The sequence below is a fragment of the Phenylobacterium sp. genome (assembly GCF_035569475.1).
In the GTDB taxonomy this organism is placed as follows: domain Bacteria; phylum Pseudomonadota; class Alphaproteobacteria; order Caulobacterales; family Caulobacteraceae; genus Phenylobacterium.
Map to the genome: position 1 here is coordinate 1 of NZ_DATMNA010000094.1, position 100,285 is coordinate 100,285.

99 protein-coding genes and 3 tRNA genes are annotated in these 100,285 nt (G+C 68.2%); 26 read left to right on the top strand and 76 right to left on the bottom strand.

From position 1 onward, the window contains the following. On the top strand, positions 1 to 713 hold a 713-nt coding region (locus VNW53_RS14755; RefSeq protein WP_325556498.1), incomplete at its 5' end, for a transposase. Between the two features lie 344 nt (positions 714 to 1,057). Here the strand turns inward: VNW53_RS14755 and VNW53_RS14760 are convergent. The 6 genes from VNW53_RS14760 to VNW53_RS14785 form a co-directional block, all read right to left on the bottom strand. Continuing rightward, on the bottom strand, positions 1,058 to 1,681 hold the full coding sequence (locus VNW53_RS14760; RefSeq protein ID WP_325556500.1) for a HEAT repeat domain-containing protein: 624 nt from the start codon (positions 1,679 to 1,681) through the stop codon (positions 1,058 to 1,060). Further along, entirely contained in the window at positions 1,682 to 2,968 is a 1,287-nt protein-coding gene (locus VNW53_RS14765) for an RHS repeat-associated core domain-containing protein (protein WP_325556501.1), read from the bottom strand. It abuts the gene before it with no gap. Between the two features lie 256 nt (positions 2,969 to 3,224). Then, the gene (locus VNW53_RS14770; protein WP_325556502.1) at positions 3,225 to 4,526 is read right to left on the bottom strand and encodes a hypothetical protein; all 1,302 of its coding nucleotides are present in this window, start codon (positions 4,524 to 4,526) and stop codon (positions 3,225 to 3,227) included. A 202-nt stretch (positions 4,527 to 4,728) separates the two neighbouring features. Next, positions 4,729 to 4,989 (bottom strand): SWIB/MDM2 domain-containing protein, encoded by a 261-nt coding sequence (locus tag VNW53_RS14775; RefSeq protein ID WP_325556503.1) that lies wholly within the window; start codon positions 4,987 to 4,989, stop codon positions 4,729 to 4,731. Between the two features lie 183 nt (positions 4,990 to 5,172). Continuing rightward, a complete protein-coding gene (locus tag VNW53_RS14780; protein WP_325556504.1) occupies positions 5,173 to 5,631 on the bottom strand; it encodes a PaaI family thioesterase in 459 nt (152 codons plus the stop codon). After that, positions 5,628 to 6,233, bottom strand: a complete 606-nt coding sequence (locus VNW53_RS14785) for a TetR/AcrR family transcriptional regulator (protein WP_325556506.1) — start codon at positions 6,231 to 6,233, stop codon at positions 5,628 to 5,630. The genes VNW53_RS14780 and VNW53_RS14785 overlap by 4 nt, the downstream gene beginning before the upstream one ends. A 167-nt stretch (positions 6,234 to 6,400) precedes the next feature. On the opposite strand from VNW53_RS14785, the gene VNW53_RS14790 reads away from it, so the two are divergent. The 3 genes from VNW53_RS14790 to VNW53_RS14800 all read left to right on the top strand — a co-directional run bounded on the left by VNW53_RS14790 (position 6,401) and on the right by VNW53_RS14800 (position 8,980). Continuing rightward, positions 6,401 to 6,862: an Lrp/AsnC family transcriptional regulator gene (locus tag VNW53_RS14790; RefSeq protein ID WP_325556508.1), complete on the top strand. Its 462-nt coding sequence runs from the start codon at positions 6,401 to 6,403 to the stop codon at positions 6,860 to 6,862. An 87-nt stretch (positions 6,863 to 6,949) separates the two neighbouring features. After that, a complete protein-coding gene (locus VNW53_RS14795) occupies positions 6,950 to 8,584 on the top strand; it encodes an acyl-CoA synthetase (RefSeq protein ID WP_325556509.1) in 1,635 nt (544 codons plus the stop codon). Between the two features lie 30 nt (positions 8,585 to 8,614). Then, complete coding sequence (locus VNW53_RS14800; RefSeq protein WP_325556510.1) at positions 8,615 to 8,980, top strand: DUF1428 domain-containing protein; 366 nt, start codon at positions 8,615 to 8,617, stop codon at positions 8,978 to 8,980. 13 nt (positions 8,981 to 8,993) lie between these two features. Here VNW53_RS14800 and VNW53_RS14805 read toward each other — a convergent pair whose 3' ends face one another. From VNW53_RS14805 to VNW53_RS14875, 15 genes are all read right to left on the bottom strand, one after another. Beyond that, complete coding sequence (locus VNW53_RS14805) at positions 8,994 to 9,374, bottom strand: helix-turn-helix transcriptional regulator (protein WP_325556512.1); 381 nt, start codon at positions 9,372 to 9,374, stop codon at positions 8,994 to 8,996. A 24-nt stretch (positions 9,375 to 9,398) separates the two neighbouring features. Next, complete coding sequence (locus VNW53_RS14810; protein WP_325556513.1) at positions 9,399 to 9,632, bottom strand: hypothetical protein; 234 nt, start codon at positions 9,630 to 9,632, stop codon at positions 9,399 to 9,401. A gap of 150 nt (positions 9,633 to 9,782) precedes the next feature. Then, complete coding sequence (gene galE / locus VNW53_RS14815; protein WP_325556515.1) at positions 9,783 to 10,835, bottom strand: UDP-glucose 4-epimerase GalE; 1,053 nt, start codon at positions 10,833 to 10,835, stop codon at positions 9,783 to 9,785. Between the two features lie 51 nt (positions 10,836 to 10,886). Next, positions 10,887 to 12,611: an IlvD/Edd family dehydratase gene (locus tag VNW53_RS14820; RefSeq protein WP_325556516.1), complete on the bottom strand. Its 1,725-nt coding sequence runs from the start codon at positions 12,609 to 12,611 to the stop codon at positions 10,887 to 10,889. A gap of 9 nt (positions 12,612 to 12,620) precedes the next feature. After that, on the bottom strand, positions 12,621 to 13,475 hold the full coding sequence (locus VNW53_RS14825) for an SMP-30/gluconolactonase/LRE family protein (RefSeq protein WP_325556517.1): 855 nt from the start codon (positions 13,473 to 13,475) through the stop codon (positions 12,621 to 12,623). 54 nt (positions 13,476 to 13,529) lie between these two features. Then, positions 13,530 to 14,981 carry a glutamate synthase subunit beta gene (locus tag VNW53_RS14830; RefSeq protein ID WP_325556518.1) on the bottom strand — a complete coding sequence of 484 codons (1,452 nt, stop codon included), beginning with the start codon at positions 14,979 to 14,981 and terminating at the stop codon, positions 13,530 to 13,532. A gap of 26 nt (positions 14,982 to 15,007) precedes the next feature. Continuing rightward, on the bottom strand, positions 15,008 to 19,648 hold the full coding sequence (gene gltB / locus VNW53_RS14835) for a glutamate synthase large subunit (protein ID WP_325556519.1): 4,641 nt from the start codon (positions 19,646 to 19,648) through the stop codon (positions 15,008 to 15,010). A gap of 178 nt (positions 19,649 to 19,826) precedes the next feature. Beyond that, the gene (locus VNW53_RS14840; RefSeq protein WP_325556520.1) at positions 19,827 to 21,440 is read right to left on the bottom strand and encodes an alginate O-acetyltransferase AlgX-related protein; all 1,614 of its coding nucleotides are present in this window, start codon (positions 21,438 to 21,440) and stop codon (positions 19,827 to 19,829) included. Positions 21,441 to 21,442: 2 nt separating this feature from the next. Continuing rightward, entirely contained in the window at positions 21,443 to 22,885 is a 1,443-nt protein-coding gene (locus tag VNW53_RS14845; RefSeq protein ID WP_325556521.1) for an MBOAT family protein, read from the bottom strand. A gap of 30 nt (positions 22,886 to 22,915) precedes the next feature. Beyond that, complete coding sequence (locus tag VNW53_RS14850; protein WP_325556523.1) at positions 22,916 to 23,605, bottom strand: hypothetical protein; 690 nt, start codon at positions 23,603 to 23,605, stop codon at positions 22,916 to 22,918. A 143-nt stretch (positions 23,606 to 23,748) separates the two neighbouring features. Continuing rightward, positions 23,749 to 23,825, bottom strand: a tRNA-His gene (locus VNW53_RS14855). Between the two features lie 75 nt (positions 23,826 to 23,900). After that, complete coding sequence (locus VNW53_RS14860; protein WP_325556524.1) at positions 23,901 to 24,662, bottom strand: LytTR family DNA-binding domain-containing protein; 762 nt, start codon at positions 24,660 to 24,662, stop codon at positions 23,901 to 23,903. Between the two features lie 218 nt (positions 24,663 to 24,880). Beyond that, complete coding sequence (locus VNW53_RS14865) at positions 24,881 to 25,606, bottom strand: energy transducer TonB (protein ID WP_325556526.1); 726 nt, start codon at positions 25,604 to 25,606, stop codon at positions 24,881 to 24,883. Positions 25,607 to 25,617: 11 nt separating this feature from the next. After that, positions 25,618 to 26,055 (bottom strand): biopolymer transporter ExbD, encoded by a 438-nt coding sequence (locus VNW53_RS14870; RefSeq protein WP_325556527.1) that lies wholly within the window; start codon positions 26,053 to 26,055, stop codon positions 25,618 to 25,620. Between the two features lie 5 nt (positions 26,056 to 26,060). Next, positions 26,061 to 26,963 (bottom strand): MotA/TolQ/ExbB proton channel family protein, encoded by a 903-nt coding sequence (locus tag VNW53_RS14875; RefSeq protein ID WP_325556528.1) that lies wholly within the window; start codon positions 26,961 to 26,963, stop codon positions 26,061 to 26,063. A gap of 963 nt (positions 26,964 to 27,926) precedes the next feature. Between VNW53_RS14875 and VNW53_RS14880 the strand changes: the two genes are divergently transcribed. The 3 genes from VNW53_RS14880 (at position 27,927) to VNW53_RS14890 (ending at position 30,446) form a co-directional block, all read left to right on the top strand. After that, positions 27,927 to 29,081, top strand: a complete 1,155-nt coding sequence (locus tag VNW53_RS14880) for a hypothetical protein (protein ID WP_325556529.1) — start codon at positions 27,927 to 27,929, stop codon at positions 29,079 to 29,081. Between the two features lie 713 nt (positions 29,082 to 29,794). Next, on the top strand, positions 29,795 to 30,043 hold the full coding sequence (locus VNW53_RS14885) for a DUF4160 domain-containing protein (protein ID WP_325556530.1): 249 nt from the start codon (positions 29,795 to 29,797) through the stop codon (positions 30,041 to 30,043). After that, positions 30,036 to 30,446, top strand: a complete 411-nt coding sequence (locus tag VNW53_RS14890; protein WP_325556531.1) for a DUF2442 domain-containing protein — start codon at positions 30,036 to 30,038, stop codon at positions 30,444 to 30,446. Before VNW53_RS14885 ends, VNW53_RS14890 begins: the two co-directional genes overlap by 8 nt. Before the next feature lie 712 nt (positions 30,447 to 31,158). Here VNW53_RS14890 and VNW53_RS14895 read toward each other — a convergent pair. Continuing rightward, complete coding sequence (locus VNW53_RS14895; RefSeq protein ID WP_325556532.1) at positions 31,159 to 31,500, bottom strand: helix-turn-helix transcriptional regulator; 342 nt, start codon at positions 31,498 to 31,500, stop codon at positions 31,159 to 31,161. A gap of 55 nt (positions 31,501 to 31,555) precedes the next feature. Between VNW53_RS14895 and VNW53_RS14900 the strand changes: the two genes are divergently transcribed. Further along, positions 31,556 to 32,818: a hypothetical protein gene (locus tag VNW53_RS14900; protein ID WP_325556533.1), complete on the top strand. Its 1,263-nt coding sequence runs from the start codon at positions 31,556 to 31,558 to the stop codon at positions 32,816 to 32,818. Here VNW53_RS14900 and VNW53_RS14905 read toward each other — a convergent pair. The 15 genes from VNW53_RS14905 to murA form a co-directional block, all read right to left on the bottom strand. After that, positions 32,815 to 33,882 (bottom strand): hypothetical protein, encoded by a 1,068-nt coding sequence (locus VNW53_RS14905; protein WP_325556534.1) that lies wholly within the window; start codon positions 33,880 to 33,882, stop codon positions 32,815 to 32,817. The two genes, VNW53_RS14900 and VNW53_RS14905, sit on opposite strands and share 4 nt — an antisense overlap. Continuing rightward, complete coding sequence (locus tag VNW53_RS14910) at positions 33,872 to 34,543, bottom strand: hypothetical protein (protein WP_325556535.1); 672 nt, start codon at positions 34,541 to 34,543, stop codon at positions 33,872 to 33,874. The genes VNW53_RS14905 and VNW53_RS14910 overlap by 11 nt, the downstream gene beginning before the upstream one ends. Next, the gene (locus VNW53_RS14915) at positions 34,540 to 36,525 is read right to left on the bottom strand and encodes an ATP-binding protein (protein ID WP_325556536.1); all 1,986 of its coding nucleotides are present in this window, start codon (positions 36,523 to 36,525) and stop codon (positions 34,540 to 34,542) included. Before VNW53_RS14915 ends, VNW53_RS14910 begins: the two co-directional genes overlap by 4 nt. A gap of 238 nt (positions 36,526 to 36,763) precedes the next feature. Continuing rightward, positions 36,764 to 36,991 (bottom strand): helix-turn-helix transcriptional regulator, encoded by a 228-nt coding sequence (locus VNW53_RS14920; protein WP_325556537.1) that lies wholly within the window; start codon positions 36,989 to 36,991, stop codon positions 36,764 to 36,766. 715 nt (positions 36,992 to 37,706) lie between these two features. Continuing rightward, positions 37,707 to 37,782: transfer RNA gene (locus VNW53_RS14925), tRNA-Phe, on the bottom strand. Between the two features lie 66 nt (positions 37,783 to 37,848). Beyond that, positions 37,849 to 38,019 (bottom strand): DNA gyrase inhibitor YacG, encoded by a 171-nt coding sequence (locus VNW53_RS14930; RefSeq protein WP_325556538.1) that lies wholly within the window; start codon positions 38,017 to 38,019, stop codon positions 37,849 to 37,851. After that, positions 38,016 to 39,059: a ribonuclease E/G gene (locus VNW53_RS14935; RefSeq protein ID WP_325556540.1), complete on the bottom strand. Its 1,044-nt coding sequence runs from the start codon at positions 39,057 to 39,059 to the stop codon at positions 38,016 to 38,018. The genes VNW53_RS14930 and VNW53_RS14935 overlap by 4 nt, the downstream gene beginning before the upstream one ends. After that, entirely contained in the window at positions 39,056 to 39,643 is a 588-nt protein-coding gene (locus VNW53_RS14940) for a Maf family protein (RefSeq protein ID WP_325556541.1), read from the bottom strand. Before VNW53_RS14940 ends, VNW53_RS14935 begins: the two co-directional genes overlap by 4 nt. Before the next feature lie 15 nt (positions 39,644 to 39,658). Then, positions 39,659 to 39,877: a translation initiation factor IF-1 gene (gene infA, locus VNW53_RS14945; RefSeq protein ID WP_111458197.1), complete on the bottom strand. Its 219-nt coding sequence runs from the start codon at positions 39,875 to 39,877 to the stop codon at positions 39,659 to 39,661. A 75-nt stretch (positions 39,878 to 39,952) separates the two neighbouring features. Beyond that, positions 39,953 to 40,477: a low molecular weight phosphatase family protein gene (locus tag VNW53_RS14950; protein WP_325556544.1), complete on the bottom strand. Its 525-nt coding sequence runs from the start codon at positions 40,475 to 40,477 to the stop codon at positions 39,953 to 39,955. A gap of 6 nt (positions 40,478 to 40,483) precedes the next feature. After that, the gene (locus VNW53_RS14955; protein ID WP_325556623.1) at positions 40,484 to 40,963 is read right to left on the bottom strand and encodes a UPF0262 family protein; all 480 of its coding nucleotides are present in this window, start codon (positions 40,961 to 40,963) and stop codon (positions 40,484 to 40,486) included. A 145-nt stretch (positions 40,964 to 41,108) separates the two neighbouring features. Further along, the gene (locus VNW53_RS14960) at positions 41,109 to 42,122 is read right to left on the bottom strand and encodes a fatty acid desaturase (RefSeq protein WP_325556545.1); all 1,014 of its coding nucleotides are present in this window, start codon (positions 42,120 to 42,122) and stop codon (positions 41,109 to 41,111) included. Positions 42,123 to 42,196: 74 nt separating this feature from the next. After that, entirely contained in the window at positions 42,197 to 43,480 is a 1,284-nt protein-coding gene (gene hisD / locus VNW53_RS14965; RefSeq protein ID WP_325556547.1) for a histidinol dehydrogenase, read from the bottom strand. A 48-nt stretch (positions 43,481 to 43,528) separates the two neighbouring features. Further along, the gene (locus VNW53_RS14970) at positions 43,529 to 43,954 is read right to left on the bottom strand and encodes a DUF2948 family protein (protein ID WP_325556549.1); all 426 of its coding nucleotides are present in this window, start codon (positions 43,952 to 43,954) and stop codon (positions 43,529 to 43,531) included. A 4-nt stretch (positions 43,955 to 43,958) separates the two neighbouring features. Beyond that, positions 43,959 to 45,251 carry a UDP-N-acetylglucosamine 1-carboxyvinyltransferase gene (gene murA, locus VNW53_RS14975; protein ID WP_325556551.1) on the bottom strand — a complete coding sequence of 431 codons (1,293 nt, stop codon included), beginning with the start codon at positions 45,249 to 45,251 and terminating at the stop codon, positions 43,959 to 43,961. Between the two features lie 351 nt (positions 45,252 to 45,602). Between murA and VNW53_RS14980 the strand changes: the two genes are divergently transcribed. Both VNW53_RS14980 and VNW53_RS14985 read left to right on the top strand, forming a co-directional pair. After that, positions 45,603 to 45,677: transfer RNA gene (locus VNW53_RS14980), tRNA-Thr, on the top strand. An 84-nt stretch (positions 45,678 to 45,761) separates the two neighbouring features. Beyond that, positions 45,762 to 46,316: a DUF2239 family protein gene (locus VNW53_RS14985; RefSeq protein ID WP_325556552.1), complete on the top strand. Its 555-nt coding sequence runs from the start codon at positions 45,762 to 45,764 to the stop codon at positions 46,314 to 46,316. On the opposite strand, the gene VNW53_RS14990 is transcribed toward VNW53_RS14985, so the two are convergent. From VNW53_RS14990 to VNW53_RS15025, 8 genes are read right to left on the bottom strand one after another with little or no spacing between them, the layout of a single operon-like run. Beyond that, a complete protein-coding gene (locus VNW53_RS14990) occupies positions 46,285 to 46,488 on the bottom strand; it encodes a hypothetical protein (RefSeq protein ID WP_325556553.1) in 204 nt (67 codons plus the stop codon). The two genes, VNW53_RS14985 and VNW53_RS14990, sit on opposite strands and share 32 nt — an antisense overlap. Beyond that, entirely contained in the window at positions 46,478 to 46,855 is a 378-nt protein-coding gene (locus tag VNW53_RS14995) for a hypothetical protein (protein ID WP_325556554.1), read from the bottom strand. The genes VNW53_RS14990 and VNW53_RS14995 overlap by 11 nt, the downstream gene beginning before the upstream one ends. Then, positions 46,852 to 47,283 carry a D-Ala-D-Ala carboxypeptidase family metallohydrolase gene (locus VNW53_RS15000; RefSeq protein WP_325556555.1) on the bottom strand — a complete coding sequence of 144 codons (432 nt, stop codon included), beginning with the start codon at positions 47,281 to 47,283 and terminating at the stop codon, positions 46,852 to 46,854. The genes VNW53_RS14995 and VNW53_RS15000 overlap by 4 nt, the downstream gene beginning before the upstream one ends. A 30-nt stretch (positions 47,284 to 47,313) precedes the next feature. After that, positions 47,314 to 47,553: a hypothetical protein gene (locus VNW53_RS15005; protein WP_325556556.1), complete on the bottom strand. Its 240-nt coding sequence runs from the start codon at positions 47,551 to 47,553 to the stop codon at positions 47,314 to 47,316. Beyond that, positions 47,537 to 47,821 carry a hypothetical protein gene (locus VNW53_RS15010; RefSeq protein ID WP_325556557.1) on the bottom strand — a complete coding sequence of 95 codons (285 nt, stop codon included), beginning with the start codon at positions 47,819 to 47,821 and terminating at the stop codon, positions 47,537 to 47,539. The genes VNW53_RS15005 and VNW53_RS15010 overlap by 17 nt, the downstream gene beginning before the upstream one ends. A 1-nt stretch (position 47,822) precedes the next feature. Then, entirely contained in the window at positions 47,823 to 48,677 is an 855-nt protein-coding gene (locus tag VNW53_RS15015) for a hypothetical protein (protein ID WP_325556558.1), read from the bottom strand. Continuing rightward, positions 48,678 to 49,046, bottom strand: a complete 369-nt coding sequence (locus VNW53_RS15020) for a hypothetical protein (RefSeq protein ID WP_325556559.1) — start codon at positions 49,044 to 49,046, stop codon at positions 48,678 to 48,680. Next, positions 49,043 to 50,575, bottom strand: coding sequence for a hypothetical protein (locus VNW53_RS15025; RefSeq protein WP_325556560.1), 1,533 nt, complete (start codon positions 50,573 to 50,575; stop codon positions 49,043 to 49,045). Before VNW53_RS15025 ends, VNW53_RS15020 begins: the two co-directional genes overlap by 4 nt. 290 nt (positions 50,576 to 50,865) lie before the next feature. Here VNW53_RS15025 and VNW53_RS15030 point away from each other — a divergent pair, with 290 nt between their 5' ends. Both VNW53_RS15030 and VNW53_RS15035 read left to right on the top strand, forming a co-directional pair. Beyond that, on the top strand, positions 50,866 to 52,386 hold the full coding sequence (locus VNW53_RS15030) for a glycosyltransferase family 4 protein (RefSeq protein ID WP_325556561.1): 1,521 nt from the start codon (positions 50,866 to 50,868) through the stop codon (positions 52,384 to 52,386). A 43-nt stretch (positions 52,387 to 52,429) separates the two neighbouring features. After that, entirely contained in the window at positions 52,430 to 53,125 is a 696-nt protein-coding gene (locus VNW53_RS15035) for a hypothetical protein (protein WP_325556562.1), read from the top strand. Between the two features lie 539 nt (positions 53,126 to 53,664). Here the strand turns inward: VNW53_RS15035 and VNW53_RS15040 are convergent. The 8 genes from VNW53_RS15040 to VNW53_RS15075 all read right to left on the bottom strand — a co-directional run bounded on the left by VNW53_RS15040 (position 53,665) and on the right by VNW53_RS15075 (position 61,153). Beyond that, positions 53,665 to 54,081: a hypothetical protein gene (locus tag VNW53_RS15040; RefSeq protein WP_325556563.1), complete on the bottom strand. Its 417-nt coding sequence runs from the start codon at positions 54,079 to 54,081 to the stop codon at positions 53,665 to 53,667. Between the two features lie 13 nt (positions 54,082 to 54,094). Then, the gene (locus tag VNW53_RS15045; protein WP_325556565.1) at positions 54,095 to 54,604 is read right to left on the bottom strand and encodes a hypothetical protein; all 510 of its coding nucleotides are present in this window, start codon (positions 54,602 to 54,604) and stop codon (positions 54,095 to 54,097) included. A 47-nt stretch (positions 54,605 to 54,651) separates the two neighbouring features. Then, positions 54,652 to 56,442 carry a sensor histidine kinase gene (locus tag VNW53_RS15050; protein ID WP_325556567.1) on the bottom strand — a complete coding sequence of 597 codons (1,791 nt, stop codon included), beginning with the start codon at positions 56,440 to 56,442 and terminating at the stop codon, positions 54,652 to 54,654. Between the two features lie 54 nt (positions 56,443 to 56,496). Then, positions 56,497 to 58,278: an ATP-binding protein gene (locus tag VNW53_RS15055; protein ID WP_325556569.1), complete on the bottom strand. Its 1,782-nt coding sequence runs from the start codon at positions 58,276 to 58,278 to the stop codon at positions 56,497 to 56,499. 73 nt (positions 58,279 to 58,351) lie between these two features. Then, positions 58,352 to 59,734, bottom strand: coding sequence for a hypothetical protein (locus tag VNW53_RS15060; RefSeq protein ID WP_325556571.1), 1,383 nt, complete (start codon positions 59,732 to 59,734; stop codon positions 58,352 to 58,354). Then, a complete protein-coding gene (locus VNW53_RS15065) occupies positions 59,731 to 60,264 on the bottom strand; it encodes a hypothetical protein (RefSeq protein WP_325556572.1) in 534 nt (177 codons plus the stop codon). The genes VNW53_RS15060 and VNW53_RS15065 overlap by 4 nt, the downstream gene beginning before the upstream one ends. Before the next feature lie 343 nt (positions 60,265 to 60,607). Continuing rightward, positions 60,608 to 60,799, bottom strand: a complete 192-nt coding sequence (locus tag VNW53_RS15070) for a helix-turn-helix transcriptional regulator (protein WP_325556574.1) — start codon at positions 60,797 to 60,799, stop codon at positions 60,608 to 60,610. A gap of 9 nt (positions 60,800 to 60,808) precedes the next feature. Further along, positions 60,809 to 61,153 (bottom strand): hypothetical protein, encoded by a 345-nt coding sequence (locus VNW53_RS15075; RefSeq protein WP_325556575.1) that lies wholly within the window; start codon positions 61,151 to 61,153, stop codon positions 60,809 to 60,811. Between the two features lie 490 nt (positions 61,154 to 61,643). Here VNW53_RS15075 and VNW53_RS15080 point away from each other — a divergent pair, with 490 nt between their 5' ends. Further along, entirely contained in the window at positions 61,644 to 62,591 is a 948-nt protein-coding gene (locus VNW53_RS15080; protein WP_325556577.1) for a carboxylesterase/lipase family protein, read from the top strand. After that, positions 62,592 to 63,161, top strand: a complete 570-nt coding sequence (locus VNW53_RS15085; protein WP_325556624.1) for a carboxylesterase family protein — start codon at positions 62,592 to 62,594, stop codon at positions 63,159 to 63,161. 294 nt (positions 63,162 to 63,455) lie between these two features. Here the strand turns inward: VNW53_RS15085 and VNW53_RS15090 are convergent, their stop codons facing one another. The 4 genes from VNW53_RS15090 to VNW53_RS15105 form a co-directional block, all read right to left on the bottom strand. Beyond that, positions 63,456 to 63,728, bottom strand: a complete 273-nt coding sequence (locus tag VNW53_RS15090) for a hypothetical protein (RefSeq protein WP_325556579.1) — start codon at positions 63,726 to 63,728, stop codon at positions 63,456 to 63,458. A 158-nt stretch (positions 63,729 to 63,886) separates the two neighbouring features. Then, on the bottom strand, positions 63,887 to 64,165 hold the full coding sequence (locus VNW53_RS15095; protein WP_325556581.1) for a hypothetical protein: 279 nt from the start codon (positions 64,163 to 64,165) through the stop codon (positions 63,887 to 63,889). A gap of 120 nt (positions 64,166 to 64,285) precedes the next feature. Next, complete coding sequence (locus tag VNW53_RS15100) at positions 64,286 to 64,954, bottom strand: hypothetical protein (protein WP_325556582.1); 669 nt, start codon at positions 64,952 to 64,954, stop codon at positions 64,286 to 64,288. Positions 64,955 to 65,048: 94 nt separating this feature from the next. Beyond that, positions 65,049 to 65,237, bottom strand: coding sequence for a hypothetical protein (locus tag VNW53_RS15105; protein ID WP_325556584.1), 189 nt, complete (start codon positions 65,235 to 65,237; stop codon positions 65,049 to 65,051). Positions 65,238 to 65,569: 332 nt separating this feature from the next. On the opposite strand from VNW53_RS15105, the gene VNW53_RS15110 reads away from it, so the two are divergent. After that, positions 65,570 to 66,637, top strand: coding sequence for an HWE histidine kinase domain-containing protein (locus tag VNW53_RS15110; protein ID WP_325556585.1), 1,068 nt, complete (start codon positions 65,570 to 65,572; stop codon positions 66,635 to 66,637). On the opposite strand, the gene VNW53_RS15115 is transcribed toward VNW53_RS15110, so the two are convergent. The 3 genes from VNW53_RS15115 to VNW53_RS15125 are packed head-to-tail and all read right to left on the bottom strand — an operon-like array spanning position 66,615 to position 67,704. Continuing rightward, positions 66,615 to 67,211, bottom strand: coding sequence for a hypothetical protein (locus VNW53_RS15115; RefSeq protein ID WP_325556586.1), 597 nt, complete (start codon positions 67,209 to 67,211; stop codon positions 66,615 to 66,617). The genes VNW53_RS15110 and VNW53_RS15115 overlap by 23 nt on opposite strands. Positions 67,212 to 67,249: 38 nt before the next feature. After that, entirely contained in the window at positions 67,250 to 67,447 is a 198-nt protein-coding gene (locus VNW53_RS15120; RefSeq protein WP_325556588.1) for a hypothetical protein, read from the bottom strand. Next, positions 67,444 to 67,704 (bottom strand): hypothetical protein, encoded by a 261-nt coding sequence (locus VNW53_RS15125; protein ID WP_325556589.1) that lies wholly within the window; start codon positions 67,702 to 67,704, stop codon positions 67,444 to 67,446. The genes VNW53_RS15120 and VNW53_RS15125 overlap by 4 nt, the downstream gene beginning before the upstream one ends. 85 nt (positions 67,705 to 67,789) lie before the next feature. On the opposite strand from VNW53_RS15125, the gene VNW53_RS15130 reads away from it, so the two are divergent. Next, on the top strand, positions 67,790 to 68,434 hold the full coding sequence (locus VNW53_RS15130; RefSeq protein WP_325556590.1) for a helix-turn-helix transcriptional regulator: 645 nt from the start codon (positions 67,790 to 67,792) through the stop codon (positions 68,432 to 68,434). Positions 68,435 to 68,461: 27 nt separating this feature from the next. Then, positions 68,462 to 69,016 (top strand): SOS response-associated peptidase, encoded by a 555-nt coding sequence (locus VNW53_RS15135; protein ID WP_325556592.1) that lies wholly within the window; start codon positions 68,462 to 68,464, stop codon positions 69,014 to 69,016. A gap of 12 nt (positions 69,017 to 69,028) precedes the next feature. On the opposite strand, the gene VNW53_RS15140 is transcribed toward VNW53_RS15135, so the two are convergent. The 3 genes from VNW53_RS15140 to VNW53_RS15150 form a co-directional block, all read right to left on the bottom strand. Continuing rightward, positions 69,029 to 69,235: a DUF3126 family protein gene (locus tag VNW53_RS15140; protein WP_293378241.1), complete on the bottom strand. Its 207-nt coding sequence runs from the start codon at positions 69,233 to 69,235 to the stop codon at positions 69,029 to 69,031. An 81-nt stretch (positions 69,236 to 69,316) separates the two neighbouring features. Next, positions 69,317 to 70,150, bottom strand: a complete 834-nt coding sequence (cysE, locus tag VNW53_RS15145; protein WP_325556594.1) for a serine O-acetyltransferase — start codon at positions 70,148 to 70,150, stop codon at positions 69,317 to 69,319. Between the two features lie 30 nt (positions 70,151 to 70,180). Next, complete coding sequence (locus VNW53_RS15150; protein ID WP_325556595.1) at positions 70,181 to 70,795, bottom strand: NUDIX hydrolase; 615 nt, start codon at positions 70,793 to 70,795, stop codon at positions 70,181 to 70,183. A gap of 150 nt (positions 70,796 to 70,945) precedes the next feature. Here VNW53_RS15150 and VNW53_RS15155 point away from each other — a divergent pair, with 150 nt between their 5' ends. After that, on the top strand, positions 70,946 to 71,497 hold the full coding sequence (locus tag VNW53_RS15155; RefSeq protein ID WP_325556596.1) for a nitroreductase: 552 nt from the start codon (positions 70,946 to 70,948) through the stop codon (positions 71,495 to 71,497). Positions 71,498 to 71,622: 125 nt separating this feature from the next. Here the strand turns inward: VNW53_RS15155 and VNW53_RS15160 are convergent, their stop codons facing one another. From VNW53_RS15160 to queF, 4 genes are all read right to left on the bottom strand, one after another. Beyond that, a complete protein-coding gene (locus VNW53_RS15160) occupies positions 71,623 to 73,347 on the bottom strand; it encodes an ATP-binding protein (RefSeq protein ID WP_325556598.1) in 1,725 nt (574 codons plus the stop codon). A 16-nt stretch (positions 73,348 to 73,363) separates the two neighbouring features. Then, positions 73,364 to 74,005, bottom strand: a complete 642-nt coding sequence (locus VNW53_RS15165) for an MEDS domain-containing protein (RefSeq protein WP_325556599.1) — start codon at positions 74,003 to 74,005, stop codon at positions 73,364 to 73,366. Positions 74,006 to 74,395: 390 nt separating this feature from the next. Then, positions 74,396 to 75,112, bottom strand: coding sequence for a glutathione S-transferase family protein (locus VNW53_RS15170; RefSeq protein ID WP_325556600.1), 717 nt, complete (start codon positions 75,110 to 75,112; stop codon positions 74,396 to 74,398). A 603-nt stretch (positions 75,113 to 75,715) separates the two neighbouring features. Continuing rightward, positions 75,716 to 76,171 (bottom strand): preQ(1) synthase, encoded by a 456-nt coding sequence (gene queF / locus VNW53_RS15175; protein ID WP_325556601.1) that lies wholly within the window; start codon positions 76,169 to 76,171, stop codon positions 75,716 to 75,718. Positions 76,172 to 76,264: 93 nt separating this feature from the next. Here queF and VNW53_RS15180 point away from each other — a divergent pair, with 93 nt between their 5' ends. The 3 genes from VNW53_RS15180 (at position 76,265) to VNW53_RS15190 (ending at position 80,661) form a co-directional block, all read left to right on the top strand. Continuing rightward, positions 76,265 to 77,065, top strand: coding sequence for an SDR family NAD(P)-dependent oxidoreductase (locus VNW53_RS15180; RefSeq protein WP_325556602.1), 801 nt, complete (start codon positions 76,265 to 76,267; stop codon positions 77,063 to 77,065). 233 nt (positions 77,066 to 77,298) lie between these two features. After that, positions 77,299 to 78,486: an outer membrane beta-barrel protein gene (locus VNW53_RS15185; RefSeq protein WP_325556604.1), complete on the top strand. Its 1,188-nt coding sequence runs from the start codon at positions 77,299 to 77,301 to the stop codon at positions 78,484 to 78,486. Between the two features lie 240 nt (positions 78,487 to 78,726). Beyond that, positions 78,727 to 80,661, top strand: coding sequence for a nucleoside-diphosphate sugar epimerase/dehydratase (locus VNW53_RS15190; RefSeq protein WP_325556605.1), 1,935 nt, complete (start codon positions 78,727 to 78,729; stop codon positions 80,659 to 80,661). A gap of 157 nt (positions 80,662 to 80,818) precedes the next feature. Here the strand turns inward: VNW53_RS15190 and VNW53_RS15195 are convergent, their stop codons facing one another. Together VNW53_RS15195 and VNW53_RS15200 are read right to left on the bottom strand one after the other, a co-directional pair. Next, complete coding sequence (locus VNW53_RS15195; protein WP_325556606.1) at positions 80,819 to 82,678, bottom strand: phosphoenolpyruvate carboxykinase (GTP); 1,860 nt, start codon at positions 82,676 to 82,678, stop codon at positions 80,819 to 80,821. A 179-nt stretch (positions 82,679 to 82,857) separates the two neighbouring features. Further along, a complete protein-coding gene (locus tag VNW53_RS15200) occupies positions 82,858 to 84,984 on the bottom strand; it encodes a S9 family peptidase (protein WP_325556608.1) in 2,127 nt (708 codons plus the stop codon). Between the two features lie 150 nt (positions 84,985 to 85,134). Between VNW53_RS15200 and VNW53_RS15205 the strand changes: the two genes are divergently transcribed. From VNW53_RS15205 to VNW53_RS15220, 4 genes are all read left to right on the top strand, one after another. After that, on the top strand, positions 85,135 to 86,145 hold the full coding sequence (locus VNW53_RS15205; protein ID WP_325556609.1) for an NAD-dependent epimerase: 1,011 nt from the start codon (positions 85,135 to 85,137) through the stop codon (positions 86,143 to 86,145). 201 nt (positions 86,146 to 86,346) lie between these two features. Continuing rightward, entirely contained in the window at positions 86,347 to 86,814 is a 468-nt protein-coding gene (locus tag VNW53_RS15210; protein ID WP_325556610.1) for a (2Fe-2S)-binding protein, read from the top strand. Then, positions 86,814 to 87,806 carry a xanthine dehydrogenase family protein subunit M gene (locus VNW53_RS15215; RefSeq protein ID WP_325556611.1) on the top strand — a complete coding sequence of 331 codons (993 nt, stop codon included), beginning with the start codon at positions 86,814 to 86,816 and terminating at the stop codon, positions 87,804 to 87,806. The genes VNW53_RS15210 and VNW53_RS15215 overlap by 1 nt, the downstream gene beginning before the upstream one ends. A 2-nt stretch (positions 87,807 to 87,808) precedes the next feature. Continuing rightward, positions 87,809 to 90,082 (top strand): xanthine dehydrogenase family protein molybdopterin-binding subunit, encoded by a 2,274-nt coding sequence (locus VNW53_RS15220; RefSeq protein WP_325556612.1) that lies wholly within the window; start codon positions 87,809 to 87,811, stop codon positions 90,080 to 90,082. On the opposite strand, the gene VNW53_RS15225 is transcribed toward VNW53_RS15220, so the two are convergent. The 7 genes from VNW53_RS15225 to VNW53_RS15255 all read right to left on the bottom strand — a co-directional run bounded on the left by VNW53_RS15225 (position 90,079) and on the right by VNW53_RS15255 (position 98,289). Then, positions 90,079 to 91,608, bottom strand: a complete 1,530-nt coding sequence (locus tag VNW53_RS15225) for a nucleotide sugar dehydrogenase (RefSeq protein ID WP_325556625.1) — start codon at positions 91,606 to 91,608, stop codon at positions 90,079 to 90,081. The two genes, VNW53_RS15220 and VNW53_RS15225, sit on opposite strands and share 4 nt — an antisense overlap. A gap of 40 nt (positions 91,609 to 91,648) precedes the next feature. Then, a complete protein-coding gene (locus VNW53_RS15230; RefSeq protein ID WP_325556613.1) occupies positions 91,649 to 92,419 on the bottom strand; it encodes a class I SAM-dependent methyltransferase in 771 nt (256 codons plus the stop codon). A gap of 312 nt (positions 92,420 to 92,731) precedes the next feature. Further along, positions 92,732 to 93,712 (bottom strand): N-acetyl-D-Glu racemase DgcA, encoded by a 981-nt coding sequence (gene dgcA, locus VNW53_RS15235; protein ID WP_325556614.1) that lies wholly within the window; start codon positions 93,710 to 93,712, stop codon positions 92,732 to 92,734. Positions 93,713 to 93,714: 2 nt separating this feature from the next. Continuing rightward, entirely contained in the window at positions 93,715 to 96,309 is a 2,595-nt protein-coding gene (locus tag VNW53_RS15240; protein WP_325556616.1) for a polar localization protein TipN, read from the bottom strand. A 150-nt stretch (positions 96,310 to 96,459) separates the two neighbouring features. Continuing rightward, the gene (locus VNW53_RS15245; RefSeq protein ID WP_325556618.1) at positions 96,460 to 96,690 is read right to left on the bottom strand and encodes a hypothetical protein; all 231 of its coding nucleotides are present in this window, start codon (positions 96,688 to 96,690) and stop codon (positions 96,460 to 96,462) included. Between the two features lie 95 nt (positions 96,691 to 96,785). Continuing rightward, the gene (locus tag VNW53_RS15250; RefSeq protein ID WP_325556620.1) at positions 96,786 to 97,646 is read right to left on the bottom strand and encodes a polysaccharide deacetylase family protein; all 861 of its coding nucleotides are present in this window, start codon (positions 97,644 to 97,646) and stop codon (positions 96,786 to 96,788) included. A 52-nt stretch (positions 97,647 to 97,698) separates the two neighbouring features. Then, positions 97,699 to 98,289, bottom strand: a complete 591-nt coding sequence (locus tag VNW53_RS15255) for a DedA family protein (RefSeq protein ID WP_325556621.1) — start codon at positions 98,287 to 98,289, stop codon at positions 97,699 to 97,701. 420 nt (positions 98,290 to 98,709) lie between these two features. Between VNW53_RS15255 and VNW53_RS15260 the strand changes: the two genes are divergently transcribed. Beyond that, positions 98,710 to 100,285: hypothetical protein (locus VNW53_RS15260; protein WP_325556622.1), on the top strand; the 1,576-nt coding region annotated here is incomplete at its 3' end.

Genomic DNA, 100,285 nt, shown 5'->3' on the forward strand with positions numbered 1-100,285 from the left:
GGAGACGCCCTATCGCCCGCCTCGCCCGCGTCGTCATCCCAGGCCTGCCGCACCATGTGACCCAGCGGGGCAACCACCGCGAGGCGGTGTTCTTCGGCGATGACGACTACCGCGCCTATCTGGACCTGATCTCAAAGGCGGCGCGGGCCTCGGGCACTGAGGTCTGGGCCTACTGCCTGATGCCCAATCATGTGCACTTCATCATGACCCCCAGCCATGCCGACGGGCTGCGGGCCACCTTCGCCGAGGCCCATCGCCGCTATAGCGCCCGCATCCACGCCCGCCTGAAGCTGACCGGCCACCTGTGGCAAGGCCGGTTCAGCTCCACGGCCATGGATGAACGCCATCTGATCGCCGCCGCCCGCTATGTGGCGATGAACCCGGTGGCGGCCGGGATGACCCGGCGCGCTGCGGATTGGCCGTGGTCGAGCGTGCGCGCCCACCTCGCCGGGGCGGACGACGCGGTGGTGACGGTCGCCCCCTTGCTGGCGCGCATCGAGGACTTCGCCGGCTTGATCGAGGGCGCCGAGGATCAGGCGGCGGTCAGAGCCTTGCTCGCGTCTCGCACGACGGGCCGCCCGGTCGGCGCGGCGGAGTGGATCGAGGCCCTGGAGGCGCAGACCCGGCGCACCCTGGCCCCGGCCAAGCGCGGGCCTAAGCCCAAGGCGCTGCAAGATCAGGGTGCGGACCTATTTCGTACAGTGTCACCGTAATCCGGATTGAGTCAGAAGCCCCTGGATCATAGATGAGGGTCCTCGGCTAAAGGGCTCCATCGCAGAGCCATGGCGCACGTTCGGCGGCGCACCTTGCGCTGTGTTGGGAGAGTTCAGGGGGATGGGAGAATCCGCACCTCGCGACCACCCCAGGCAAAGTGCAAAAAGGCGTGGCAGCAGCGACTTACCCGACCCGCACTTCGCGTCCTTTTATCCTGCCCGCAGCAGTGGGAGGGCTGTGGCGTGGATTCGGCGACACGGGAGTTGTGTATGGCGTCCCCAGAATTCTTGCCGAGCCGCCGGCGGCACCCATCATCCGGCTCAGGACGTATCCCTCGACGCCGTTATTGAATCTTCCTCAAGCGGTTCAGCGCGCTCTTCGCTTCCCGCCTTACCCAACTCTTACCGCTGGATGTCTTCGACTCCAGCAATGGAATGGCTCTCCTGTCACCCAATTTTCCCAAAGCACTAACAGCATGGCCTTCAACTTGAGGGTCATTGACTAGATTCTTAAGTGCCAAAAACGCCCGTTCATCTCTAATCTTTCCTAATCCTAGAACTATCATTTCCCTCGATTTTCCATGACTATCATCGAGGGCAATTTCGATCATGTCATCCAGCAGTTCTGGACCGGCTATAATCTCAATTGAATTCCCCAGTACCCATTTAGTATCTTCTCTCGCCCATTCATTTTCATCAATATCTTTGAAATATGATAGCAGCTCTGGGCCAATATCTCTGCTGTTATCTCGATCACCTAGGGCCCGGATAATTCCCTGCTTTATCGCTGGATGCGTGGTCGATCTCATCATCGAGAGCAGAATGGGCACGGCCTCTTTCGATAGAGAAATTTTCGCAAGATCGTAAACACTTCCTATATTAAGACCAATTTTTGACAATTCTTCCACTACAAGGAAATCTTCCTTCTCGCGAAGCGCATTTTCTGAAGAGACCTGATCTGTAGGCATCTATAGAGGCGGAATTATTATTTCTTCGGGAGTAATCAATTCTTCCGGCGGAATGACTATTGGCCCCCCGCGGCCCAGAGGGAGACGTCGAACCTGAACGTCGTTCTCATTGAGATATTTCTGAGCTGATTCTGGCACGTGCGTCTGCTCATCAAGGTCCAGGAAGAACGTTCGAAGGCTTGCCTTTGCCTCCGCCACAAAATCCTTGATTTGGCCGGTAACCCTGAAGCGGTTCACATTTTTCACTTCGCGGATGTGCCCCGCCTTTGATTCATCTGGGATGCGATATTTGGCCGTCCCCGTCCGCGACGGAATACGCTCCTTGGCACTTTGGTCAATGCCGGCTGCACGTTCACCCGCCGGCCCGCGTCCATTGGGATCCACTCGGGTATTTTGTGCGACCTGGAATGCGCCAGACTCCGGATGTGCAGCATTCGGCACGCTTCCCGGCCCGGCTTCACTCCCTCCAGACCCGTGGATAGTTTCGCCACCGCAGATAAGGGCGCCAGTGCAGCTCGAATCCACGAGCCCACTGGGATCGCTCCGATCCACCGGGTCGTCATGCACATACGCGTACAGATTGGGGTCGCTTTCCTGCCCGATCGGGTCGGTCTGCAGGAACCGACCCTGTACGGGATCATATAGCCGCGCCTTGTAGAAGTGCAGCTGGACCTCCGGCAGCGCGGCCTGCCCTGTGTAGAGGAACCTCGACCCCGACCAGGCGCTCGGCTCGCCGTAGGGGCTGTAGGTGTAGGTTGCCTGGATTGCGCCGGAGACGTCGGACCAGGCGATGATCGAACCCTGCCGATCCGCGTGCAGCCAGCGTCGCTGGGAGGTGTCGTTCCCCGCGTACGAGACAAGCGGCTCATCGGTGCCGTCGCCGTGGACGTGGCGCCATAGCGCAGGCTGCGTCGCCGACTTGTCCCCGTATTCGCCAATGAGCTGGTCGCCGGCGTAGAGGAAATAGGTCCAAACGTTCGCGGATGTATGGGTCGCCCGCAGGCGGCCGAGCGGATCATATGCGACTCCCAGCGCAGTGACCGCATCGCCCTCAAAAGTCATGCGGTTCTGCTCGTCGTAGGTGTAGTTCCGCACTCCATTGTCGGTGTAGTTGCCATTAGGATCATAGCCGTGTGGCAGGACCGCGATGGCAGCATCCTCGTTTAGGCCGGTGTGCGTCGAATCCTTGGTCGTCGTTGGTTGGCCCTGCCACACGTAAGCTAGGGAATTCTGAGTCAAACTGGCGAGCTGGCTGGCTGGCGTGTAGGCCAGCGTTTGGAACGACACCGGCCCGGCCCCACCACCCGCCTGGCTCAGAGTCCCAAGTCGGCCGGCCGGATCGTAGGTGTAGTTCGCCTGAGATCCCCAGCCAGCGTCCGCATAGCTCCGCGGCGCGTTTGCAAGGTCTTTATGTGAAGTTCAGTCACCACCAAGGCAAATATCAGCTTCCACGATATGGAGACAATTTGCGGTACGACTGCCTCCCCCACCATTTTCCACCTCCGGAATCAGGTGTTCCCCTTCGGGGGCGGCAAGCCCGGCGTCAGGCGCCGATCAGGCTCACGTGGGTGGCGCCCAGCGAGGAGAGGGTCGCGGCGCGCTGGGGCGAGGAGACGCGGTAGACCAGCACCGACTTGGCGACCCGCTTGGCGCCGGCGATGGTGGCGGTCGCCCAGCCCATGAACTCCGCGTCGCCGAGGCCGGTCGGGCATTCGAAGGACAGCGCCTGCAGGCCCGCGCCCTTGAGGCGGTCCATGGTCGCGACCGCGCCGCTCGCCATCCGGCCGACCACCAGCAGGGAGAAGGGCCGCACCAGCGACGCGGCCGACAGCAGGGCGCCCGGCGGCACGCCCTCGATATCGAGGATTTCGCAGACCACGCCCAGCCGGACGAGGCCGCTGGCCTCCTTCAGCGGCTCGACCAGCTCGCTGCGGCCCTTCTGGCTGGACAGGCTGGTGAACGAGAGCGGTACGATGAGGCTGAGCTGGCGTTCGCCGCCTGCCTCCGCCCGCAGGCGCGCGATGCCGCGGGTGATGGTCGCCAGGTCGGCGCGAAGGACGTCGGCGGCGGACAAGGCCCCGACCTGCTGCGCCGAAAGCTCCTCGCCGGTGGCGATGACGATCACCCGCCGCAGCATCCTGAAGCCGATGCGCGTGAAGCCCTTGAGCTCATAGACCGGCTCCAGGGTCGCCGAGACCCGCATCTGCCGCCCGTCGACCGCCACGAAGGGCGTCCAGCGGTTCACCAGCCGGGTGGTGACGTCGGAGTCCTCCGGCAAGGCGCCCAGCCGGGTCACGCCCTCCTCGTCGGCGCCCGAGGCCAGCATCTGCTCGGCGGCCAGGGCGTCGACCTGCTCGGCCTGGGCCCGGCCGTGGCTGATCTTGGTCACCTGCAGGATGCCCCCGGCCGTCTGCCGCGCATCGCCCAGGAAGTGGGTGAGGATTTCGCGCAGATAGCGCAGGCAGGCCGCCTGGCCGGCCAGCCGGCTCAGGTCGGGATGGACGATGAAATAGTCCATGTCCGAGACCCGCACGAACACGCCCCGCGAATCCAGGCCCCGCTCCAGCACCCGCTCGGCGAAATCGAAGACCTGGTCCTTGCGGCTCTGCCAGCGGTCGCCGAAGCGCTGCTGGACGGCCTCGAGCGAGACGATGTTGACCTTGCCGGACGCCAGGAGCTGCGGATCGCAGAACCGTTCGATCTGGGCTTCGGCGTCGGAGGAGACCAGGCGCATGGCGCCGGAGAGCTGGGCCTGGGCCAGGGCGTCGAGTTGCGCGCCTTGCGACGCAGGCCGGGCCCCCGCGGGCTCAGCTTTGCGACCCGCAACTGCGGCGCTCTCGCTCACCACGACCTCCATCGGCGCAACCTTCCCGGGTACGAGAATCGCAGCCGAGGGTTAAGCGAAGGCGCACATCGGGCGAGAAATACGCCCTGGACCGTGGAAAAATTCAAAGGCTGAACAGCAAGAGGCCCCGCCGGGCGAACCGGCGAGGCCTCTGCGACTCAGAGATCTACGGCGGGCGTGAGGCTCCGCCGAGGGCTTTCGCCTACTTCAGGTGGCCGGCGAGGTGCTTGTTCATCTCGAACATGCTGACCTTGTCCTTGCCGCCGAACACCGGCTTCAGCTTGGCGTCAGCCAGGATGTCGCGCTTGTTCTTCGGGTCCTGAAGGTTGTTCTTCTTGATGTATTCCCAGATCTTCGAAACCACTTCGCCGCGGGACAGTTGCCCCGCCCCGACCACGGCGGCCAGTTCAGGCGACGGCGTGAGCGGCTTTTGAAGGGCGTTGGTTTTCTTGGCGTCGGCCATTTGTTGGGCTCCCCCAGCTAGATTTTAGGCGTCTGCGGCCACACGTCGGATGTGCGTGAACTGAGTCGCTTGGCGGTATCCTAGGAGCGCAATGCGCCCCGCGTCACCTAGGAAACGTGAGCCGCTCGCCTCAGGGATGCAAAACACCGATCTTGGAGCGGTTCGACAACACCCCCGTGACCTTCACTTGTCGAACACCAGCAGCGTCGAGGTCGCCGTGGCGTAGAGGCGGCCCTGGGCGTCGGTGAGCCGGCCTTCCGCGAAGGCCGCGCGGCGCCCCGCCTTGACGACCCGGCCTTCGGCGCGCACCGGGCCGGTGTCCTTGGTCATGGCGCGGTGGTAGGCGACCTTGAGCTCCAGCGTCGTGTAGCCCTGCCCCGCCTGGAGCGTGGAATGGACGGCGCAGCCGACGGCGGAGTCGAGCAGGGTCGCCGCATAGCCGCCGTGCACCGTGCCGAGGGGGTTGTAGACCCGCTCGTCGGGCGCGCCGCCGAACACCACCCGGCCCTCCTCCATCTCCAGAACCGTGAAGCCCAGGGTCTTGCCGATGCCCGGCGCCCGGTCCGGGTGAGCCGGGTCGAAGACCGCGCGGAGTTGCTCGAGGCCGCTGAGGGCGGCCCGTTCGGGGACGATGGCGTTCATTGCGAGGCTCCAGAGGCGGCGGGCAGTCCGGCGCGGGCCCTGATCCGGCTGCGCGAGGCGTCCAGCAGGCGGGCGGCGAGGTCGGGGTCGGAGACGGCGCGGGCGAGGGCCACGGCGCCCGCCATCTCGGCCATCAGGGAGGCGGCCAGGCCGCGCCGCGCCTCGGGCGCCTGCCCGGGGAGCCAGGCTTCCAGTTGGCCGATCAGGTTCTCGACGCCGGCGTCGAAGGCCGCGCGCGCCAGGGGTCCCTGCCGCGGCAGGTCGTTGCTGAGCGTCGAGATCGGGCAACCGCGCTGGGGATTGTCGCGGTGGTCGGCGGAGACGTAGGCGTCGACGAAGGCCGAAAGCGCCGCGGCGGCGTCCATGCCCTCGGTCATGCGCGCGAAACGGCGGCGGCTCTGGCCGAAGGCTTCCTCGATGGCCGCGGCGACCAGGGCCTCCTTGTTGGGGAAGTGGGCGTAGAAGCCGCCGTGCGTCAGGCCGGCCTCGGCCATGACCTCGGCGACGCCGACGCCATCGGGACCCTTGGCGCGCACAGCCGCGGCGGCGGCGCGCAACACCTTCCTGCGGGTCTCGTCCTTGCGGGTGTCGCTGTAGCGCATCGCGCGGCTCCGGTTTATATGATGCACATAATATCATGGACGTGACCCGGCAAGGCCCAGGGCCGGCGCCGGCCTGCCCAGGCCGCCGCGTCGGCGCCGACTACAGCCGATCTGGCGCGCCAATCGGTCCCGCCGTAGAACAGGATTCCACGGCGGAGGCTCACGGCATGACAATCGTTCTCGATCCCATCGACCGGCGGATCCTGCGCGAGCTGCAGGCCGACGCCACCGTCCCGATCGCCGAGCTCGCCGAACGGGCGGGGCTTTCCCAGACCCCGTGCTGGAAACGGGTGAAGCGGCTGACCGACGCCGGCGTGATCGAGCGGCGGGTGGCGATCCTCGACCGGGAACAACTGGACCTGGGGCTGGTGGTGTTCGTCTCGGTCCGCACCAGCCGCCACGACGAGGACTGGCTGAACGCCTTCGCCAAGGGCGCCGCGGGCCTGCCGGAGGTGGTGGAGTTCTACCGGATGTCCGGCGAGACGGACTACCTGCTGAAGGTCGTGGTCCGCGACATCGCCGCCTATGACGGCTTCTACAAGCGCCTGATCGCCGCCGCCCCTTTGCAGGACGTCTCCTCGTCCTTCGCCATGGAGCAGATCAAGTGCACCACCGCCCTACCCATCTGAGCAGGGGCCATCTGAGCGGACGATTGACTTCGCGCCCTCTCGGGACGCCAACTTCCTCCCAAAGAAGAAGACTTTCTGGAGGATGCGGTGAGTTCCTGGACCTTCGCGGACGTATGGGAGGCGATCGCCGCCGTCCAGCCTGAGCGGCCGGCCACCATCCAGGGTGAGCGGGTGACCACCTGGGCCGAGTTCGACGCCCGCGCCGACGCGCTCGCGGCCCATTTCATCGACCGGGGCCTCGGCCATCAGGCCAAGGTCGCGGCCTTCCTCTACAACGGCCCGGAATACATCGAGACCTACTGCGCGGCCTTCAAGGGCGGCTTCGCCCCGGTGAACACCAACTACCGCTACGGGCCCGAGGAGCTCTTCTACCTGTTCGACAACGCCGACGCCGAGGCCGTGGTGTTCCACGCCGGGTTCGCCGAGGTGCTGGAGGCCATCCGCGGCCGGCTGGGCAGGGTGAAAGCCTGGGTGGCGGTGGCCGAGCCCGGCCATCCGGTTCCGGCCTGGGCCGAGGACTATGACGCCATCGTGGCCCAGGTTCCCGCCGTGCGGCCGGTGAAGGCCCCCTGGGGCCGCTCCGGCGACGACCTGCTGCTGCTCTACACCGGCGGCACCACCGGCATGCCCAAGGGCGTGATGTGGGCGCAGGACGACCTGTTCAACGTCATCGGAGCCGGCGGCAACGCCCTGCTCGGCATACCGCCGGCGACGTCCATCGAGGAGCTGACGGCGCGAATCCTCTCGCCGGAGCACCTGCGGCCGACGACCCTGATCGCCTGCCCGCTGATGCACGGAACCGGACAGTTCTCCAACCTGATCTGCTTCAACGCCGGCGGGACGGCGGCCTTCCTGCCGTCGCGCAGATTCAACGCCATGGAGCTGTGGGACGAGACCGCCCGGCTGGGGGCCAGCAACATCGTCATCGTGGGCCTGGCCTTCTCGACGCCCATGCTGGAGGCCCTGGAGGCCCATCCCGGCCGCTGGGACCTGTCCAGCGTGCGCGCCATGAGCTCATCCGGCTCCATGTGGAGCCAGGAGAACAAGCAGGGGCTGCTGAGCCACGCCAGGAACGCCATGATCTTCGACAGCTTCGGCTCGTCGGAGGCGGTGGGCCTGGGCGTTTCGGCCTCAGCGCCCGGCGCCGAGGCGAAGACCGCGGCCTTCACACCCGGCCCCACCTGTGTGGTGTTCACCGAGGACGGCCGGCGCGTGCAGCCGGGCTCGGGCGAGCGCGGGATGGTGGCGGTGAGCGGCCTCTTGCCGCGCGGCTACTACAAGGACGAGGAGAAGACCGCCAAGACCTTCCGGATCATCGAGGGCGTCCGCTGGAGCGTGCCGGGCGACTGGGCCGAGGTGAACGCCGACGGCTCCCTGAAACTGCTGGGCCGCGGCTCGGTCTGCATCAACACCGGCGGCGAGAAGGTCTTCCCCGAGGAGGTCGAAGAGGCGCTGAAGACCCACGCCGGCGTCCGCGACGCGGTGGTCGTGGGCCTGCCGGACGCCCGCTTCGGCGAGCGGATCTGCGCGGTGGTCGAGACCGACGGGGCGGTCCAGCCGACGCTGGCGGAGCTCTCCGAGCACGTGCGCCGCACCCTCGCGGGCTACAAGGCGCCGCGCGACCTGGTGCTGGTGGACACCATCGGCCGGGCCCCCAACGGCAAGGTCGACTACAAGGCCATCAAGGACCGGGCCATCGCCGCGCTCGGCGTCAGCGCCTAGGCGGGCGGCGCCTTACCAGGGAGCCTCACCATGTATGTCGCAGGCTTGGTCATTCCCGTGCCCGAGGACAGGATGGACGCCTATCAAAGGTGGGCGGAGAACGGGGCCAGGATCTTCAAGGACTATGGGTGCCTGGAGATCGTCGAGAGCTGGGAGGACTTCGTTCCCGACGGCAAGCTGACGGACTTCCGCCGCGCGGTCGCCGCGAAGGACGGCGAGAAAATCGTCTTTTCCTGGCAAATCTGGCCCGACAGGGAGAGCTTCTACGCCGCCGAGGCGAAGATGCACGAGGACGGGCGCCTGGATACGTCCGGAGAGCCGCCGTTCGATGCGAGGCGCCTGATCCTCGGCTGCTTCCAGCCGGTCTTCTCGATGGGCAGGGGCGATATCCGCTGACCCCGGGGCGACCCTAGACCGACTTCAGGCTGCGGACGAACTCGACGAGGGCGGCGCGGGGCGCGCCGCGGGGCAGGATCGAATAGGCGCGCAGCAGCTCCAGCGCGCCGGGCTCGGCCAGCAGGGCCGCCACGTCGTCGATGGCGCCGCTGGCCGGGCTGACGTCGCCGAACATCTCGGCGACGGGGGCCTGCAGGGTGGCGGCGATCCGCGACAGCATCGACGCGCTCACCCGGTTCGCGCCGCGCTCGTACTTCTGGATCTGCTGGAAGGTGACGCCGGCCGCCTCGGCGAGCGCCTGCTGCGACAGGCCCCGGACCTTGCGCAGCAGCCGGATCCTCGCGCCAACGGCGATGTCGATGGGGTCGGCGAGCGCGTCGGGCTTGCGGGCCATGGTGTCTCCGGGGGATTGACTGGACTAGCGGGCGCGCCGAGCGGGATCGTCCGCCGGCGGCGCCCAATCCGGCTGGGCCAAGCCCTGGTCGGTGATGAGATAGCAGGCCTCGGCGATAGTGATTCCCACAGCCCGCCGAAGCTGTGCCGTCCCGGGCTCTTCACGTTCAATCGCCATCAATTCCTCCTCGTAAGAGGCTAGGATTTCCAACAGATTTCGAGCGAGTTGCTTCGCCCGCTCCGCCGCCGTCTCGCCCATCGTTTTCCCCAACGCCCGGGGCGAACCTTGAGCATTGCGGCGGCGAAAGCAAGGCGCCCGCCGGGAAAAGGGCCGCGCGCCGGACGAGACCAAGCGACGCAGCCTGATCGGCGATCAGTTAGCGCGCACGATTGAACGCGTGCGGAGGGTCTAGACCGGCGTCGGGGACCTGCGGCGGTTGGCCGGGTCGCGGTGGCCGGCGCCATAGGCGGGCTCACGCTCCCAGCGCAGGGCGTCGGCGACGATCTCGTCCAGCGCGGAATGTTGCGCGGCCCAGCCCAGCAGCTCGCGCGCGCGGCGCGGGTCGGCCACCAGGCTCGGCGGATCGCCGGCCCTGCGCGGGCCGATCGCGTGCGGCACGGGGACGCCGACCGCGCGGCCCACCGCCTCGACCACCTGCAACACCGAATGGCCCCGGCCGCTGCCGACATTCACCGCCTCGAAGGCGCCGGCCGGCAGGTCGACGGTGAGCGCGGCCAGGTGGGCGGCGGCCAGGTCCGTCACATGGACGTAGTCGCGGAGGCAGGCGCCATCCGGGGTATCGAAGTCGTGGCCGAACACCGTCAGCGGCTTGCCGTCGCCGAGCGCCGCGGCGATGGCGAGCGGGATCAGGTGGGTCTCCGGCTCGTGCGCCTCGCCGATCAGGCCCGAGGGGTCTGCGCCGGCGGCGTTGAAATAGCGCAGCGCCACCGCCGTCAGGCCATGGGCGCGGCACTGGGCGGCGATCATCCATTCCGCGGCGAGCTTGGTGTCGCCATAGGGACTGGCCGGCGCCTTGTCGGCCGTCTCGGCGATGGTCTCCAGCGGGCCGCGGCCGCCCTGGCCGTAGACGGCGGCGCTGGAGGAGAACACCAGCCGCTCGACGCCCTGTTCGCGCATGACGGTCAGGAGGTTGACGGTTCCCGCCACATTGACCTCCCAGAAGAGGTCGGGGCTGACGGTGGAGCGGCCGACCTCGATCAGGCCGGCGAAGTGGATGACGGCGACGGGCTGGTGGGTGGCGACCGCCTCGCTGAGCGCGGCGCGGTCGCGCAGGTCGCCCTGGATGAGCGGCCCCCAGCGGACCGCCTCGCGCGAGCCGGAGCTGAGGTCGTCGAAGACGACGGGCAGGAAGCCCCGCTCATGCAGGGCCTTGGCGGTGTGGGCGCCGATGTAGCCGGCGCCGCCGGTGACCAGCACGGAGGGCTGTGATGCTGCCTTCATGCCCCCATCGTCCCGCCTCGCCCCGAAATTCCCGTTAAGACGCCACGTCCGTCAGTGCGATTCCCGGCTGACGTCGGGGCTGGATTTGCCGACCAGGAAATCGAGGTCGACGCCGCGGTCGGCCTGCTGGACGGTGTCGATGTAGAGCCGATACCAGCCGCGGGTATAGGGCGACGGCCGGCGGGCCGCCTCCCAGGCCGCGCGGCGGCGGGCGAGCTCGGCCTCGTCCACCAGGAGGTCGAGCGTGCGGTTCGGGCCGTCGAAGGCGATCTCGTCGCCGGTCCGCACCAGGGCCAGCGGGCCGCCGGCCTCGGCCTCCGGCGCGACATGCAGGATCACCGTGCCATAGGCCGTGCCGCTCATCCGCGCGTCGGAGATGCGGACCATGTCGGTGACGCCCCTGGCCAGCAGCTTGGGCGGCAGACCCATGTTGCCGACCTCCGGCATGCCCGGATAACCCTTGGGTCCGCAGCCCTTCAGCACCAGGATCGAGGTCTCGTCGACATCGAGGTCCGGGTCGTCGATGCGGGCCTGGTAGTCCTCGATGGTCTCGAAGACGACCGCCCTGCCCCGGTGCGTCAGGAGCGACGGGCTGGCGGCGCTGGGCTTCAGGATGGCGCCATCGGGACAGAGGTTGCCCTTCAGCACCCAGACGCCGGATGAGGGCCCGACAGGGGCGTCCAGCGAGCCGATCACGTCGCGGTTCCAGACCTTGGCTGCGTCGGCGATCTCGCCTTGCGTCTTGCCGGAGACCGTCAGCGCGTCGCGGCGGTAGAGGCCGCCCAGCTCCCGCGCCACCGCGGCTGCGCCGCCAGCGTAGCAGAAGTCCTCCATCAGGTACTTGCCGGAGGGCATCAGGTTGACCAGCAGCGGCGCCTCGCGGGCGATCTCGTCGAAATCATCGAGGGTGAGCGGCACGCCCAGGCGGCCGGCGAGCGCCAGCAGGTGCACCACCGCATTGGTGGAGCCGCCGATGGCGGCGTGCATGAGGATGGCGTTCTCGAAGGCCTGGCGGGTCATGATGTCGGAGGGCTTCACGTCGTCCTTCACGAGCTGGACGATGCGATTGCCGCTCATGTGGGCCAGGACCTTGCGGCGGCTGTCCACCGCCGGCAGGGCGGCGTTGCCCGGCAGGGAGATCCCCAGGGCCTCGGTCAGGCTGGACATGGTCGAGGCCGTGCCCATGGTGTTGCAGACGCCGGCCGAGCGGCTCATGCCGGACTCGGCGGAGAGGAACTCGTCCAGGCTCATCTCGCCCGCGCGGACGGCTTCCGAGAAGCGCCAGACGTCGGTGCCGGAGCCGATGTCGCGCCCCTCGAACTTGCCGTTCAGCATCGGACCCGAGGAAACGAAGATCGCCGGCAGGTCGACGCTGGCCGCGCCCATCAGCAGGCCCGGCGTGGTCTTGTCGCAGCCGCCCATCAGCACCACCCCGTCGATGGGGTTGGCGCGGATCGACTCCTCGACCTCCATGGCCAGCAGGTTGCGGAACAGCATGGCGGTCGGCCGCATCTGGGTCTCGGGGAGCGACATGGCCGGGAACTCGATGGGCACCCCGCCCGCCTCCCAGACCCCGCGCTTCACATAGTCGGCGAGGTCGCGCAGGCCGACCTGGCAGGTGACCAGCTCCGACCAGGTGTTGGCGATGCCGATGATCGGGCGGCCGTCGAAGACGTGGTCCGGCAGACCGGTGGCCTTGATCCAGCTCCGGTGGATGAAACCGTCCTTGTCGTTTTTGCCATAGCTCTTGGCGCTGCGCAGCGGTTTCCTGGCCATGGCCCTACCTCAGCCTTCAAACAGCGGCAGCGCCAGCCCTTTCACGCCGGTCTCGATGGCGAACAGGCCGCCGGCCAGCGGCTGCGAAGCCCGCGCGCCCAGGGGCAGCTCGTCCCAGGCGCTGGTGACGAAGAGCGTGGTCAGGTTCTCGCCGCCGAAGGCGCAACTGGTGGGCTGCTGGACGGGCATGGGCACGATCGTATCGATCTGACCGTCCGGCGCGTAGCGAACGATCCGCCAGCCGCCCCACTGGGCGTTCCAGAGGCAGCCCTGGGCGTCCACCGCCGAACCGTCGGGGCTGGCCGGCGCGCCCGCCGTGTGGGCGAAGTTCCGCAGGTTCGACAGGTTCGCCGTCTCGTGGGCGAAGATGGTCTGCAGCTTGGAGTCGGCCAGGTAGAGGGTCTGGCCGTCCGGGCTGACCGAAAGGGTGTTGGGGATGTGGATGCCGGTCAGCATCCGCTCGGTCTCGAAGTCGGGCCGGGTGCGGAAGACCGCGCCGGGCTGCCGGCCGTGGTCGTCGTCCATGGTCGACCACCAGAAGTTCCCTTCCAGGTCGATCTTGCCGTCGTTGGTGCGGAAGCCGGGCGGAAACTCGTAGGCGCGGACGACCTCCAGGGTGGCCTTGTCGGGGTCGCAGATCACCAAGCCCTTGTCGGTGGCCATGAGCAGGCCCCCCTGGCGACGCGGGGCCGCGGCGCTGGCGCGGAACGGCAGGTCGAAGGCGCCGCGCTCGTCGGTCTTGGGCGCATACCAGGCCAGCCGCCGGCCCTTGATGTCGAACCAGTAGAGCCGGCCGTCGAGCGGCGACCAGACCGGGCCCTCGCCCAGCCGGTCGTCGGACTTCACCACGCAACGCACGTCCATCCGAGGCCTCCGCTCGCAACAGGTCCGGCTTCTGCCAGCCTACGGTGCGGGGGTCTAGCGCGGCAGCTTGGAAGCGCCCATCAGGGCTTCGTCGACGGCGCGGGCGCACTGGCGGCCCTCGCGGATCGCCCAGACCACCAGGGACTGGCCGCGGCGCATGTCGCCGCAGGCGAAGATGTTGCGCACGCTGGTCTGGTAGTTGGCGACATTCGCCGCGACCGCCCCGCGCGCATCGAGCTCGACCCCGGCGTTTTCGACCAGGCCCGCCACCCGCGGACCGGTGAAGCCCATGGCCAGGAGCACGAGGTCGGCCTGCAGCATGAACTCCGAGCCGGCCACTTCGGCCATGCGCATCCGGCCGTCGTCGCCGGCGACCCATTCGAGCCGCACGCACTCGAGCGCCGTGACCCGGCCGTCCTGGCCGATGGCGCGCTTGGTGGCCACGGCGAAGTCGCGCTCGCAGCCCTCTTCCTGGGAGGACGAGGTGCGCAGCTTCAGCGGCCAGTCCGGCCAGGTGAGCAGCTTGTTCTCCTGCGCCGGCGGCTGGGGCATGATCTCGAGCTGGGTGACCGAGGCCGCGCCGTGGCGGTTGGAGGTGCCGATGCAGTCGCTGCCGGTGTCGCCGCCGCCGATCACCACCACATGCTTGCCGGCGGCCGAGATCGAGCCGTTCGGCGCGGCGATCACCTCGGTGTCGCCGGCGTTGCGCTTGTTCTGCTGGGTGAGGAACTCCATGGCGAAGTGGATGCCGTGGAGTTCGCGGCCCGGGACCTCCAGGTCGCGCCCGGCCTCGGCGCCGCCGGCCATCACCAGCACGTCGTAGTCGTCCAGCAGGCGCTGGACCGAGACTGTCACCCCGACCTCGAAGCCGGCGCGGAAGATCACGCCCTCGGCCTCCATCTGGCGCACACGCCGGTCGATGAGGTGCTTTTCCATCTTGAAGTCGGGGATGCCGTAGCGGAGCAGGCCGCCGATGCGGTCGGACTTCTCGAAGACCGTGGGCGCATGGCCGGCGCGGGCCAGTTGCTGGGCGCAGGCCAGGCCCGCGGGGCCCGAACCCACCACCGCCACCCGCTTTCCGGTGCCGCGCGGCGACATCTGCGGGGTGATCCAGCCTTCTTCCCAGCCGCGGTCGACGATCTCGCATTCGATCGTCTTGATGGTCACCGGGGTCTCCGGAATGTTCAGCGTGCAGGAGGCCTCGCAGGGCGCGGGGCAGACGCGGCCGGTGAACTCCGGGAAGTTGTTGGTCGACTGCAGGTTCTCCAGCGCCGCCTTCCACTGGTCGCGGTAGACCAGGTTGTTGAAGTCGGGGATCTGGTTGTTGACCGGGCAGCCCTGGTGGCAGAACGGAATCCCGCAATCCATGCAGCGCGAAGCCTGCCGCGCGACCTCGGTCGGCGGCAGCGGCTGGACGAATTCCTTCCAGGTTTTCAGGCGCTCCGACACCTTGTCGTAGGTGCGGTCGCGGCGCTCGATCTCAAGGAAGCCGGTGGGCTTGCCCATCGGGGTAATCTCCGGAACTTGAACGATTATTCCGCGGCGACGGCGGGCGCCGTCGTGCGTTCGGCGGCGAGGTCCTTGAGGGCCTTGCGGTAGTCGGTCGGCATCACCTTGACGAAGGAGGCCAGCGCCTTGTCCCAGTTGGCCAGGATCTCGGCGGCGCGCGCGCTGCGGGTGTGCAGGTGGTGACGCTCGATCAGGATCCGCAGCCGCTCGGCGTCGAAGGCCAGCATGTCGCCCATGCCGTTGTCCTCGACCGAGACCGGCCGCTGGCTGGGCCGGCCGCGGTCGTCGCCGCCGATCGTCGCGGTCACGGGCTCGAGCTCGACCATGGCCTTGTTGCAGAGCACGTCGAAGCGGCCGGCCGGGTCGTAGACATAGGCCACGCCGCCGCTCATCCCCGCGGCGAAGTTGCGGCCGGTGTCGCCCAGCACCACGACCACGCCGCCGGTCATATACTCGCAGCCGTGGTCGCCCAGGCCTTCGACCACCGCCACGGCGCCGGAATTACGCACGGCGAAGCGCTCGCCCGCCACGCCCTCGAAATAGGCCTCGCCGGCGATGGCGCCGTAGAGGACCGTGTTGCCGACGATGATGTTGCGGGTGGGCTCGCGCCGCGCCTCGGGCGGCTGGCGCACGACGACGCGGCCGCCGGAGAGGCCCTTGCCGACATAGTCGTTGGCGTCGCCGATCAGCTCCAGCGAAACTCCGCGCGCGGCGAAGGCGCCGAAGCTCTGGCCGGCGTTGCCGCGGAAGGTGAGCGAGATGGTGTCGTCGGGCAGGCCGGCGTGGCCGTAGCGCCGGGCCACCTCGCCGGAGAGCATGGCGCCCACCGTGCGGTTGACGTTGCGCACCGCGAACTCGCCGCGCATGGGCTTGCCGGTCTCCAGGGCCGTCTTGGCGTCGGCGATCAGCACATTGTCGAGCGCCTTGCCGAGCCCGTGGTCCTGGCGGTCCTGGTTCCACAGGCCCTTGGCGGCTTCCGCAGGCGCGGCGTAGAGGATGCGCGAGAGGTCGACGCCCGCCGCCTTCCAGTGCTCGACGGCCGGGGCCAGGTCGATGCGGTCGACGCGGCCGATCATTTCGTTGACCGTCGCAAAGCCCATCTGGGCCATGATCTCGCGCAGCTCTTCGGCGACGAAGAAGAAGTAGTTGATCACGTGCTCGGGCTGGCCGGTGAAGCGGGCGCGTAGCACCGGGTCCTGGGTCGCCACGCCCACCGGGCAGGTGTTGAGGTGGCACTTGCGCATCATGATGCAGCCGGCGGCGATCAGCGGCGCGGTGGCGAAGCCGAACTCGTCGGCGCCCAGCAGTGCGCCGATCGCCACGTCGCGGCCGGTGCGCAGGCCGCCGTCGACCTGGACGGCGATTCGGGTGCGCAGGCCGTTCAGCAGCAGGGTCTGCTGGGTCTCGGCCAGGCCGATCTCCCAGGGCGAGCCCGCATGAGTCAGGGAGGTGAGCGGCGAGGCGCCCGTGCCGCCCTCGAAGCCCGAGATGGTCACGTGGTCGGCGCGCGCCTTGGCGACCCCGGCCGCCACCGTTCCCACGCCGACCTCGGAGACCAGTTTCACTGAAATCCTGGCCTGTTGGTTGACGTTCTTCAGGTCATGGATGAGCTGCGCCAGGTCCTCGATCGAATAGATGTCGTGGTGCGGCGGCGGGCTGATCAGGCCGACGCCCGGCGTCGAATGGCGCACCCGGGCGATGTTCTTGTCGACCTTGTGGCCGGGCAGTTGGCCGCCCTCCCCGGGCTTGGCGCCCTGGGCCATCTTGATCTGGATGTCGTCGGCGTTGACCAGGTACTCGGCGGTGACGCCGAAGCGGCCCGAAGCCACCTGCTTGATGGCCGAGCGCATGGAATCGCCGTTCGGCAGGGCCTTGTAGCGGTCGCTCTCCTCGCCGCCCTCGCCCGTGTTCGAGCGGCCGCCGATGCGGTTCATGGCGATGGCCAGCGTGGTGTGCGCCTCGCGGCTGATCGAGCCGAAGCTCATGGCGCCGGTGGAGAAGCGCTTGACGATCTCGGACGCCGGCTCGACGTCCTCGATCGGGATCGGCCCGCCCTCGCCCGGCTTCAGCCGCATCAGGCCGCGCAGGGTCAGCAGGCGCTCGGACTGCTCATTGATGCTCTGGGCGAAGGTCTTGTAGGCGTCCGGCAGGTTGCCGCGCACGGCGTGCTGCAGGTTGCCGATGGTCTCCGGCGTCCAGGCGTGGCTCTCGCCGCGCAGGCGCCAGGCGTACTGGCCGCCGACGTCGAGCATGGAGGCGTAGATCGGGTTGTCGCCATAGGCGTCGCGGTGGCGGCGCACGGCCTCGCCGGCGATCTCCGCCAGGCCCACGCCCTCGATGGTGGAGGCGGTGCCGGTGAAATACTTCTCGATCAGCGCCGTCGACAGGCCGACCGCGTCGAAGATCTGGGCCCCGCAGTAGGACTGGTAGGTGGAGATGCCCATCTTGGACATCACCTTCAGCACGCCCTTGCCGATGGCCTTGATGTAGTTCTTGCGGACCTCGTAGGCGGTCTGGGACAGGCCGTTCTCGGTGCGCAGGGCCTCCAGGGTCTGGAACGCCAGGTAGGGGTTCACCGCCTCCGCGCCATAGCCGGCGAGCACGCAGAAATGGTGCACCTCCCGGGCCTCGCCGGTCTCGATGACCAGGCCGGTCTGCATGCGCAGGCCCTGGCGGATCAGGTGGTGGTGCACCGCTGCTGTGGCGAGCGCCGCCGGGATCGGCACCCGGTCCGGCCCCGTCGCCCGATCCGAGAGGATCAGGATGTTCATGTCGGCCAGCACCGCGTCGGTGGCCTCGCGGCAGAGGCGTTGCAGCGCGCCCTCCAGGCCGTTGGCGCCCTCCGTGGCCGGCCAGGTGGTATCGAGCGTGGCGGTGCGGAAGGCGCCGTCCAGCAGCTCGTTGATCGCACGGATCTTGGCCAGGTCCTCGTCGGTGAGGATCGGCTGGGCCACCTCCAGGCGCTTGTGCGTCCCGGCCTGGCGGCCGAGCAGGTTGGGGCGCGGCCCGATCATCGAGACCAGGCTCATCACCAGCTCCTCGCGGATCGGGTCGATGGGCGGGTTGGTGACCTGGGCGAAGTTCTGCTTGAAGTACTCGTAGAGCAGCTTCGGCCGGCGCGAGAGCACGGCGATCGGGGTGTCGAAACCCATCGAGCCCAGCGGGTCGTCACCGGTCCTGGCCATGGGCTCCAGGAAGAACTGCAGGTCCTCCTGGGTGTAGCCAAAGGCCTGCTGGCGATCGAGCAGGGTCGCCGGGTCGTTGGAAAGCGGCGTCTCCGGCTCGGCGGCCAGGCTGAGGTCCTCGAGCTTGAACTGCGTCTCGGCCAGCCACTCCTCGTAGGGCGCGGCCTCGGACAGGGAGCGCTTGATCTCCTCGTCCTCGATGATGCGGCCCTCTTCCATGTCGATGAGCAGCATCTTGCCGGGCTGCAGGCGCCACTTGCGCACGATCCGCTCTTCGGGGACGTCGAGCACGCCCACCTCGGAGGCCATGATCACATGGTCCTGGTCGGTGATGATGAAGCGCGCGGGGCGCAGGCCGTTGCGGTCCAGGGTCGCGCCGATCTGGCGGCCGTCGGTGAAGGCCACGGCGGCGGGGCCGTCCCAGGGCTCCATCAGGGCGGCGTGGTACTCATAGAAAGCCCGGCGCTTGGCGTCCATCAACGGGTTGCCGGCCCAGGCCTCGGGCATCAGCATCATCACCGCCTGGGCCAGGGGATAGCCGCCGGCCACCAGCAGCTCGAGCGCGTTGTCGAGGCAGGCGGTGTCCGACTGGCCGTGCGGGATCAGCGGCCACATCTTGTTGAGGTCCGGCCCCAGCAGGTCGCTCTCCAGCGTGCGCCGGCGCGCGTTCATCCAGTTCACGTTGCCGCGCACCGTGTTGATCTCGCCGTTGTGGGCGATGAACCGGTAGGGGTGCGCCAGGCGCCACGAGGGGAAGGTGTTGGTGGAGAACCGCTGGTGGACGAGGGCCAGGGCCGACTCCGCGCGCGGGTCGGTCAGGTCCTTGTAGAAAGTCCCGACCTGGTGGGCGAGCAGCAGGCCCTTGTAGACCACCGTGCGCGTCGACAGCGACGGGATGTAGAGCTCGGTCAGGCCCGGCAGGTTCTTCTTGGCGGCCAGTTCGCGCAACGGGTTCTGAGTCTGCTTGCGCACGGCCAGCAGCTTGCGCTCATGGGCGTCCTGGTCGCGGATGTTGGGGCCGCGGCCGATGATCGCCTGGCGGATGACCGGCATCTGGGCCAGCACGGCCTCGCCGAGGCCGGTGGTGTCCACGGGCACGTCGCGCCAGCCGATCAGCGGCTGCTTCTCGACGGTGAGGAAGTGCTCGAGCTGGGCCATGGCCATCTCGCGGGCGAGCTCGTCGCGCGGCAGGAAGCACATGGCCACGGCGTATTCGCCGGCCGCGGGCAGCACGACGCCCTCGTCCTTCGCCCAGTCGGCCAACAGGCCATGCGGAATCTGGATCAGGCAGCCGGCGCCGTCGCCGACCAGCGGATCGGCGCCCACCGCCCCGCGGTGGTCGAGGTTCACGAGGATCTGCAGGCCGCACTGGATCACCTCGTGCGATTTGCGGCCCTTGATGTTGGCCACAAAGCCCACGCCGCACGAGTCATGCTCGTTCGCCGGATCGTACAGTCCTTGCTTCGGGGGAAACCCCATCTCGTCCTCTTAAAACCCGCGCCAGATACGCACGCCAAAACGCGGCCGAACCTCACATTGTTGAGAGGCTGGTCGTGTTCGCGGGCATTTACCCGGCAAGATCACCCCTTGTCGATGGGCGGAAAGCTGGAACCGGGGAAGATTTTTCTAATGCCCGCCAGCGGGCGCCGCGCGCCGCTCAGGGCGCCGTCACCGTCGTCTTGCCCTCGCAACCGATCCAGCCGCCGCCGGCGCGGCGGTAGGCCCAGGGCGTATAGACCCCCGGCGGCAGCTTGGAGATGTAGAAGCTCTCGACGAACCCGCTCTCCTGGCCGGTGGGGTTCTTGAAATAGGCCGCGACGTCAGGCCGCGCCTTGTTCATGTCGAGCCCGCCCACGAAGACGCCGCCCGGCCCCTTCAGCGCCAGCATTCCCCGCGGCGAGGTGACCTGACGACCGAGCTCCGACATCCAGCCGGAGGCCATGAAGGTCGCCTCGCCGCCGATCCCCGGCGTCAGCTTCACGATCTCCACGTTGCAGTTGCCGGTGAGCGCCGCGCCGGCGAGCGTGGCGGTCGTGCGGGCGTCCGGCGGCGCCATGGTCGGGACGACCGGGGCGGAGGGCGCGGGCTTCGGGCGCGGCGCGCTGCCCAGCATGCGATCGATCCGCGCGGTGGCTTCGGCGGACGGCGCAGGCCCGTCGCCCATCGAGACCCGCAGGCCGTGCTCGACGATCTCGGCGACCAGGATGTCGGGCTTGAACCGCTCCACCAGATCCGGACGCCAGAAGCCGTCGTCGTTGTGGGCCAGGATGATGCGGCTGAAGTGCGGGTAGAGCAGCGGCAGGATCTCGTTGGAGAAGGAGTCCCTGGTCATCATCAGGACCGGCTTGCCGGTCTCGCCGGTGTCGATGACCTGCGGCGCGGTCCACGCGGTCTTTTCGGTCAGGAAGGTCTTGTGGATCCTGGCCTCGCCCGCCGGGTTCTCGATGTGCGGGAACCGGAGGTCGACGCTGTTGGCCACGCCCAGCATCAGGGCCAGGTCGCGCGGCCGGTCGCCGGAGTCGCCGGTCGTCACCTGGAAGTCCGACATCGGATGCGGCGCGTCGGTCAGCCCCATCTCGTGCAGGCGGCCGACAAGGGCCGCGTAGCCGGCGTAGGCCCCGTAGGCGTTCCAATGGGTGTCGTGGCGGCTGTAGGTCGCCGGGCCGCGCCGGGTGGCCTCGGCGACCGCCGGATAGAGGTAGAGGATCTCGGCAAGGCCCGCCTGATGCGCCAGCTTCGGCAGCGTCACCGTGGCCCGGTTCGGACTCGGGCCTGAGTACCAGGCGGGGCCGAACTGTGGGTAGAGCGCCTCCTTCGCCGGGCCGACGACGGTGAGGTAGGGGATGTGGCGGGCCTGCATATATTCGGTGCGGCCGGCGTAGGTCAGCAGCCAGGACCTGACCTCGGGGCCCATCATCGGCGGATCGGCCCGGACCGCGCCCAGGTGGGTGTCGTTGTCGAAGAACAGCCAGCCGTCGCGCCCGACGATCACCCGGTTCGACCCGCTGACGCCGACCGTCATCCGCAGCCGGTTCAGCGCCGCGATCAGGTAGGGCCGGATCGGGAAGCGGTCGGCCACATAGGCGTCGGCGGCCCTGCGGAAGCCGTCCAGGTCCTGCCAGCCCTTGGGCCAGGCGGGCGCTGCGGCCAGGACGCGGTTCTCCTGGATACCCGGCGGGCGCATGTACCGCGGCGCGATCCAGGCGCCCGCCATCAGGGCCAGGATGGTCCCGACCAGCAGTCTCCAGTGGAGGCGCGAGGCGAGGACCACGGTCAGAACCTGAAATAGAGGAAGGGGTTGAGGGTCGAGCCGACCAGAATGGCGACCGACAGCACGAAGCCCGCCGCCAGCAGCGGGATCGGCAGGGCGTGCACGCTGCGGGTCTCAAGGCGCCCGGGCAGGTCCGGGCGCGGCGGCTCGGCGCGGGGCGTGCGCAGTCGCGCCATCAGCGCCGGCAGGAGGGGCGCGGCGAACAGCGTGCCCGCGACCAGAGCCGCGAGCGTCTGGGCGTTCAGCAGGATCGACAGCCCGGCGTCCGGCGCCAGGAACCGCCCCGGCTGGGCCATCTGGCCCAGATAGGCCAGCGCCTGGGGCAGGTCGTCGGCGCGGAAGAACACCCAGCCCACCATCACCACCAGCACGGCATAGAGGTGGCGCAGGACCCGCGGCGCACGGTCGAGCACCCGGCCGAAGCCGAACCGCTCCAGCATCAGGAAGGCCCCGTGATAGAGGCCCCAGACGATGAACCGCCAGGCCGCCCCGTGCCACAGCCCGGTCAGGAAGAAGACGATCAGCAGATTCCGCACCGTCTGCGCCAGGCCGTTCCGGTTGCCGCCCAGCGGGATGTAGACGTAGTCCCGGAACCAGGACGACAGGCTCATGTGCCAGCGCCGCCAGAAGTCAGTGATCGACTGGGCGATGTAGGGGTAGTCGAAGTTCTTGGGGAAGGTGAAGCCCAGCAGGAACGCCAGGCCGATCGCCATGTTCGAATAGCCGCAGAAGTCGAAATAGATCTGCAGGGTGTAGGCCCAGACGCCTAGCCAGGCGGTGGTGGCGTCCAGCCGCGTCAGCTCGGCGGCGAAGGCATGGTCGGCGAGCGGAGCCACGGTGTTGGCGATCAGCGCCTTCTGGCACAGGCCCACGATGAAATACTGCACCCCCAGGCCGACGTGGGCGGTCTTGCGCCGGTCGGCGTGCATCTCGTCGCGGATGTCGGCGTAGCGGACGATGGGCCCCGCGATCAGGTGGGGGAACATCAGGATGTAGGCGGCGAAACGAAGGGGATCGCGCTCCACCTTCACCGCGCCGCGCTGCACGTCGACGACGTAGCTGACCAGTTGGAAGGTGAAGAAGGAGATGCCGAGCGGCAGCTTCTGGCGGACCTCGGGCAGGAAGCCGCCGGGAAAGAGGTGGTTCAGGTTGTGGGCCAGGAATTCGGAATACTTGAAGAAGCCGAGCACGGCGAAGTCGGCGACCACCAGCGCCGTCAGGATAGCCACCCGCCGCCGTCGGTCTCTGGTCGCGTCGAGCCAGAGCGAGCCGGCGTAGTTCAGGCCGATCAGGCCCAGGAGCAGGAAGACATAGGCCCCCTCGCCCCAGACGTAGAAGGCCGCGCTGCCGACCAGCAGCGCGCCGGCCCGCCAGCCGGAGACGTAGTAGCCGAGCAGGAAGACCGGCAAAAAATAGAAGATGAAGATGACCGAGCTGAAGACCACGCCCCGAGGCCCCCCTACGCGCTCAGGACGTCAGGACTTGGGGGCCGGCGCGGGCGGCGCGGCCGCGGCGGCGGGCGCCGACGCCAGGGCCGCGGGGTCCGGATTCTCGGCGACCGCGATCTGGCGGATCAGGAAGCCGCCGCCCGGCCTGTCCTCCAGGTCGAAGCGGATTTGCTCGATCGTCGACTGCAGCCAGTCGGGGCCGCCGAGGGCCTGGTGGCTCATGTCGTAGACCAGGGTGGTGGTCTCGCCCACCTTGGGGTCGGCGCCGGAGAGCGGCTTGCCAAGATAGCTGATCGCCTCGCCGTGCGCGGCCGTCGAGTAGTAGAGCGCCCCGTCCCAGGCCGAGGCCGGCGCCGTGCGGGTCAGCCGCACCAGGACGAGGGGGTACTGGCCGCCGGGCACGTTCAGGCCCTTGGGCGAGCGCAGGGTCGGGTCGGCCATGGCGACCGCTATGCCCTGGCCCGGCGCGGGCGAGATGCGGCTTCCGACCGTGGTGAAGCCCTCGGTCGAGCCGTCGAAGGTCCAGAGCTTGACGGTCTTCAGCGGCTTGCCGCCCAGCTCGAACCCGCCGGCGGCGGCGTTCCAACGCACCGGCCCGGCCCGTTCCGGGCCCACCGGGACGGGGGCGGCGGCCGACTGGTCCTTGACCGCCGGCCGATGGCAGGCGGTCATCAAGACCGTCAGGGCGGCAAGTCCGATCCAAGGCAGGCGCTTCACCGGACAGCTCTCCTCAAGGCATGGCCGCGCGGGCCGGATTCGCGTTGAGGTTTAGCATGGCGCGCGGCGCGAGCCATGCCGCGGCGGGCGAATTCCGCCGTCGCAGGCGACGGCCGGGGTGCGATGAGGGGCGACGTCGGCGATGGTACCAGCTCTCGGGCTCGAACCGAGGACCTCTAGATCCACAATCTAGCGCTCTAACCAACTGAGCTAAGCCGGCCCATCGCGAGGGGGGTTTCTAGTCGCGTGGCGGCTCGCGATCAAGCGGCGCAGTCGCCGCGAGGCCTATTCGGATTCAATCGGCGAGCAGCGGGCGGCGGTAGCGGCGGCTGCCGGCCAGTTCGCGGCCGTCGCGCAGGCGGACCACGAAGTCCCCGGTGGGTTTGGACTCCACCGCCGCCACGGCCTCGCGCCGCACCAGCCGCGAACGGTGGATGCGCACGAAGCCCGCGCCCTGCAACCGGCGCTGCATCTCCGACAGCGAGGCGCGGTGCAGCAGGCCCGTCCCGCCCCGGTGCAACTCCACATAGTTGCCGGCCGCCTCGACCCAGACCACGTCGATCAGGGGCACGAAGTGGCGGCGGGCCCCGTCGCGGACCTCCAGCACGTCGGGCGGTTGGCCTGCGGCCGCCGGCGGGCCGGCTCGCAGCCGCCGCCAGGCGACGTAGATCGCCACGACCGCCGCATAGACCACGAGGTCCTTGCGAAGCTCGTAGGGCCAGTCCGTCAGCGGCGACCAGGGGTCGTAGTGGTCGCCCACCAAGGCATAGACGCCCCACCGCATGATGCCGATGGCCACCACATGGACCAGGGACACGCCGACCGCGGCGGCCAGGTGGATCGCCAGGCGCGGCAGCCGCGGGCGCGCCAGCGGCCAGGCCCGCCGGGTCAGCCACAGCATGAGCGGGGCCAGGGAGACGAAGACGACGCCGCTCGAAACCTCCCAGAGGGCCGGTTGCCAGAAGGGCGTCGCCAGGCCCGCACGCTGGCGCTCGTGGACGACGTTCAAGGCGTTGACGAGGAGGATCACCGCCAGGACCGCCGTCGCGACGGCCATGAACCGTCGATCCCCCCGGGGATCGGGCCCCGGCGGCGCGGCCTCCTGGCTCGGCGGATCTTGGGACGAGCTCACCCTGGCTCCAGGTTGGATGCGCCGTGCGCCGGCGCCGCCGCAGCATGGGTCCCCGCCCCCGTCCTGTGAAGGGGAGCCGCCGGGCAAAAGAAAAGGCCCCGCGGCTCGCGCCACGGGGCCTGATCCAGTCGGTGAGCGGAGCCCTAGCCGTCCTTAGGCAGGTTCCACTTGATCGGGATGTTGATGTGCTGGCCCTCGACGGGCGCGCCATCCTTGGTCGCCGGCTTCATCTTGAACAGCTTGCTCAATTTCAGCGCGGAGTCCGCGAAGCCCTGGTCGGCAGGAGTCTCCTCGGTCACCTGGCAGTTATCGAGCGTGCCACGCGCATTGACGACGCAGCTCAAGGTCGTGTGACCGCTCACCCCCATCCGGGTCGCACGATCCGGATAGTACTTGGAGTACTCTTCCGGGCCCGGCTTGCGGATCCAGTCGGGGTTGGTGATCACCGACGGACGCGGCGCTTCAGGGGGCGGCGGAGCCGGCGGCTTCGGTTCCTCGATGTGCCGCTCGACCGGGGGAACCGGCAGGGGCGGGATCGACGGAACGTCGGGCGTGGCGACCGGCGGCCTGGGCTGCAGCTTGGGCGGCGGCGGCGGCGGCGTGTTCGGCGGCGGAGGCGGCGGCGGCGGCGGGGGCGGAGGCGGCACCGGCTTGATCAGCGCCACATCCGTCACGTCGTCGGAGTACTCCTTGAAGTTCGGCTCGAACTTGCTCTTCCAGAGATAGAGGGCAAGCGCGGCGTGCACGACGATCGCGATGACGATGGCGATCCAGAAGCCCTTCTGGCGTCTCGGCCGCGGATCGTCGAACGGGTTGTGACTGCCGGTCAGGTGGCTAGGAGCGGCGCCGGGCGGTGATGTTTCAGCCATGCGTCAGCGCCTCACTTGTTATTGTCTTCGCCGACCAGGGCCACGCTGTAGAACCCGTTGTCCTGCAACATGTTCATCACGCCCATGAAGTCGCCGTACATCACGTTCTTGTCCCCGCGGATGAAAATCCGCTCGTGGGTCGGATCGCGCTTTGCGCCTACCTGTTTCCGGAGGTCATCGCCAAGCGAGGAGAGGTCCGTCGGAAAGTCCTGGATGAAGATCCGGCCGTTGGGCTGGATCGAGATATAGACCGGCTTGGGCGGGTTGGTGCCCGGCTTTGCAACGGCGGGAGGAAGTTCCACCTTCACCGTGACGGCCGCCAGAGGGGCCGCCACCATGAAGATAATCAGCAGGACCAGCATGACGTCCACGAACGGCGTGACGTTGATGCTGCTGTTGGCTTCTTCCTCGTACTTGCCGCCGCCTGAGCCCCCGAGTTTGGCTCCCATCTGGCTTAGGCTCCTTTGTCGAGCTGCCGGGAGATCGCGTTCATCAGTTCAGCCACAAAGCCTTCCGTACGCGCGCCGTAGGCGGAGATACGCGTCTGGAAGTAGTTGTAGAAGATAACCGACGGAATGGCGGCGAACAGACCGAGGCCCGTGGCGAGCAGGGCTTCGGCGATGCCGGGCGCCACGACCGCGAGGTTGGTGGTGTTGGTGTTCGCGATCCCGATGAACGAGTCCATGATCCCGTACACGGTGCCGAACAGGCCGATGAACGGACCGTTCGAGCCGACCGAGGCCAGGAACTGCATGCCGCTGGAGAGACGCCGGGTCAGCGAGGCCTGAACGGCGGCCACCGCATGCTCGGCGCGGCTGAGGGTCGTTTCGCGGTGTTCCCCGGCGACGTGCAGCCCGGCCTGGCGGCTGAGCTCGATCTCCTGGGCGGCCGCGGCGGCCATGTCAGCCAGCGGGTTGCCGTCGAATTCTTCGGCGACGGCGATGCGGCCCATGTCGTTGATCGACTTCGCGCCGCGGAAGGCTTCGAGGAAGCTGTCCGAAACGCGGTTCAGGGCGCGGAACTCGAGGAGCTTGGTGATGAGCAGGGTCCAAGAGAACACCGAGGCCAGCAGCAGGCCCAGCATCACCACCTTCACGACGGGCTTGGCGTCCATGAACATGGTGCCGATGCCCATCTTGCCCGCATGTTTCATTTGCGGGGGCAGGCTCGCGTCGGCGCCGGCCGGCGCGTCAGCGGCGGGGGCGGCGGCCGGAGCGGCGGCATCCGCAGCAGGAGCCGCGGCGGCCGGAGCCGGAGCGGCGGGGGCGGCGTTCTGCGCAAACGCCGGTGCGCTCGCCATAAGCGCAACAGCGCCGACGAGAGCAATGAAAGGGGTCTTCAGTTTGTTGTCGAACATCTGTCGCCAGTTCCTGGTTGGTCTAGCACGAGTGGCCAAAGGGTCGTCGCGCGAGAGCGTCTCCACCCTAGTTGAAACAATCCCGACGTCGTGAACCGATTGCCCGGTCCTTGTCGTCAGGCCGCTGTCGCTGCGCCGCGACCCGTAAAGCGTGGTCCCAACACGAGTGAAGGGGCAACGTTTGAAGGCGCGAGGCGAACTCTTCCGCCCCGAGGGGCCTCCGAGGTCTCACCGCTATCTTAGACTTGCGGCTCGGGTCCTTTGGCAACCCCTTAATGAGGCGTCAAGGGGGCAGACGATAACGGGGTCTTGCGAAAGTTCCATGGCATCCCATGACGCACTGCACTGCACAATTCTTTGCCCAAGGGGGCGGCGCGCAATTTCTACCGTTACGGGAAATTAATGTTGCAGTGCGGTATGTATTTCACAAATGTAATCTGCACGCCGCTCCAGGTTAATTGGCAGCCGCTGAGCGGGATCTAGTCAGTTTCGCCTGGACCCGGCCGGCGCCCCGATGGCGGACGCATGGGCTGCGGCGAAACCTGCGCCGGCGCCGCGATGCGAAGAAGTGGCGCCTGGGGGCGGATTCGAACCACCGACACGCGGATTTTCAATCGCCAGCTTCCGCCTACAAAATCAAGCGTTGGTCGCAAAGCTAACGGAAAACAGCGCCTGACACCGCGCAGAGCCAACCTCCGATTGGAAAATCGCCTGCCCCTTATTTCAGCAATCGCGTCATCGAGTGCGCGGGTCTCCGCTCTTCATCTCTATCCAGTCGGCATCAGAATGTTCACCTTTTGTTCTTGACGAGCGCGCGCATTTATGCGAGAATAAACCTATCGCTGTGAGATGCGCCTATTCCCCCACGGGGACTGAGCCGTCTCCGCGCTTTTCCTCCAATCCCGATGCTCGCCTCCGTTCTTTTGGAACGGCGCGCGCCTCGCTGTGCCTGAAGGACAGCCGATGCCCTACTCCTTGGACCCTTCCGATCTGGAGGGTGACGAACTCGACCGTTGGTATCGACGGTCACCTCAGGAAATCGCACTGCAACAGCAAGCCACTCAGGCGCAGCGCTATCGGGACTTCTTCGGGATTCCTGACGACACCGACGACAGCGATGGCGCCGAACGGGACGCTGCCGCGGATCAGGATATCAGCGACCAATGGGGGGGGGCCCAGCCGCCCTCCCTTCAATCCCCTTCTTCGAATGGACTAGGAGCCGTTGACGGCTCCTCGATCAATCCGGTCGGCGCCGAAGATTTCCCACATCCTATCCCACTTTCTGAGCCACCGTTTGCGATCGGTGTTTCCTGGCCACCGCCCGTCCCGATGCCCATGCCCTGGACGCCCGGTTCGGAAGGTCGGCAGCCCGTCCCCTTAAATCAAATCGACCCCGCATCGTCGCAATTTGATCCCACGGCGACGACGGGTTCGGGCCAAACTCCAGTTCCTTCGCTCACACACCCCAACCCGACCAAGCCGACGTTCATAGGCGCTTCTGCACCTGCAACCGGAGCTTCATCGACCGGCTCAGCACAGCCGGATCCATCGAAGGTTGATGTCTTTCAGCCCGACCCTGACGGGAAGCTGCAGCCGATCCCTGGCTGGCACACCACCGGACCATTCGACTTCGGTACATGGTCGCACAACGTCAACTGGGGCGGCGTCGCGAACGATCTTGCCAATATCGGCATGGGGGTGGCCGATTTTACGGGGGCTGGTGAGCTCGGTAGCGCGATCTTGGCTGGCCTCCGCTACAAGATTGGGCCGGCAGTTGTCCGAGGCATCGTCCACGGTCATCACCCCTTGCCGAGGTTCATGGGTGGAGCCGCCGACCAGCAGTTGGCGCGCTTGCACCAAAGCATTCACCAGATGTTCCATGCAGACCTGGGCGCCGCGCTGAGAGAGGCCGGCTTTCCCCGCGTTGGTGGAAGAGGCGGTGGCACGGAGGATTGGACCGCCTTTTTCAAGGAGAACCCGGATGCGGAAAATCGAGCCATCGAGACTCTGCAGAGAGTGACGCGAGACTTTGATAAGAAGAATGGCACCAAAATTTCGAAATATCTGGACGGGGAGTTGTCGCGACATAAACCTCCTCAGCCTCCTCCCCAGCAGTAGCGACGGTCGAATTGGGCATCTCGGATCGGCATGAAGATCGCTGGCTCTGGTTCACCCCGGAAACGGCTGATTGCGTTCGGCTGGATCCACGCGCTTATCCGTCAACAACATTTGGCCGACACATCATCCCCTTGCCCGAATGGGTTTGCCGAGCTCCGAACGGCGGCCTCCATGTCCGCGGAGGGCTTGGGCGGATCGACATCGACGTATCTGAGCCTCCGAATGCCACGGACGAGATCAATTGGACGTGCGACTATGGCCTCCGGATTCTCGCGAACAGTTGGCTCGACCAGGTTCGCGACTTGATAGACGGAGAACGGATCGGACTGGGCGTCCTCCGACGATACGGAGACGTCCTTGATGGATGGTCCACCGTCCGGGAACGTCACCCACCACCGCTTCTTTCAACGGAGGGTTATACAAAAGCCTGTCCGAACTGCGGACATTCCTATTCGGTCCTGCATGGCCGAGAATTCTTCGCCGACCCCACCGTCGTCGGCAGATCGCTGATCGTGAACAACAGCGGCGTGTTTGTGCGAGAGGATATTGCCGACAGTCGGAACCTTTGCTCGCCTCGCGGCAGCTTCGAACCCGGTCTCGTCGCATTTGAAGCCTCCTAAAGTCGCAGCTTCATGAGCAGCACCGGAGCTTCCCCTAGGCAGCCTGTCGTCACAAAACCTAGATCAGGTCTAGGTTTTATGAGATAGTGCGCCATGGCGACGGTGTTCCAGAGCCGGCGGCGCTATCGCGTGGCGGTCAATTCCAACGATCATCCACCACCGCACGTCCACGCGTTCGGCAAAGGTTGCGAGGCTCGATTCAAGCTCAACTGCCCAGAGGGGCCAGTGGAGCTCTGGGATTATGTCGGTGACTGGACCTTGGCGCGGCTGAACGAACTGGGCGGCGAGATCGCCGACAACCTTGCCGACTGCTGCAAGACTTGGGATGAGATCCATGGCTGAGTTCAAGCTGGTCGATGAGACGGCCTTCAAAGCTGCCGGCGTCCGTGGCCGGTTCACTCACGCGACGCCTCGTGCGGTTAAAGCGCGATTTGATCGCCGCACAGCGCGGGTCGTGGTGGGATTGAGCACGGGGATCGAATTTGCGTTCGACCCTCGCCTCGCCCCCGGGCTGGCGGCAGCCGCCGCCGAGGATCTCGTCGGCGTCACGGTCGAGGGTGTTGGCAGCACGCTGCACTTCCCGCGATTGGACGCGGATTTCACCGTGTCGCGTCTGCTTGAAGGTTTTCTCGGCCCAATGGACTGGACCCGGCGCGAAGCCCGTGCCCTCGCCTCTCGGGAAAATGGCAAGCGCGGCGGCCGTCCAAAGCGAAGCGCGGGCTTGGCCAAGAACTCGCCCAGCTGACGCAGCTTTTATGAGGGCGGCCGGCGCGTCATCAAAGAAGTAGCGCTCCGCCAACGCGCCGAGACGCGCGAAGCGATCATTCTGCCCGGCTAAGAATGCGAAATTGCCTGATACCCCCGTAGAGGGAACGCTCGCACAGCGCCAGCCGCCGCCCGCCTAACCCATTGAAAATGCTGGATCAGTGGATTTCGGACTCAACCCATACGCACGGACGGGTTGTCCGGTTGTCTCGCAAAGCCAATCCGCCTCTCCACGGCGGCATATTGTTCATCAACAATACAGTTACTTAGTACTCCTCCAGCTCCATTTCCCGTGGCGGGACCGGCAACTCTAGGTCGGTTTGGGGCCAAGCTGTTTTCCAATCCGAGATTACTCTCATCCAATTGAAAATCATCAACTTTCTTCGATTTTATGGCTTCGAGGATTAGAAGCAAAAAGGCGCCCCGCGGCGCCCCGAAAATTTCGTAAGTCTTTGATTTTCTGCGGGGCGTGGTGCCTGGGGGCGGATTCGAACCACCGACACGCGGATTTTCAATTTATCGGAAATCGTTGATATTATTCTGAAATTCGGAAAAAATGGATTCTCGCTGGCATATGAAAGCTGCCCGCCCTGGCATACACCGGCACGTATGCCGCGAAGATTGGCATTCATAATCAATGGTTTGACAGGATTCCGGACTCCATGACGACGAAACGCTCGAATTCAGGTTCGTCAGGCCTTGTGAAAGGCGCGAAGTACCCGCGTTAAGAGCCTCGCCCCCTCCTCTGTTCGGTCCCAGGCAGCTAGGACCTCCGCAGCGAGCTTGGCCTCGACGCTCGTCGTCTTTGCGGCCGGCACTACCAAGCCTTCCGCTTCGGGCTCGATCCCGAGCGCGTTGCAAATCTTCAAGACGCTTGGGTTCAGCGTCGTGAAGTCGCCCCTGCAAATTCGCCAGGCCTGAGCACCGTCGACCTCCGCCAGCGTCCCAAGCTGCTCGAACGTCAAGTCACGCTCTTGGCGACGCGCGCTGATCCGTTCGGCGAGTTGCGCCCCGTATTTGTAGCGCTTTGCCATTGCTAATTAGCATATGCATTGCTAGATTATTTGCAATAATATTTGGGAGCGCCGCGTGTACGTTGGTTTCGAACAGTGGACAGGGAACCGCGAGGTCGCGACGCTCGGGACTAACGCTGGCTCCGCAGCAATCCCCTTCCAGCGCTGGCGTCACTTCAAAGAGGCCTTCGCGCCTGAAATCGTCTATGAGGCCGTTCGCGCGGCAGAGACCCCGGTGAAGACCTGCATCGATCCCTTTGGGGGTTCAGGGACGACCGCTCTCGCCTGCCAGTTCCTTGGGGTCGAGCCGACGACCATCGAGGTCAACCCATATCTCGCGGACCTCATTGAGGCCAAGCTGTCCACCTATGATCCTGATCGACTCGTCCAGGACCTAGGGACCATCCTGCGGAACGCGGAGCGTATTGATCCCGCCGCCACTCTCGCCGGCCTCCCGGCGACCCTTGTCGAACCCGGCGTGGCAAACCGCTGGATTTTTGATCTGAACGTCGCGCGTCGAATTCTTTGCATTCGCGCGGCAGTCGAGCAGCTAGGCACTCCGGCACATCGCCGCTTGTTCAAGGTTCTGCTCGGTGGCGTCCTAGTGGGTCTGAGCAACGCCGTTGTGAATGGCAAAGGGCGTCGCTACCGCCGAGGCTGGGACAAACGGACTCTTGGCGCAGGCGATGTCGATGCGGCATTTACCGACGCGGCATCCGCAGCGATCGGCGAAATCGGGCGCTACGGGAGTCGCGCCGCTGGGGCCTATGCCGTCATTCGCGGCGACAGCCGCGAGGCGATCAAGGACCTAGGAGCGTTTGACCTAGCGGTCTTTTCGCCACCCTATCCGAACTCGTTCGACTACACGGACGTCTACAACATCGAGCTTTGGATGTTGGGCTACCTCACCGGATCGGCAGAAAACCGATCTCTTCGAGAAAGCACCCTCGCCTCGCACGTCCAGATTCATCGTTCCTTTGCGGCACCGCCGCCAGGCTCACAGCACCTCGCGGACACCCTCGGAATGCTTGAGGCCCAGAAAGAGCAGCTATGGAATCCGCACATCCCCGCGATGGTCGGCGCCTACTTCACCGAGATGCTGGGGATCGTGGAAGCCCTCGGCAAAGTGCTGCGACCCAGAGGGACAATTTGGGCGGTTGTTGGCGATAGCCGCTATGCCGGCGTCGCTGTGAACGTGGCGAACATCCTCGGCGAACTTGCGACAGCGAACGGCCTGAAAGTGGACAGGTTGGAGACACTTCGCGAGATGCGCGCTTCAGCACAGCAAGGTGGCCAAGCACAGCTTGCCGAGAGCCTAATAGTCATCCGCCACGCTTAAGGCCCGTACCGGGCTACCCGATATCGCTCTGCGTCGTTGAATAGATAGTTGCGGTGGAGCTCGACGGAGAGGCCGTCAGCGTACGCTTTCACCGCTGCGAAGGCGGCGGTGTCGCCAACGTCAGTGGCGCGCATGTCGAAGCAACAGAGCATCCCCGCCCTCGCCCGCCGCTCGTCTCTGTATGCGGCGGCCTGCCTTGCGCCGCGTCTCATCCACTTCTCGTTCTTGGTAGCGGACCAATGATGCCCGCGGATATTTCGCTCTCGAAGAACCTTGATCTCAATTTCGGCGGGAATGATCGAAGAGCCATCCGCCATCCGCTGGACAACTTCCAAATCCACGCGGCCGACTTTCATCGGCTGCTCATGCCGGACATCGCAGCTAAATAGAGCGACCGAAAGCGCCGTCTTTACGTGTGCCTGCGCGATGGCTTCGGCGTTCTGAGCCGCGCGGTGTTTGTCCGCGTCATGCCACATGGAAACGCCAGCAACTTGAGCGTCGGGGGTGCAAAGATTGGACTCGTGCGCCGCATCGATGACGCGCTTGATGTCATCGAGCGTCGTTTCCCGGTCGACGATATCGACGGTTTCAACGCTCTCCTCATCGTTCAATCCGTGGCGGTAAAGCCGGACCGTGGGCGTCGTGACGGTCGGATTGAACACTGCCGCCGGAACATCGCCAAGTCCGAGCCCCTGGATGTAGTCAAAGACCTCCCCAGCGCCTTCGGATGGCGGAACCAGCTCACGCCCCGATTGGACGTTCATCGGGACGAACCAAATTCGCCCAGAAATCTCAACGCCGCCATCGCCCAACATTGGCTGGCGCGTCGTGTCTGTTCCGGACAGCCCGCCGGGCTGGAGCAGAAAGACGGCGATTGCATCGCGCCGCATATCGCCGAGATGCTGCCTTGTTCGTCGAAGGGCTAGGCGCGCGACGTTGCGGCCAAAGCGCGACACGGGAGGAAGATCGTCATCGGCGCCGTCGCCGGCAAACAGTCGCGCTGTCCCGCCGAGATCGGCCCCCGTCCAGAATCCTAAACCTGTCGCATTGTTGTCAGCGGGCACCCTGGAGCCGCCTCCGCAGGTGTCGGACGTAGAGGTGGACTTTCTCGCTGGCGCCGACGACCGCACCGGTCTCCACTAGGCTGCCAACCTTTTCCGCCGAGGCAGCGGAATAGTTCACGTCCAGCCATTCCCCGAAGTCGATCACATTGTCGGCGCTGAAGTGAGGGTCGGCGTATGTCGCATCTTCGTTGATCACACGATCGATCTCCGCATCGGACAGCGCCGACAATGCAAGGACGAGTTCGCGCAGGAAGTGAGCCGACGCAGCTTCGTCGGGCATCGTTTCGAGGTGGCCGAGGATAGGGTCGGCGAGATCAGGATTCAGCCGATAACTGCCTTCCAAGCGATAATGCTCGGCGTCGATCTCAACGTGCTTCAGCCCTTCAACCCTTGCCACGCCCAGGCCGACGAGGCGATCGAGGTCGCGCTGGAGGTCTGGATAGAATGGACCACCGCTCCGCTTCAGCACCGTCCCGTCCACACTTGGCATGTCCCAGACGGGCGAAAGAACATTAGCCAGGTAGGCGATGAGGTGCAGACGAAGCGCCGGCAATGGATCGATGCCGGCGTCTAGGCTCGCCTTGAGCAAGACGACGAGCCGTACACGCCGACGTATGGACGCGGCGAACTGATCCTCTTGCGGGCGCGAACTCTCGCTCATGCCAGCGGCTCAAATAGCCGCTCTCTGAGCCGATCATATTCGTCGCGATCGTCGCTGACGGCGCGCGTGGGCTTCGCAACCTCGAAGAGATCGACCAGCCGGTCGGCCTTCTCCGGTGTAGCTGCCAAACCCCCGACAAGGGTCGGAAGTAGGCTACCCTCGATCAGGTTTGAAGTGACGAGCAGACGGTTTTCCCCCTCGCCTGCGAAGCGAAGCAAGACGTTGCCTGCGCGCTTAGCAAAGACAGCGTCGAGCGACGATTCTGGCGTGTCGATGATCAGAGCCGCCGAGCCGTCGCTTGACGATCGCATGAGCGCCATTCGAAACGCGAGATCGATGAACTCACGCTGACTTTCGGACACGTCTCCAGGGCCGGCACGACGTACCGCATCTGAAAAATCGCTGCCGGTCATGTTGAGTTCGAAGGCGGGAAACGGAATTGCTTCGCCGCTTTGCCCAACTGCCGCTGACCGCATGGCCCACGTCAGCGAGACGCGTTCAGAAAGGAACGCGCCCGCAAAAAGCTCAAAGCCCTCGACGATCTGGCTGGCGGAAGCCAACAACTCGTCCGTGCATTGCTCGACGAATTCCCGAAACGCGGTGCGCTCTGCCGCCAATTCCGTTTTCATTGACTCAAGCCGACCTCGAATGGCGGCTAGTTCACCGCGCTGGGTTCGGAGGACCGCTTCGTCTGGTGGCAGCAACTCGATGATGCGGGAAAGCCGTGCTGATCGACTCGCGATCTCGGCGTTCAAACGCGTTACTTCCAGCGTATGCGCGTCGAATTCCGCCTCGGCGATTTCACGTTCGCGTACTGCGCCGGCTAGTTCCCGGTCCGCGAGTTCGAGCAGACGTTCCGATTTCACTACGCGCTCATCTGCGACGTCGCGCGCCTCAACAATTTCGGCTGATCGCGACAGGTCGCTATCGCACACGACGCACTTGTCGCCCGTCAGGCGGGCGGCGTAGGCGGCTGCGGCTTCTGGAGCATGGGAGCCGCAGACTAGGCAATCCATCTCGCTCATGAGATGGGCGACCATGTACCGGCCCGTTTCGAGACGTCCTGGGAAACGAGCTTCGATCGCAACAAGCTTGGCGTGTTCCAATGCTCTGAAGCGCGCCTCTCGCTCCTGTTTCGCCTTCAGATGGCTCAGACGCGCCTCCTGGCGCCTGCTGTCCATCGCGTCCGTAAAGGGCTCGATCTCCTCCAGCCGAGCCCGTCCTTGTTCTTGTAGGGCGTCAAGCGCTTGAAGCTCGCCGCGCACCGCAGCGGCATTGCTGGCTTTCGCCAAGCTGTTGTTCAGCAACTTCTCCTCGCGCCCAACGACCGCTTGGAAGTTGCGCATCCGGCTGTCGTTCTGAAGGATGGATCGTTCCAACTCCGTCCATCGTTGGGCAATATCGGCGGGCAGAAAAAGCATCCGCAGAAGCTGCCGCTGAGCAGAAGGATCCCAAACCAGCTGCCGCCGGTCTTCGAAGTAAAACACCAAGTATCGCAGCATCAGGATAAAATCGCCGAAAGAACCGAGGCCCGATGCGGCTGCTATTTCGGCTTGAAGAATGGACTCGTCCGTAATTTCAGACGCACCGAACAGCGCTGAAATCAGTCCAAGATCGCTCAACCGACGCTCAACGACCACGACTATCGAACCAAGCATAAATTCCAGACGAGCCGTCGCGGTTGCCGCTCGATCTCCGACGCGCGCGGCTAGGATCGAACGCTGCGGCGAGGGAATTGCCGCAGCGGCCAGACGGCGAAAACCTAGCTCGTCGCCGACGCCGAGTGCAGGAATGTCGTATGGACCGGCCAGGAGCCGGAAGATCAGCGTGATGAGCGTCGTTTTGCCTAGCCCATTTGCACCAACGACTAGGGTGAGGCCGGGCGGGAAGTCCACATGCAGCCCAGGCGTAGCGTCGGACACGCCTGGAAAGAGGCCATACCCGTCGACGTCCAGGCGGCAGAAGACGGGGAATGTCTTCAAGCAGCAAAATCCTCTCTCACGCCCACCCTAGGCATGCATTGCGATAACCTACACCGTAGGCTTGTGGAAGGTGCCCATCGCCCTAACGGGCGTCGATCATGTCGATGCGGCGTCATAGCACTCAACGCCGACCGTCGCGCGATCGCAACGCCCTCTACGAGTCTGCCGTCTCCGGCGATGAGAACGCCGGCCCATTTGGCTGTCCGCTCTTCATGCGTCACCAGCGCATCAAAACAGTTCACCCACCGTCATCAGGGTCCGTGGGTTGAAGCAACGCCAGCGGATCGACGCCCAGCACGCTTGCAAGCCGCTCGACGACATCTAGTGTCGGATTTCGAATTCCGCGCTCGATCTGACCAACGTATGTGACAGCGAGGCCCACCTCGTCTGCGAGCACTTCCTGGCTAAGTCCGCGCTCCTGCCGGGCGAGACGGACATTTATCCCCAAGACCTGATTCAAGCCCATCAGGGCAGGCGTATTGAGTCCCGACCCCCCGACCAGTCACTATAGTGACTATACGAGTCGACTCGCATATTCTGGCGCGGCCACCTCAAGGCACGCCGACGTCGGCGTGCCCACGAAGGTCGGGATAGTCGTAGCGGGGCCACGATGCACGCAGGTGACGATCCCGCCTGGGACGTCTTAAGCGACGACCTGCTTGAGGGCTCTGAGGCCATCGCCAAATTCCTTGGCGACAAGTGGAGCGCAAGCAGAGTGCGAAAGGCGAAATATCGCCAGCACCTACCTATCCACAAGAGGCCCGGGATTGGCCTCTACGCTTTCAAATCCGAATTAACGGCTTTCCTCCGCGCGGCCGAGTCGTTGGCCCGCCCGATCAAATAGAGTCCAGCTTGGCCTTACCGACACGCGGATAGATAATCCGCGTGTCGGTGCTTGGTCGGAGCATCGCGGCCTCCGCTGACAACATGCTGTTTTATAACATTTTTCTTTCTGTTCCCGGTAGGCGATAGGAAGCCGACGTAGCACCACGATGGCATCAACAATGGATTCCCGCCCTGCAAACGGCGCTTGGTTCCCCGAAAATCGCGACGCCGTGGCACGTGCCGGAACGTCAGAGAACGCCCTGGCATGTTGCGGAATGTTCTCGTTTTGACCCGATATGCCATCGAGAACGACGTTCCCCCAGTTGGGGAAGATACTGATTTCATTGAAGAAAAAGTGGTGCCTGGGGGCGGATTCGAACCACCGACACGCGGATTTTCAATCCGCTGCTCTACCAACTGAGCTACCCAGGCGAAGGCCGCCGTCGCGGGGAGCCGCGTCTATAGAAGAGCCGCTTTCGGAAGTCCAGCAAGCGCGGATCAGTCGTCCCCAGGCTCTTCGGGGACGCTGTCGGGATCCTCCGGACCGGGGATCGCATAGTGACCTCCCAACCAGCGATGCAGGTCCAGATCGGCGCATCGCTTGGAACAGAACGGGCGGTGCTCAGGCTCAACCGGCTTGCCGCATATCGGGCATTTGGGCGCGCTCACGAGGCCGGCCCCACGTCCAGGCTCTCACGTGAACGCCCCGGGTCAGGGGTGATCGAAAACCGGGCCCCGATCTGCTCGGCCAGCAGGCGGGCCAGCGGCTGCGCCGCCTCGGCGATGGCCGGAGCGCAGGCCGCGGTCAGTCGCCCGCCGGGCTGGGCGGCGGCCTCGGCCTGCAGGCGTCGGATCAGGCGCTGGGCCAGGGTGCGGTCGCTCGGGGCCCCGTCCTCGCGGCAAAGGCGCTCGGCGAGCGGCCGTATGCGGCGCGGCAGGGACAGTTCCATGGTCCCGAACCGGCCCACGGGTCCGATGGCGACGCCCGGATTGTCGGGCGCGAAGGCGGCGCGGGCGGCGGCCATCAGCGCGTTGCCGTCATGGCCGCGGCCCACCAGGTCGATGATCACGATTCCGCCCAGGCCCTTCAGCCGCAGCAGCCGCGCGGCCATGCCCAGCGCCGCCAGATTGGCCTGGCGGGTGACTCGCTTGGCGTCACCGCCCTTGCGGTCGGAAAGATCGACGTCGATCGCCGTGAGCGCCCGGGTCGGCTCGATGGCGATCAACCCGCCGCCCGGCAAGGAGTGGAGCGCCTCCAGCGCCTCGGCTTCGGCCTCGTCCGCCACCTGGCGCGCCGCCGAACCTTCCACGATGGATGCGCCGTGACTCAGCGCGTTCAGCTCGGCGGCCAGGTCGGGCGCCGCGGCCATCAGGCGCGGCGCGCCCTCGGCGGGCCCGACGGCGCGCGCGATCGCCAGCTTCCCGCGGCGGGGTTCGCTGCGGATTTCCACCTCGATCGCCTGGCCTCGGACCGGCCGCGCATCGGGCTTGAAGGGCAAGATCGCCTCGGCGCCCTGGCCAAGCTCCAGGAAGGCGGTGCCGAGGGCCGGCTCGACGGTCGCCACCCGGGCGACGAGGCGCGCACCGATCAGCAGCCGCGATTCGTCGTCGTCGCGGCGGATCAGCAACCGCTCGGGCCGGCCGTCGAGGGTCACGACGCCTCGGGTCTCGCCGAGGCCGCGGTCCAGATAGGCGCGCCGCTCGCTCATGGCCGGCGGTATCCGAGGCCCGCCAGCAAGGCGGCGGCCTCATAGAGCGGCAGGCCGACGACGCTGGAGTAGGAGCCCGAAAGATCGGTCACGAAGGCTGCGGCCAGGCCCTGGATGGCATAGCCGCCAGCCTTGCCGATCCCCTCCCCGGCCGCCAGGTAGCGCTCGATCTCGGCGTCGGTCAGGCGCTTGAAGCGGACCCGCGTCTCCACCAGCCGCTGCGCCCGCCGCCCGTCGGGCGAGATCGCGCAGGCCCCGGTCAGCACCCGGTGCGCGCGCCCGGACAGCAGCTTCAGACAAAGACGGACCTCCTCGACGTTCTCGGCCTTGGGCAGCACGCGGCGGCCAAGGGCCACCACCGTGTCGGCGGCCAGTATGTAGGCGTGGGCATGGCGCGCGGCGACGCCGGCGGCCTTTTCGCCCGCCAGGCGCTGGGCGAGCCGGCGCGGCGTTTCATCCTTCAGCGGCGTTTCGTCGACTTCGGCGGCCTCCACCGCATCGGGCGGCAGGCCGATCTGGCGCAGGAGGTCGAGCCGCCGGGGACTTGCGGAGGCCAGGACCAGGCGCGGCGGCGGTTGCGGCACTTCGGCCGGACGCGTCTAGCGGACGCGGAACGTGATGCGGCCCTTGGTGAGGTCATAGGGCGTCATCTCCACGAGCACCTTGTCGCCGGCCGACACCCGGATACGGTTCTTGCGCATCTTGCCGGCGGTGTGGGCGATGATCTCGTGGTCATTCTCAAGCTTCACGCGGAACGTCGCGTTGGGCAGGACTTCGCTGACCGTGCCCGGGAATTCCAGCAATTCTTCTTTCGCCATGCAGGCTCCAAATCGAGGATAAAACGACGGCCCGCGTCCTTAAGTCAGGTCGCGAGCCGCGGATAGAGCCTTGAACTATAGCGCACCGTCTGGGGCGAGGTCGATGGGCGACGCGGCGAGGCCGCCGAAGCGCTCGGCGATCCGTCGCGCGAGCGCGTCGCGGACCTGCCGATAGGCCTCCAGCCGCGCTTCGCGCGAGCCCTCGGCCAGCGTCGGGTCGTGGGTCGGCCAATATTCGATGTCCGCCGCCCGGCTGCGGGCCAGCTCGACCGCCCGGTGATGGGCCTCGGGGGTCAGCGACACCACCAGGTCGAACGAGGAGTCCTCCAGGTCGCCGAAGGTCTTGGGCCGGTAGTGGGAGATGTCCCAGCCCAGTTCGGCCATCACCGCCTGGGCGAAGGGATCGACGCCCGCCTCAACGTCCTCGTCGCGCACGTCGTCGTGCACCAGGGCGGGGAGCTTCAGGCCGCAACTGTCCACAAAGATCCGCTTGCCGACCAGGCGCTTCAGGAGCGCTTCGGCCATAGGGGAACGGACCTGGTTGAAGTTGCAGGCGAACAGCACCGCGCCAGGCGCGGGCGGCGGGGCGTCAGCCGGCATCTGACCCTAGCCCCGCCAATGCAGCGCGCAGATCAGGGTGAACAGCCGTCGCGCCGTGTCGAGGTCGGTGTCGACCTTGCCCGCCAGGCGGGTCTGCAATAGCTCCGAGGCCTCGTTGTGCAAACCGCGGCGGCCCATGTCCAAGGCCTCGATCTGGGCCGGCGTGGAGTTGCGGATCGCCTGGTAGTAGCTCTCGCAGATCAGGAAATAGTCCTTGATCAGACCGCGGAACGGCGACAGCGACAGGATGTGCCGCTTCTCGTAGCTGGGCCCGCGGACGTCGAGAACGAGGCGGTTTTCCACCAGGCCCATCTTCAGGTCGTAGGGGCCGTACTCTGCGCCCTCCGGGTGGAAACTGTTCTCCTCGAGCAGGTCGAAGATGGCGATCTGGCGTTCCTGCTCCTGGTCGCGCGACACCGCCGCGAGCGACTCCTCGTCGAGCTCGACGCTCTGCAGGCGGTGCATCTGGCGGTCGTCGTCGGCCATGGGCGTCCCGGGGGCGTAGCCCACGCTTTATGGCATTCCGCCCCCTCACGTCATCCCGCACCTGCGAACGGGCGCGCCGGCCATAAAGAAATACGCCCGGCGCGGGGGCGCCGGGCGTATCCGAGGGTCGAAATGGCGGGCAAGCCTAGGCGGCGGCGCGGGCCTCGCGGAAGGACACCAGCCGGCCGGCCGCCTCGTCCCAGAGCGCCAGGCGCGCGCAGCGGAAGCTTTCCCAGAAGCCCAGGCGGCTCATGGCGTTCAGCTCCGGATGGTCCTTCAGCACCTTCGGCAGGCGGTAGAACGGGATGCGGCTCGACAGGTGATGCACGTGGTGGATGCCGATATTGCCGGTCAGCCAGCGGAACGGTTGCGGCAGGTCGTAGTGCGAACTGCCGGCCAAGGCCGCCTCGTCGCGGTTCCACTGCCCCTCGCGCGCCCAGGCGGCGCCCTCGAACTGGTGCTGCACATAGAACAGCCAGACCCCGATGGTCGCCGCCAGCAGCATGGTGACCACGTTGACGATCAGGACGGGAGCCACGCCGAACAGCAAGGCTAGGCCGCCCAACCCCACCAGGGCCGCGACGCCGTTGCCCAGGACGCTGGCCCAGGGGCGCCAACCCTGGCGCATCATCCCGAGGGGCACCCGCTGGCTGATCATGAACACATAGGCCGGACCCAGGCCGAACATCACCAGGGGATGGCGGTAGAGCCGGTAGCCGAACCGCCGCATCGGCGTGAGCGCGCGATACTCCTCCACCGTCAGGGTCTCGATCTCACCCAGGCCGCTTCGCCGATCCAGGTTGCCGGAGGTGGCGTGGTGCATGGCGTGGGTCTGGCGCCAGTAGTGATAGGGCGTGATGGTGAAGACGCCGGCGATGCGGCCCACCCACTCGTTCGCCTGGCGATTGCGGAAGAACGAGCCGTGGCCGCAGTCGTGCTGGATCATGAACAGCCGCACGAGGAAGAAGGAGGCGGGAATCGTGAGCAGCAGCGCCGCCCACCACCAGCCGCGCGCGTGCAGCGCCCAGGCGATGGTCCAGAGCGTCAGCAACGGGGCCACGGTGACGATCACTTCGAAGATGCTGCGGCTGGTCTTCGGGTCACGATAGGGCGCGAGGATCTTGGACCAGTCGCGCGCTGGTCGTGTCTCGGAAGCCATCGTCGGGCTCTCGCTGGGGTTGGGGGAAGACTCAGCCATTGCCCCACAAACAAGGTTTGATTGGGGCCATTGGTTCAACCTTGCCCCATGCGAATCGCCGCGGAGCGGGCGTGGGCCGGCAGGCCCTCGGCCTCCGCCAGTGCGACCGTCGCCGGGGCGAGGCGCGCGAACGCGGCTTCGTCGCACTTCACGATCGAGGTCCGCTTGAGGAAGTCATAGAGCGACAGGCCCGAGGAAAACCGCGCGGCGCGACTCGTCGGCAGCACGTGATTGGAGCCTGCCACATAATCGCCGATGGCTTCAGGCGTGTGACGCCCAAGGAAGATCGCGCCGGCATGGCGCACCCGGTCCGCCAGGCGCTCGGGGTCCTCGACCGCGAACTCGGCATGCTCCGGGGCGATGCGGTCCACGAGCCCCGGCGCTTCGTCCAGCGGCGCGATCACCACCGCGCCGTGGTCGCGCCAGGAGGCCGCGGCGTCGTCGCCCGTCGTCAGCGCCTGCAACTGCGCCTCGACCGCGGCTTCGACGCTTGCGGCGAACGCCTCGTCATCGGTGATCAGGATGGATTGCGCCGCGGGATCGTGCTCGGCCTGGGACAGGAGGTCGGCGGCAATCCACTCCGGCCGGTTGGCGCCGTCCGCCACCACGACGATCTCAGAGGGGCCCGCGAGGGCGTCGATGCCCACGGCGCCGTAGACTCGCCGTTTGGCCGCCGTCACGAAGGCGTTGCCGGGGCCGACGATCTTGTCCACCGGCCGGATCGGGCCCGCGCCATAGGCCAGCGCCGCCACGGCCTGGGCCCCGCCGACCCGCCAGATCTCGTGCACGCCGGCCGCCTTCGCCGCCGCCAGCACCGCGGGCTGCAGCCGCCCCGGCGGCGTCACCATCGCAATGCGCTCGACGCCCGCAACGGCCGCCGGCACGGCGTTCATCAGCACTGTGGAGGGATAAGCGGCTCGGCCGCCGGGAACGTAGATGCCCACGGCCTCCAGGGCCGTCCAGCGCCAGCCGAGCTCGACGCCCGCCTCGTCGGTGAAGCGCAGATCGGCCGGCCGCTGGCGGGCGTGATAGCTGCGAATGCGGTCGGCGGCGAAGGCGATGGCGTCGCGCACGGCCTGCGGGCAGGCGGCCGCGCCGTCCTCGATCTCCGCCTCGCTGACCCGGATCGTCTGCTCGTCCAGCGCGACCCGATCGAAGTCCTGGGCGAACCGCAGCAGGGCGGAGAGGCCCTCCGAACGGACCGCGGCGATGACGTCGCGGACGACCGCGTCGACCTCCTCGGGGGTTTCGCGGCGTTCTTCGATGAAGGCGGAAAAGGCCGTCTCGAAGTCGGGGTCGGAGAAGCGGAAGCGGCGCATGGCGCGGCTTCTTTAGCGGCGCGGACGGCCGAGCGCCATGCCGTGCGGCTAATCGCCGTGCGCCGGCGCCCTCGGCGTCGGCCAGGGCTGCGAGACATCGGCCAGAACGGCGTCGATGCATTCGACCTCGGCGCGCAGGTCGCCGCCGCCCGCACAGCTTATGGTCACCAGGCCCCCGGGCGCATCGCCGGCGTCGAAGGTCACCGCCAGCACCTCCAGCACCGCATCTCGGGCGCCGCGTCGGATCTTCCGGGCCTGGACCTTCAGCACCCCGCCCAGCTGCAGCGCCGATCGCACCCGCACGCCGCCATCGGCTTCCCAGCAGTAGCGATTGAAAGCGACCGTCAGCAGCCGCGCCTTGGGCTCGTAGGAGATGTCGCCCACCTTGGCGACAGCGTCCTGCATGGCGGCGGAGATGATCGCCAGATCGTCGGCGTCCTGGGCCAGCAGGCGAAGCGGCGGGGTCTTGGCCATGGGCTCAATCCTCGTCGCCTTCGCCATCGCCCTTGATGCGGCGGATCTGGGCCCCGCAGGCGCCGAGCTTCTCCTCCAGGCGCTCGAAGCCGCGGTCGAGGTGATAGACGCGGTTGACCATGGTTTCGCCGCGGGCCGCGAGGCCGGCGATGACCAGGCTGACCGACGCCCTCAGGTCGGTCGCCATCACCTGCGCGCCCTCCAGGGCCACGACGCCGCGTACGCGGGCCTCGCCGCCCTGCACCGAGATGTCGGCGCCAAGGCGCGCCAGTTCCGGCGCGTGCATGAAGCGGTTCTCGAAGATCGTCTCCTTGATGACGCTCTCGCCCTCGGCCAGCGTCATCAGGGCCATGAACTGCGCCTGCAGGTCGGTGGCGAATCCCGGATAGACGCCGGTCTCGACCTCGACGGCTTTCAGCAGAGCGCCGTTGCGCCGCACGGTCAGGCCGTCGTTATGCGCAATCACCTCGACGCCAGCCTCGACCATCTTGTCGATCAGGGCCTGGATGAAGTCGCTGCGCGTGCGGGTCAGCCGCACCTCGCCGCCGGCCATGGCTGCGGCCACCGCATAGGTTCCGGTCTCGATCCTGTCCGGCATCACCGCGTGGGTCGCGCCGTGCAGCCGGCCGACGCCCCGGATGCGGATCACCGAGGATCCGGCCCCGGACACCTGCGCGCCCATGGCGTTCAGGCACTCGGCGAGGTCGATCATCTCCGGCTCGCAGGCCGCGTTGGTGATCACCGTCTCGCCATCGGCCAGCACCGCCGCCAGCATGGCGTGCTCCGTGGCGCCGACGGAGTTGAACGGGAAATCGATCTGAGCGCCTTTCAGGCCCCGCGGCGCCTGGGCATAGACGTAGCCCTCGTGCAGGTCGATCCGCGCCCCCAGCGCCTCCAGCGCCTTCAGGTGCAGGTCCACCGGACGCGCGCCGATGGTGCAGCCGCCCGGCAGCGAGACCTTCGCCTGTCCGGTGCGCGCCAGGAGCGGCCCCAGGACGTTGAAGGAGGCGCGCATCTGCCGCACCAGGTCATAGGGCGCGAACCCGCTGGTGATCTCCGGCGTCCGCAGCAGCGTCTCGGGCCCGTCCTCCCCCTCGGCCTCCACCACTTCGGTTCCCAGCCGCTGCAGCAGCTTGCCGAGGAAGCGCGTGTCGGCCAGGCGCGGCATATTGGTCAGCCGCAGGGTGTCTTCGGTCAAAAGGCTCGCCGCCATCAGCTTGATGGCCGAGTTCTTGGCGCCGCTGATCGGGATTTCGCCCTGCAGCCGCGCGCCGCCGGTGATGGCGATGCGGTCCAATCCCAATCCTTCGAGGCGGCCGCGCTTTTTCGGGGAGTCGTGATGGCGGCGCGAAGCCGATATCTAACGTGCGCCAGGGCGCCGCGCAAAGGCCGCTCAGCCCTCCTCCCCGCTTTTCGGCCTTTCGGGCTCCGGAACCTTCGCCCCGCCGCCGGCCTTGCGTCGCCGCAAGTTGGCGCGCAGCGCCTGTGCGAGCTTGGCCTCCCGCTCGGAAGGCGGCCGTTTCGGAGGCTGGTCAGCGGGCGGCATGCGCAAGGGGTGCGGCGCTCGGTCCTGCCCGTCAAGGCGCCCGTACGCGGATTGGGGCTTCACGCGGCCCCCCACGTTGGCTATAGCCGCGCCTCGCCATTCGCCGCGATAGCTCAGTGGTAGAGCGCATCCTTGGTAAGGCTGAGGTCCAGGGTTCGAATCCCTGTCGTGGCACCACTCTAAAAAAGACCCGCAGCGCGAGCTGCGGGTCTTTTCCATTCTAGTCTTCGCCCGAAATTACACCCGGGGTAAAAGGTAAGAATGGAGACGAATCTCACCGCGTTCGCCGGCCCCAGGATCGTTGCGCGCGGCGACCTTCACGCCGTGGTTCGCGCGGCGCATGCCTGCGCCGACCAACCGATCCTGGTCTTCGACGACGCCACCGGGCGACCCGTGGAGCTTGATCTTCGCGGCACGGTGACTGAGGCCATCGCTAGGCTGGCGCCTCCGCCCCTGGCGCCGAAGGCCGCGCGCGGCCGCCCAAAGCTCGGCGTCATCGCCCGCGAGGTCACGCTCCTGCCCCGTCATTGGGAATGGCTCGCCAACCAACCGGGCGGCGCGTCCGCGGCCCTGCGCCGCCTCGTCGACCAGGCGCGGCGGGATATGGGCGACGCTGACGCCATCCGTCGGGCGCAGGCGGCGACCTATCGGGTGATGACCACGCTCGCCGGCGACCTACCCGGCTATGAAGAGGCCGCGCGGGCCCTGTTCGCCGGCGACCAAGCCCGTTTCGCCGCGTTGACCGCCCCGTGGCCTGCCGACATCGGCGACTACGTTCGGAGCCTCAACGCGAAGCCGAGCTCCCCTTCGCCGTAATCTGATCTTCCAGGGCGTGCTCGGCGGCGTGGGTCTGGACGGCGAGCGCCCGGGCCGCGTCGCAGGCGACCAGTTGGGCGCCACGCGTCGCATAGCCGATCTCAAGGTCCGCCTGGGTCGGCGCCTGGGGCAGCAGATAGAGGCTGCAACTCCGGCTGGCCTCAGGGGGCATGTCCACTCGCGGGGCAATCGCCGAGATCGGGGTCCGTGAGGCACAGTTGCAGGTCAGCATCGCGCAGGCGAGCAGCGCGGGAAGGGTCGAGCGGCGCATTGGCGTCCTCCGATTTCAGAGCCTTGGGCGTGAGCTGGGCGACCACCGCGCTGGCCGCGTCGCGCTGTCGAACCACCACCTCGACGCGTTGGGCGCTTGCCTGCGCGCCCCGGACCTCAAGGCCGGCGACCGCGGCCTTGGCGAGCGCCGCTTCGGCCTTCGGCTTCTCGCGGACCGCGTCGTCGTGGCGGCCTTTCCAATAAAGTCCGGCGGCGGCGGCCAGCACTGCGCCCACCGCGGCGAGGATCAGGATCAGGCGCGCGCTCATTGCGCCAGCCCCAGCCCATAGCCGCCGCCGGCGCGCCGGGTCAGCACCTGGCGGCGCAGACGTGGATCGAAGCTGATGTGGCACCACGTGCCTTCTTCGATCAGTTGGTCGAAGGCGATGGCGGCCTTCTCCAGGGCCGCACAAACCGCCCGAGGCTCACCAAATCCGTAGCAATTGAAGTCCACCGCATGGCCGGACAGGTGCGCCGAGGTGGCCGCTCCGCCCACGGCCCGATTCAACGCCGGGCAGCGATAGCCGCTGGAGACGCTGATCACCCGGTCGCCCAGGATCCGGCGCACCGCCTCCATCTGGGCCGCGGTGTTGCGCAGCGTCGCCACCACCTCCGGCGGCGGCGTGTTGTCGAACTCCCGATGCTGGGTGCACGAAAGCTCTTCCAGCGCGAAGTGCGCCGTAAGCGGGGTGGTCATGGCCTTGATCCTGTTGTGGGGAAGTGACGCCTACGGCGCGGTGCTGCGCGCGGCGTGGGCCAGCTTCGCCCAGTCGGTGACCGTCGCGCCGGCCAGATAGAGCGTGGCCGTGACCACATTGGCCCCGATCAGCGCCAGGCCGATCCATTTCAGCGCCTCGGCGTTGTTCAGCCGCCAGATGATCGCGCCCAGGCCGGCGCAATTCATCACCGTCACGGCATAGGTGTAGATCCGCCGCCAGAGCCAGCGGACCTCAATGGGCGGCGACATCGGCGACCTCCTGGAGGGCGGCGGGACGGGCGGCTTCTAGGTGCGTCAGGCGCGCCTGGCTTCCCGCCCAGACCTGGGCCATCGCCCAGGCCAGCAGCGTGACGGCGATCACCCAGAAGCGATTCTTCAGGCCCTCGACGGCGCGAAGGGTGTTGGCGGCGGCGTGCTTGATCTCACCGAGGCGTTCTTCGCATCGCGCTTCGTGGTCGGTGAGACGCTGCTCGACGGAAGCAAGGCGCTCAGAGCCAACTTGATCCAGCCTAGCCATCTCAACCGCCGTAGCTTGCGCTGGCATTGACGTTCGTCGATTGCCCCTTGCTCTGGGTGTTCGACGTTGCGTCCGTCGTCTGACCCGTGAAAAGGTTGATCGGCAGCCCGTTGAGCATCGCCACGAGCTGGGCGGTGTTCGTCACCGGCGCCTGATCCTGTTGCTGGGAGATGTTGCGCAGGTCGTCGCCGGCGGCCGTCTGGCTCGCGATATCCGCCCGCTGGTTCGCGCCGTATTGGCCCGCGATGTTGGCGATCTGCCCCGCCGCGGCCAGCCTCTGGGCCTGCTGCTGCTGTTGTAGCTGGGCCTGCGACGTCGCCGCGCCCAGCGCCTGCGAATAGCCTTGCGAATAGAGGTTGCCGATCGACGTGGCGCGCGCCCGCGCCAGCTCGCCCTCGGTGGCCGATTGCGCGAGCGCCGCGCCTGAGCCGCCGAAGGCGCCGGAGCCCGCCAGATTGAGCGCCTGCTGCGCCCGCACCTTGGCGTCGTTGGCGTCGAGATCCGCCGAGGTCGCGTTCACCACCTGCTTCACATAGGGGTTCATGAACTGGCCGATGTCGGATGAGATGCTGGGGGTGTCGGCCTGGGCGACGCCCGTGGTCACATTGGTGGCCGCGTCATAGTCCCAGGGCGTGCCGGAGAGGCCGGCGGCGCCGGCGCCCGCCTGCTGCTGCAGCGCGTTGGCCGGCGCGACATAGCTTTGCGGATTGGCTCCCACCAGCCCGCCCACCTGTCCCGCGACGCCCTGGGTGAGGTTGGACGCCCAGTCCGGGACGTTGGGTGTGGTCGTCGAGTTGGTCGCGGTGTTGGAACTGCTGCTTGTGTTGGTCTTCGAACCGCCGATCTTCAAACTCATCTAGAGATCCTTTGCGATGATCCGCGCCAGGGGCGCGTAGCCGTGTGGTTTCAAGGTCCGTTCCCAGCCGGCGCGGCCGATCACCAGCACCCGCCGGCACCGCTGGGCGCGGCCCCAGGCCTCGACCTGCGGGAGGACGTCGCCCTCCAGCTCCTGCCGCTCGCCGCCGGCCAGCCAGATCAGCAGCCGCCGCTCGCCGGGATCCTGCTCGACGGCCGCCACCAGCGCGCTCGCCGCGCCAGGCCACAGCCGCGCCTCGCCGCGATCGACCGCGGCCTTCACATCGGCCAGGGCGTGGGTTCGTCCGGCGTGATCCAGCGCCGCCTCGAGCCAAGGCGCACAGCGGGCCCATTCATCGTCGCCGCTCACCGCCGCCCCGCCGGCGTCGCGTCGAACACCGGCTGGCCGATCCGGCAGGCCGTGGGCGCGCTCGATCCGGCGAAGGTGACCTTGAACAGCCGCCCGGAGACCAGCACGTCGGTCTTGGCGTCCTGCGGCGCCATGGCGGGCGCGGCCACCACCTGCTCGACATCCTGCGGATGGCGCCGCGCCGAGATGCTGACGTTGACGGGGCCCTGCTGGTCTTTGAAATCCGGCCAGATCTCGCGGACCAGAAGGCAACTCTCCGGGTCGAGATAGCTGTCGGCGGTCTGGATGAACCAGGCGAACGGCTGGCCGTCGGCCGAATGGCCCTTCTCGTGGTGATAGACCCGCCCGCCATAGGTCACGCCCAGGGGATAGAGCGACGGCCCGGCGTCCACGAAGGCGGTGCGCGCCATGAGCCCGCGGTGCCAGGCGCCCGCATCGCCCCCCGACAACGCCAGGGCCAGGTAGCGGCTGTTCTCATAGCCGTCACGGCTGTCCGGATAGTCGAACCGCACCTCGGAATATTCGCCGTTCGACGACACCACGACCTTGTCGCCCTGGCTGGCGGCCAGGCTGTCGGCGAAGTCCTGTCGGATCGGGCACAGGATCGGCTGCGGCTGGCCGCCGACGCCATAGCTGTAGAATTGCCGGTCGGGGCTCACCCAGAAGGCGGTCTGCCCGACCACCACGGCGGCGTTTGGGCCGATCAGGCCGCAATTGCGTCCCACTCTGTCGAACCGCCAGGGTTCATCCAGGGCTCCCACGAAGGTCCCCAGGAAGAGCGCGTCGCTGGTCCAGACCAGCAGATAGGGTCCCGCCATCCGTCCGGCGACGATCCGCCCTCCCCCGGTCAGCACATATTCCCGCGCCGTCGAACCCGAGGCGGTGGTGCTCCACTGGGTGTTGTCGCGGATCGAGGAGTGGCGGATGCAGAGCGGGTTGAAGACGCCCGAAACCTCCTCGTTGCACCCCAGGGCGAAGACCTGGTAGCCGCCGTTCAGCGGCGCCACGAGCATGTGGGTCACGTTCGCCGGCGCATTGGCGATCGCCACGGCCTTGGACGCCGTGCTGTTGGTCCAGGCGAAGATCGTCTGGTTGCGCGGGCTCGCCAGCAGGTTCTGGCCCCAGGCGCCGAACGACCAGGTCAGCGGAAAGTAGTCGGTGTTCGAAGGCTGCCCGAAGCCGCCGACGCCGTAGGCCCCCGTGCCGAAGCCGGCGCTGCCTGCCCCATCGATCGCCCCGGCCGCGAATCCCGACGCCGGCGTGATGTCGAACAGCACCCCGCCCTGCCAAAGCTGCAACTTGGAATGCGTACCGAAGGCGATGTTCAGCACAGCGGCGTTGTCGGTCCAGGGAAACACCGTGCGGCAGACCCCGGTCAGCGGGGTGTCCACCAGGCTCTCCCATCCGCCGATGGTCTGCGCCCGCCCGAGGCGAAACCGGACGTTGGACCCGTCCGCCCAACGGCCATTGCCGGCGAAACTCGTGTCGTCGCCGTTGAGACCGGGCGGAAGATCCAGGGGTATGCGCATGTCGGCTCCATGAATTGCCCGGGCGACTCCGCCGCCGTTGACGTCCGGGCGGCGCGAAAGTCTCTCGCGATGGTGGGTTTTCCTTGCGACCCCAACGCCGCTAGGAGAGCGCCATGGCCACCGCTTCTCCGACCGACGCCGTCATCCGCTTCGAGCCCGACGGCTACGACCTCAAGGGCCCCCGCCTGCTCGGGCGCCAGTCGGCGGGCAACGGCTTCCTCCGCGCCGCCGTCCAGGGCCGTGGCGAGGGCCCGGTCTACGGCCATACGGCGCGCACGGATTCCGCGCGGATGTTCAAGCGCATGGTGCGCGAGTTCGACCCTTCAGCCGACCCGGTCTTGATCGCCGCCGGACAGCTGGATCAGATCGGCCCGAAGCGCGGCGTCCTCTACATCGCGGACCCCACGCTCACGAGCTTCGCGCGTCTGCGGCAGCGCGTCGGACCGGGCAGCTACTCGTTGTGCGGCGTGACCCACACCCTGGCGAGCGATCTCACCTTGGAGACCATCGGCGACCTCTTGTCCGAGGCAGTCATGCCCTGGGACGCACTGGTGTGCACGTCGACAGCTGCGCTTGAGACGGTGCGGCGCGTGCTCGCCGCGAAGATCGAGTTCCTGCAGTGGCGGTTCGGGCGCGGAGCGCGCCTGCGCCTGCCGCAGCTGCCGATCATACCGCTCGGGGTTCACACCGCGGATTTCACCTTCAGCGACGATGAAAAGGCCTCTCACCGCCAAGCCCTCGGCATCGCGCCTGACGAGGTCGTCGCCCTCTACCTGGGTCGGCTGCTCTTCTTCAGCAAGGCGCATCCATTTCCGATGTTCCAGGGACTGCAAGCGGCCGCGGAACGGTCGGGGAAGAAGATCGTCCTGCTCCTTTGCGGGCGGGCCCCGAATCCTCAGTTGGAAGCGCCCTTCCTGGCCGGGGCGGCGAAATATGCCCCGGACGTCCGCACGATCCTTGTCGACAGCCGCGACGACGACCTCCGGCGCGGCGCCTGGGCGGCCGGCGACCTCTTCGTCTCCCTCGCCGATGGCATCCAGGAAACCTTCGGCCTCACGCCCATCGAAGCGATGGCGGTGGGCCTGCCGGCCGTGGTGACCGATTGGAACGGCTACCGCGACACCGTCCGCGACGAGGTCGATGGCTTCCGGATCCGGACCTGGGCGCCAGAGCCGGGCCTGAGCGGCGAGGCCTACGCCCTGCGCTACGAACTGAAGCTCCTGGACTACGACAATTACTGCTGGGCCGCCGCGGCGGCGACCTCGGTCGACCTGGGCCAGTTGGCCGATTGCCTGACCGCCCTCGTCGAGCAACCCGACCTTCGCCGACGCATGGGTCTGTCCGGCCAGGCCCGCGCCCGCGAGACCTTCGACTGGGCGCAGGTCTATCGGCAGTACCAGGCGCTCTGGGGCGAACTGAACGCCCGGCGCCTGGCGGCGGCGCAAGATGCGGAAGAATGGGCCTGGGCGAAGGCCGCGCCCAGATTGCCGCCGTCGCGGCTCGATCCCTTCCATGCCTTCGGCCATTACCCGACCGCGATGATCGGTGGCGACACCGTGGTGTCCCTCGTCCCGGGCGCGACGATCGAGCTCTACCGCGACCGCGCCGCCGACGGCCTATTCGTCAACGCAGGCGCCGCGGATCCCGTGGTGTCGCTCATGTGGCCGCGGCTTGAGGCCGGTCCGACCACCGTCGCGGCCTTGGCGAAGGACGCCAAGCTCTCAGTCGGCTGGGCGGACGCCGTCGTCGGCGCCCTAGCGAAGATGGGCGTGGTGAGGCTGGAGCCGCCGGCGCCGACGCAACGCGGATGATGTGCCAAATGCACGGCTCTCGCGCCCGTGGTAGGACCCGGACATGAAGTTCAACATGGGCTGCGGCGCCCGGAAACTGCCGGGCTTCCTGAATGTCGATGGCATCGCAGCCTGCGAGCCCGATGAACTTGTAGATCTTGAGGTCACGCCTTGGCCTTGGCCCACCGACTGCGCCGATGAGATTATCTTCAATCATTCTCTTGAACACATGGGTGCTGATCCGAAAATTTTCTTGTCGATCATGGCTGAAATCTATCGTATAGCTGACGCTGGATGTATTGTTCAAATCAACGTGCCTCACCCACGTCACGACAACTTCATCAGCGACCCGACGCACGTTCGAGCGATCACGCCCCAGATGCTATGCTTGTTCGACAAGCGGCTCTGTGACGAAGGGATTCGCCGAAACGCCGCCAACACGCCGTTCGCCCACTACCTCGGGGTGGATTTTGAACTGACCCACACTCACACGGTGGTCGAGGAGCCCTTCCTTTCTCAGTACAGGAGCGGTGTTCTGAGCGAGGATGCATTGCGCCTCATGCTACGCACGCAACTCAACATCGCCCGCGAATTCAAAATGACGTTGCGGGTGCGCAAGGATCATACCGCCGTCACCCGCGAGAAGGTGGCGATCAACAGACCGCCACCAGCCGGTGCCGACAAGGCACCTCCGCCACCAAATCCCGCGGCCGAGCCGCCAGAAGTGGCACCCACGCCTCCGCTGATCAGATCGCCATAGTCTTTGAAGCCGCCGCTACCGCCGCCGCCTCCGCCGCCGCCTAAGGTGCCACCACCGGCTCCGCCATGGTCCCCCGCCGCACCCACCAACGCATTTGCCCCACCTGTTCCACCGGCGCGATGGACTTCATCCTGCCCCACGGTCCCGCTGAATCCGCCGCCCACGCCTGGTATGTTCAGCGCACCACCGATGCCGCCTTGGGCGACAATGACTAACCCCGAGGGCAGCACTAGTGCGGTCGCGCCGCCATTGACGCCGTTGCCGATGCCAGCAGCGCCCAGTGTATAAGTCAGGGCTGTATTCGGCGGGCAACGGAAACGCTTCCAGACCGCCTCGCCGCCTCCGCCGCCAGCGTTTCCTCCCGAGTTCTGGCAGCCGCCTCCAGCACCAAACAACCACGCCTCGACAATGGTTGGATATGCCGGAGACGTGAGGCTCGTGACCGTCGATCGGTAGGCGACTTGCAGTATTCGGGCACGCAACGATTTCGTAGCCATCCGCTGGCCCACAAGTCCGCGAAGGGGTTGGCCGACAGACATCTAGAAGTCCGCCCACTCGGCTTCGAAGGACCACGAACCGGCTACGCCGCAGGCGACATAGAGCTGCTCGCCAGGAGCCAGAACCTTTGGCGTGTCGTCGGAATAGCCAAAGTCGACCAAAGGCGGCAGCGTCGTTGCGGCCATGGTATAGCCGCTTGGGGCGCCCAACGCGGCATTGGTGAACTTCTTGGTCGCACCACCGTCGAGGGAGCGAAACTCCTGTAGTTGGGTCACAGTCACCGTCGCAGCCGGAATGGCCCGCAGCTTAGTCAGGCGCGAGCCGTTCGCGCCCGCTGTCACGAGCAATGCGGTGTTGGTAGGCGAGGCGCTGTAGGTGCTGTTCGCCAAGAATGACTGATTGATGTGCGCGGACTTCGGTGTCTGCGGCGTGATGATCGAATTGGCTGTGCCGGCCATGGCTCAGGGCTCCTTAGAGGGCGACGGCGAGCGCGACCTGCACGCCGAGCACCTTGGTGGAAAAGTCGGAGAGGTCGCTGCTGGAGATCGGCTGCCAGCTCGCATTGGTCCCGTCGGTCTTGACGAACCTGCCGGCGTTGCCGGCTTGCGCCGGCAGGGCGCCGGCGTTGTAGGACCAGGCCGTGGCGGCGACGAAGTCCTTGATCGACAGGCCGCCATAGCCGGGCGTCTTCACGTTCGCCCCGTCGCAGACGATCTGGACGATGTCGCCCGGATCGACGCTCACCGCGCCGCCGGCCCCCGTGGTCAGGGTGACGCCGGCGCTGCAGGCGTTCCAGACCAGATAGGCCTTGCTCACCGACGGCAGGGTCACCGTGAACGGCCCGGCCCCGGTGAATTTGAGCATCGCCGCGCGGGCCTCGTCGTCGCCGGCGTTGGCGGTGGTCAGGGCATAGTCGCCGGTGAGCGCCTTGGTCAGCCAGCCCGCCACCGCATAGTCGGCATGGCCCAGGACGGCGTTCAAATCGCGCGCGAAAGTCAAGAACAAAATAGCAACATCTGTGCGCGCGCTCACGCCGAGGAGACCGCCTGCTCCAGCGCCTCGCCCGGCAGCTCCAGCTCGCAGACCAGGCCCTCGGGGCGCCACTCCAGCCGGCTCGACCCGCCCAGCGGACCGGCGAGCGCGCGGGCCAGCATCACCGTCCCCAGGCCGCGGCGCGAGGGCGTCGCCACCGTCGGGCCGCCGCTCTCGCTCCAGCGGAGGACCAGCGGTCCGCCGCTGGCGCGGGTCCAGCTCACCGCTACGCGGCCCTTCGGCCTCGACAACGACCCGTACTTCGCCGCATTGGTCGCCAGCTCGTGCAGGGCCATGGCCAGCGCCTGGGCCGCCGGCGGCGACAGCGCCACCTCCGGCCCCTCGATGCTCACCCGCGTGGCCTCGCCCAGGCTGAAGGCCAGCAGTTCCTCCTCCACCAGCCGGCGCAGGTCCGCGCCCTCCCAGCGCGCTTCGGAGAGCAACTGGTGGGCCCGCCCCAGGGCCGAGATGCGCCCGGACAGCACCTCCTTCAGCGCCTGCACCGTCGGCGCCTGCGACAACTGCACCGTGCTCAGCACCACCGTCAGCAGGTTGTTGGCCCGATGATCCACCTCGCGGGCCAGGAGCTTCAGGCGCTCCTCGGAATCCTTGCGCTCGGTGATGTCCATCACCACCCCGATGGCGCTGCGCGGCGCGCGCTTGGCGTCCAGCTGGATCTCCGCGCGCGCCAGCAGCCAGCGGACCGCGCCGTCCAGGCGCCGCACCCGGTACTCGACCTCGAAGCGCCGCTCGCCGCGGGCCAGGGCGTCCTGCGCCGCCTGCCGCAAACGGTCCTGCTCGCCGGGCAGGTAGAGGGCGTCGATCTCGCCCATGGTCGGCCGCGCGTCGTCGGCAAAGCCCAGGATCCGGTTGAGTTCGACGCTGGGGGTGATCCCTCGGCTCCCGTCTACCTGCCAGACCGCCATGCGCCCGGCGTCGATGGCCAGCGCCAGGCGCGCGGCGCCCTCGTCGCGCTCGGCCTCCGCCCGCTTGCGCGCGGTGATGTCCTGCAGGGTGCCCACATAGCGCGTCGCGACGGCGCGGCCATCGACGGTCTCGAACACCGCCCGCGCGTTGGCGAACACCCAGCGCACCTCGCCGTCGGGCAGCCTCAGCCGGTATTCGTAGGGCCGCTCGTCGCGCACCTGCGGGTCGAGCGCGCGCCGGGCCTGGGCCGAGGTCTGCGCGAAGTCGTCCGGGTGGGTGACCGCGGCCACCATCTCATAGGTCACCGGCGCGTCCGCCGGGAAGCCGCAGATCGCCCTGGCCTCCGGCGAATAGATCATCTCGTTGCTGATCGGCCGCCATTCCCAGACGCCCACCGCGGCCGCCTTGGTGGCCAGTTCCAGCCGCGCCTCGCTGGCCTGCAGCGCCGCCTGCCCGCCCACCAGCATCCGCGCCCGCGACCGGAACACCTCGGCGAACGCCACGATCGAGCCCGCCGAGACGAAGTAGAGCACCAGCGTCACCGCATCGGCCTCGGTGGGTCCCGCGCCGCCCGGATGATGCATGGCGATGAGCCAGGCGGCGACGCCGCCGACCACGACGACCGCCGCGCCGGACATCCAGCCCGCCAGCAGGGTGGCCAGCAGCACCGCCGGGAACTGCAGGGCGAAGGGCAGCACGCCGGGGAACGCGGCCTCCAGGCTCCGGCGCGCGACGCTGACGGCCGCCAGCAGGACGAGGGTCACCAGGACGCGGGTCAGCAGCGTCGGCGCGGCCCCGTCCAGGCGTCCCAGCAGGTTGATCTTGCTCAGTCGAATGGACAGCTTGCCCGCCTCGCGCACAGGCCGGCATCTGGGCGCGGCCGCCCGCCTCGGTCAAGCTCGCCGGGCCTGACTCTAGGCCGCCGTGACCGCTCCGCCCTCGCCGGCCTCCTGGCCTCCCGGAGCCCGGGCCAGCTCCAGGGCCGCATAGAGGTTCGCCGCCTCGATCGGCTTGGCCACGTGGCCGTCCATGCCGGCCTCGCGGTAGTCGGCGATCTGGTGCGCCATGGCGTTGGCGGTCAGGGCCACGATCGGGGTGTAGGCGCGTGCCGTCCGGGCCTCCGCCGCACGGATCGCCCGCGTCGCGGCGGGGCCGTCCATCACCGGCATCTGCACGTCCATCAGGATCAGGTCCCAGGGCTCCCGGGTCCAGGCCTCCAGGGCCGCGCGCCCATCGGCCACTACCGTCGGCTCGACGCCCGCCTGCGCCAGCAGGGTCCGGAGCACGAGCTGGTTGATGGCGTTGTCCTCTGCCGCCAGCACCCGCAGCGGGCGCTCGGGCGAAGCGGGCCCGTCCGGCGCCGGCGTCGCGGGGTTCGGCGCTGTCGCCCCTGCCCCTTCCGCCGCCGTGGCCCGCGGGAGCGGCAGGCTCGCCGTGAAGGTCGAGCCGCGCCCGGGCGTGCTGGCGGCCTCGATCGACCCGCCCATCAGCCCGGCCAGCTCGCGGCAGATCGACAGCCCCAGCCCCGCGCCGCCATAGCGCCGGGTGGTCGAGGCGTCGGCCTGCTCGAACTTGCCGAACAGGCGCGACAGCGCCTCGTCGTCGATGCCCACGCCGCTGTCGGCGACCGCGATCCGCACCGCGTCGCCGTCTCGGCTCACGGTCACCACGATCCGCCCGGCCTCGGTGAATTTCAGGGCGTTGGAAATCAGGTTGTGCAGGATCTGGCGCACCCGCGTCGGGTCGCCCAGGCAGCGGCCGCCCGCGCCCGCGGCGAGCTCCAGCTCCAGGGCCAGGCCCTTGGCGTCGGCCAGCGGCGCGAAGGTGTCCCGCGCCCCGGTCGCCAGCGCCGTCAGGTCGAATTCGATGGTCTCCAGCTCCAGCTTGCCCGCCTCCACCCGGCTCAGGTCCAGGATGTCGTTCAGGATCGCCAGCAGGCCCTCGCCGGACTCCCGGATCACCTGCACCTGGGCGCGCACGTCGCCGGGGAGGGACGGCTGGGCGGTGATCGCCTGGGCCATGCCCAGCACCCCGTTCAGCGGCGTGCGGATCTCATGGCTCATGGTGGCCAGGAAGGCGCTCTTGGCGCGGGTGGCGGACTCCGCCTCGTCCATGGCCTGGACGATGGCCGCATTGGCCCGCGTCAGCCGCTTGGCCTCCATGAAGTTGACGCCCATGCTCACCGTGGCGTGCCCCACCGCCGCCAGCATGGTGACCTCGACCAGAACCTGGTCGACCCCATGGAAGTGCTGGACCAACAGGGGCGCCAGCGCCGGCGCCGCCAGCGCCGGCAGGGCCGGGATCAGCGCGCCGATCGAGCGCCCGTGGTGGGTGTCCAGGTAGAGCAGGTGCCCCGCGAAGAAGGCCATGCCCGCCAGTTGGCAGGCCACGTGGCTGGAGGACCACAGGATCGCCCCCGCCGCGCTCCAGGCGGCGATCGCCGCGGCGTAGACCGCCACGCAGATCCACGCCTCCGCCCGGCTCAGCTTCAGGCCCCGGGCCATGGGCCGGGTCACCTCCCGCAGCGGCCATTCGACGGCGACCGCGGCCACCACCCAGAACCCGGCCTTCTGCCAGCTCTCGCCCAGGCCCATGACCGCCCAGACCACGCCGGCCATCAGCAGGCGCATGGCCGAGAAGTGGAAACTTCTCGCCCCGGCCTCGCTGAAGCGCTCGTCGAACCAGCCCTGAAGCATCCCGCCCCCGAAACCCGGGCGCGGAGCATGGCCGAGGTTCCACAAGGCGCGGTTAATGCCAGGCGCGATCGCCTCACCCCATCCAGCCCAGCGGCGCGCCCACGCTCGCCCGGCCCGGCCGCCGGACCGCGGCCCCGCCGCTGCGGTTGGCCGCGAACTCGCCGAAGGCGTCGGCCCCGTGGCTCGACTCGTCGTGCAGCGGCCCGCCATAGCTGCGCGTGGCCCGGTTCCACCGCTTGCGGTAGCCGCGCAGCCGCTCCAGCCCGCCGGCGCACTTCTCCGCGTCGAACCAGGTCATCGGGATCATCAGCCGCCCGGCGTTGATCCGCTCCTCCGGGTCCATCGCCGCCCCCACCGAGATCGGCGACAGCCCCAGCCCGCCCAGGGTCTCGAACCGCGAACGCCCCGCCGCCCCCAGCTCGCGCACCATCACGTCGTGCGGCAGGTGGTGCGTCCCATAGGTGTAGGGCTTGCCGGCCAGCCCGGCCTGCACGATTCCCGCCAGCCCCTCGCCGGAGGCCTCGAAATAGTCGATGGCGCGCACCTCGCGGCCGGCCTGCTGGAAGAACCAGATGGCCGTATAGTCGTCGATGCCCAGGTCCCAGGCGGTGTCCACGCGCAGCGCCGGATCGAACGGCACGCGCCCGATCCGCCCTTCCCGCTCGGCGTCCCGCAACAGCGGCGCGTAGTAGGCGCCCGGCGCCGCGGCGTCGAAATCCACCAGATATTCCGACGCGTACCGCGCCTCGCCCTCCTCCACCGATCCCAGCTCGGCGATCATCTCCGCCCGCTCCCGCTCCAGTTGCTCGGGCGTGAACACGTCGGTCAGCGTCGCCGGCGACCTGAGCGTGAACCACTCGTCCTTCCGCAGCCGGCGGCTCTCGAACGCCCGCGTCGCATGCCCCCGCCCGCGCGGCGTCCACAGGAACAGCGCCCAGCCCCCGTTTTCCGCCAGGATCGGCCGGATGAAGCTCCACGCCTCCGGCTTGGCCAACGACCACTCGGAAAACACCACGCCCACCGGCGATGACCCCACCAGGCTGTTGTAGTTGTCCGATCCCGCCACCTGCCATGTGGAGCCGTTCGCCAGTTCCAGCTTCATCTCGCCGTTGAAGCGCCGCGCCCGCACCTCGCGCGGAAACGCCTCGTCGATCCGCCGCTTGCCGGTATGCGGGTTCACCGCGTCCCAGATCGCCTTGCGCCCCTGCGACGCCTCGGGAAGCAGGTGCCAGTAGCTGCCGACCCGCTGCGACGCCGACAGCGCCGCCCAGCGCAGCGCGACATCGTCCTTCCCCCACCGGCGATGGGCCACCACGTCGGCGCGCGTGCAGCCGTCCAGCAGCGCCTCCCACAGCTCGACCTGATGCGGTCGCGGCATCCAGTCGACCGGCATGCGCAGGCGCGGGACCGCCTCGTCCTCCGTGGGCGCGGGCGCTGCCTTGCGCCGACCGCTCATTGCGGCGTCCGCCGCGAGCGCGACGCCGCCGGGCGGACTTCCCGCACATAGACGCTCCCGTCCGGCCGCGTGACCTTCTCGAACCGCCGCACCTCGATGATCAGGCGCTGGGTCTGGGTGTCCTCGGCGTCGTCATGGACATCGCTGCGCGTCCCGTAGCGGCGAGGCGCAGCCTTCGCCGCCCGCCACTGCAAGGCTCCCACATGCAGCCGGTCCGCCTGCACCGTCGCCGCCGTCGCCGCCTCGGCCACCGCCAGCGCCTTGTCGGCCCGCAGGTCCGCGGCCATCTCGCGCGCCTGGGCCAGCGCCTCGGCGAACTCCGGATGCTTGCGCTGCCATGCGTAGAGCGTCGTGTAGCTCGGCATCCGCCCGGTGTTGGCGATCCGGAACCAGGCCTCGCCGTTGGCGATCCGCTCGCAGATCTCCCGGGTGATCTTCTGCGAATACCGCACGCAGACCACCGTCCCGTCGACGCGCACAGTCTTGCCCGCGGGCCCGTTGCCCCGCGAGTTCGATGTCCTCTTGGGCATCGGAACCTCCTCAGTTGTGGATTTGGCGCGGAGCCTCAGCCCCGACCCCGCTCATCCCCGCGAAGGCGGGGAGCCAGGTTTTTTGGCTGCGGCCGGACGCGATGAACTAAGCGATGAACCAAGGGGACAGGACGACCTGTCCCTAACAGCGCACCGGGACCCGGCCGGCGCCCCGTCGGCGCGGTCCGAAGTTGAAGAGAAGGCCCAGCGGGACCTGGCTAGGGGCGGATGTCAGCTATGCGCAGCAAGCGGAAGCCGACACGGCGCCCTAGAGCGGACTCCCGCAAAGCCGCCGAAGGGTGGGAAGCTGTTCCTTTCCAAGGAAAAGCCCGCCGGGGAGGATTCACTGGTCACGGAAAACCACCTCTAGCGGCAGACCGAAGAGGCGTGCGATCCTGAAGGCGAGCGGCAGGCTGGGGTCATACCTGCCAGTCTCGATGGAGTTCACCGTCTGGCGCGACACATCGAGACGTTCAGCCAGTTCCGCCTGGCTCCAACCCCGTTGCGCGCGCAGCTCCTTCAGGCAGTTGTCCATGCGTGGCCGCTAGCGTTTCGCCATCCGCTGCGCGGCCCGGGCGATCAAGGTGCTCAGCAGTTGGGCAAGAACGAGTCCGCCCCATCCCAGAGTGAAGAGTGCGCCGGGCGTGCTGCGGCGTCCGAGGAGATGCTCGAGAAAGGCGCCTCCGCCCACAAGGCAGAACACCATGACCGGCGCGGTGAGCAAGATGGCCGCGGTGGATCCAATGAACCAGGAGGTCTTGCGGGTTTCCTGTTCCCTCTCGTCAAGCCGGCGCCACGAGACCAACCAACCCACAGCGATCACCCAAGCCAGGCTCGCGAACTTGGCCAGCGCCAGCCAGGGCGCCGCCGCCTGGACGTCGGGGCCCAAGATGGCCCACGAAACCGCTGATCCGCCGAGCCAAATTACCACCGCGCCGACAACGGCCAATGCAACAGATCGAATGAATGCGACGTGTCGACGGCTGGGCATAGCTCGAAAATCCAAATGACAAACAACCTTGTCATACCTGTCCGGCAACGTCAAACATCCTTGTCATCGCCCGTCGCGGCGGCACGCTTGTGTGGGTCGAGAGCTCGTGGTCACGCAGCGTCGGGTCATCTGAAGTCGATATGTGCGAGCGCCTGACAGGTCGGGGACGAAATCGAACAGGCGTCGAGAGTGGACGTTTGGAACGTCCGCTATGGGTCGAAAGCGGTCTCAGACTTCCACCTCGAGAGCGGACTTGCCCGACGCCGCCTGAGAGTCACGATCAGGCACTCTTGACCCCTCCCCGCCGCCCCGCGCACCCTCCGCGCCGTCCCGGTTCCCGCAGCCGGACGCCGGAAACCACAAGCGGGCCCACGGGGATGGACCACAGATGACCCTTCGCACGACCCTCGCCGCCGCGGCGGTTCTCGCCCTGGCCGGCCTCGCCGCGCCCGCCTTCGCCGCCGACACCGTGAAGGTGGCGCAAGGGACGCTCCACGGCGCCACGGCCGGCCCGGTGGCCAGCTTCAAGAACATCCCCTTCGCCGCCCCGCCGGTGGGCGACCTGCGCTGGCGGCCGCCGCAATCTCCCGCGTCCTGGACCGGCGTTCGCGACGCCACGGCCTACGGCCCCATGTGCATGCAGATGCGCCAGGTCACCCCCGACGTGAAGCAGTCGGAGGACTGCCTCACCCTCAACGTCTGGACGCCCGCCGGCTTCAAGCCGGGCGGCAAGCTGCCGGTGATGGTGTTCATCCACGGCGGCTCCTTCACCGGCGGCTCGGGCTCCAACGCCATCTATGACGGGACCCACTTCGCCGAGCGCGGCGTGGTGCTGGTGACGGTCAACTACCGCCTGGGACGCCTGGGCTTCTTCGCCCATCCGGCGCTGACCGCCGAGCAGCCCGGCGCCCCGCTCGCCAACTACGGCATGATGGACAACATCGCGGCCCTGAAGTGGGTGCAGGCCAATATCGCCGCCTTCGGGGGCGATCCGAAAAACGTCACGGCCTTCGGCGAGAGCGCCGGCGGCATCCTGATCAACGACCTGATGGCCTCGCCCCAGGCCAGGGGCCTGTTCGCCAAGGCGATCTCGGAGTCCGGCTTCGGCCGCGTGCCGGGCCTGCCCATGGCCGCCGCCGAGAAGGCGGGCGTGGCCTACGCCACCGGCCTTGGCGTCGCCGGAACCGGCCCCGACGCCGTGAAGGCCCTGCGCGCGCTTCCCGCCGACCAGCTTTCCAAGGCCACCGGCCAGATCACCCCGATCGTCGACGGCAAGGTGATGCCCGAGGGCCCCGCCGCGGCCTTCGCCGCCGGCCGCGAGCTGAAGGTCCCCTAAATCGCCGGCGGCAACAGTTGGGAGGCGAGCCTCTTCCCCAACAACACCCCGCTCGACAACGCCGGCCCGCTCCGCGACAAGCTCGTCGCCGTCTACGGCAGCCCGGCGGACCTCAAGAACGTCCAGTGGGACCTGGCCACCGAGGCCATGGTTATCGAGCCCGATCGCCTGCTCGCCCGCCTGCACGTCAGGAACGGCCAGAAGGCCTGGGTCTACTACGACAGCTACATCCCGGCGTCGCAGCGTCCGACGACCCACGGCCTCGCCCACGGCGGGGAGCTGATGTACGTCTTCGGCACCCTCCCCGACCACGACCGCGTCCAGGGAACCCGCACCATCCCGGCGGCCACCCCGGACGACCGCAAGTCCGGCGCCGCCATGACCGACGCCTGGGTCGCCTTCGCCAAGGCCGGCGATCCCAGCACGCCCGCCGCCGCCTGGCCGGCCTACACGCCCGCCAACGACACCGTGCTCGAGTTCGGCGCCGACGGCGTCCACGCCCGCGCCGCCTTCCACAAGCCTTCCCTCGACCTGGTGGAACAGCTCGCCGCCGCGAACGCGGGGCGTTGAGAGGCCAAGTCTAGGGCTCATCGACATTCAGGCCGGCGCCTAAGGCTGCCTCCTCCCCTTGTGGGAGGAGGTGGCCCGCGCAGCGGGTCGGAGGTGGGGTTTCTCGGCCTCCCGGCGCAGCTCGAAGCTCAGTCTCGCGCCGAGAGCCCAGCGCGACCCCACCTCCGTCAGCCCTCCGGCTGACACCTCCTCCCGCAAGGGGAGGAGGAAGACCCGGGTCCCCGCTGGACGCCGCCCACGAAAAAGGGCGGCCCAGTGACCGCCCTTTCCCTTGTCTGAAATCAGGTTCACGCCTTAGCGCGGAACCCAGACGCCGTGCTCGTAGTAGCCACGGCCCTCGTGATAGTCGCGCCAGTGGTGCTCGCGATCGCTGTCCCAATGCTGGTGGAAATACCAGTCGTCGGGATGGGACCGCAGCACGACGTGCGGATAGACGACGCGGTTGTCGACGTGCCAGCAGTCGCCCTCGGCGTTGCATACGATCCGCGCCGAGGCGGCGCCGGCGGTCGCCAGCGCGCCGATGCCGATGACAGCGGCGATCGCCGCGACGGGTAATTTGGTCTTCATAGGGTCTCTCTCCAATCTCGCCGCCGCGCCCTCGGTCGCGGTGTGGCTGGCGGGAAAAACGCCGAACGCCCGACCGGGGTTGCGCGGCCCGCCCCATCGCCCAAGCAAAAAGGGCGGCCCGAAGACCGCCCTTTCGCTACATTTTCAGCTCGGTTGGGCTAGCGCGGAACCCAGACGCCGTGGGCGTAGTAGCCGCGGCCTTCATGCGTGTCCCGCCAATGGCGCTGGTTGCTCTGGTCCCACTTCTGGTGGAAGTACCAGTCGTCCGGGTGGGACTGCACCACAACGTGCCGGCCATAGGTGGCTCGGCTGTCGGTGTGCCAGCAGTCGCCGTCGGCGTTGCAGACCACGCGGGCCGAGGCGGTTCCAGCGCTGACGGCCACGCCGCCAAGGCCCAGGACAGCGGCGATCGCCACTGCGGACAGGGTGATTTTCACGTTCGGTACATCTCCCAATTTCGCCGTGGCGCGAAAGCGCGACGGAGCCGCCAACCAACGCCGGGCCCCCGTCGAGGTTGCGCGGACTGCGCCGTTTCCGGTCCGATCGATCCCTGGCCGCTAGTTACGCTGCCACGGCGGAACCTCGTCGCGGGCGCTGCGGATGCTGTCGCGGAGCCGCGAAAGGCGTCCTTCCAGATAGAACCGGTCGGAGTCGCGAAGCCGTCCGCCGGCGTGTCGCATCATCCGCCCCTGGGTGGCGCGGATGTCGTTCAGCGCGGCCTGGGCCCGGAAGGCTTCGTGCCGGCTCAGCGTTCCGTCGCCGCGCCCGCGGTCGATGCGTTCCTGGATCCAGGATTCGCGCCGCTCCAGGGTCCAGTCGCCGGCGACGGGGGGCGGCGCGACGACCGGCGGCGCGGCCACCGGCGGGGCGCCCGGCCCCGGCCCGTGCTCGCGCATCCAGTGGATCGAGCGGCTGAGGCCGTCGAGCCGTTCCTGCAGGCGGCCGCGGTCCATCTCGCTGAGCTCGCCGCCGGTGCGCGCCCGCATCCGATCCTGCTCCTCGCGGATCGAGGTCAGCTCGCGCATGGCGCGGTCCGCCTCGCCCCGGTCGATCTGGCCCGCGCGGATGCCGTCGTCGATGCGGTGCTGCAGGGTATCGAGCTGTTCGCGAAGGTCGTGGCCGGGGCGCACGGCGCCGGCCGCCGGCGGGGCGTAGGGCTGGGCGAGCGTCGGCGCGGCGCCGCAAAGGGCCGTAGCGCACAGGGCGATCGCCAGTAACGACTTCATCTTGTTTCTCTCCTGGGAAGGGCCCCGCCCCAATATTGCAGGATCGAAACGTTGCCCCGCCCACAAGGTTGCGGGCCACGGCCGGCCGACCTTTTTAGTTCGAGGTGTCGATCCGCACCCGCCGGGGATGCCGCGTCGGCGGCAGCCGCCCCTTCACCGAACGCTGCGCCGTGCGCCAGGCCGGCGGCAGGCCCAACCCCAGGCGGCGCGCGGCGCGCGCATCTGCACCCCGCCGGCGCAACGGCCGCAGCAGGGCGGAAAGGGTCGAAGCAAAAGACATCATCGCAAAGCCGGGTCCATAAAAGCGAGCCGCGCCGCGCGGCCGGTTCGCCGGCGGCCGCGCTTCATCCCTCGCCCCGCCCGGTGCATGAAGTGGCGCCGACGCGCACCGCGGCGCACGGTTAAGCCGGCGCCGGCCGATGGGCCGGCGCAGCCATCGACGCTGACGCAAACCTAGCGAAATCGCGCGCGAAAGTCAAGAACAAACGAGGAACATACTGCCGCTAGGCGACGGCCGCTACCGAAAGCTTGGAACGGGATCGCCTTTCGCCCGTTGTCGGCAAACGTGCCGCGGAAGCGCTTTCGCGTTCGTGGCGGGTGGGGCGAAGAGCGGCCATGACTCCCGGATTTGAAGCGTCCGTCGACCGTTCGGCCCTGACGGCGGCCTCCGAGGTCGTGCGCCTCGCCGAAGCGCAGCGGTCGTTCGACGGCCGTGAGATCTTCTACCGCGACCTTCTGAACGCCCTGCCGGCGGCGATCTACACCACCGACGCCCAAGGCAACATCACCTTCTACAACGACGCCGCCGTCGAGTTCGCCGGCCGCCGGCCTGTCCTGGGCGACGCGTGGTGCGTCACCTGGAAGCTCTACAACCTCGACGGCACGCCCCTGCCGCACTGCGAATGCCCGATGGCCGTCGCCTTGCGCGAGGGCAAGCCCAATCGCGGCGCGGAGGCCATCGCCGAACGGCCGGACGGCACCCGCGTCACCTTCATGCCCTATCCGACGCCCCTGTTCGACGCCGAGGGCCGCATGGTCGGCGCGGTGAACATGCTGGTCGACATCACCGAACGAAAGGCCGCCGAGGACCGCCAGCGGCTGCTCGCCCACGAGGTCAACCACCGCGCCAACAATATGCTGGCCGTCGTCCAGTCGATGGTGCGCCTCAGCCGCGCGGAGACCGTCGACGAGTTCCGCGAGACGCTGCACGGCCGCATCCAGGCCCTGGCCCGCGCCCACACCCTGCTCGCCAAGAGCCGCTGGATCGGCGCCGATCTGCACCTCCTGGTCAGCGAGGAGCTCTCGCCCTTCATGGACGACCGGCCGCAGGTCTGGATCGCCGGGCCGCCGGTGCCCATGGAGCCAGCCGCCGCCCAGTCCATGGCGATGATCATCCACGAACTGGCCACCAACGCGGTAAAGCACGGCTCCCTCTCCACCGAACGCGGCAAGGTGATGATCGCCTGGCGGCGCGCCGGCGACGGCCGGGTCACCTTCAAATGGAGCGAGCAGGACGGCCCGCCCGTGCGCTCGCCGCCCACCCGGCGCGGTGTCGGCTCGACGGTCATCGCCCGCGCCGCCGACCACCTCAAGGCGACCGTCGAAATGGCCTGGACCGCCGATGGCCTTGCCTTCGAGCTTGAGGTTCCCAAACAGGTCCTCACCCTGGAGGCCGACGGCTAGGATCCAGGCGCAGCAGGTCCAGGGCGACCTTCAGCACGGCCTCGATCCGCGCCGCCTCGCGCTCGCCGCCGCCCGCCTCCCGCGGCGTCAGCTCCTGGCCGCACACCAGGTCGCAGACGCTGACCAGGTCCGACTGGCCGAGCAGCCGCGCGCGCAAGGCCTCCAGCTCGGCCTCCGCCCTCTGCCGCCCGGCCGCCTGGCGCAGGAGCTGGGCCAGCGAAGGCCCCGCCGCCAAGCCGCCGCTTGGCTGGACCTCCAGGCTGGAGCCGATCGACGGGCCCGATCCAGCCCGCCGCCAACACGCCCCATAGGCCTCGCCCGCCGCCTTCTGCGCCGCGGTGATCCGGCCTTTGCGTTCGAGCCAGTCGAGCCCGGCCTGTCGGCGATAGGGCGTTTCGCGCTCGCCGCGCCGGGCCTGGGCCTTGTCGAACGCCGAGCCGCGCGCCTCGGCCAGTTCCACGGTCTCGGCCACGCCCTCGGCGACCGCCCGCGCCTGGGTGCGCGCCCGTTCGCGGGCCTCGAGCTGCTTCAGCCGCTCGCGCATGGCGCGGGCGGGGTCGTAGGCGCGTCCCATCACATCCTCCGGATTGTCCTGCAAATTCAACGATGGCCTCAGCGTCCGCCGCGCGCCACCACGGCGTCGGCCAGCCGGTAGACCGCCTCGCCCGCCGCCCGGTCGCCCTCGATCACCACCAGCCCGGCCGCGGTGTGCGCCAGCAGCTCGCGCAGGAACCGCGCCCGCTCCTTCGGCGCCCGGCGGCTGAGCGCGCGGGCCACCATGGCCGCGGCGTCCTCGCCCGCGCCGCTCACCGCCGCCGCTCCGGCAGGGCCGGGAAACCGCCCTCGCCCATCGCGGCGCGCACATGGGCGGCATGCCGCGCGAATCGCGGCCGCATGGCGTTCGCCCCGCCGCTGGCCCGCCGCAGGAACAGCCGCTCCAACTGCGCCGCCGTCGCCGCCGGCAGGTCGAGTTGCACGCCGGCCAGGTCCGGTGGGACGCCGCCATGGCGGCAGGCCGCGTAGCTGGCGGCGATGAGGGTCGGGCTGGGCGGTTTGAACGGCTTCATGTCCGCCACCGTACAAAACATGCGGTGCTTGCGCCAAAGGAAATCGTACTTTATCTGCTGAAAAATCTTCTGCCGGAGATTTCCTATGGACGAGCGCTTCCTGCGCCTGCGCCAGGCCCGTCAGGCCAAGGGCTTCGACACGGCCGCCGCCGCGGCCGACGCCTTCGGCTGGAACCGCAACACCTATGGCTCGAACGAGAACGGCAACGCGCCCTTCTCCTATCGCCGGGCCAAGGAGTACGCCGCGGCCTTCGGCGTTCGGCCGGAATGGCTCTATGACGCGGCCGGCGCCATGCTGCCCGCCGCCGAGCCGGGCTTCGTGCCGATCATCGGCCGCGTGGGCGCCAACCCCGACGGGCTGGTGCTCTTCGCTACGGGTCAGGAGCCCGGCGACCTGGCGCCGATCCCGCCCGGCGGCACCGAGCACGCCCGCGCCCTGCTGGTGGTCGGCCACTCCATGCGCGGCATCGCCGACGATGGGGCGCTGATCTATTTCGAGGACCAGAAGACCGCGCCCAGCCCCGACATGCTGGGCCATGTGGTGGTCGTCGAACTGGAGACCGAGGAGGTGCTCGTCAAGCGCCTGCTGCGCGGCTCGCGCTCCGGCCTCTACGACCTGGAAAGCATCGCCGGGCCCACTCGCCAGGACGCGCGCCTGCGCTGGGCGGCCCATATCACCGCCATCATCCCGCCCTTCCAGGCCCGCCGGATCATCCGCGGCGCGGCCTGACGCCCGTCACGATGTAGGTTTTCTACGATGTGCAACGAGTACCGGTTCAAACAGTCCCTGGACCATCTGGCCGACGTCTTCGGCCAGTTGAACATCCCGATCCACTGGGCCGGCGGCGCGCCGAACCTGGAGCCGCGCGATTCCATCCGCCCCACCGATCCGGCCCCGATCCTGGTCGGCGCTGGCGACGGCGCGGAGCTGAAGCAGCTTCGCTGGGGCTTCCCCAACCCGCACAAGGGCGGGCCGGTGATCAATTTCCGCTCCGACGGCCGCCGCTTCCCGGCCGGGCGCTGCCTGATCCCGGCCGACGGCTTCTACGAGTTCACCGGCCCCAAGGCCCCCAAGTCGAAGTGGCTGTTCACGGCCGCCGCCGGCGAACTCTTCTGTATCGCCGGACTGGTGCGCGACGACCGCTTCACCCTGCTGACCATGCCGCCGGGGCCGGACATCGCGGCGTTTCACGACCGCCAGATCGCCATCCTGCCGCAGGCGCTATGGGCGCCGTGGCTCGACACGGCCAAGCCGCAGCCGGAACTCCCGCCGCTTCCGGCCGGCAGCCTGAACGTCGTGCAGATTCGCTGAGGCGCGCCGGCCCTACGGCAGGTCCTCGGCCAGGATCGCCATCTCGAACATGAACGAGCCGTCGCCGTCCTCGTCCTCGAACACCACGCCCACGAACTCCTCGCCGATATAGACCTCGGCGGAGTCCTTCTGCTTGGGCCGCGGCGTCAGCGTGATGCGGGCGTTGGCGAAGGTGCCGCGAAGATGGCCCTCGATCTTCCGGATCATTCGTTCGTCCACGCCCAGCTCCTTAAAGTCTTCAAAAGCGGCGCGAACCTAGCCGGTCGCGGCGCCCACGAAAACCAGGAACGGCGGAAATCCTCAGATCACGTAGTCGTAGACGGCTTCGGCCAGGGTGTGATCCATGCTCTTGGCCGGTTCGTCGCAGGTCGGGCAGTTGACCAGTCGCGCCGGCACGCCGGCCGCGGTGCAGCCCGCCGGCACCGGCTTCAGCACCACCGAACCGGAGGCGATCTTGGCGTAGTCGCCGATCTCGATATTTCCCAGCACCTTGGCCCCGGCCCCCAGCAGGACGCCCTTGCCGATCTTCGGATGGCGATCGCCGCGCTCGGCGCCCGTGCCGCCCAGGGTCACGCCCTGCAGCATGGAGACGTCGTCGCCGATCACCGCGGTCTCGCCGATCACGATGCCGGTGCCGTGGTCGATGAACACGCCGCGCCCGATGCGGGTGGCGGGATGGATGTCCACCTGGAACAGCTCGCTCATCCGGCTCTGCAGATAGAGCGCCAGCGTCTCGCGGCCCTCCTCCCACAGCCAATGGGCGACCCGCTGGGTCTGCAGCGCCAGGAACCCCTTGAAGAACAGGAAGGGCTGCAGATAGCCCTTGCAGGCCGGGTCGCGCTCGAACACCGCCTTCAGGTCGGCTTCCGCCGTGGAGACCAGGCCTGGATTGGCCTCATAGGCGTCCTCCGCGATCTCGCGGATACTCATCGCCCGCAGCTCCTGGTCGCCCAGCTTGCGCGCGAGCTGGTAGGACAAGGCCCCGCCCAGCGTCTTGTGGTTCAGGATCACCGCCGCCAGCAGGCTGGCCAGCGCCGCCTCCTTCTGGCCCGCGGCCTCGGCCTCGTTGCGCAGCGCCGCCCACACCGGCGGCGCATTGGCCGGGTTCACGACTTCCAGGCGTTGCTGGCTCATCTGGTCCTCCCGCCCCATGAGGCGTTTCCCCTATCCTAGCATGGCGCGCCCCAGCGCGCCCGGCAAAGACCCTTCCCGAGCCATATGGTAGCCCCGCAGCAGCATCGCCACCGTCAGCATGTCGGGAAGGTATCCGGCCATCGCCGCCTCCAGCGCCTCGCGGAACGGCACGCGGGCCAGGGCGATCGCCTCGGTCTCGTCGGCCGCGTGGGCCGCGGCGGCCTGGGAAAGCCCCAGCGCCAGGTAACCGACCATCCGCTCGTCGGTGACCGAATTGGAAAGCTGGGTGCGCAGCACCTCGCGCCACTCGGCCGCCGCCAGGCCGGTCTCCTCGGCCAGTTCGCGCTTGGCGCCCTCCAGCGGATCCTCGTCCAGCGGCGCGCCGCCTTCCGGCAGCTCCCAGCTATAGTCGCCCAGCGGAAACCGGTGCTGGCCGACCAGCACCACCGTCCCGTCCTCGTGGATCGGCATCACCGCCACGGCCAGGTTCTTGAACCGCACCATCCCATAGGGCGAGGCCCTGCCCGTGGGCGCGATGGCCGTCTGCTCGATCACCTGGATCCAGTCGCTCTCGAACGCCAGGCGCTCGACCCCGGGCTTCCATGGCTCGCCGTGCGGCCGCAGCCAGGCGGGTTTGTCGGCCATGCTCGGCGCCTCTCCTTGCGGTGCGGGCGGGCGCACCCATAAAGGAGCCATCCTATCGTCTTCTTAAAGCCCGCGAGGCCTCCCGTGACCGTCGCCCTGCCGCCTGCCCCCCAATTCGGCGCGCCCGTCCCCCAGGCGCCGGCGCCCGAGGTGCTCCGATTCCTGGCGACCCGCCGCTCGGCCTCCGCCGTGACCCTCAATGCGCCGGCGCCCAGCGCCGATGAGCTGGACATCCTCCTGCGCCTGGCCGCGCGGGTTCCGGACCACGGAAAGCTCGCCCCCTGGCGCTTCGTGATCCTCGATGGACAGGCCAAGGCCGCCTTCGCCGCGCGCCTCGAGGCGCTGGCCCTCTCGCGCGACGACGCGACCGCCGCCGCCAAGCTCGCCAAGTTGAAGATTCCGCCGCTCTGCGTGGCAGTCATCGCCTCGCCTCGGGAAGCGCCGATCCCCGCCTGGGAGCAGGAGCTGTCGGCCGGCGCCGCCTGCACGACCCTGCTCTACGGCGCCCAGGCCCTCGGCTATGGCGCGAACTGGATCACCGACTGGTACGCCTACGACGCCCAGGCCAACGCCATCCTGGGGCTCTCCGGGGCGGAGAGAGTGGCCGGCTTCGTCCTGATGGGCACCCCGCGCGAGCCGCCGATGGAGCGCGAACGCCCCGATGTCGCCGCGCTGGTCAGCCGCTGGCGCGACGCCGGCTAGCCCCGCCTTCCGCGCGCCAGTCCGTCTGTCTCGCGGCGATGAGCGCGTTCACCGGCCGGCCGGCCGCCTCGACCTCGGCAAGGCGCCGCAGGTCAAGCTAGCGCCGGGTTCGCGTTGCCTGGCAATTAACCTCCGACCGGACCCGCGGTGGTCGCGACCAATGGCGGCGGTTGCTCCGGCTGAACCTCCGGTGCGCCGCGCGGCACGACAAACTGTAGGACGGCGCCCTGCGGCGTGTTCACGTCCGCCCACAATTGCCCGCCGTGGGCCTCGACGATCGAGCGGCAGATGGAAAGGCCCATGCCCAGGCCGCCGGGCTTGGTCGTGTAGAACGCCTCGAACAGCCGCTCGAGCTTGACGGGATCCAACCCGGGACCCGTATCCCGCACCGCGACCAGCACGCCGCCCGCGTCGGCCTTCACAGTGCTGACCCGCAACTCGCGCGCCCCTTCGCCTACGCCGCGCATCGCCTCGATGGCGTTGAGGATCAGGTTCAGAATCACCTGCTGCAATTGCACCCGATCCCCTTGGATGCGCGGCAGGCCTTCGGCTAGCTGGGTCTGCACCGCGATGCCGTGCTTCACCACCTCGCCATGGAGCAGGACGATGACCTCGCAGATGACTTCGTTGAGCGCCAGGGCCTCCTTGCGTGGGGGCGCCTTTTCGACCAGGGCCCGGATCCGGTCGATCACCTCGCTGGCGCGCAGGCCGTCCCCGGCGACGCGCTCAAGCGCCTGCCGCACTTCCTCCAGCTCCGGCGGCTGGGCGCCGAGCCAGCGCAGCGCCGCCTGAGCATTCACCACCGTCGCGGCGATCGGCTGCTTGACCTCGTGCGCGATCGAGGCGGTGAGCTGCCCCATGGTCGCGACGCGGTTGGCGTGCGCCAGCGCCTGCCGTTCTTCCTCCGCCCGCCGGCGCTCGGTCACATCCATCGCGGTTCCCACGAATTCAAAGAATTCGCCGGATTCGTCGAACACAGGATGGCCTACTATATGAATATTCTTGATTCTTCCATCTGGCATCAGCAACCGGTGTTCAAAGTCGAGATGTTTTTTGCCCTGCGTTGCGAGATCTATTGTTTTCTGAACACGCGCTCTGTCGTACGGATGCGTTCGTTGTAAAATGAACTCTACTGTCGGCTGATCGTCTCGGTCGCATTCCAGGATTCGAAAGGTTTCCTCCGACCAGGACAGTTTCCCGCTGGAAGCATCCCAGCCAAAACTGCCCGTATGGCTTAGCCGCTGCGCTGCGGCCAAGTAGGCCTCGCTGCGTTGTAATTCGATGGTCCGCTCCGCCACTCGCATCTCGAGTTCGTCGCGGGCTTTGCGAAGCTGGCGCTCGCTCTCGCGTAACGCTTCCTCGGCGCTGCGGTGATTGTGAACGAGGTCCGCCATCCGAAAGGCCGTCGCGGCATGGTTCGCCGCCACGGAGAGCAGCAGTTGGTCGGTTTCGGTGGGAAAGCCCGCGCGATCACACGCCGCCGCAACCAGACCGCTCTCGCCGTCAATCCCGACGGGAATGACAATGCCGCAGCCTCCCTGCGCGCCGCCGCGGATGTCGGCGACGACTTCCGTGCGCGACAGGCGGCCGTGGGCGGCGAAATACTGCTGCCGCCATTCCGGAAATGCGCGCCATGCGCTTCCACGCGCGATTTCGACCGCGGCGCCCCCGCCGGGGCCGGACAAACGAACGAAAGCGAAGTCGAGATACAACGTATTGACCAGCACATCGGCGAGCCCGGAAGCGATGGCAGGCGGTTCTCTTCCGACCCACGCCGCTGGGACGCTCGACAGCGCCACGAGGTCTCGGAGTGCTCTTTGCAGCCGAAGCACATCGGGCTCGGGACCCATTGGCGCTCCCTCGTGATTATTGCATTCGTGCGGACCCGCCTCGCTCCCGGAGTTCGAGCAGAAGCTGGTCTGGGGGAACGAAGTACGGATTCTCGTGCAGCACTTCTCCGACAATCACGACCGGGTGAGTCCGCATGACGTCCATCACCACGCTGGCGCTGAACTTCGACAGGTCATAGGCGCAGATCACCGGATCAGCATATTTGGGAAGCAGGTAATTGAGGCGTGTCTCATATTCCACCAGGTCGCCCACGCCTGGGTTGTCGCGCAGCGCCCATTCCATATGCGCCACCAACCGCGTAAGCGGATAACCGGAAGCCGCCCCCGACTGGAGCACCTCTTCGATCAAGGCGAGCATCGCATCTTGATCGAAGCGATCGTCACGCAGGTAAGTGTCCTGCCAGCGCCGCAGTTCGAGCTGGCCCGTATCCATCGCCTGCGCCACGTCAATGCCGGCGTCGGCGAGTCGCCTGAGATGATCTTCCCGCAGATCAGGGTCCACGAGGTGGCAAGCTTTGTCCCCCCGCTCAAAGCCCTCTTTGATGAACGAGCGAAGCACCCTGTGCTCCTCGTCGGCGCTGTTGAAGAAAGCGCAAATGTGACGGTGCTGACCGAGAACGCCCCCGGCGCATCGCATGGAACCGCCGTTCGTCGCCATTTTCACCTCCTGCCGCTTCACCTCCTGCCGCCAGCTTAACCTTGGCCAGTTCTGGTAAAGTCGCGCTGTCGGCGTGTCTCTAAGTCGAGTTGATCCATGCGAGCGGCATCGACCCAGGGGCCCTGCTCCGATGCCGCCCGCAAGGAGCGCGCGCTCTGAATGCCACCGAAGTATACGCCGCGATCAGGAGGCTGGGAATGAGATCGCCAGAGGCAGCCGGCAGGCCTCGCGCATCGAGCGCCCGCATGAAGCCGCCCCTTCGGAACGATGCCAGGTTCCGCTTATGGGCCAGTCGGTCCAGCCGGAATACAGGGACACGACACCTCTCCCCAGAGAGAATTGCGGCCGCAGGCATGGGGATGAGCATCGTGTCCCATCATCCTGGGGCTCTCAGGTCATCTTGGGGCTCTCAGGCGCGGAGCGGATGGCCGGCTTCGTCCTGATGGGCGCCCCGCGCGAGCCGCCGGATGCGGCGGTGAAAACCGCCAACTGCGCGGCGAAAGCACGCTGGTAGGCGGGCCGCGCCTCGCCGCGGGCGAGATAGGCAGAGAGGTTCGGATATTCCTCCAAAATGCCCGATCCGCTCAACCTGAGCAGCACCGACACCATCAGCAGATCACCGGCGCTGAACTCACCGTCGAGCCAGTCGGCGTCGCCAAGGCGATCGGAAAGTTCGCCAAGCCGACCGCGGATGCGATCCTCGACAAGGGGAAGGCGCTGCTCGTGCCAGGTCCTGTCGCGCTCCACGAGAATGGCGGTTGTGCGATCTACGATCGGCGGCTCCATCGTGCTTAGGGCGGCGAACATCCATGATATCGCCCGCGCCCGGGCGTTCGCATCGTCCGGCAGCAGGCCCGCGTGGCGCTCGGCGATATGGAGCACGATGGCGCCCGACTCGAACAGCGCGAGATCGCCGTCTTCATAGGTCGGGATCTGCCCGAAAGGATGGAGCGCACGATGCGCGGCTTCCTTCATTTCACCGAACGAAAGCAGACGGACGTCGTAAGGCTGGCCAACTTCCTCAAACGCCCAGCGAACGCGCATGTCACGCGCCAGTCCCCTGCCGCGATCGGGAGATCGTTCGAAGGCGGTGATGGTGGGGCTCATCGGGGCGCTCCGCGCGACGGCATGACGCCGTTCAGCGTGACACGGGTCATGGCGGTCGTCTTCCGCATTGCCTCTCTCCGGGTCTTCGTATCCCGAGGACGAACGACCGGCGGGCCTCACGACACGCGCTCGAATTTTTCGCGCGGACCGTCCTTGGCGCCTCGGCCGGGCTGGAGCCTTCGAGCTCGGATGTTCGGGGCCTGCACTCGACGGGCGCCGTCGCGACGCGCCGCGCCGTCTCAGGCGGCCATGGCCGCGGCCCGGGTTTCGCTGGGGTGAGAGGGGCCAGGAACGGATCCTGAGGCCCTGAAAACACAACGGCCGGGCGGCGCGAGGCGCCGTCCGGCCTGAGGTGACACGCCCGAGGAGAGATGGGCGCTCCGGTTATAGGCGCGATTAACGGATTTGCAAAGCCCGAAGCGGCGGATCGACAGCAGCCGCGGCTTTTCCCCTCAGAGGAGAATCGCCCACCCGCAGTCCTCATCTGATTTCGATAGGATTTCCTAGAATAAACGCCGAGCAGGAAAGTTTAACTGGCCCGAACCTCAGTAGTTTGGGGATCCGAACTGGGGCCACGCCCAATCCAGTTGCTGATCGCGAGACTCAGCCCCGTCCACGATAGGGCGCCACGCCTTGGTCGGGCAGCCACAAGCCTTCCGGGGGCGGGCCGCTTTGCCAGAACACGTCGATCGGGATGCCGCCGCGTGGAAACCAGTACCCGCCAATACGCAGCCAGCGCGGTTCGGCGACGGCGACGATCCGCCGCCCGATCGCCACGGTGCAGTCCTCGTGGAACGCCCCGTGGTCGCGGAACGAGGTCAGGTAGAGCTTCAGCGACTTCGATTCGATCAGCCACTCGCCCGGGGCGTAGTCGATCACCAGATGGGCGAAGTCCGGCTGGCCGGTGACCGGGCAGAGCGAGGTGAACTCGGGCGCCACGAACCGCGCCAGGTACAGGGTGTCGGCCTGCGGGTTGGCCACGCGTTCCAGCACCGCCTCGTCGGGGCTCGCGAAGCCGCGCACCTCGCGGCCAAGCTGGGTCAGGCGGGTCTCGTCCATGCGCGCGGCTTTAGCCCTCGCGGGAGGCGCCCGCAACCGAGACAGCCGGCCGGCTTGTCGCTATCAAGCCCGCAAAACCAGGTGGAGGCGATCATGTCCGGCGGCGCTTGCGAAGACTTCGTGGTGGTGGTGACAGGCGCCTCGACCGGCCTCGGCCGCTCGATCGCCGTGGAGACCGCCCGCCAGGGCGCGAAGGCCGTGGTGATCAACTACGCCCGCAGCGAGGCCGAGGCCCAGGAGACCGCCCGCCTCGTGGAGGCCGAGGGCGCCAAGGCCGTGATCGTCCAGGGCGACGTGGCGTCCGACGCCGATTGCCGCAAGATCGCCGCGGCCGCCGAGCCCTTCGGCCGCGTCGACGCCCTGTTCAACAACGCCGGCACGACCCGGTTCGCCAACCACGCCGACCTCGACGCGGTGTCCGGCCAGGATTTCCTCGACCTCTATGCGATCAATGTCGTGGGGGCCTTCCAGATGGTCCGCGCCTGCCGGACCCTGCTGGAGGCCGCGCCGCAGCCCGGCGCGGTGGTCAACACCGCCTCGATCGCGGGCGTCGTCGGCAACGGCTCGTCTGTTCCCTACGCCGCGTCCAAGGGCGCCTTGACCACCATGACGCTCTCTCTCGCCCGTGCGTTGGGCCCCAGGATCCGGGTCAACGCGGTCTGTCCCGGCTTCATCGACACGCCCTGGTTCGGCAAGGGCCTCCCGGAGGCCGCGGTCGACCGCATCCGCGCCAATGCGGCGGCCAGCACGCCGCTTCGGGTCGCCTCGACGCCCGACGACATCGCCGTCTCCACCGTCTTCCTGGCCTCCAGGGCCTCGCGGCACGTAACCGGCGAGACCCTGCTGGTCGACGGCGGCCTGCATCTGGGCTTCGCCCCGCAAGTCGCCCGCTGACGACAGCGGCCGACCACGCGGCCGGCCGGCGATCTCCGCGCCTCCCGGCGCTTCGCGGCGCCCGAATGGATGGCGCCCGCCCCCTCAGGCGCCCAAACATTGATCAGGGCCCGCAAGCACGGCCGTACCCGGATGGCGACCGTTGATCTCGAGGGTCGGCCCGCGACGATGTCCGCGCACGGTCGGATCCAGTCAAACTGGACAGCACAGGCCGGGGAAAAGGGGATATATCAATGAAGGCCATCAAGATCGCCTGGCTGACGAGTGTCGCGGCCCTGTCTCTGGCGGCGGCCGGCGCAGCTCGCGCCGACGACACGCCTCCGGCCGCCGCGGCTGCGGCCCCGGCCGGGCCGACGGCGCTCTCCACGCCGGCCATGTCGGCCTCGCTCTCGTCGAACGCCGACCCTCTGAACATGGACTGGGGTCCGCTGGGCAAGATCTACCTCAGCGGCCAGGTCTCGGCCTTCGGCATGTCCCAGACCGCCGCGCCGGCCGCCAGCCAGAAACGCAAGGGCGACATCTCCAACCTGCAGCTCGAGATCCAGAAGACGGATGGCGTGGTGCAGTTCTACGTCCAGGCTGGGGAGTACAACTTCCCCTCGCTGGGGACGCCGGTCGCCACGACCAACCGCCTGACCGAGGACACCTACAAATATGTGCCGGTGGCCTATCTGAAGCTCCAGCCGACGGCCGAATGGAGCGTCCTGATCGGCAAGCTGCCGACCCTGATCGGCGCCGAATACACCTTCAGCTTCGAGAACCTGAACATCAACCGCGGGCTGCTCTGGAACCAGGAGCCGGCCATCAGCCGCGGCATCCAGGTGAACTACGCCAAGGGCCCGTTGACCGTCTCCGGCTCGCTGAACGACGGCTACTACTCCGACCACTACTCCACGGTCTCGGGTCTGGTCAGCTATGCCGTGACCATGAAGGACACCGTGGCGGTGGCGGGCTCCGGCAATTTCGACAAGACCTCGCGGTCGACCTTCGTCACGCCGGTGGCGCAGAACAACGGCACGGTCTGGAACCTCCTTTGGACTCACACCGAGGACAAATGGATGATCAACCCGTACCTGCAGTACACGACGACGCCCAAGGACGTGTCCTTCGGCCTGCCGGGCTCGGCCTCGACCTTCGGCGCGGCGGTGCTGGGCAAATACTCGTTCACCCCGATGTTCAACCTGGCCGGCCGCGTGGAGTACATCTCCTCCTCGGGCTCCCAGGTCGCCCTGCTCTACGGGCCGAAGAGCGACGCCTGGTCCTTCACCTTGACGCCGACCTTCCAGTTCAAGACCTATTTCGTGCGCGGCGAGCTCGCCTACACCAAGATCGACTCGGGAACCGTCGGCTCGGAATTCGGCAAGTTCTTCAACAAGAGCGAACAGACCCGCGCCATGATCGAGACCGGCGTCCTGTTCTAGGATCCGCGCGCCCCAAAAAGGGCCGCCGGAGAGCCGTCGTCCTCGCGGGCGGCGGCTTTTCCATTGCATCGAAGGTCGCCGCTTTCTAATGTCCGGCCGCTTCGCGGATGCGCACAAAATGTGCGCGGCGTGCAACACCCCTCGCGGTAACACTTTATCCCGCCACTTTAGGTAGACGGTCGCATACCCGGGTCTATGTTGACGATTCGAAGAGCTAACGGAGTGCGGCGCATGGAGCGGATGGCTTTTCGAGCCCAGACCATCGTCGCCGACGTGATCCTGGCCGCGATCGCCTTCACCCTCGCCTATTCCGTCGCCTCGTCCTCGACGCCCTCGCTCGACGTCGTCACCAGCCTGCCGTCGCTGAACCTCGTACAGCTCACCGTGCTCTACGCCGCCCTCGCGGGCGGCTTCAGCATGCTGTTCCGCCGCGAGCTGTCGCCGTGGCGCTACGCCTCGATCCCCGACGCCCTGGTTCTGGCCCGCATCGCGGTCCTGACGGTCGGGGTCTTCCTTATCTGGGTCTTCATCATCGACCGCGGGCGCGGCCTGCCCCGTTCAACCCTGCTGCTCGCCCCGATGTTCCAGATGGTGAGCTCCATGGGCGTGCGGATCCTTCGCCGCGCCCTGCATGAGCATGCGCTGGACAGCTTCTCGCCGCTCAAGACCGTGGCCGATCGGATCACCCAATCGCCGTCCCTGCTGCTGATCGGCCCGCCGGCGCTGGCCGACAGCTATTTGCGCGACATGGCCCGCAGCCACGACCGCACCTATACGCCCGTCGGCATCGTCGGCGCCGATCCGCGCGACGTGGGCCAGCAGGTGCGTGGCGTCTGCGTGATCGAAAGCCTCGAAAACCTCGACGAGGCCCTGGCGGACCTGCGCCGCTGGAACCGCTATCCGCGCGCCATCCTGTTCCTCGAGGAGCCGGGCCGCCTGAAGGGCCTCACCGCCGACCAGCTCGGCCGGCTGAAGACCGACGGCCTGCGCCTGCTCCGCCTGCCCTCCATCGTCGAGCTCGCCCAGCATGACGGCGTCACCTTGCTGCCGATGCGCGACATCAACATCGAGGAGCTGCTGGCCCGCGAGCCCATCGAGCTCAACCGCGACGCCATCGGCGCCCTCATCCGCGGCCGCCGCGTGCTGGTCACCGGCGCCGGCGGCTCCATCGGCGCCGAGCTCTGCCGCCAGGTCGCCGCCTTTCACTGCGCCCACCTGACCCTGCTCGACTTCTCCGAGACTTCGCTCTTCGAGATCGACCGCGAGATGGCCGAGACCTTCCCGCACATGTCCCGCCAGGCCGTGCTCTGCGACGTGCGCAACGCCGCGCGCGTCACCCAGACCTTCCACGGCGAGCACCCGGACCTGGTGTTCCACGCCGCGGCCCTGAAGCACGTGTCCATGGTGGAGCAGCACCCCTGCGAGGGCGTGCTCACCAATGTCATCGGCACCTGGAACGTGGCCGAGGCCTGCAAGAGCAGCGGCGCGGGCCAGATGGTGCTGATCTCCACCGACAAGGCCGTCGACCCCACCAATGTCATGGGCGCCACCAAGCGCCTGGCCGAAAGCGTCATCCAGGCCCAGCAGACCGCCGGCCAGGGCGCGCGCTTCTCCGCCGTGCGGTTCGGCAACGTCCTCGGCTCCGGCGGCTCGGTGGTGCCGATCTTCAAGTCGCAGATCGAGCGCGGCGGCCCGGTGACCGTGACCCACCCGGACATGGAGCGGTTCTTCATGACGATCCCCGAGGCGAGCCAGCTCGTCCTCCACGCCACGGCCACCTGCGCCGAGGGCGAGGGCCGCGAGGCCCGCCTGTTCCTGCTGGAGATGGGCGAGCCGGTGCGGATCATGGACCTGGCCCGCCAGATGATCGCCCTCTCCGGCCGCACGCCCGGCAAGGAGATCGAGATCGAGATCACCGGCCTGCGCCCCGGCGAGAAGCTCACCGAGGCCCTGCTGGACGAGACCGAACGGTCGCTGCCCTGCGCGCACAAGGTGCTGGAAGTGGTCTCCAACTCGCCCCTGCGCATCTCCACGGCGCACCTGGAAGAGATCGAGGCCCTGGCCGACCGCGGCGACGTCGATGGCGTGCGCCGCGCCCTCTTCGACCTGGTCGCCCAGATCCGCGGCGAACGGCCCGGCAGCGCGCCCACCCTGCGCGTCGTCGCCAACGGCTAGCATTGTCATCCCGATTTCGCGGCGCGCGAAGACCGGGACCCATAGGCCCTAAGCTCTCAGAATAGCTCGCGGCGTCGCCACCGCGAGCGGTCGGAGCCGATCGCGCGTATGGGTGCCGGACAGCCGCGTGCGCGGCCTTCGGGATGACAGCGGGTGGCTACTCCGCCGCCACCATCGCCGACTTGCGGGCGGCCGGCTCGCCCAGGCGGGTCACCAGGGTGTCCAGCTCGGCCCACAGGGCCGCGGGCAGGCGCTCGCCGAAGCGTTCGTAAAAGGCCGGCACCAGGGCCGCCTCCTGCCGCCAGATTTCCGCGTCGACGGTCAGCAGCAGGTCCATCTGCGCCTGGCTGAGGCCCAGGCCCGAGACGTCCAGGCTGCCCGGCGCGGGCAGCAGGCCGATGGGCGTGTCCACCGCCTCGGCGCGGCCTTCCAGCCGCTCGACGATCCACTTCAGGACGCGGCTGTTCTCGCCATAGCCGGGCCAGACGAACTTGCCGCGCTCATCCTTGCGGAACCAGTTGACGAAGTAGATGCGCGGCAGCTTGGCCGGGTCCTTGGCCTTGGCGCCCATCTCGAGCCAGTGGGCGAAGTAGTCGCCCATGTTGTACCCGGCGAAGGGCAGCATGGCGAAGGGGTCGCGCCGCAGCTCGCCGATGGCGTTCTCCGCCGCCGCCGTGCCCTCGGAGGCCACATTGGAGGCCATGAACACCCCGTGCGCCCAGTCGCGCGCCTCGTTGACCAGCGGCACCGCCGAGGCGCGACGCCCGCCGAACAGGATGGCCGAGATCGGCACACCGGCCGGATCTTCCCATTCCGGGGCGATCACCGGGGTCTGTTCGGCCGGGACGGTGAAGCGAGCGTTCGGATGGGCCGCGGGCTCCAGGCTCTCCGGCGTCCAGTCCTTGCCGCGCCAGTCGGTCAGGTGGGCCGGCGCCTCGTCGGTGAGACCCTCCCACCAGACGTCGCCATCGTCGGTCAGGGCGACGTTGGTGAAGATGCAGTTGGCGTGCAGGGCGGCGACCGCGTTCTTGTTGGTGGTCTCGCCGGTGCCCGGCGCCACGCCGAAGAAGCCCGCCTCAGGATTGACCGCATAGAGCCGGCCGTCGTCGCCGAAGCGCATCCAGCAGATGTCGTCGCCGATGGTCTCGGCCTTCCAGCCGGCCAGCGTCGGTTGCAGCATCGCCATGTTGGTCTTGCCGCAGGCGCTGGGGAAGGCCGCGGAGATGTAGCGGACTTCGCCCTGCGGGGAGGTCAGCTTCAGGATCAGCATGTGCTCGGCGAACCAGCCCTCGTCGCGGGCCATCACCGAGGCGATCCGCAGCGCGAAGCACTTCTTGCCCAGCAGCGCGTTGCCGCCGTAGCCCGAGCCGTAGGACCAGATCTCCCGCGTCTTGGGGAAATGGACGATGTACTTGATCTCGTTGCACGGCCAGGCGACGTCCTCGACGCCCTCCGCGAGCGGCATGCCCACCGAGTGCACGGCCGGAACGAAAAAGCCGTCCTCGCCGAGCTGGTCGAGGGCGGCTTGGCCCATCCGCGTCATGATCTTCATGGATACGGCGACGTAGGCCGAATCCGTGATCTCTACGCCGATGGCGCTGATCTTCGAGCCGAGCGGCCCCATGCAGAACGGCACGACATACATCGTGCGGCCCTTCATGCAGCCCTTGAACAGGTCCTTCAGGTCGGCCCGCATCTCCGTCGGGTCGAGCCAGTTGTTGGTCGGGCCGGCCTCCTCGGGAGTGTCGGAGCAGATGAAGGTGCGGCTCTCGACGCGAGCCACGTCACGCGGGTCGGACGCGGCGTAGAACGAGTTCGGGCGCTTGGCCGGGTTCAGCCGCTTCAGCGTGCCGGCCGCGACCAGCTCGTCCGTCAGCTCCGTCCATTCCTGTTCCGATCCGTCGCACCAGCGCACCCGGTCAGGCTCGGTCAGCGCGGCGATTTCGCGAACCCATTGCAGAAGCTTCGCGTGTTTCGTCGGCGCGGGCTCGAGCCCCGGGACGATGCGTTGGGTCATACTTGGACGCTCCCTGGCCCCACTCCCCGCCGCGGATTGCGCTTCCGAAGCGGTCAAATTTGAACAGTCTTCTAAATGCAGAAACTCCGCCTGCATACCACGGGCCATAGATTCGGGACGGCCCACGCCCTTAACGCAAAGCTACGACATTCGGCGCCGCAAGACCGCAGTTCCGAGCATCACTTCATCGTGCCTGGCGCGGGCGGCGCAGGGCCGTCCTTGAGGTAGTGGGCGAGCCAGACGTCCACCTCCTGATAGAAATGGCGGCTGTCCTCGGGCTTCAGGATCCAGTGCCAGGCGTCGGGCCAGACCAGCAGGCGGCTCGGCACCTTCATGCGCTGCAGGGTGGACCAGTTCTCCAGCGTGTTTCCGATCGGCACGCGGAAGTCGCGCTCGCCGATCGACAGCAGCATCGGGGTCTTCCAGTTCTTGGCGTAGGTGATCGGGCTCTGGTCCCGCCAGACCGGGTTGCCCTCCCAGGGCGGGCCGCCGTTGGTGACCTCGCGGTTGTAGATCCCGTCGCTCATGCCCCACTGGCTTTCCAGGTCCACTTCGCCGGCATGGCTGACCAGGCACTTGTAGCGGGTGGTGGTGGCCTCCAGCCAGTTCACCAAGTGGCCGCCGTAGCTGGCCCCCAGCGCGCACATCCTGCCGCCGTCGATATAGGGATAGCGCTTCAGCGCCTCGTTGACCGCCTGGTCGATCTCCAGCCCGGGTGTCTTCAGCGGGTCGAGCTTGATCGCCTGCGCGAACTTCTCCCCGAAGCCGGTCGAGCCGGTGTAGTCGGTCATCAGCATCACGTACCCGGCCGCGGTCAGCAGGTGGTAGTTCCACCGTAGGCCGATGGAGTCGGTGTTCATGCTGGCCGCGCCGCCGTGGATGAAGACCAGTAGCGGGTACTTCTTCGACGGATCGAAGTTCGGCGGCAGGATGATCATGTTGTGGATCTGCCGCCCGCCGGCGCTGGTGAACCAGAAGTGCTGCGGCGGCTGCCAATCGAAGGTCGCCGCCTCGGCGGTGTCGATGTTGGTCAGGTTGGCGTGGGTCTTGGCCGCCGGATCGATGCGCACGATCTCCTCGGGGCTGACCGAACTGCCGTAGTTGGCGATCAGCAGCGGCTTGGCGGCCTTCTGCGGGATGGTCAGCCCGCCATAGCCGCCCGTGGCCGGCTCGATGACCAGGCTCGGTTTCCCGCCGGCGGTCGGCACGCTGTAGAGGTCGGTCTTCCCGGCCTCGGGGACCAGGATGTAGGCGGTCTTGCCGTCCGGCGTGATCTGGAACCGCTCCGGCTCGCGGTCGAAGTCCTTGGCGACCGTCGTGATCTCGCCGCCGGCCGGCCAGGCGACCTTGGAGAACCGCGCGAGGTTGTAGATCTCCTCGGTCCGCGGCGCGTAACCGAAGTAGAGGCTCTTGCCGTCGGCGCTGAAGGTCGGCGCGCGGAACCCGCCCTTGGCGGGCGTGATCGGCGCGGCCTCGCCGCCGTCCACCGGCAGGCGGTAGAGCTGGTAGTTCACCTCGCTGAACGCCGAGTTCCAGCGTTCCACCGTGGCCGAGAACACCACCTCCTTACCGTCCGGGCTCCAGACCGGCGACAGCGAGATGCTGGTCTCGCCCTCGGGTCCCGAGAAGCCCGGCGTGTGGGCGAGCCTGGTCGGCGACAGGATGTCCCTGGGCTTCGCGCCCGGCTCCAGGCCCACCACCTCGATGGCCGGCATCCGCTCGTCCAGCCATTCGTTCCAGTAGCGGATGGGGAAGTGTTCGTAGGTGCGGACGTTGTATTTCCGGGCCTTCTTGGCGGCGATCGCCTTCTTGTTGGCCTCGTCGTCCGTCGCGCCGGGATAGACCATGGTCTCGAACAGGATCGCCTGGCCGTCGGGCCGCCATTGGGGGCGTGTCGCGGCCGTCGAGAGGCTGGTGATCCGGCGCGCCTCGCCGCCGCCGAGGATGTCCAGCACATAGACCTGGTCGACCTCATCGCCCTCCCGCTTGGTGGTGAAGGCGATCCTGGTCGAGTCCGGAGACCAGACGACCCCGCCTTCGGCGGCCTTGGTGTTGGTCAGCCGCTTGGGGGCGGCTCCGCCCGCCGTCGGGACGAGCCAGAGGTCGCTGACCGCCTTGTCCGCCTCGTAGGACGGCTCCGAGATCGAGAAAACCACCCACTTGCCGTCGGGGCTGACCTCGGGCGCGCCGACGCGCTTCATCATCCACAAGGCCTCATGGGTGATCGGCGTTTTGGCGGCCGCCTGCACGGACGACAGGCCGGCGACCGTGACGGCCGCCGCCGCCAGCAGAGTGGAAATCTTCATGACGCCCCCGTGAACTGGATGGCGTAGTTCTAAATCGCCCTACGGCAGAGTCGAGCCACGTCGCGACGGGTCGAGGGGCCGTTTGAACTTCTGCCCCCAAGGTGGCACAGCGGGGCTCGGTCCCTGGGCCCTGCGCAAATCGAGGATGGAATGGCGATCCTGGTCACCGGCTCGGCCGGCTTTATCGGCTTCCACCTGGCGCGCCGCCTGCTCGAGCGCGGCGAGGAGGTCGTGGGCCTGGACGATCTCAACGCCTACTACGACCCGGCGCTGAAAGCGGCGCGCCTGGCGATCCTGGAACGGGAGGCCGGCTATCGCCACGCCAAGGTCGACCTCGCCGACAGGAAGGGCGTGGAGGCCGTCTTCGCCGAGGCCCGACCCGAGGTCGTGGTCAATCTCGCGGCCCAGGCCGGCGTCCGCTACAGCCTGGAAAGCCCGCGCACCTACGTCGACTCCAACGTGGTGGGCTTCCTCAACATCCTCGAGGGCTGCCGGTCCGTGCAGCCGAGGCACCTGGTCTACGCCTCCACCAGTTCGGTCTATGGCGCCAACGGCAACCTGCCCTTCAGCGTGCACAACGGGGCGAACCACCCGATCACCCTCTACGCGGCGACCAAGATCGCCAACGAGGCGATGGCCCATGCCTATTCGCACCTGTTCGGCATCCCCTCGACGGGCTTCCGCTTCTTCACCGTCTACGGGCCGTGGGGCCGCCCGGACATGGCGCTGTTCAAGTTCACCGAGGCGATCCTCGCGGGCCGCCCTATCGACGTCTACGGCCAGGGAAAAATGCAGCGCGACTTCACCTACGTCGCCGACATCGTCGACGGCCTGGTGGCCGCCATCGACCGCCCGGCTCAAGTCAACGCGGGCTGGGACCCGGCTCATCCCGACCCGGCGACCAGCGGCGTCGCGCCCTGGCGCGTACTCAACCTGGGGAACAGCCGGCGCGTCGAACTGATGCGCTACATCGAGGTGCTCGAACAGAAGCTCGGCATGAAGGCCGAGCTCAACCTCCTGCCCATGCAGCCGGGCGACGTGGCGCGCACCGAAGCCGACGTGACCGAGACCAAGGCCGCCCTCGGCTATGCGCCCTCGACCCCCATCGAGGTCGGCATCGGCGCCTTCGTCGACTGGTACCGCGAGTACTACGCCGCCTGACCGGAACCGCCCCAGCGCGGCGTGGGTTTGAGCCCCGAGACCACGCACGAGGGACGGATGGCGCGCGATACTGGACCCGGGCGGGGCCCCAGCCGGCGGGGCCTGCTTACGGGCGCGACCGGGGCCGCCGCCCTGCCCCTGGTTGCGGCCGGCGCTCGGAAACCGGAGCCGCGCCATGCGCCACCGGAAGGCAGCCCGCACATGGACATCACCCTTTCCGTCAACGGGCGTGACCACCGCCTGTCGCTGGACCCGCGCACCACCCTGCTCGACGCCCTGCGCGAGCGCCTGGACCTCACCGGGTCCAAGAAGGGCTGCGACCACGGCCAGTGCGGCGCCTGCACCGTGCATCTCGACGGCCGTCGCGTCCTCGCCTGCCTGACCCTCGCCGCGTCCGTGCAGGGCCGTCAGGTGACCACCATCGAGGGCCTGGCCCGCGACGGCGGCCTGCACCCGATGCAGGCCGCCTTCATTGAGCACGACGCCTTCCAATGCGGCTACTGCACGCCCGGCCAGATCATGTCCGCCGTGGCCTGCGTCCAGGAAGGCCACGCCCGCACCGATGCGGCGATCGGCGAATATATGAGCGGCAACCTCTGCCGCTGCGCCGCCTACCCCAAGATCGTCGCCGCCGTGCGCGACGCCGCGGCCAGGATGGAGCGCGCCTGATGCGCCCGTTCCGCTACGAGCACGCCGCCGACCGCGCCCAAGCCCTGACCTTCGCGGGGGCGGCCGACAGCCAGTACCTGGCGGGCGGCACCACCCTGATCGACCTGATGAAGCTCGACGTCATACGGCCGGGCACGCTCGTCGACATCAACGCCCTGGCCCGCGAGCACGGCGAGATCGCCGTCGAGGGCGACCACCTGCGCCTGGGCGCCCTCGTCCGCATGGCCGACGCCGCCGAGCATCCCGCCGTGCGCCGCGATTTCCCGGTGATCGCCCAGTCGCTGGAACTCGCCGCCAGCCCGCAGATCCGCAACATGGCCAGCCTTGGCGGCAATGTCCTGCAGCGAACCCGCTGCACCTACTTCCGCGACACGAGCTGGGCCGCCTGCAACAAGCGCAATCCGGGATCCGGCTGCGCCGCCCTCGCCGGCGTCAACCGCAAGCTCGCCGTGCTGGGCGTCAGCGACCGCTGCATAGCCAACTACCCCGGCGACTTCGCCGTCGCCCTGGCCGCGCTCGGCGCCACCGTCGACGTCGAGGGGCCCGCGGGCCGGCGCGTGATCGCCTTCGAGGACCTGCACCGTCTGCCGGGCGATACCCCGCACATCGAGACCAGCCTCAAGCCGGGCGAGTTGATCACCGGCTTCAGCATCCCGTCGGGACCCTGGACGCGCCGCTCCCTGTTCCTGAAGATCCGCGACCGCCAGTCGTACGAGTTCGCGCTCGCCTCCGCCGCGGTCGCCCTCGACCTCGAGGGCGGGACCGTGCGCGCCGCCCGCATCGGCCTGGGCGGCGTCGCCGCCAAGCCCTGGCGCGCCCACGACGCGGAGGCGGGCCTTCAGGGCCGCCGGCTCGACGAGGCCGCGGCGCGGTCCGCCGCCGAGGCGGCCTTCGCCGGCGCCCGCGCCCACGGCCAGAACGCCTTCCGCATCGAGCTCGGCAAACGCACCGTGGTCCGCGCCCTGCTCGAGGCCGGCCGGTTGGAGGCCTGAACATGGCCGACGACAGCGGAAACCTGCGTGGCCATCGCATCGGCCAGCCCGCGACCCGCATCGAGGGCGCGCTGAAGGTCACGGGCCAGGCTCGTTTCGCATCGGACGAGGCGCCGACCAATCCCGCCTACGCCTGCCTGGTCACCAGCGCCGTCGCTCGCGGCCGGGTGCGCGGCATGAGCCTCGACGCCGCCCGCGCCGTGCCGGGCGTCCTCGATATCCTGACGCACGCCAGCGTGGGCTCGGAGGTCAAGCCGCCGCTCGGGCCCGACGGAGGTGCGACCACCACCACCATGGAGAGCGACCGCATCTGGCACGACGGCCAGATCATCGGCCTGGTCGTCGCCGACAGCTACGAGGCGGCGCGCGAGGCAGCCTTCCGCGTAGCTGTCGACTACGAAACCGAAGCCCCGAGCGCCACCTTCGACAGCCCCGGCGCAGAGACCGAACCGAAGAGTTCCGCGGAGGCGCCGCCGCCGGCCAAGGGCGACGCCGCAGCCGCCTTCGCCGGGGCGCCGGTGACGGTCGACGCGCGCTATTCGACCCCGACCCAGCACCACAACCCCATGGAGCTCTACACGACGACCTGCGTCTGGGACGGACCCAAGCTCACCATCTACGAACCGACCCAGTCGATGTACGGCCTGAAGGCCGCCGTGGCCCGACAGCTCGGCCTGGACCTCGCCAATGTGCGGACGGTCTCGCGCTACGTCGGAGGCGGGTTCGGCGCGCGCGGGACGGCCAGCTCGCGCACGGCCTGGATCGCGGTCGCCGCCCGGCGCCTGAAACGGCCGGTCAAGCTGGTCGCCGGCCGCGACCAGGGCTTCACCATCGTCACCTACCGCGCGGAGACCCGCCACCATATCCAGCTCGCCGCCGACCGCCGCGGCAAGCTGGTCTCGGTCAGCCATGAGGGCTGGGAGATCACCTCGCGGCCCTCGAAGTACAGCGTCTCCGGCACGGCCACGACCGCGCGGATGTATGCGAGCCCCAACATCGCCACGAAGGTCAACATCGTCCACGCCGACCGCAACACCCCGGGGTTCATGCGCGCTCCGCCGGACACGCCCTACATGTTCGCGCTCGAATGCGGCATGGACGAGCTGGCCTACGCCCTCGACATGGATCCAGTCGAGCTTCGGCGGATCAACGACACCCAGACCGACCCCGTCGACGGCCTCCCGTTCTCCAGCCGCTCGCTGATGAAGTGCTTCGACCAGGCCGCGGCGAAGTTCGGCTGGGCGCGACGCAGCCCCAAGCCCGGCTCGATGCGCGACGGCGACTGGCTGGTCGGCTACGGCTGCGCGACCTCCTGCTATCCCTCCAACATCGGCCCGGCCGCGGCGCGCCTGTCGCTGACGCCGCAGGGCAAAGCCACCATCCAGATGGCCGGCCATGAGATCGGCACCGGCGCCTACACGGTGGTGGCCATCACCGTCGCCGACCGCCTCGGCCTGAGACTGGGGGACGTCACGGTCCAAATGGGCGATTCCGACCTGCCGCCCGTCCCGGGCGCGGGCGGCTCCAACAACGCAGCCTCAACCACCAACGCCGCCGCCAAAGCCTGCGAGGAGGTTCGAAGCCGCCTCGCCCTGGCCGCGGTGCGCGCCAACGCCGGGCCCTTTGCCGGCGCCGACCCCGCCCAACTCAGGCTGCAGGCCGGCGCCCTCGTGGGACCCGGCGGCAAGTCGGAGCCGCTGCCCACGGCCCTCGCCCGCGTCGCGGGCGGCGCCCTGGAGGTCTATGTGGAAAACGTGCCCGAAGGCCTGCCGCCGGACGCCGCCGCCGGCCTCTATCAAGGCAAGATGGCCATGTCCCGCGGCGCCGGGCGCAAGGACGTCACCGCCTTCGCCTTCGGCGCCCATTTCATCGAAGTGCGCATCCATCAGCGCACCCGGGAGATCCGCACGCCGCGCGTCGTCTCGGCCTTCGCCGCCGGGACCGTCGTCAACCCGCTGGCCGCCTACAGCCAGTTCATGGGCGGCGCCATCTGGGGCGTCTCCTCGGCGCTGCACGAGGCCACCGAGATCGACGCGGCCGCGGCCCGCTATGTGAACACCAACTTCGCCGACTACCTGGTGCCGGTGAACGCCGACATCGGCCAGCTCGACGTGATCTTCGTCCCGGAGGAGGACAGCCGGGTGAACCCGCTGGGGATCAAGGGCATCGGCGAGATCGGCATCGTCGGCATGAACGCCGCAGTCGCCAACGCCGTCTTCCACGCGACCGGCAAGCGCGTCCGAGACCTGCCGATCCGCATCGAGGACCTGCTTTAGAGCCTCAGGTCCGCGGCGTCCCTGGGCAGGATGCTCTTCACGTCGAACAGCACCGCCTTGGGCGCGCCGAAGGCCCGGATGGCCTCGGAGCCCAGCTCGACGAACTGCCGGTGCGCCACGGCCAGGACGATGGCGTCGTAGGCGCCCGCCGCGGGCTCCGAGATCAGGTCGAGGCCGTATTCGTGGCGCGCCTCGCCGGCGTCGATCCAGGGGTCCCAGACGTCGATCTTCGCCCCGGCTAACCCCAGTTCCTGGACGATGTCGATGACCCGGGTGTTGCGCAGGTCCGTGCAGTTCTCCTTGAACGCCAGGCCCATCATCAGCACCCGCGCGCCCTTCACCGCCGTTCCCCGTCGGGCCATCTCGCCCATCAACTGGCGCGCCACATAGGGGCCCATGCCGTCGTTGATCCGCCGCCCGGCGAGGATCACCTCGGGGTGGTAACCCAGGGCCTCGGCCTTGTGGGTCAGGTAATAGGGGTCGACCCCGATGCAGTGGCCGCCGACCAGGCCAGGGCGGAAGTTCAGGAAGTTCCACTTGGTCCCCGCAGCCGCCAGGACCTCCGAGGTGTCCACGCCAAGCCTCTGGAAGATCAGGGCGAATTCATTGATCAGGGCGATGTTCAGGTCGCGCTGGGTGTTCTCGATCACCTTGGCGGCCTCGGCGACCCGGATGGAGCTGGCGCGATGCGTCCCCGCCGTGACCACCGACGAATAGAGCGCGTCCACGAAGTCCGCGGCCTGCGGCGTCGAGCCGGCGGTGACCTTGACGATATTGGCCAGGCGGTGGGTCGGATCGCCGGGGTTCGCCCGCTCGGGGCTGTAGCCGGCGAAGAAGTCGCGGTTGAAGGCGAGGCCCGAGACCTCGGCCACCACCGGCACGCAGTCCTCCTCGGTGGCGCCCGGATAAACGGTGGATTCGTAGATCACCAGCCCGCCCTTGCCGATCGCGGCGCCCACCGTGCGGCTGGCGGCCATCAGGGCCGAGAGGTCCGGCCGCTTCGCCGCGTCGATGGGCGTCGGCACGGTGACGATGAAGACGTTGCAGCCCGCGAGGTCGGCCGGGTCCGAACTCAGCTTGAGCCCTGTGGCTGCGACCAGCTCGGCGGCCGAGACCTCCAGCGTGCGGTCCTCGCCCGCCGCCAGCTCGGAGATGCGCTCGGCCTTGACGTCGAAGCCCACCACCTCGTGCTCGGCAGAGAACGCCACCGCCAGCGGCAGACCCACATAGCCCAACCCGATCACCGCGATCTTCGCGGGCGTCCGGGTGAAGGGATTGGTCAGCATAGGGATCTCGCGGCGTGCTCGGGTGGGCCGGTCACTAGCACGGTTTCCGCCCAGGGCGATGGCCGCCCCGTCGACCGCAATCGCGGCTGCGGCGCTTCCGCGTCCGCGGCCCGGCTGCGCCACGACGTCCTTCTGGAGCGCATTGCCGGCCATCGCCTGGCCGCGGAACCGGGTGTTCATCGCCCAGCCGATCACCGGCACGTCGCTCATAGCGCTGTTGACCGCCATGTCGGCGATCATCCGCGCCAAGGCCGGCGCGCCTTTGGCTTTCGCGCCCTAACTAGGAGACGGTCGCGTATTTTCCGGTCTTGTAGTAACCAGGTCGACGGCGATTTACTTTCTCAATAATGACAATGGAATCAAATACAGTAATTGCGCCTATTTCTTCACAATTCGCGAATATTTGCTTGCGGCCGTGATGCCAGCCATGTTGATCGTCAATCAGCGTCTTGATCATCTCGATTGCAGTACCCGCGCGTTTATACCCCCCCTCCATCCAGGTGTAATACGCCGTGTGAATATCCTCAATCATGTACAGACCACCCGCCTTCAGCAGGGGCCAAAGCGTCTCAAACGAGACGCGCTGGTGGGTCGCGATATGCGATCCGTCATCCAGTATGAGATCAGGCGCACCCATTTCGGTCACGACTCTGCGAAGAAAATCTGGGTCAGCTTGAGAACCTATCCGAACCTGACTCGGCGGATCCGCGACTGTGGCGCACTGAGGGTTCAGGTCGATGCCGAAGATCGTGGCTTCGCTCCCGAAATAGCTGCGCCACATCTCCATGGAGCCGCCATGGGCGACGCCGATTTCCAGCATGGTCACCGGCTTCCCTCGGAAGGGCGCCAAGACGCGGTCATATACCGGCAAATAGTGAATCCACTTAAGGGCCATACGGCCTTGATTGGAAAAGAATATCTCCTCCATTGGGCCTGGATTAACTGATCTATGCTCAACAACGTCTCTGTCATTCAATGCCAAATCTCGGTGATCAACGCGAGATCGCGTAGACAGTAGCTTGTCCGCAATCTTGGCAACAAGATTCTTCATCACCCATCCCCATCGAACAGGAGCCTAAGCTCCAAGGTCCGTTACCGCCAAGGTGTCAAAAACGAGCCGCGAGGATAGGACATCTCTTCTCAGGAAACGGCCGACCGCGTCTAGTGATCTGATAGAGGTCTATTGGGGCAAATTGTCCACCGGAAAGCGTCGCCGTCGAGGCCAAGCACCTCACGGCCCAATCTTGACCCGATTGTCGGGCCCCGCTGGATGCGATCGTGCGGAGCCAAGCGCGGCGGGCGCGTTTGCGGTCGATTTCGTCCACGGTGCCTCCGCGAAGGCCGTGAAACGCCTGGGGCCGCCCTAGCCCCAGAGATCGGGCGAAGGGGCTTCGAGGATCGAGCCCTGGATCGAGAGGCCCGGCTCGCGGTCGCGGGTGAGCAACAGCGGCCCGTCCAGGTCCACGACCTCCGCGCCCTGGGCGACGATCATCGCCGGCGCCATGGCCAGCGAGGTGGCCACCATGCAGCCGACCATCAGGCCGAGGCCCGCGGCCCGGGCGTCGGCGGCCAGGGCGAGCGCCTCGGTCAGGCCGCCGGCCTTGTCGAGCTTGATGTTGATCAGGCTGTAGATTCGCGCGCAGGCGGCAAGTTCGGCGCGGGTGTGCAGACTCTCGTCGGCGCAGAGCGGAACCGGGCTCGCATAGCCTTCCAGGGCGCCGTCCTGGCCGGCCGGCAGCGGCTGCTCGACGAGCATCACCCCCAGCCGGGCCAGGTCCGGCGCCAGGCGGCGCAGTTCCTCGAAGGTGAGCGCCTCGTTGGCGTCGACGATCAGGCGCGCGCGGGGCGCGGCTGCGCGCACGGCGGCCACCGCGTCCAGGTCGTCCCGCGCCCCGATCTTGAGCTTCAGCATCGGACGGCGGGCGTTGGCGCGGGCGGCCTCCGCCATGGCGTCGACCGGGCCCAGGCTGATCGTGAAACAGGTCTTCACCGGGTCCAGCCGGTCGCGGCCGGCCAGGGTCCAGGCGCGCACCCCGGCCTGCTTGGCCGCCAGGTCCCAGAGCGCGCAGTCGAGCGCATTGCGCGCCGCGCCGGCCGGCAGGATCGCCTGCAGGCCCGCGCGGCCCGCGCCGGCCTCGATCCGCCCGCGGGCGTCCTCGATCTGCGCGAGCACGCCCCCGACCGTCTCGCCATAGCGGGGGTAAGGCACCGCCTCGCCGCGGCCGCGATGCGGCCCGGCGGTAATCTCGGCGACCACCACCTCGGCCTCGGTCTTCACGCCGCGGGAGATGACGAAGGGCTGCGCCAGGGCCCAGCGCTCGGCCCGGGCGGTCAGCGCCGGCACGCCTAGACCAGGTCTCCCGCCGCCGCGTCGAGGAGCAGGTAGAGGCGCCCCGCGTCGTCGCCCAGCAGGGAGGCCATCAGGAAACCCTCCGGATCGCGCACCACCGCGTCGTCGACCAGGGTCTGGTAGCGCCGGACATAGACCTGGACCTGCCGTTTCAGCCCGTCGTCGGTGACCAGGCGCCGCGAGATGCGCCGCGTGGCGGCCGGCGCCAGGCGCTTGACCACCTCGCGCGCGCCGTCCAGGTCGCCGGTCTGGACGGCCGCGGCGATCTCGTCGATCCGCGCCTTGGGCAGCAGCCGCGCGGGCTCGACGCCCATCTGCGCCAGCTCATCGCCCAGGATGTCCTGCAGCCGCTCGCCATCGGCGTCGGCGCCGTCGATCGAGGCCAGCAGGTCCTTCCAGGTCCAGGCCTCGCCCTCGTGCGCCGGCTCGCCGGAGTCCGCCGCCAGGCCGCCGGCCGCCTCGAAGACCGCGGAGAACTCCTCGTCGGTGGCGGTGGGGGTGAGCTTCAGCTTCAGGCGCGGCCGCAGGCCGGGGTCCTCGACAGGCTCAACCGGTCCGCCGGCGCGCGCGGCCGCCGGCTCCATCAGGGCCTCGAGTTCGAGGTCCAGTTCGTCGGCGTCGTCGGCCGGGCCGGGCAGCGGCGGCGCGGCCAGAGCCGGGGCCGACGCAGGCCCGCTCTCGGCCTTGGCGACCGCGCGGGGCCGGGCGGCGCGGGGCGCAGGCGGCGGCGCGAGCGGAGCCGGCGGCAGGGACGCCGAGACGCCCATCAGGCGCACGGCCTCGCTCAGCATCTCGAAGTTGCGCCGCGCGCGCTCCTGGAAGCCGGCGTCGATGGCCTGGGCCTCCTCGGCGGTGCGCCGCGCCTGGGCGGTGAGAGCTTCCAGGCCCTCGGTGACGGACGCCCGCACCAGGTCGATCTGGTCCTGGGCGCTGGCCGGAAGGCTGGCCGCGCGCCGGTCGACGTCGGCCATCATCTCCTGCAGGGCGGTCAGCGAGGCGCGGGCGGCGGCCGCGCCCTCCTCCAGGCGCTTGGCGGTGGCCGCGCCGGCCTGGTCGACCATTTCCGACGACTGCTCCACCAAAGCGCGGGCCTCGGTGAGCCGGGCCTCGAACACCTGGTTGGCCTTCTGGCCCGCGGTGAAGGCGGCTTCGGAAAGCTGGTCGACCTGCTCGCGGGCGGCGGCCGCGTGGCTGGCGGCGGCCGCGCGGGTCTCCTCGGCGGCGGCGGCCAGGGCCTCGATGGCGGCGCGGGTCTGGGCCTCCAGTTGGGCGCGCTGCTCGGCGGCGGCCTCGGAGACGGTCTCCAGGGAGTGCAGGGTCGATTGGCCGAACTCCTCGCGCTCGGCCTTGGCGGTCTCGGCCAGGTCGCGGAACTGCCCGGCGGCGTCGGCCATCAGGGCGCGCAGGCTCTCCCCGCCCTTCAGGGCCTGGGCGCTCAACTCCTGCGAGGAGGTCCGCGCGTGCTCGATGAATTCGGACAGCTTGGCGGCGTGGGCCTCGGCCTGGTCGGCGAAGCCGGCGTGATCGGCCTTCAGGCCCTGGCTGAGCGTGATCAGCGCCGTGCGCTGCTCGGTCAGGCCGCCCTCGACGGCGCGCACCTGCTCGGCCACGCCGGCGCTGGCCGTCTCCAGCCGGGCGATGTGGCGGGTGAGGTCCTCGCCGGCGGTGCGGGCCGCGCCGCTCGCCTCCCCGGCCGCGGCGGCCAGGTCGGCGGCGCGGGCGGCCAGGGCGGCCTCGGCCTCGCGAAGCTGCGTCTCGGCCAGCTCGGTGGCCTCGGCGACCATCTTGGCCTGCTGGCTGATGCTGTCCGTGACGCGGTTGGCCTGGGCGTCGAGGCTGTGCGCCAGCGCCCCCATCTCCGAGCGTTCGCGGCCCATGGTCCCGGTCAGCTCCTGGGTGGAGCGGATCGAGCCCTGGGTGGCCTCAAGCAGTTGTTCGGTCTCCATGGCCAGGGCGTCGCGCAGGGCCAGCAGGGTCTCGCGCGCCTCGTCGGCCGCCAGGCCCGCGCGGTGGATCTCGTCGCGCACCCCATGCGCCACGTCGGCGGCCCGGGCCGCGGCGACCACGGCCGGGCTCAGCATCTCCTCGGCCATGGCCTTGGACCGCCGCGCCTCGGCCCCTAGCTTCTGGCCCTGGCGGATCATGTAGGCGCAGGCGAATACGAACATCGCCGGCCCAACGGCCAGCATGCCGAACACCGCGAGCGCGAAGGTGTCGTTGCGGAACGGAGCGATCGAATTGCGATAGCCCACCGCAAACGCGATCGGCGCCAGCGCCCAGAGCACCGCCACGGCGAAGGCGATCAGATAGACCGGCCAGCCTGACGGCGGGCGGTAGGGATCTTCGGCCGCCTCGGGGTGGATGGCCTCGTCCTCGCGCCGCGCCACCGGCGTCTGCGCATCGGAGGCGGCCACCGGCGAGCGCCAGGCCGGCGGCTGCAGCGGCGCATAGGGTCCGGTCTCCGGCTCGAAGTGGGGCGGCGCGCCGCGCTCGGCATCGTCCTCGTCCCAGTCGCTCGACGTCTCGGCCGCAAGGCTCTCGCGCGGCGAAGCCCCGAAGTCCGCCGGCCGCGTCCGCTTTTTGATCCTCATAGGCCTCTTCCGTCGGTGCGGACGGACACCCCTGCGCCCCGATCATGGAAAACGCCGCCGCCGCCCGCGAAGGATTACCCGCGATGGGCGCCGACGCAAACAGGCCTGCGCGCCGCAGGCCGCGATCGAACGGAAAGTGACTTGGGGTCGTTAGGCCCTGACGGCCCGCGCAGGATGGTGCGGGTACGGGCAGGCGGTCAGCTTGACGCCCTTGTGGCGCAGGGCGGGCGGCGCCGAGGGCGTGCGCGCGATCACTCGCTCCACGGGCGCCGGCGCGGGCGGCTCAACCTGAGAGGGCTCCAGGGTGACGCCGAAATGCGAAAACGCCAGCGCGGACGAATGCACGACCACCGTGGCGACAATTTCGGTCAATGTCGTCATCGCCGATCCCCGGCTCCGAAGCGATTCCGTCGAGCGGTGTTATACGGCAAGCCGGGCCATGGCGCGACGGCGCGCGACGTGAATTTTGCGTAATGTTATCGGCCGCCAACTGCAGCGCCCTCGGCGCGGACGGAGCGGCCCCAGTGGGTCTGCGCATATTCGAATACCTGCCCCATGGGCGCGCACCAGACGTCCAGCGCCGCGATGTGGGCCAGGATGCGGTTGTGGGTCGCCACGCTGGCGTCGCCGTCGCTGCGCCATTGGGCGAGCACGTCGTGGAACACCAGGATCGCCCAGCCGCCCTGCGCCACCGTCTCGTTCAGATAGCGGATCGCCGGGCCGACCTTGTCGCCCTCGTAGGTCGGCTCGAAGGCGTGCAGGTGCAGCGGATCGGCGATCGCCTCCTCCGGCCGGTTCGGGCCGCCGGCGGTGGTGCGGGCGGCGATCACGCCGTCGCGCTCCAGCACTCGGCGATAGCGGGCGTAGCGGGCGTGCCGTCCCCCCTTGCCGATCCCGAGATAGCCGCAGGGGTAGGCGAAGGTCCGCTCCCGTTCGGCGCCGAAATGGCTGTCGAGATAGCCCTCCATCCGCGCGATCTCGGCGTCTTCGAAGCGCCCGGCGCTGTAGCCGGCCAGGGCGCAAGGGTGGGTCATGGTGTGGTTGGCGACCTCGTTGCCGTCCCGCGACAGGGCTTCCCAGTCGCCGAGCCGCCAATGGGCGTTGTCCCCGGTCAGAAAGAAGGTGGCCTTCAGGCCCAGCCGCTTGAGTTCCGGCACGGCGTTGTCGAGCTGGCTGTTCAGCCCGTCGTCATAGGTCAGGCTGACCGCGGCGCGCGCCCCGTTCGGCCAGGCGCGGTCCGGCTGGCTCCGCGCCCCGCCGGCCAGCGCTTCGCCGCCCAGGGCCAGCCCCGCGGCGGCGGCGAACAGCGAACGTCGGGAGAGGCGTGGATCGGCCATCACGCCCCCAGCGCTACGCTGGGTCGCGCCTCGCCGCAACGGACCTCGCGGCTTAGTTGTCCTCGGCGGCCGTCTGCGCGACCGCCTGGCGCCGGCGCAGCAGGTGGCGGACCGTCCCGAAGACCGCGACGAAGGCCACGATCGCGCCCGCGACGATCAGGGTCCAGCGGCCGGCGTGGTGGCCGTGGCCCAGCAGGTTGTGCACCGCCTCGCCGAAGATGAACCCGGCCAGGGTGAAGGCGGTGGCCCAGATCGCGGCGCCGGCGATGTTCAAGGCGGTGAAGCGCCAGGTCGGCACCTTGGAGACCCCGACGGCGATCGGGCTGGCGATCCGCAGGCCGAAGATGAAGCGGAAGGCCAGGATGTAGCTGATCGGGTACTTCTCGATGAAGGCGAGCGCCTTGGCGAAGGCGGCCTGGCGGGTCGCGCGGACCACCCAGCGGTGGGTCTTGAACCGCCGCCCGGCGACGAACAGCATGTGGTCGACCAGGCCCGAGCCGGCCGTGGCGCAGGCCAGCACCAGCCAGAGCGGCAGGATGTGCTGGCGCGCCAAAATGCCGCCGACGAGCAACGCCGTCTGCCCCTCGAACCCCGCGCCCAGGAAGATCCCGATCGGCCCATATTGTCGCAGGAACTCTTCCATCGCCTCGCCGGCTGCTCAGGGGAGGAGCGCTCATAGCACACGCCGGCGCCGGGTCAGCGGGGGATTAGGCGTCGCAACGCCGCCAGCTTGGCCATGAAACGTGGTATGGTTTGCGACGGAAAAAGCAGGATCGCGAACGTTGAATTAACTCCAACCGTTTAGGTTTTGTCGGGTGATCACGTGCCCACCAAAAGGGGACGGATCGCAGGTGGGCGTGTCTTCTCGTTGAGGGCTGACGTCGGGTTCAGAAGTGATCCGCGATCTCCATCGCGGACCACAATTTGGGCCAGGACGCGAGCAATCAACTCCAAACGATGGATTCGCGCCGCGAGTGGGCGTGGTGCGCCCCCTTGGGCTGCGCACCACGGCATTGCGTCAACTGCGGACGCCCGGGGGGGCGTCAACCGAAGAGGGTACTTAATGATTTCGCGTCGCAGCCTGTTGACTGGCCTGTCGCTGATTCCGCTTACGGGAGGCATCGTGGGTTGCGCGGCCCGCGCGAACCCGGCGACCGCAGCCGCAGGGGCCGCAGGCGCCGCCGCGCCGCCGCTCGGCGGCTCTATCCCGGTGGTCGGCCCCGGCGCGCGCTGGAACGGAACCGCCCTCTCCGGCGGGCCCCCGCCGATCGATCCCGTGCGGACGACCGCCAAGCCGGCCATCCACTGGCTCGTCCCCTCGGACCAGCGCCTGGTCTCCAACCTGACCATCGGCGTCGACGCCGACGCCAAGGGCGGCGTCAGGCAGGTGGATTTCTGGGTCGAGGGCCAGGTCCAGACCGTCACCGCGCCGTCGATCTACACCGACACCGACGCCAACGGCGCGACGCGCTCGCGCTACGGCTACTGGATCACCCTCAACGCCTCGGCCTTCAAGGCCGTCAGCACCACCGGCGAGGCTCGCCTCTACGCCACCGCCGTGCCGAACGACGCGACCATGCAGAGCCGCGTGATCGGCTATGACGCGGTCAGCGGACTGGACGGCAACTATCCGATGAGCGTCTTCCCGCGCACGGTCGCCAACGACTGGTCGAAGACCGTGCGGCTGGACGGCGGCGGCGACTACGCCAGCCTCGCGGCGGCGATCAACGCCGCCCGGTCCGCCGCGGCCGAAGCGCCGCTGATCACCATCGCCCAGACAGGCTTCTACGAAGTCACCAACAATCCGGGTTCGCCGATCAACTACGCGAACGGAAAGGGTTTCTGCACGGTCGCGGCGGCTTCGGGCGTAACGGCGACCCTAGGTCGCGCAGCCGCCTTCACCCCGAACAATCCCAACAGTTGGCCCTGGACGCCGGGCTGGGATGGAATCGAATTCCGTGGCGCGGGGATCGTATTCGATCAGCGCAACTGGAGCACGATCACCCAAATGGCGAAGCCCTGCTGGATGAACGGCTGCAAGTTCACCAACAGCATCGGCACGCGCGACAGCTTCTACTGGAACGGCGGCGGCCACCCCGGCTTCGGCCCCTCGACCCCAAGCTATTGGGATAGCGCCTCAGTGGAGTATGTCAGTCAAGGAAACAACGGCATGCAGGGCCAGCGCTATGCGCAAGGCAATATGAACCGCAGTTCGCTTGGCGACATCTACTCGGGAACGAACTATGTCGCTGGCAACTATGACCGTGACTGGACCGCCAATTTCTTGCTCAGTCCGATCAACTCGTTGCGCATCAGCTATGCTAATACCGGCGGCCACTCGACGGCGACGGTGACGAAGACAGGCGCGGATGTTCCGGGCGACACGCTCACCCTGAAGGTGGATGGCTCGGCGGTTCTAACTCTAACCCTCGGCACGAACGCCGCTGACACCTATCCGACGATCCAGTCCGTCGCGGACGCCATCAACGCCTTCGGCAACGGTTGGACCGCCGCCGTGCTGAATGGGCGCGGCCTGATGCGCCCATCGGCGCTAGGCGGCGAGAATGGCGGATCGAACCCCACCGACGCCAACGCCTTCAACACGACCCTGAACATCATCGCCTTCTTCGGCATTCACG

What these genes read in the sequence shown, in the direction of transcription:
- VNW53_RS14760 (WP_325556500.1), bottom strand. Translation starts at nt 1,681, where the DNA reads ATGCCTACAGATCAGGTCTCTTCAGAAAATGCGCTTCGCGAGAAGGAA.
- VNW53_RS14775 (WP_325556503.1), bottom strand. Translation starts at nt 4,989, where the DNA reads ATGGCCGACGCCAAGAAAACCAACGCCCTTCAAAAGCCGCTCACGCCG.
- VNW53_RS14780 (WP_325556504.1), bottom strand. Translation starts at nt 5,631, where the DNA reads ATGAACGCCATCGTCCCCGAACGGGCCGCCCTCAGCGGCCTCGAGCAA.
- VNW53_RS14785 (WP_325556506.1), bottom strand. Translation starts at nt 6,233, where the DNA reads ATGCGCTACAGCGACACCCGCAAGGACGAGACCCGCAGGAAGGTGTTG.
- VNW53_RS14790 (WP_325556508.1), top strand. Translation starts at nt 6,401, where the DNA reads ATGACAATCGTTCTCGATCCCATCGACCGGCGGATCCTGCGCGAGCTG.
- VNW53_RS14800 (WP_325556510.1), top strand. Translation starts at nt 8,615, where the DNA reads ATGTATGTCGCAGGCTTGGTCATTCCCGTGCCCGAGGACAGGATGGAC.
- VNW53_RS14805 (WP_325556512.1), bottom strand. Translation starts at nt 9,374, where the DNA reads ATGGCCCGCAAGCCCGACGCGCTCGCCGACCCCATCGACATCGCCGTT.
- VNW53_RS14810 (WP_325556513.1), bottom strand. Translation starts at nt 9,632, where the DNA reads ATGGGCGAGACGGCGGCGGAGCGGGCGAAGCAACTCGCTCGAAATCTG.
- galE (WP_325556515.1), bottom strand. Translation starts at nt 10,835, where the DNA reads ATGAAGGCAGCATCACAGCCCTCCGTGCTGGTCACCGGCGGCGCCGGC.
- VNW53_RS14820 (WP_325556516.1), bottom strand. Translation starts at nt 12,611, where the DNA reads ATGGCCAGGAAACCGCTGCGCAGCGCCAAGAGCTATGGCAAAAACGAC.
- VNW53_RS14825 (WP_325556517.1), bottom strand. Translation starts at nt 13,475, where the DNA reads ATGGACGTGCGTTGCGTGGTGAAGTCCGACGACCGGCTGGGCGAGGGC.
- VNW53_RS14830 (WP_325556518.1), bottom strand. Translation starts at nt 14,981, where the DNA reads ATGGGCAAGCCCACCGGCTTCCTTGAGATCGAGCGCCGCGACCGCACC.
- gltB (WP_325556519.1), bottom strand. Translation starts at nt 19,648, where the DNA reads ATGGGGTTTCCCCCGAAGCAAGGACTGTACGATCCGGCGAACGAGCAT.
- VNW53_RS14860 (WP_325556524.1), bottom strand. Translation starts at nt 24,662, where the DNA reads ATGGCCGTCGCGACGGCGGTCCTGGCGGTGATCCTCCTCGTCAACGCC.
- VNW53_RS14865 (WP_325556526.1), bottom strand. Translation starts at nt 25,606, where the DNA reads ATGGCTGAAACATCACCGCCCGGCGCCGCTCCTAGCCACCTGACCGGC.
- VNW53_RS14870 (WP_325556527.1), bottom strand. Translation starts at nt 26,055, where the DNA reads ATGGGAGCCAAACTCGGGGGCTCAGGCGGCGGCAAGTACGAGGAAGAA.
- VNW53_RS14875 (WP_325556528.1), bottom strand. Translation starts at nt 26,963, where the DNA reads ATGTTCGACAACAAACTGAAGACCCCTTTCATTGCTCTCGTCGGCGCT.
- VNW53_RS14880 (WP_325556529.1), top strand. Translation starts at nt 27,927, where the DNA reads ATGCCCTACTCCTTGGACCCTTCCGATCTGGAGGGTGACGAACTCGAC.
- VNW53_RS14885 (WP_325556530.1), top strand. Translation starts at nt 29,795, where the DNA reads ATGGCGACGGTGTTCCAGAGCCGGCGGCGCTATCGCGTGGCGGTCAAT.
- VNW53_RS14890 (WP_325556531.1), top strand. Translation starts at nt 30,036, where the DNA reads ATGGCTGAGTTCAAGCTGGTCGATGAGACGGCCTTCAAAGCTGCCGGC.
- VNW53_RS14895 (WP_325556532.1), bottom strand. Translation starts at nt 31,500, where the DNA reads ATGGCAAAGCGCTACAAATACGGGGCGCAACTCGCCGAACGGATCAGC.
- VNW53_RS14910 (WP_325556535.1), bottom strand. Translation starts at nt 34,543, where the DNA reads ATGAGCGAGAGTTCGCGCCCGCAAGAGGATCAGTTCGCCGCGTCCATA.
- VNW53_RS14920 (WP_325556537.1), bottom strand. Translation starts at nt 36,991, where the DNA reads ATGGGCTTGAATCAGGTCTTGGGGATAAATGTCCGTCTCGCCCGGCAG.
- VNW53_RS14935 (WP_325556540.1), bottom strand. Translation starts at nt 39,059, where the DNA reads ATGAGCGAGCGGCGCGCCTATCTGGACCGCGGCCTCGGCGAGACCCGA.
- infA (WP_111458197.1), bottom strand. Translation starts at nt 39,877, where the DNA reads ATGGCGAAAGAAGAATTGCTGGAATTCCCGGGCACGGTCAGCGAAGTC.
- VNW53_RS14950 (WP_325556544.1), bottom strand. Translation starts at nt 40,477, where the DNA reads ATGCCGGCTGACGCCCCGCCGCCCGCGCCTGGCGCGGTGCTGTTCGCC.
- VNW53_RS14955 (WP_325556623.1), bottom strand. Translation starts at nt 40,963, where the DNA reads ATGGCCGACGACGACCGCCAGATGCACCGCCTGCAGAGCGTCGAGCTC.
- VNW53_RS14960 (WP_325556545.1), bottom strand. Translation starts at nt 42,122, where the DNA reads ATGGCTTCCGAGACACGACCAGCGCGCGACTGGTCCAAGATCCTCGCG.
- hisD (WP_325556547.1), bottom strand. Translation starts at nt 43,480, where the DNA reads ATGCGCCGCTTCCGCTTCTCCGACCCCGACTTCGAGACGGCCTTTTCC.
- VNW53_RS14970 (WP_325556549.1), bottom strand. Translation starts at nt 43,954, where the DNA reads ATGGCCAAGACCCCGCCGCTTCGCCTGCTGGCCCAGGACGCCGACGAT.
- VNW53_RS14985 (WP_325556552.1), top strand. Translation starts at nt 45,762, where the DNA reads ATGGAGACGAATCTCACCGCGTTCGCCGGCCCCAGGATCGTTGCGCGC.
- VNW53_RS14990 (WP_325556553.1), bottom strand. Translation starts at nt 46,488, where the DNA reads ATGCCCCCTGAGGCCAGCCGGAGTTGCAGCCTCTATCTGCTGCCCCAG.
- VNW53_RS14995 (WP_325556554.1), bottom strand. Translation starts at nt 46,855, where the DNA reads ATGAGCGCGCGCCTGATCCTGATCCTCGCCGCGGTGGGCGCAGTGCTG.
- VNW53_RS15000 (WP_325556555.1), bottom strand. Translation starts at nt 47,283, where the DNA reads ATGACCACCCCGCTTACGGCGCACTTCGCGCTGGAAGAGCTTTCGTGC.
- VNW53_RS15005 (WP_325556556.1), bottom strand. Translation starts at nt 47,553, where the DNA reads ATGTCGCCGCCCATTGAGGTCCGCTGGCTCTGGCGGCGGATCTACACC.
- VNW53_RS15010 (WP_325556557.1), bottom strand. Translation starts at nt 47,821, where the DNA reads ATGGCTAGGCTGGATCAAGTTGGCTCTGAGCGCCTTGCTTCCGTCGAG.
- VNW53_RS15015 (WP_325556558.1), bottom strand. Translation starts at nt 48,677, where the DNA reads ATGAGTTTGAAGATCGGCGGTTCGAAGACCAACACAAGCAGCAGTTCC.
- VNW53_RS15025 (WP_325556560.1), bottom strand. Translation starts at nt 50,575, where the DNA reads ATGCGCATACCCCTGGATCTTCCGCCCGGTCTCAACGGCGACGACACG.
- VNW53_RS15030 (WP_325556561.1), top strand. Translation starts at nt 50,866, where the DNA reads ATGTTCAAGCGCATGGTGCGCGAGTTCGACCCTTCAGCCGACCCGGTC.
- VNW53_RS15035 (WP_325556562.1), top strand. Translation starts at nt 52,430, where the DNA reads ATGAAGTTCAACATGGGCTGCGGCGCCCGGAAACTGCCGGGCTTCCTG.
- VNW53_RS15040 (WP_325556563.1), bottom strand. Translation starts at nt 54,081, where the DNA reads ATGGCCGGCACAGCCAATTCGATCATCACGCCGCAGACACCGAAGTCC.
- VNW53_RS15055 (WP_325556569.1), bottom strand. Translation starts at nt 58,278, where the DNA reads ATGCTTCAGGGCTGGTTCGACGAGCGCTTCAGCGAGGCCGGGGCGAGA.
- VNW53_RS15060 (WP_325556571.1), bottom strand. Translation starts at nt 59,734, where the DNA reads ATGAGCGGTCGGCGCAAGGCAGCGCCCGCGCCCACGGAGGACGAGGCG.
- VNW53_RS15065 (WP_325556572.1), bottom strand. Translation starts at nt 60,264, where the DNA reads ATGCCCAAGAGGACATCGAACTCGCGGGGCAACGGGCCCGCGGGCAAG.
- VNW53_RS15070 (WP_325556574.1), bottom strand. Translation starts at nt 60,799, where the DNA reads ATGGACAACTGCCTGAAGGAGCTGCGCGCGCAACGGGGTTGGAGCCAG.
- VNW53_RS15080 (WP_325556577.1), top strand. Translation starts at nt 61,644, where the DNA reads ATGACCCTTCGCACGACCCTCGCCGCCGCGGCGGTTCTCGCCCTGGCC.
- VNW53_RS15090 (WP_325556579.1), bottom strand. Translation starts at nt 63,728, where the DNA reads ATGAAGACCAAATTACCCGTCGCGGCGATCGCCGCTGTCATCGGCATC.
- VNW53_RS15100 (WP_325556582.1), bottom strand. Translation starts at nt 64,954, where the DNA reads ATGAAGTCGTTACTGGCGATCGCCCTGTGCGCTACGGCCCTTTGCGGC.
- VNW53_RS15105 (WP_325556584.1), bottom strand. Translation starts at nt 65,237, where the DNA reads ATGATGTCTTTTGCTTCGACCCTTTCCGCCCTGCTGCGGCCGTTGCGC.
- VNW53_RS15110 (WP_325556585.1), top strand. Translation starts at nt 65,570, where the DNA reads ATGACTCCCGGATTTGAAGCGTCCGTCGACCGTTCGGCCCTGACGGCG.
- VNW53_RS15115 (WP_325556586.1), bottom strand. Translation starts at nt 67,211, where the DNA reads ATGGGACGCGCCTACGACCCCGCCCGCGCCATGCGCGAGCGGCTGAAG.
- VNW53_RS15125 (WP_325556589.1), bottom strand. Translation starts at nt 67,704, where the DNA reads ATGAAGCCGTTCAAACCGCCCAGCCCGACCCTCATCGCCGCCAGCTAC.
- VNW53_RS15130 (WP_325556590.1), top strand. Translation starts at nt 67,790, where the DNA reads ATGGACGAGCGCTTCCTGCGCCTGCGCCAGGCCCGTCAGGCCAAGGGC.
- VNW53_RS15135 (WP_325556592.1), top strand. Translation starts at nt 68,462, where the DNA reads ATGTGCAACGAGTACCGGTTCAAACAGTCCCTGGACCATCTGGCCGAC.
- cysE (WP_325556594.1), bottom strand. Translation starts at nt 70,150, where the DNA reads ATGAGCCAGCAACGCCTGGAAGTCGTGAACCCGGCCAATGCGCCGCCG.
- VNW53_RS15150 (WP_325556595.1), bottom strand. Translation starts at nt 70,795, where the DNA reads ATGGCCGACAAACCCGCCTGGCTGCGGCCGCACGGCGAGCCATGGAAG.
- VNW53_RS15160 (WP_325556598.1), bottom strand. Translation starts at nt 73,347, where the DNA reads ATGGGTCCCGAGCCCGATGTGCTTCGGCTGCAAAGAGCACTCCGAGAC.
- VNW53_RS15165 (WP_325556599.1), bottom strand. Translation starts at nt 74,005, where the DNA reads ATGGCGACGAACGGCGGTTCCATGCGATGCGCCGGGGGCGTTCTCGGT.
- VNW53_RS15170 (WP_325556600.1), bottom strand. Translation starts at nt 75,112, where the DNA reads ATGAGCCCCACCATCACCGCCTTCGAACGATCTCCCGATCGCGGCAGG.
- queF (WP_325556601.1), bottom strand. Translation starts at nt 76,171, where the DNA reads ATGGACGAGACCCGCCTGACCCAGCTTGGCCGCGAGGTGCGCGGCTTC.
- VNW53_RS15180 (WP_325556602.1), top strand. Translation starts at nt 76,265, where the DNA reads ATGTCCGGCGGCGCTTGCGAAGACTTCGTGGTGGTGGTGACAGGCGCC.
- VNW53_RS15185 (WP_325556604.1), top strand. Translation starts at nt 77,299, where the DNA reads ATGAAGGCCATCAAGATCGCCTGGCTGACGAGTGTCGCGGCCCTGTCT.
- VNW53_RS15190 (WP_325556605.1), top strand. Translation starts at nt 78,727, where the DNA reads ATGGCTTTTCGAGCCCAGACCATCGTCGCCGACGTGATCCTGGCCGCG.
- VNW53_RS15195 (WP_325556606.1), bottom strand. Translation starts at nt 82,678, where the DNA reads ATGACCCAACGCATCGTCCCGGGGCTCGAGCCCGCGCCGACGAAACAC.
- VNW53_RS15200 (WP_325556608.1), bottom strand. Translation starts at nt 84,984, where the DNA reads ATGAAGATTTCCACTCTGCTGGCGGCGGCGGCCGTCACGGTCGCCGGC.
- VNW53_RS15205 (WP_325556609.1), top strand. Translation starts at nt 85,135, where the DNA reads ATGGCGATCCTGGTCACCGGCTCGGCCGGCTTTATCGGCTTCCACCTG.
- VNW53_RS15210 (WP_325556610.1), top strand. Translation starts at nt 86,347, where the DNA reads ATGGACATCACCCTTTCCGTCAACGGGCGTGACCACCGCCTGTCGCTG.
- VNW53_RS15215 (WP_325556611.1), top strand. Translation starts at nt 86,814, where the DNA reads ATGCGCCCGTTCCGCTACGAGCACGCCGCCGACCGCGCCCAAGCCCTG.
- VNW53_RS15220 (WP_325556612.1), top strand. Translation starts at nt 87,809, where the DNA reads ATGGCCGACGACAGCGGAAACCTGCGTGGCCATCGCATCGGCCAGCCC.
- VNW53_RS15225 (WP_325556625.1), bottom strand. Translation starts at nt 91,608, where the DNA reads ATGATCGCCGACATGGCGGTCAACAGCGCTATGAGCGACGTGCCGGTG.
- VNW53_RS15230 (WP_325556613.1), bottom strand. Translation starts at nt 92,419, where the DNA reads ATGAAGAATCTTGTTGCCAAGATTGCGGACAAGCTACTGTCTACGCGA.
- VNW53_RS15240 (WP_325556616.1), bottom strand. Translation starts at nt 96,309, where the DNA reads ATGAGGATCAAAAAGCGGACGCGGCCGGCGGACTTCGGGGCTTCGCCG.
- VNW53_RS15245 (WP_325556618.1), bottom strand. Translation starts at nt 96,690, where the DNA reads ATGACGACATTGACCGAAATTGTCGCCACGGTGGTCGTGCATTCGTCC.
- VNW53_RS15250 (WP_325556620.1), bottom strand. Translation starts at nt 97,646, where the DNA reads ATGGCCGATCCACGCCTCTCCCGACGTTCGCTGTTCGCCGCCGCCGCG.
- VNW53_RS15255 (WP_325556621.1), bottom strand. Translation starts at nt 98,289, where the DNA reads ATGGAAGAGTTCCTGCGACAATATGGGCCGATCGGGATCTTCCTGGGC.